The 113,149-nt window shown below is 70.4% G+C and carries 99 protein-coding genes and 4 pseudogenes; 55 read left to right on the top strand and 48 right to left on the bottom strand.

From position 1 onward, the window contains the following. Positions 1–216 precede the first annotated feature (216 nt). The 3 genes from AB0D27_RS02085 (at position 217) to AB0D27_RS02075 (ending at position 1,008) form a co-directional block, all read left to right on the top strand. Positions 217–474, top strand: a complete 258-nt coding sequence (locus AB0D27_RS02085) for a hypothetical protein (protein WP_362501043.1) — start codon at positions 217–219, stop codon at positions 472–474. After that, positions 471–632 (top strand): hypothetical protein, encoded by a 162-nt coding sequence (locus AB0D27_RS02080; protein ID WP_362501041.1) that lies wholly within the window; start codon positions 471–473, stop codon positions 630–632. Before AB0D27_RS02085 ends, AB0D27_RS02080 begins: the two co-directional genes overlap by 4 nt. Positions 633–828: 196 nt before the next feature. Continuing rightward, positions 829–1,008, top strand: coding sequence for a hypothetical protein (locus tag AB0D27_RS02075; RefSeq protein ID WP_362501039.1), 180 nt, complete (start codon positions 829–831; stop codon positions 1,006–1,008). A gap of 253 nt (positions 1,009–1,261) precedes the next feature. On the opposite strand, the gene AB0D27_RS02070 is transcribed toward AB0D27_RS02075, so the two are convergent. From AB0D27_RS02070 to AB0D27_RS02060, 3 genes are all read right to left on the bottom strand, one after another. After that, positions 1,262–1,516 carry a hypothetical protein gene (locus tag AB0D27_RS02070; protein ID WP_362501037.1) on the bottom strand — a complete coding sequence of 85 codons (255 nt, stop codon included), beginning with the start codon at positions 1,514–1,516 and terminating at the stop codon, positions 1,262–1,264. 706 nt (positions 1,517–2,222) lie between these two features. Then, a complete protein-coding gene (locus AB0D27_RS02065; protein WP_362501035.1) occupies positions 2,223–2,636 on the bottom strand; it encodes a VOC family protein in 414 nt (137 codons plus the stop codon). Positions 2,637–2,898: 262 nt separating this feature from the next. Next, on the bottom strand, positions 2,899–3,582 hold the full coding sequence (locus tag AB0D27_RS02060) for a DUF899 family protein (RefSeq protein WP_362501033.1): 684 nt from the start codon (positions 3,580–3,582) through the stop codon (positions 2,899–2,901). Positions 3,583–3,963: 381 nt separating this feature from the next. On the opposite strand from AB0D27_RS02060, the pseudogene AB0D27_RS02055 reads away from it, so the two are divergent. After that, positions 3,964–4,520: pseudogene (locus AB0D27_RS02055) on the top strand (DUF2182 domain-containing protein); the annotation flags it as partial. 113 nt (positions 4,521–4,633) lie between these two features. Here AB0D27_RS02055 and AB0D27_RS02050 read toward each other — a convergent pair. Next, positions 4,634–7,936, bottom strand: a complete 3,303-nt coding sequence (locus tag AB0D27_RS02050; protein WP_362501031.1) for a DEAD/DEAH box helicase — start codon at positions 7,934–7,936, stop codon at positions 4,634–4,636. A gap of 148 nt (positions 7,937–8,084) precedes the next feature. Between AB0D27_RS02050 and AB0D27_RS02045 the strand changes: the two genes are divergently transcribed. The 3 genes from AB0D27_RS02045 to AB0D27_RS02035 all read left to right on the top strand — a co-directional run bounded on the left by AB0D27_RS02045 (position 8,085) and on the right by AB0D27_RS02035 (position 12,159). Continuing rightward, positions 8,085–9,620 (top strand): aldehyde dehydrogenase family protein, encoded by a 1,536-nt coding sequence (locus AB0D27_RS02045; protein ID WP_362501029.1) that lies wholly within the window; start codon positions 8,085–8,087, stop codon positions 9,618–9,620. A gap of 177 nt (positions 9,621–9,797) precedes the next feature. After that, a complete protein-coding gene (locus tag AB0D27_RS02040; protein WP_362501027.1) occupies positions 9,798–10,217 on the top strand; it encodes a DoxX family membrane protein in 420 nt (139 codons plus the stop codon). A 178-nt stretch (positions 10,218–10,395) separates the two neighbouring features. Then, the gene (locus AB0D27_RS02035) at positions 10,396–12,159 is read left to right on the top strand and encodes a beta-ketoacyl-[acyl-carrier-protein] synthase family protein (protein WP_362501025.1); all 1,764 of its coding nucleotides are present in this window, start codon (positions 10,396–10,398) and stop codon (positions 12,157–12,159) included. A 166-nt stretch (positions 12,160–12,325) separates the two neighbouring features. On the opposite strand, the gene AB0D27_RS02030 is transcribed toward AB0D27_RS02035, so the two are convergent. After that, a complete protein-coding gene (locus AB0D27_RS02030; protein WP_362501023.1) occupies positions 12,326–13,420 on the bottom strand; it encodes a Ku protein in 1,095 nt (364 codons plus the stop codon). 49 nt (positions 13,421–13,469) lie between these two features. On the opposite strand from AB0D27_RS02030, the gene ligD reads away from it, so the two are divergent. Beyond that, complete coding sequence (ligD, locus tag AB0D27_RS02025; protein WP_362501021.1) at positions 13,470–14,351, top strand: non-homologous end-joining DNA ligase; 882 nt, start codon at positions 13,470–13,472, stop codon at positions 14,349–14,351. A 127-nt stretch (positions 14,352–14,478) separates the two neighbouring features. Here the strand turns inward: ligD and AB0D27_RS02020 are convergent, their stop codons facing one another. Beyond that, positions 14,479–15,279 carry a nuclease-related domain-containing protein gene (locus AB0D27_RS02020; RefSeq protein ID WP_362501019.1) on the bottom strand — a complete coding sequence of 267 codons (801 nt, stop codon included), beginning with the start codon at positions 15,277–15,279 and terminating at the stop codon, positions 14,479–14,481. A gap of 100 nt (positions 15,280–15,379) precedes the next feature. Between AB0D27_RS02020 and AB0D27_RS02015 the strand changes: the two genes are divergently transcribed. The 7 genes from AB0D27_RS02015 to AB0D27_RS01985 all read left to right on the top strand — a co-directional run bounded on the left by AB0D27_RS02015 (position 15,380) and on the right by AB0D27_RS01985 (position 22,402). Continuing rightward, positions 15,380–15,889 carry a dual specificity protein phosphatase family protein gene (locus AB0D27_RS02015; protein ID WP_362501405.1) on the top strand — a complete coding sequence of 170 codons (510 nt, stop codon included), beginning with the start codon at positions 15,380–15,382 and terminating at the stop codon, positions 15,887–15,889. A gap of 210 nt (positions 15,890–16,099) precedes the next feature. Beyond that, entirely contained in the window at positions 16,100–16,831 is a 732-nt protein-coding gene (locus AB0D27_RS02010; RefSeq protein WP_362501017.1) for a hypothetical protein, read from the top strand. Beyond that, entirely contained in the window at positions 16,828–18,108 is a 1,281-nt protein-coding gene (locus AB0D27_RS02005; protein WP_362501015.1) for a HAMP domain-containing sensor histidine kinase, read from the top strand. Before AB0D27_RS02010 ends, AB0D27_RS02005 begins: the two co-directional genes overlap by 4 nt. Before the next feature lie 124 nt (positions 18,109–18,232). Next, the gene (locus tag AB0D27_RS02000) at positions 18,233–18,979 is read left to right on the top strand and encodes an SH3 domain-containing protein (protein WP_362501013.1); all 747 of its coding nucleotides are present in this window, start codon (positions 18,233–18,235) and stop codon (positions 18,977–18,979) included. Positions 18,980–19,065: 86 nt separating this feature from the next. Continuing rightward, positions 19,066–20,442, top strand: a complete 1,377-nt coding sequence (locus AB0D27_RS01995) for an FtsW/RodA/SpoVE family cell cycle protein (protein ID WP_362501011.1) — start codon at positions 19,066–19,068, stop codon at positions 20,440–20,442. Continuing rightward, complete coding sequence (locus AB0D27_RS01990) at positions 20,439–21,896, top strand: penicillin-binding transpeptidase domain-containing protein (protein ID WP_362501009.1); 1,458 nt, start codon at positions 20,439–20,441, stop codon at positions 21,894–21,896. Before AB0D27_RS01995 ends, AB0D27_RS01990 begins: the two co-directional genes overlap by 4 nt. Before the next feature lie 44 nt (positions 21,897–21,940). Then, entirely contained in the window at positions 21,941–22,402 is a 462-nt protein-coding gene (locus tag AB0D27_RS01985; RefSeq protein WP_362501007.1) for a DUF3291 domain-containing protein, read from the top strand. Positions 22,403–22,435: 33 nt separating this feature from the next. Here the strand turns inward: AB0D27_RS01985 and AB0D27_RS01980 are convergent, their stop codons facing one another. Beyond that, positions 22,436–23,539, bottom strand: a complete 1,104-nt coding sequence (locus AB0D27_RS01980; protein ID WP_362501005.1) for a ferritin-like domain-containing protein — start codon at positions 23,537–23,539, stop codon at positions 22,436–22,438. A gap of 138 nt (positions 23,540–23,677) precedes the next feature. On the opposite strand from AB0D27_RS01980, the gene AB0D27_RS01975 reads away from it, so the two are divergent. The 4 genes from AB0D27_RS01975 to AB0D27_RS01960 all read left to right on the top strand — a co-directional run bounded on the left by AB0D27_RS01975 (position 23,678) and on the right by AB0D27_RS01960 (position 27,065). After that, positions 23,678–24,607 (top strand): diiron oxygenase, encoded by a 930-nt coding sequence (locus AB0D27_RS01975; protein ID WP_362501003.1) that lies wholly within the window; start codon positions 23,678–23,680, stop codon positions 24,605–24,607. 125 nt (positions 24,608–24,732) lie between these two features. Next, on the top strand, positions 24,733–25,458 hold the full coding sequence (locus AB0D27_RS01970; protein WP_362501002.1) for a TetR/AcrR family transcriptional regulator: 726 nt from the start codon (positions 24,733–24,735) through the stop codon (positions 25,456–25,458). 10 nt (positions 25,459–25,468) lie between these two features. Beyond that, positions 25,469–25,804 (top strand): hypothetical protein, encoded by a 336-nt coding sequence (locus tag AB0D27_RS01965; protein ID WP_362501000.1) that lies wholly within the window; start codon positions 25,469–25,471, stop codon positions 25,802–25,804. Between the two features lie 106 nt (positions 25,805–25,910). Then, complete coding sequence (locus tag AB0D27_RS01960; protein ID WP_362500998.1) at positions 25,911–27,065, top strand: C40 family peptidase; 1,155 nt, start codon at positions 25,911–25,913, stop codon at positions 27,063–27,065. Between the two features lie 64 nt (positions 27,066–27,129). Here the strand turns inward: AB0D27_RS01960 and AB0D27_RS01955 are convergent, their stop codons facing one another. The 5 genes from AB0D27_RS01955 to AB0D27_RS01935 are packed head-to-tail and all read right to left on the bottom strand — an operon-like array spanning position 27,130 to position 33,109. Beyond that, positions 27,130–28,383 (bottom strand): styrene monooxygenase/indole monooxygenase family protein, encoded by a 1,254-nt coding sequence (locus tag AB0D27_RS01955; protein ID WP_362500996.1) that lies wholly within the window; start codon positions 28,381–28,383, stop codon positions 27,130–27,132. Between the two features lie 14 nt (positions 28,384–28,397). Beyond that, positions 28,398–29,024 carry an ATP/GTP-binding protein gene (locus tag AB0D27_RS01950; protein ID WP_362500994.1) on the bottom strand — a complete coding sequence of 209 codons (627 nt, stop codon included), beginning with the start codon at positions 29,022–29,024 and terminating at the stop codon, positions 28,398–28,400. After that, positions 29,005–29,415, bottom strand: coding sequence for a DUF742 domain-containing protein (locus AB0D27_RS01945; RefSeq protein ID WP_362500992.1), 411 nt, complete (start codon positions 29,413–29,415; stop codon positions 29,005–29,007). The genes AB0D27_RS01950 and AB0D27_RS01945 overlap by 20 nt, the downstream gene beginning before the upstream one ends. Then, the gene (locus AB0D27_RS01940) at positions 29,412–29,915 is read right to left on the bottom strand and encodes a roadblock/LC7 domain-containing protein (protein WP_362500990.1); all 504 of its coding nucleotides are present in this window, start codon (positions 29,913–29,915) and stop codon (positions 29,412–29,414) included. Before AB0D27_RS01940 ends, AB0D27_RS01945 begins: the two co-directional genes overlap by 4 nt. Further along, the gene (locus AB0D27_RS01935; RefSeq protein WP_362500988.1) at positions 29,912–33,109 is read right to left on the bottom strand and encodes a nitrate- and nitrite sensing domain-containing protein; all 3,198 of its coding nucleotides are present in this window, start codon (positions 33,107–33,109) and stop codon (positions 29,912–29,914) included. Before AB0D27_RS01935 ends, AB0D27_RS01940 begins: the two co-directional genes overlap by 4 nt. A gap of 368 nt (positions 33,110–33,477) precedes the next feature. On the opposite strand from AB0D27_RS01935, the gene AB0D27_RS01930 reads away from it, so the two are divergent. Then, positions 33,478–34,266: a protein phosphatase 2C domain-containing protein gene (locus AB0D27_RS01930; RefSeq protein ID WP_362500987.1), complete on the top strand. Its 789-nt coding sequence runs from the start codon at positions 33,478–33,480 to the stop codon at positions 34,264–34,266. Between the two features lie 35 nt (positions 34,267–34,301). Here the strand turns inward: AB0D27_RS01930 and AB0D27_RS01925 are convergent, their stop codons facing one another. Further along, on the bottom strand, positions 34,302–34,793 hold the full coding sequence (locus tag AB0D27_RS01925; RefSeq protein WP_362500986.1) for a MarR family transcriptional regulator: 492 nt from the start codon (positions 34,791–34,793) through the stop codon (positions 34,302–34,304). A gap of 280 nt (positions 34,794–35,073) precedes the next feature. Here AB0D27_RS01925 and AB0D27_RS01920 point away from each other — a divergent pair, with 280 nt between their 5' ends. Then, positions 35,074–35,898, top strand: a complete 825-nt coding sequence (locus tag AB0D27_RS01920; protein WP_362500985.1) for a lysozyme — start codon at positions 35,074–35,076, stop codon at positions 35,896–35,898. A 62-nt stretch (positions 35,899–35,960) separates the two neighbouring features. Here the strand turns inward: AB0D27_RS01920 and lon are convergent, their stop codons facing one another. The 3 genes from lon to AB0D27_RS01905 form a co-directional block, all read right to left on the bottom strand. Beyond that, positions 35,961–38,375: an endopeptidase La gene (gene lon, locus AB0D27_RS01915; protein WP_362500984.1), complete on the bottom strand. Its 2,415-nt coding sequence runs from the start codon at positions 38,373–38,375 to the stop codon at positions 35,961–35,963. Positions 38,376–38,950: 575 nt separating this feature from the next. After that, positions 38,951–39,856: a rhomboid-like protein gene (locus tag AB0D27_RS01910; RefSeq protein WP_362500983.1), complete on the bottom strand. Its 906-nt coding sequence runs from the start codon at positions 39,854–39,856 to the stop codon at positions 38,951–38,953. Between the two features lie 103 nt (positions 39,857–39,959). Next, positions 39,960–40,619: a TetR/AcrR family transcriptional regulator gene (locus tag AB0D27_RS01905; protein ID WP_362500982.1), complete on the bottom strand. Its 660-nt coding sequence runs from the start codon at positions 40,617–40,619 to the stop codon at positions 39,960–39,962. A gap of 204 nt (positions 40,620–40,823) precedes the next feature. On the opposite strand from AB0D27_RS01905, the gene AB0D27_RS01900 reads away from it, so the two are divergent. From AB0D27_RS01900 to AB0D27_RS01870, 7 genes are all read left to right on the top strand, one after another. Continuing rightward, on the top strand, positions 40,824–41,453 hold the full coding sequence (locus AB0D27_RS01900) for an MFS transporter (RefSeq protein WP_362500981.1): 630 nt from the start codon (positions 40,824–40,826) through the stop codon (positions 41,451–41,453). Beyond that, positions 41,453–42,112, top strand: a complete 660-nt coding sequence (locus AB0D27_RS01895; protein ID WP_362501403.1) for an MFS transporter — start codon at positions 41,453–41,455, stop codon at positions 42,110–42,112. The genes AB0D27_RS01900 and AB0D27_RS01895 overlap by 1 nt, the downstream gene beginning before the upstream one ends. Before the next feature lie 24 nt (positions 42,113–42,136). After that, positions 42,137–43,876, top strand: a complete 1,740-nt coding sequence (locus AB0D27_RS01890) for a glycoside hydrolase family 3 N-terminal domain-containing protein (protein WP_362500980.1) — start codon at positions 42,137–42,139, stop codon at positions 43,874–43,876. 48 nt (positions 43,877–43,924) lie between these two features. Then, the gene (locus AB0D27_RS01885) at positions 43,925–44,602 is read left to right on the top strand and encodes a spermidine synthase (RefSeq protein ID WP_362500979.1); all 678 of its coding nucleotides are present in this window, start codon (positions 43,925–43,927) and stop codon (positions 44,600–44,602) included. A 113-nt stretch (positions 44,603–44,715) separates the two neighbouring features. After that, a complete protein-coding gene (locus AB0D27_RS01880; RefSeq protein ID WP_266496121.1) occupies positions 44,716–45,453 on the top strand; it encodes a response regulator transcription factor in 738 nt (245 codons plus the stop codon). Positions 45,454–45,491: 38 nt separating this feature from the next. Further along, positions 45,492–46,649, top strand: coding sequence for a HAMP domain-containing sensor histidine kinase (locus AB0D27_RS01875; RefSeq protein WP_362500978.1), 1,158 nt, complete (start codon positions 45,492–45,494; stop codon positions 46,647–46,649). Between the two features lie 281 nt (positions 46,650–46,930). Continuing rightward, positions 46,931–50,752 carry a multifunctional oxoglutarate decarboxylase/oxoglutarate dehydrogenase thiamine pyrophosphate-binding subunit/dihydrolipoyllysine-residue succinyltransferase subunit gene (locus tag AB0D27_RS01870; protein WP_362500977.1) on the top strand — a complete coding sequence of 1,274 codons (3,822 nt, stop codon included), beginning with the start codon at positions 46,931–46,933 and terminating at the stop codon, positions 50,750–50,752. Positions 50,753–50,847: 95 nt separating this feature from the next. Here the strand turns inward: AB0D27_RS01870 and fxsT are convergent, their stop codons facing one another. The 8 genes from fxsT to AB0D27_RS01830 all read right to left on the bottom strand — a co-directional run bounded on the left by fxsT (position 50,848) and on the right by AB0D27_RS01830 (position 65,306). Next, complete coding sequence (gene fxsT, locus AB0D27_RS01865; protein WP_362500976.1) at positions 50,848–53,859, bottom strand: FxSxx-COOH system tetratricopeptide repeat protein; 3,012 nt, start codon at positions 53,857–53,859, stop codon at positions 50,848–50,850. Positions 53,860–54,106: 247 nt separating this feature from the next. Beyond that, complete coding sequence (locus tag AB0D27_RS01860) at positions 54,107–55,870, bottom strand: HEXXH motif-containing putative peptide modification protein (protein WP_362501401.1); 1,764 nt, start codon at positions 55,868–55,870, stop codon at positions 54,107–54,109. Beyond that, complete coding sequence (locus AB0D27_RS01855; RefSeq protein ID WP_362501399.1) at positions 55,870–57,042, bottom strand: FxsB family cyclophane-forming radical SAM/SPASM peptide maturase; 1,173 nt, start codon at positions 57,040–57,042, stop codon at positions 55,870–55,872. The genes AB0D27_RS01860 and AB0D27_RS01855 overlap by 1 nt, the downstream gene beginning before the upstream one ends. Before the next feature lie 494 nt (positions 57,043–57,536). Continuing rightward, entirely contained in the window at positions 57,537–57,722 is a 186-nt protein-coding gene (gene fxsA, locus AB0D27_RS01850; RefSeq protein WP_362500975.1) for an FxSxx-COOH cyclophane-containing RiPP peptide, read from the bottom strand. Between the two features lie 51 nt (positions 57,723–57,773). After that, on the bottom strand, positions 57,774–61,142 hold the full coding sequence (locus tag AB0D27_RS01845; protein WP_362500974.1) for an SAV_2336 N-terminal domain-related protein: 3,369 nt from the start codon (positions 61,140–61,142) through the stop codon (positions 57,774–57,776). A gap of 7 nt (positions 61,143–61,149) precedes the next feature. Further along, positions 61,150–62,178 carry a MoxR family ATPase gene (locus AB0D27_RS01840; RefSeq protein ID WP_362500973.1) on the bottom strand — a complete coding sequence of 343 codons (1,029 nt, stop codon included), beginning with the start codon at positions 62,176–62,178 and terminating at the stop codon, positions 61,150–61,152. A gap of 327 nt (positions 62,179–62,505) precedes the next feature. Continuing rightward, positions 62,506–64,803, bottom strand: coding sequence for a trypsin-like peptidase domain-containing protein (locus AB0D27_RS01835; RefSeq protein ID WP_362500972.1), 2,298 nt, complete (start codon positions 64,801–64,803; stop codon positions 62,506–62,508). Beyond that, positions 64,800–65,306, bottom strand: a complete 507-nt coding sequence (locus AB0D27_RS01830; RefSeq protein ID WP_362500971.1) for a CU044_2847 family protein — start codon at positions 65,304–65,306, stop codon at positions 64,800–64,802. The genes AB0D27_RS01835 and AB0D27_RS01830 overlap by 4 nt, the downstream gene beginning before the upstream one ends. A gap of 152 nt (positions 65,307–65,458) precedes the next feature. Between AB0D27_RS01830 and AB0D27_RS01825 the strand changes: the two genes are divergently transcribed. Continuing rightward, a complete protein-coding gene (locus tag AB0D27_RS01825; RefSeq protein WP_362500970.1) occupies positions 65,459–65,641 on the top strand; it encodes a DUF6104 family protein in 183 nt (60 codons plus the stop codon). A 246-nt stretch (positions 65,642–65,887) separates the two neighbouring features. Here AB0D27_RS01825 and AB0D27_RS01820 read toward each other — a convergent pair whose 3' ends face one another. Continuing rightward, complete coding sequence (locus AB0D27_RS01820; protein ID WP_362500969.1) at positions 65,888–66,718, bottom strand: hypothetical protein; 831 nt, start codon at positions 66,716–66,718, stop codon at positions 65,888–65,890. 164 nt (positions 66,719–66,882) lie between these two features. On the opposite strand from AB0D27_RS01820, the gene AB0D27_RS01815 reads away from it, so the two are divergent. Both AB0D27_RS01815 and AB0D27_RS01810 read left to right on the top strand, forming a co-directional pair. After that, complete coding sequence (locus AB0D27_RS01815) at positions 66,883–67,851, top strand: DUF4097 family beta strand repeat-containing protein (protein ID WP_362500968.1); 969 nt, start codon at positions 66,883–66,885, stop codon at positions 67,849–67,851. A 1-nt stretch (position 67,852) separates the two neighbouring features. Next, positions 67,853–68,917, top strand: coding sequence for a helix-turn-helix transcriptional regulator (locus AB0D27_RS01810; protein ID WP_362500967.1), 1,065 nt, complete (start codon positions 67,853–67,855; stop codon positions 68,915–68,917). 352 nt (positions 68,918–69,269) lie between these two features. On the opposite strand, the gene AB0D27_RS01805 is transcribed toward AB0D27_RS01810, so the two are convergent. The 4 genes from AB0D27_RS01805 to AB0D27_RS01790 form a co-directional block, all read right to left on the bottom strand. Then, complete coding sequence (locus AB0D27_RS01805) at positions 69,270–69,842, bottom strand: Clp protease N-terminal domain-containing protein (RefSeq protein WP_362500966.1); 573 nt, start codon at positions 69,840–69,842, stop codon at positions 69,270–69,272. Further along, on the bottom strand, positions 69,842–70,051 hold the full coding sequence (locus AB0D27_RS01800; RefSeq protein WP_081219377.1) for an HTH domain-containing protein: 210 nt from the start codon (positions 70,049–70,051) through the stop codon (positions 69,842–69,844). The genes AB0D27_RS01805 and AB0D27_RS01800 overlap by 1 nt, the downstream gene beginning before the upstream one ends. A gap of 119 nt (positions 70,052–70,170) precedes the next feature. Next, the gene (locus AB0D27_RS01795) at positions 70,171–71,136 is read right to left on the bottom strand and encodes a zinc-binding dehydrogenase (protein WP_362500965.1); all 966 of its coding nucleotides are present in this window, start codon (positions 71,134–71,136) and stop codon (positions 70,171–70,173) included. Positions 71,137–71,405: 269 nt separating this feature from the next. Further along, positions 71,406–72,629, bottom strand: coding sequence for an NADP-dependent malic enzyme (locus AB0D27_RS01790; RefSeq protein ID WP_362500964.1), 1,224 nt, complete (start codon positions 72,627–72,629; stop codon positions 71,406–71,408). A gap of 540 nt (positions 72,630–73,169) precedes the next feature. Here AB0D27_RS01790 and AB0D27_RS01785 point away from each other — a divergent pair. From AB0D27_RS01785 to AB0D27_RS01775, 3 genes are read left to right on the top strand one after another with little or no spacing between them, the layout of a single operon-like run. After that, on the top strand, positions 73,170–74,129 hold the full coding sequence (locus AB0D27_RS01785) for an ABC transporter substrate-binding protein (protein WP_362500963.1): 960 nt from the start codon (positions 73,170–73,172) through the stop codon (positions 74,127–74,129). 28 nt (positions 74,130–74,157) lie between these two features. Then, positions 74,158–75,123, top strand: a complete 966-nt coding sequence (locus AB0D27_RS01780) for an amino acid ABC transporter permease (RefSeq protein WP_362500962.1) — start codon at positions 74,158–74,160, stop codon at positions 75,121–75,123. Continuing rightward, positions 75,123–75,884: an amino acid ABC transporter ATP-binding protein gene (locus AB0D27_RS01775; RefSeq protein ID WP_362500961.1), complete on the top strand. Its 762-nt coding sequence runs from the start codon at positions 75,123–75,125 to the stop codon at positions 75,882–75,884. The genes AB0D27_RS01780 and AB0D27_RS01775 overlap by 1 nt, the downstream gene beginning before the upstream one ends. 301 nt (positions 75,885–76,185) lie before the next feature. On the opposite strand, the gene AB0D27_RS01770 is transcribed toward AB0D27_RS01775, so the two are convergent. Next, entirely contained in the window at positions 76,186–76,944 is a 759-nt protein-coding gene (locus AB0D27_RS01770; protein WP_362500960.1) for a class I SAM-dependent methyltransferase, read from the bottom strand. Between the two features lie 100 nt (positions 76,945–77,044). On the opposite strand from AB0D27_RS01770, the gene AB0D27_RS01765 reads away from it, so the two are divergent. Then, a complete protein-coding gene (locus AB0D27_RS01765) occupies positions 77,045–77,674 on the top strand; it encodes a CGNR zinc finger domain-containing protein (protein WP_362500959.1) in 630 nt (209 codons plus the stop codon). Here AB0D27_RS01765 and sodX read toward each other — a convergent pair. After that, complete coding sequence (gene sodX / locus AB0D27_RS01760) at positions 77,578–78,012, bottom strand: nickel-type superoxide dismutase maturation protease (protein ID WP_362501397.1); 435 nt, start codon at positions 78,010–78,012, stop codon at positions 77,578–77,580. The genes AB0D27_RS01765 and sodX overlap by 97 nt on opposite strands. Positions 78,013–78,157: 145 nt before the next feature. Here sodX and sodN point away from each other — a divergent pair, with 145 nt between their 5' ends. Next, a complete protein-coding gene (gene sodN, locus AB0D27_RS01755) occupies positions 78,158–78,553 on the top strand; it encodes a superoxide dismutase, Ni (protein WP_004983535.1) in 396 nt (131 codons plus the stop codon). Between the two features lie 263 nt (positions 78,554–78,816). Here sodN and AB0D27_RS01750 read toward each other — a convergent pair whose 3' ends face one another. Both AB0D27_RS01750 and AB0D27_RS01745 read right to left on the bottom strand, forming a co-directional pair. Beyond that, positions 78,817–79,806 (bottom strand): hypothetical protein, encoded by a 990-nt coding sequence (locus AB0D27_RS01750; protein ID WP_362500958.1) that lies wholly within the window; start codon positions 79,804–79,806, stop codon positions 78,817–78,819. Between the two features lie 59 nt (positions 79,807–79,865). Then, positions 79,866–80,279: a hypothetical protein gene (locus AB0D27_RS01745; RefSeq protein ID WP_362500957.1), complete on the bottom strand. Its 414-nt coding sequence runs from the start codon at positions 80,277–80,279 to the stop codon at positions 79,866–79,868. A gap of 699 nt (positions 80,280–80,978) precedes the next feature. On the opposite strand from AB0D27_RS01745, the gene AB0D27_RS01740 reads away from it, so the two are divergent. The 4 genes from AB0D27_RS01740 to AB0D27_RS01725 all read left to right on the top strand — a co-directional run bounded on the left by AB0D27_RS01740 (position 80,979) and on the right by AB0D27_RS01725 (position 83,506). Further along, positions 80,979–81,404: a helix-turn-helix transcriptional regulator gene (locus AB0D27_RS01740; protein ID WP_362500956.1), complete on the top strand. Its 426-nt coding sequence runs from the start codon at positions 80,979–80,981 to the stop codon at positions 81,402–81,404. An 83-nt stretch (positions 81,405–81,487) separates the two neighbouring features. Further along, entirely contained in the window at positions 81,488–81,904 is a 417-nt protein-coding gene (locus AB0D27_RS01735) for a VOC family protein (protein WP_362500955.1), read from the top strand. A gap of 10 nt (positions 81,905–81,914) precedes the next feature. After that, the gene (locus AB0D27_RS01730; RefSeq protein ID WP_362500954.1) at positions 81,915–82,751 is read left to right on the top strand and encodes a hypothetical protein; all 837 of its coding nucleotides are present in this window, start codon (positions 81,915–81,917) and stop codon (positions 82,749–82,751) included. Further along, positions 82,748–83,506, top strand: coding sequence for a VOC family protein (locus AB0D27_RS01725; protein ID WP_362500953.1), 759 nt, complete (start codon positions 82,748–82,750; stop codon positions 83,504–83,506). Before AB0D27_RS01730 ends, AB0D27_RS01725 begins: the two co-directional genes overlap by 4 nt. Positions 83,507–83,510: 4 nt before the next feature. Here the strand turns inward: AB0D27_RS01725 and AB0D27_RS01720 are convergent, their stop codons facing one another. From AB0D27_RS01720 to AB0D27_RS01695, 6 genes and pseudogenes are all read right to left on the bottom strand, one after another. Then, positions 83,511–83,852 carry a DUF952 domain-containing protein gene (locus AB0D27_RS01720; protein WP_362500952.1) on the bottom strand — a complete coding sequence of 114 codons (342 nt, stop codon included), beginning with the start codon at positions 83,850–83,852 and terminating at the stop codon, positions 83,511–83,513. A 10-nt stretch (positions 83,853–83,862) separates the two neighbouring features. Next, positions 83,863–84,140, bottom strand: a pseudogene (locus AB0D27_RS01715) (RNA polymerase sigma factor); the annotation flags it as partial. A 75-nt stretch (positions 84,141–84,215) separates the two neighbouring features. Beyond that, on the bottom strand, positions 84,216–84,431 hold the full coding sequence (locus AB0D27_RS01710; protein WP_362500951.1) for a hypothetical protein: 216 nt from the start codon (positions 84,429–84,431) through the stop codon (positions 84,216–84,218). Positions 84,432–84,485: 54 nt separating this feature from the next. After that, complete coding sequence (locus AB0D27_RS01705; RefSeq protein WP_362500950.1) at positions 84,486–85,088, bottom strand: GNAT family N-acetyltransferase; 603 nt, start codon at positions 85,086–85,088, stop codon at positions 84,486–84,488. Positions 85,089–85,480: 392 nt separating this feature from the next. Then, positions 85,481–86,527 (bottom strand): family 2 encapsulin nanocompartment cargo protein polyprenyl transferase, encoded by a 1,047-nt coding sequence (locus AB0D27_RS01700; protein WP_362500949.1) that lies wholly within the window; start codon positions 86,525–86,527, stop codon positions 85,481–85,483. A gap of 136 nt (positions 86,528–86,663) precedes the next feature. Then, on the bottom strand, positions 86,664–88,070 hold the full coding sequence (locus tag AB0D27_RS01695) for a family 2B encapsulin nanocompartment shell protein (protein ID WP_362500948.1): 1,407 nt from the start codon (positions 88,068–88,070) through the stop codon (positions 86,664–86,666). 202 nt (positions 88,071–88,272) lie between these two features. Here AB0D27_RS01695 and AB0D27_RS01690 point away from each other — a divergent pair, with 202 nt between their 5' ends. The 3 genes from AB0D27_RS01690 (at position 88,273) to AB0D27_RS01680 (ending at position 90,450) form a co-directional block, all read left to right on the top strand. Next, positions 88,273–88,506 carry a hypothetical protein gene (locus tag AB0D27_RS01690; protein ID WP_362500947.1) on the top strand — a complete coding sequence of 78 codons (234 nt, stop codon included), beginning with the start codon at positions 88,273–88,275 and terminating at the stop codon, positions 88,504–88,506. Between the two features lie 161 nt (positions 88,507–88,667). Continuing rightward, positions 88,668–89,258, top strand: a complete 591-nt coding sequence (locus AB0D27_RS01685) for an N-acetylmuramoyl-L-alanine amidase (RefSeq protein WP_362500946.1) — start codon at positions 88,668–88,670, stop codon at positions 89,256–89,258. Between the two features lie 346 nt (positions 89,259–89,604). Beyond that, on the top strand, positions 89,605–90,450 hold the full coding sequence (locus tag AB0D27_RS01680) for a pyridoxal-phosphate dependent enzyme (RefSeq protein ID WP_362501395.1): 846 nt from the start codon (positions 89,605–89,607) through the stop codon (positions 90,448–90,450). Positions 90,451–90,490: 40 nt separating this feature from the next. Here the strand turns inward: AB0D27_RS01680 and AB0D27_RS01675 are convergent, their stop codons facing one another. Beyond that, positions 90,491–92,086, bottom strand: a complete 1,596-nt coding sequence (locus AB0D27_RS01675) for a Na+/H+ antiporter (RefSeq protein WP_362500945.1) — start codon at positions 92,084–92,086, stop codon at positions 90,491–90,493. A 60-nt stretch (positions 92,087–92,146) separates the two neighbouring features. On the opposite strand from AB0D27_RS01675, the gene AB0D27_RS01670 reads away from it, so the two are divergent. The 3 genes from AB0D27_RS01670 to AB0D27_RS01660 all read left to right on the top strand — a co-directional run bounded on the left by AB0D27_RS01670 (position 92,147) and on the right by AB0D27_RS01660 (position 94,238). After that, entirely contained in the window at positions 92,147–92,407 is a 261-nt protein-coding gene (locus tag AB0D27_RS01670) for a UBP-type zinc finger domain-containing protein (protein ID WP_362500944.1), read from the top strand. A 308-nt stretch (positions 92,408–92,715) separates the two neighbouring features. After that, positions 92,716–93,129: an anti-sigma regulatory factor gene (locus tag AB0D27_RS01665; protein WP_351429616.1), complete on the top strand. Its 414-nt coding sequence runs from the start codon at positions 92,716–92,718 to the stop codon at positions 93,127–93,129. Then, positions 93,126–94,238 carry an RNA polymerase sigma factor SigF gene (locus tag AB0D27_RS01660; protein WP_362500943.1) on the top strand — a complete coding sequence of 371 codons (1,113 nt, stop codon included), beginning with the start codon at positions 93,126–93,128 and terminating at the stop codon, positions 94,236–94,238. The genes AB0D27_RS01665 and AB0D27_RS01660 overlap by 4 nt, the downstream gene beginning before the upstream one ends. Positions 94,239–94,661: 423 nt before the next feature. Here the strand turns inward: AB0D27_RS01660 and AB0D27_RS01655 are convergent, their stop codons facing one another. Then, entirely contained in the window at positions 94,662–95,111 is a 450-nt protein-coding gene (locus AB0D27_RS01655; RefSeq protein ID WP_362500942.1) for a hypothetical protein, read from the bottom strand. 939 nt (positions 95,112–96,050) lie between these two features. Between AB0D27_RS01655 and AB0D27_RS01650 the strand changes: the two genes are divergently transcribed. Both AB0D27_RS01650 and AB0D27_RS01645 read left to right on the top strand, forming a co-directional pair. After that, a complete protein-coding gene (locus tag AB0D27_RS01650; protein WP_362500941.1) occupies positions 96,051–97,019 on the top strand; it encodes a diacylglycerol kinase family protein in 969 nt (322 codons plus the stop codon). Positions 97,020–97,337: 318 nt separating this feature from the next. After that, the gene (locus AB0D27_RS01645; protein ID WP_016639615.1) at positions 97,338–97,595 is read left to right on the top strand and encodes a WhiB family transcriptional regulator; all 258 of its coding nucleotides are present in this window, start codon (positions 97,338–97,340) and stop codon (positions 97,593–97,595) included. A gap of 190 nt (positions 97,596–97,785) precedes the next feature. Here the strand turns inward: AB0D27_RS01645 and AB0D27_RS01640 are convergent, their stop codons facing one another. From AB0D27_RS01640 to AB0D27_RS01630, 3 genes and pseudogenes are all read right to left on the bottom strand, one after another. Then, positions 97,786–99,252 (bottom strand): PAS domain-containing sensor histidine kinase, encoded by a 1,467-nt coding sequence (locus AB0D27_RS01640; protein WP_362501393.1) that lies wholly within the window; start codon positions 99,250–99,252, stop codon positions 97,786–97,788. A 387-nt stretch (positions 99,253–99,639) separates the two neighbouring features. Then, positions 99,640–100,311 (bottom strand): TetR/AcrR family transcriptional regulator, encoded by a 672-nt coding sequence (locus AB0D27_RS01635; protein WP_362500940.1) that lies wholly within the window; start codon positions 100,309–100,311, stop codon positions 99,640–99,642. 150 nt (positions 100,312–100,461) lie between these two features. After that, a pseudogene (locus tag AB0D27_RS01630) lies at positions 100,462–101,004 on the bottom strand (SIS domain-containing protein); the annotation flags it as partial. A 275-nt stretch (positions 101,005–101,279) separates the two neighbouring features. Here AB0D27_RS01630 and nagB point away from each other — a divergent pair. Further along, entirely contained in the window at positions 101,280–102,065 is a 786-nt protein-coding gene (gene nagB, locus AB0D27_RS01625; protein WP_362500939.1) for a glucosamine-6-phosphate deaminase, read from the top strand. A gap of 292 nt (positions 102,066–102,357) precedes the next feature. Here the strand turns inward: nagB and AB0D27_RS01620 are convergent, their stop codons facing one another. The 4 genes from AB0D27_RS01620 to AB0D27_RS01605 all read right to left on the bottom strand — a co-directional run bounded on the left by AB0D27_RS01620 (position 102,358) and on the right by AB0D27_RS01605 (position 107,189). After that, positions 102,358–103,881, bottom strand: coding sequence for a glycoside hydrolase family 3 protein (locus AB0D27_RS01620; protein ID WP_362500938.1), 1,524 nt, complete (start codon positions 103,879–103,881; stop codon positions 102,358–102,360). 9 nt (positions 103,882–103,890) lie between these two features. Then, positions 103,891–104,742: a carbohydrate ABC transporter permease gene (locus AB0D27_RS01615; protein ID WP_362500937.1), complete on the bottom strand. Its 852-nt coding sequence runs from the start codon at positions 104,740–104,742 to the stop codon at positions 103,891–103,893. Continuing rightward, positions 104,739–105,725 (bottom strand): sugar ABC transporter permease, encoded by a 987-nt coding sequence (locus AB0D27_RS01610; protein WP_362500936.1) that lies wholly within the window; start codon positions 105,723–105,725, stop codon positions 104,739–104,741. The genes AB0D27_RS01615 and AB0D27_RS01610 overlap by 4 nt, the downstream gene beginning before the upstream one ends. A 177-nt stretch (positions 105,726–105,902) precedes the next feature. After that, a complete protein-coding gene (locus tag AB0D27_RS01605) occupies positions 105,903–107,189 on the bottom strand; it encodes an extracellular solute-binding protein (RefSeq protein ID WP_362500935.1) in 1,287 nt (428 codons plus the stop codon). Between the two features lie 405 nt (positions 107,190–107,594). Here AB0D27_RS01605 and AB0D27_RS01600 point away from each other — a divergent pair, with 405 nt between their 5' ends. The 6 genes and pseudogenes from AB0D27_RS01600 to AB0D27_RS01575 form a co-directional block, all read left to right on the top strand. Beyond that, entirely contained in the window at positions 107,595–108,359 is a 765-nt protein-coding gene (locus AB0D27_RS01600) for a GntR family transcriptional regulator (protein ID WP_362500934.1), read from the top strand. Positions 108,360–108,458: 99 nt separating this feature from the next. Next, positions 108,459–110,597, top strand: a complete 2,139-nt coding sequence (locus AB0D27_RS01595; RefSeq protein ID WP_362500933.1) for a carbon starvation CstA family protein — start codon at positions 108,459–108,461, stop codon at positions 110,595–110,597. Then, positions 110,569–110,769, top strand: a complete 201-nt coding sequence (locus AB0D27_RS01590; RefSeq protein ID WP_362500932.1) for a YbdD/YjiX family protein — start codon at positions 110,569–110,571, stop codon at positions 110,767–110,769. Before AB0D27_RS01595 ends, AB0D27_RS01590 begins: the two co-directional genes overlap by 29 nt. 168 nt (positions 110,770–110,937) lie before the next feature. Continuing rightward, positions 110,938–111,192: a DUF3311 domain-containing protein gene (locus AB0D27_RS01585; RefSeq protein WP_362500931.1), complete on the top strand. Its 255-nt coding sequence runs from the start codon at positions 110,938–110,940 to the stop codon at positions 111,190–111,192. Continuing rightward, the gene (gene mctP / locus AB0D27_RS01580) at positions 111,189–112,799 is read left to right on the top strand and encodes a monocarboxylate uptake permease MctP (protein ID WP_362500930.1); all 1,611 of its coding nucleotides are present in this window, start codon (positions 111,189–111,191) and stop codon (positions 112,797–112,799) included. Before AB0D27_RS01585 ends, mctP begins: the two co-directional genes overlap by 4 nt. A 256-nt stretch (positions 112,800–113,055) precedes the next feature. Beyond that, positions 113,056–113,149: pseudogene (locus AB0D27_RS01575) on the top strand (dihydrodipicolinate synthase family protein); the annotation flags it as partial.

Raw genomic sequence — 113,149 nt, 5'->3', positions numbered from 1 at the left:
GAGCACCGCCCAACTCACTCCCACGCGGGTCACGCGCTACCAGCGCACCGACACCGCGTGCCTGGCCGAGGTCACCTGCCGGTGGTACGGCTCCTTCCACACCCTCACCGTGCGCGTGATCCTGCTCCGGGACGACACCACCGACACCGGCTACGACCTCGCCCTGATCACCACCGACCTGACCAGCAGCGCCGCCGATCTGTCACCCGATACGCGATGCGCTGGTCGATCCAGGTCACCTTCACCGAGGCCCGCGGCCCGCTCGGAGCCGGCCAGGCCCACAACCGCACCCGCGCCGCGGTCGAGCGCACCGTGCCCTTCGGCCTGTACGGCTACACGATCACCGTGGCCTGGTACGCGCTGCACGGCCACCACCCGGCGATGATGCCGGCGAGCGCCGCGAGCGCGCACCCTGGTACACCACCAAGACCGACGCGTCGCTGTCCGACATGGTCGCCAAGCTCCGCCGAGTGATCATCGCCGCCCGCTTTATGCCCACCCGCCCAGGTCAACCCACCGAGCAGGAAATCCGCACCGTCCAACAGGCATGGTCCGCCGCCAGCACCAATGCCAACCTGGCGGTCGCGGCCGTACGGATGTGCATGGTTCTCCAGGGACGCCAGGATCGGTGAGCCGGATCTCCGCTCGTGAGTCCGGGTCTGCAGAAGACCATCCACATGGGGGATTGGTTGTAAGTACACCTCACGTTGTTGTAGGCGTGTCCCACGAGTGCCCGAAGGAGCGAGCATCGACGGGGAACAGCGGGGAGTTGCAGAGCGAACGCCGCGGAACCGCAGCCCAGTGGGCAAACAGGGGGGGGGATGACCCATGACCGTCATTGTGCTGCTTGGCGTCCTGCTGGTCGTCGTCGCGGGATGCGTCTGTGTGGTGTGGGCGGCGAGGGGCGGCCCTCAATGGGTCCGCGTCGTGGCGACCGCGACGATCGCGGTGGGCGAACTGGTGCGCCGCTCCGACAAGCGCGACCGCCGGAGGGAGGGCCAGGAGTGAGCGTCGTGTCACGCCGCAGTCCAGGTCTTTGAGAGAAGCCGAGTGGGGTAGTTCGCCGGGGATATGCGGTGACGTGGCGCATGTCCGTTGTCGTTAGGTGGACTTGCCGGAAGCGAGGGCAGGTAGCTGCCTGTGGCGGGACGTCCGAGGGGCCTGTCCCCGAGTGGTGGACAGGCCCCAGGCAGTTTCCGGCCTGACCTGACCGCTGCCACCTCGACGGGGGCGGCGGGCAGGAATTGCCGCCGGTTATCCGTCAGTTACAAAGGAGAACGATGACCCCCTCGCAGCCGCCGTCCTCATCGCCGCCATGGCCGCCGTGGCCGTAGGCCGGAATCGACCGGGAAGCCGTGGTCTTTGTGGCGACGTGCGTGGTGGGCGTCGCGGACGCGGCGGACGCGGCGGTCGCCATCCCTGCCGCACAAGCAATGCCCAGTACGGCACTCGCCACGAATATTCGCGGAATTCGGGAAATGATCTTCTTGGGGGGATTCCCCTGTGCTGTGTTCATGCAATCACCATGCACACCCTTGTGGCCAATTTCCCCCCGAGCGCAGCCGATTGGGTGAGCCACGCGGAATGGGGCCCAGGTGGACGCCGTCGCATGTACCTGTCGAACTCAAGCCCCACCCAGGATCTTTGAGAAGTGATCGGGTGTTCTGTTGTGTCAGGTGAGGCCGAGAGCGGTCATGGCCGGTGGTAGCCGCGGGCGGTGAGGCGGAGGGCGGCGGCAATCTTGGTGTGGCCGTCCTGGCGGTGAACGCTGATGGCTAGGCGCGAGATGTGACATAGATCCGGTCGACGATGCCCCCTCTAGCCATACGCACGGGTCAGGGCCAATACGTCGGTGTTCCAGGCATGCCCTCCGGTGCCGTGTGCGCAGGCGTCGTGTGCAGGCGCCGTATGCGCAGGCGCCGTATGCGCAGGTTCGAATCCTGTCGGAGGCACAGGCGTCGGAACAGCGTGGTCGTCCCGCTGACCTGCTGAAGGTTCTGACTTCAAGAGCCGGACCCAGTCTCACTGGTCCGGCTCTTTGTCGTTGTTACGCACTGACCGGGAGGTCGTGACGCTGACGCCTGGCCGTCGCGATGTACTGCGGGTCCGATTGCCCTCACAACGCTTCGCGGCGCGCGGGAAAGAGCGCCGTCGCTGTTTGCTTGTGGCCAAGCGCCGACCACTCCACGGATGGGAGAAGTTGTGGGATCGACTGGCGTGCCTCAGCCCCGTGGCTCGCTGATGTTGACCATCCAGGGGATACCGAACTGGTCCGTGCACATGCCGAACATGTCGCCCCACATCTGTTTTTCCAGGGGCACGGCCACGGAGCCGCCGACGGACAGCTTCTCCCAGTAGCGGCGCAGTTCGGCGTCGTCGTCCCCGCTGAGGCTCACCGCGAAGTTGTTGCCCGGGGTGTATTCCATCTCCGGCGGGGTGTCGGCGCCCATCAGGGTGAAACCGTTGGGGGTCTCCAGAATGCCGTGCATGATCCTTTCGGCCTCCGCCGCGCCGGCCCGGCCGAACTCGCCGTAGGTGTTGAGCGCGAGCGTGCCGCCGAAGACATCCCTGTAGAACTCCATCGCCTGCCGGGCGTCGCCGCCGAAGCTGAGATACGGGTTGAGACGTGAGGCCATGAAACCTCCTCAATCGGAGCAAACAGCCGGATGTCCGCAGACTAGCGGGGGCCACCGACAACGGCACCCGATGAACGCCGTCAACGACCGGGAAAGCAAGGCCCATCCGACGCCGCACTCGACCCGGTCGTCGCTCGACCAGCGGTCCAGGCAGTCGGCATGGTGATCGCGACGCCGACATCAGCGTCGACTGTCCTGCCGGTCGGCGCAAAGGTGGGCGGTCCGTGGCGTGCGCGGTCAGTTGCGTAAGCGGCGTGGGCGGTCAGTAGTTCAGGTTCGCGTACCAGTCGCCGCGGCCCCGCGGGGTCAGGTCGAGGAGGTGCCAGACGGGGGCCAGGAGGTCGATGCCGCGTTGGTCGATGTCCTCGGACATGCGTGGGTGGGCGGAGTAGCGATGGCGGACCCTGCCGTCGGCGTCGCGGGTGAAGACGGAGACCGTGGAGTCCTGCTCACCGTCCTTGTCCTCGCTGCCGAGGTCGTACTTGAAGGTGCTGCCCCCGCAGCTCAGGAGGCGTAGCCGGTGCCAGCCCCGGTTGCGGGCGTGCTGCCGCAGGGTTGGCGGGTCGGCGGCCGCGGCGATGACGAAGTCGGCGCTCTGAGCGATGTGGTGGGCGATGCCGTTGAAGCCGTCGATCCACAGGGTGCACATCGGGCAGGGGTCGGTCTGCAGTTTGCCGTACATGAAGTGATAGACGATCAGTGGGCGGTCCGGGGTGGTGAACAGCCCGCTCAGGGTGACCTCGCGGACCGGTGAGTCGCCCGCGTCGAGGTCTGCGGGGCCCTCGACGAAGACGTAGTCGTCGACGGGCGGTCCCTGCGGGAGCGCCCGCCGCTGGGCCGCGACCCTCTCGCGGTGGCGCATGAGCTCGATCTCGGCCTCGCGCAGCTCTTCACGGGCGGCGAGGTAGTCCGCCGATTCCCCGGCCAGTCTGGTGTGCCGCAACATCGCGTCCTCCTGGAGTGGCCATCCCCCAGTACCTTGAGTCTATGGCGGCTCCCCCCAGTCCCCTGAGTCTATGGCGGCTCCAAGCCTCGGACCACCGGGTGGTCGTTGCCGTTTCGGGCCGGCCGCTACTGATCCGGCTCGGGCGGCTGACCGTAAGCACGCACACTTGAGCACGGTAGACACCGTAGAGAAGATCGCTGTAGTGGGCGGCCACGCCGTCCGTCGCGGCCGCCGGCGTACCGGGTGGGTCCGGTCACCGCCAAGCGGGCCGACCGCCGCCTGCCGATCCCCCGCTTTGGAGCCCTGCGATCGTGTGATCTGCTGGGGATGTCTGAGGAGTGTGCTCGCCGCTCTTCGCGGCGTACCGCAGCCCCGGTGGTCCAGGCGATCAATCGCGGCACGGCCGGCCGCGTCCGCGCGCTGCGCGTCACGGAATTCGCCGGCGGTTACCTGCTGGCCTGGGCCTGGTTCGGACTGCTCTTGTACGGGGCCCTGGCGGCGACCGGCCGCATGGTCGACAGCCACCCCGACGCGGGCCGCTGGATCGGTGCGGCCGCGTTCCTGCTCGCGGGACTGCAGCAGTTCGGGCCGCTGAAACGGGTCTGCCTGCGGCACTGCCGCAAACCCGATGTTCCAGCTACTGCGATACGCGCGCTTCCGGCCGTGGGCGAAGGACCTGCGGGTGGGCGCGCCTCACGGGCTCAACTGCGTCGGCTGCTGCTGGGGCCTGATGATCGGCCTCATCCCGCTCGGCGTGATGAACGTGGCGGCGATGGCTGGACTGGCCGTCGTGATCTTCCTGGAGAAGCTGTGTCGCGGGCCCCTGGCTCAGCTGGGCGGTCGGCGTCGCCTTTCTCGTGCTGGCCGTGCTCGCCCCGTTCCAGGACTGGCTGCTGCCCGGCCTGGAGATGTCCGGCCCGTCGATGGACCGGATGTGACCGGATGCTGGCTCTGGCGCTCTGAGCGAGAGTTGATCGACCGAGGACAGGGTGGTCACGCGCCAAACGGCCCGTCGGCAGCTCAAGTATCCGGCACTCGCACTCGACAGATGTCAGGAGCGGATCCCCCCGTATGCCGCGAGCCATCCCGTCGCGAGGCGGTCGCCTCGGGTGAAGACGGAGGCTCCGGTGCGGCCTGCGGAGAGGTCGGTGGGGGCGGGTGGCGGTAGGAGCAGGGTCGCTTCTTGGCCGTCGCTGGGGTGGAGGGTCGTGGTCGCGCCGTTCCACAGCCGGATCGCCGAGCCCGGCGGGGTGGTCGCGCGGACCATGCCGTCGTCCAGGGTGAGTGTGGCTCCGGTGGCGCGTTCGGCCAGCAGGGCGCGGTAACGGTCACGGGGCAGAGCGCAGTCCGCCGGTGGGGTCGTGCCCGGCCAGTCGGGGGCGTCGATGCCGCGGTCGCGGGCCGCGCGCCACATGCGCGGGACGAGGTGGGGAGCGAGCGGGGCGGTGGCCATCCGCTCGCACATCCACAGCAGTCGTCCCGCTCCTCGGCCGGGCCCCAACGTGCGCCAGCGGATGCGCAGGGCGAGGTCGGCGGCGACCACGGCCGCCCAGGGGTGGGCCGTCCCGATGGGCCCTTGGGCGCCGAGCCAGGCCAGATAGCGCTGGGCTTCCTCCAGGATGCCGGTCATGGAGTCGACGGGGATGCCGAGGACGTATCCGGGGCGGCCCCGGAAGAGGCGCGGGCTGTTCGCGACCAGCAGCAGGACGGCGCGGGCCAGGTCGCCGGGCACGGGTTTCCGCTCGTCCTCCTGGGGGTCGTCCGGTGCGTCCAGGTCGGCGGGCTCCGTGTGGTCGTACTCCATCTCCCGCAGCACGCGGCGCAGAGCTGTCCGCGCCCGGTCCGTGAAAGGAGCCTGTTCCAGCACCGGAAGGCGCGTGCTGAGGAGAGCCGCGAGCAACTGCTCCGCGGCGACGGCGTTCTCGGGGACGGGTGCGTCACGCACCGCCCTGGCCAGGTCGTCCGCGAGCGCGGCATCGACCATGAATCGGCTGGTCAGCAAACCCAACGGGCTGGGCTCCAGACGCCCGTCGGCGGCGGTGGCGCGCAGGCACCCCGCCGTGGCGAGGAACCGAACCCCCTCATGGAGGGGCTCGACGCTGTCGTGGCCCTGATATGCGGCGAACGTTCCCTCCCACCACCGCTCCGCCTCACCGACGGTGGCGAGCCGTTCCTGGACCACCTCCGCGAGCAGATGATCGGACAGGTGTTCGTCGAGACGGGATCGTACGGTGTAACCGGCGGCCAGCCTGGCCTGCCAGTGCGCGCGCTCCGACGGGTCGGTGAGCAGGAACGCCCAGCCCTCGCGCTCTCCGGCGCCGATGCGGCCGGCGCGTCCGAACATCTGCTGAACCATGGACACCTCGATCCGGTCCAGGCCGACCGTGGTGTCGCTGACGATCACCGCACGGGCCGGCAGGTTGACGCCGGCGGCCACGGTGGAGGTGGCGACCAGGACATCCGCCTCGCGGGCACGGAAGGTCTGCTCGGCCTCCCGCTTGTACGGCCAGTCCCGATAGTGCAGCCGTACGCCGGCCTTGGTGCACAGCCTCTCGACGAGTTCGGCGTCGTCCGCGTCGGCGCCGGCTGTCGGCACGCCGCGGTCGGCGGCCAGTGCGAGCGCGGTCGCCCGTACCCGGCGTTTGCTGCCGCAGAAGACCAGGACGCTCCCGCCGTCCGCGGTGACCTCGCGGGCGATGCGGACGGCGGCCTCGGTGCGTACGGCGGCGCGCGCCGCCCAGTCCGCCTCGTCAGCCGCGGGCAGAACGGGCAGTTGCCAGCTCAGCCGGGTAGGGCGCCACGCGGTGCAGATCAGGCGGGCGCCCAGCCACTCGGCGACCTCGTCCGCGTTGGCGACCGTCGCGGAGAGCCCGACGATCCGCGTTGCGGAACTGTCCTCCCGTACCCGGGTGAGAAGTGCTTCCAGTACCGCTCCACGGACCGGGTCGCCGAGCAGGTGGATTTCGTCGACGACCAGGCAACCGACCTCCGCGAGTGCGTCGCGCAGCGAACCGGCGCGGCAGATCGCCTCGAACTTCTCCGTGGTGGCCACCCATACGTCGGCCGCCCGGATCAGCTCGGTGTCCACGGCGACCTCGCCGGTGAGCCGCACCACGCTCAGGCCCTGGCGCCGCCACAATTCCAGTTCGCGCTCGAGTTCGTCGGTGAGCGAGCGCTGCGGCACCAGCCAGGCGGCCTTGCGGCCCTGGGCGTGCGCGTCCAGTGCCGCGACCATCCCGATCGGGGTCTTGCCCGCACCGGTGGGTGCCACAACCACCAGGTGACCGTCGCTCTCCCGTACGACCGGAACGGCGGCGGCCTGCGCCGGGTTGAAGGCCGGGTGCGGCAGCAGCGCGGCCCACGCGGCGGGCACCAGTTCCGCCACCGGCACGTATATGTCACCGCCGCTGTCACCCTCGCCTTCACCGGCACCGGCACCGGCACCGGCACGGTCACCGTCCGCGTCACCGTCACCGTCACCGTCACCGTCCGCGTCGCCGTCCGCGTCGCTGTCACCGTCAGCGTCGCCGTCACCTGCCGCGTCGCCGTCGCTGTCCGGCAGCTCCTCCAGCGCGTCCCACTGCGCGGCGAAGGCATCCCGGGCCGCCACCGCCCATGCACCCGCGGCCGGGGCGGCGCCATCCGGGCCGACCGCGACCAGATCGGTGCGCCGGCCCAAGTCGTTTACGGTGCCGACCTGTTCGCGCTCCTCCCAGTAGCGGCTGACGCGGCAGGGGACACCTCGCTCCGCCAGCCACTCCAGCAGTGCCCCGTACACCTGCCCCTCGGGCACGATCACCCGTACGTCGTCGGCCGCTGCGAGCGCCGAGTCGGCCGGGCGCCAGGCCAGGTCGGTCACCTTGCACCACAACAGGGCACGCTGCTCCGCCTGTCCGGGCACGGGCAGATCCTCCGGCCATGCCGGACGGCGCACCTCACGAGCCATCGGACGCGGTTGTCGCGGTACACGGATTTCCGGGGCGGTCCGGCGGGGCGGCACGGGCGGAGGATCCGAGGGGCGTACGGCCTGACGGGGCGTCGGCGTGCCGGCCGCGAGTTGGTCGTACGTCTTCACCCCGAGGTCCGCGAGGGTGAACGCGGTGGGACAGGCGGGGCAGACGAGGGCGGTGTACCGGCAGATCCGGCCCTGGGACTCGTACGGCTTGCGCAGCGCGTGCAGTTGGCCCTCGCAGGCGGGGCAGCGGCGGGCCACCGGATCCTCGTAACTCCACCCCGGCTCGCAGAACCGCGCCGGGAACGGGCCGACCAGCGCGACGCTCCAGCGCTGCCGGGCCACGTCGGACACGGACGCCTCCGCGCCGGCTTCCCCGGGGTCCTCACTCCCCTGTGTCATTCCGTCCACGCTGCGCATACCGTGACTGTGGCACCTCTTGATCACCGGGCGCAGGCGGTTCGTGCGGTTCCGCTCGATCTCGCGACGCTCAGTGCTTGGGCGAAATGGGCAGGACTCGGTTCTCGACTCGATCGATGAGGAATCGGCCATGGGCGCAGCAGTCAGCGGTACTGATGAACTCCGGGCCAGGGCGGAAGCCGCTCTGGTGCGTTGTGGCGTTGAGGTCGGCGCGGTCAAGGGGGATGGCTTGGCCGCGCGTACGCCGATTACCGGGGCGGAGTTGTTCGGGCTGCGGGGTGGGACGTCGGCGGAGGTCGACCGGGCCGTCGAAGTCGCGCACGAGGCGTTTCGGGTGTGGCGGCTGACGCCGGCGCCGGTGCGCGGGGCGCTGGTGAAGCGGTTGGGGGAGTTGGTCGGCGAGCACAAGGCGGATCTCGCCGATCTGGTGACCGTCGAGGCCGGGAAGGTCCGGTCGGAGGCGCTCGGCGAGGTGCAGGAGATGATCGACGTCTGCGACTTCGCGGTGGGTCTGTCCCGGCAGTTGTACGGCCGGACCATGCCCTCCGAACGGGCCGGCCACCGGCTGATGGAGACGTGGCATCCGCTGGGCGTGGTCGGTGTGATCTCCGCCTTCAACTTCCCTGTGGCCGTGTGGGCCTGGAACGCCGCGGTGGCCCTGGTCTGCGGTGACACCGTGGTCTGGAAACCGTCCGAGCTCACTCCGCTGACCGCGCTGGCCTGCACCGCCCTGCTCGACCGCGCCATCGGCGAGACCGGCGCTCCGGCCGGCCTCAGCCGGCTGGTGCTGGGTACGGCGGAGATCGGTACGCGGCTCGTCGACTCACCGCTGGTGCCGCTGATCAGCGCGACCGGCTCGACGCGGATGGGCCGCGAGGTGGGTCCTCGGGTGGCCGCCCGGTTCGGGCGCAGCATCCTGGAGCTCGGCGGGAACAACGCGGCCGTGGTGACTCCTTCGGCCGACCTCGATCTCACCGTGAACGCCGTGGTGTTCGCCGCCGCGGGCACGGCGGGCCAGCGGTGCACCACGCTCCGCCGGCTGATCGTGCACGACGATGTGGCCGACGCCGTGGTCGAACGGCTCGGCGTCGCCTACGGGCGGCTGCCGGTCGGGGACCCGCTGAGGGAGTCGACGCTGGTCGGGCCGCTCGTGAACGAGGCGGCCCACAGCAGGATGCGCGCGGCCCTCGGCCGGGCGGCCGAGGAAGGCGGCGCCCTGTGTGCCGGCGGTGAAAGGCAACTCGCCGACGCGGCCCCGGACGGATACTACGTCCGGCCCGCCCTCGTACGGATGCCCGCGCAGACCGCCGTCGTGCGGGAGGAAACCTTCGCGCCGATCCTGTACGTCCTCACCTACCGCGACCTCGACGAGGCGATCCGGCTGCACAACGACGTACCGCAGGGCTTGTCGTCCGGGATCTTCACCGCCGACCAGGGCGAGGCGGAACGGTTCCTGGCCGCCGACGGCGCGGACTGCGGCATCGTGAACGTCAATATCGGCACGTCGGGTGCGGAGATCGGCGGGGCGTTCGGCGGGGAGAAGGAGACCGGCGGGGGCCGCGAGTCCGGCTCCGACGCCTGGCGGGCGTACATGCGCCGGGCGACCAACACGGTGAACTACTCGGGGCGGGTGGCGCTGGCGCAGGGGGTGGACTTCTCCCAGTAGGAGTCTCGTGGAAGTTTTCGTGGAAGTTCTCGCGGAAGTTGCCGTAGAAGTTGTCGTGGAAGTCCCTGGGGACGACCTCTCTGCCGGACGGCCGCCGCCTGCCGTCGGGAAAGCTCGCGAGTTACCCTTAAACGAGGTGTCTAGTTTTCTCTTAAACGACATCTCGCGGAGGTCGTCATGGACATCCTGGTACTCATCGGCCGCATCCTCTTCGCGGCGATCTTCCTCTCCTCGGCCGTCGGCCACCTCACGCAGACCAAGATGATGGCGGGTTACGCCTCGTCCAAAGGCGTACCCGCCGCCGGGCCCGCGACATTCGGCAGCGGACTTCTGCTGCTGGCCGGCGGGCTGAGCGTATTGCTCGGTATCTGGGCCGATCTCGGCGCGCTGCTTCTGGTGATCTTCCTGGTTCCGACCGCGGTGCTGATGCACGGGTTCTGGAAGGAGAAGGACCCCCAGACCCGGCAGCTCGAAATGATCAATTTCCAGAAGGACATCGCACTCGCCGGAGCGGCACTCGCGCTGTTCGCACTGATCGCGCACACCGGCACCGACCTGGGGCTGACGGTCACCGGCCCGCTCTTCGACATCGATTGAGACCGTCGGGGAGAACCGTTCGAAGTTTGCTTGTCCAGCACCGGAATTGGGCCACGCTTTCCGTGACGTTGCGCACATAAGTGGTGGGAAGTTGGCCAACTGGCGATTTTTCGTCGACAGTTGAGCCTGGCAATTCGCCTTTCCCCCACTCCCCATGGCACCGAAGGCTCCCGTCTCCATGCGCAATTCGTCCGACGTCCCCGTACAGCCCCACGCCGTCACCGTCGCCGAAGTGATTCCTGGTGATCTTCTCGCCCTGTCGGAACAGGACGCGGCGGAAGACAAGTGGTACGTGGTGATGCACACACTTCCCGAGTCCCCGCACACCATTCAGCTGACCTTGCGACCGCCTCTGGGCGGAATGGATCACGACCAGGTATTCGAGCGCGGCCATCAAGTGACCGTGGCCTGCAGGCGGATGGACGTCACCGGAATTCCCGAGATCGCGCCGGCCGATCTGTCCGGGGTGGAATTCCGCGACGGCGATCGCGTCACCTCGCTGCGCGCCGTCGATCCCCAGGCCGTCGAGGAGTCGTACACCCGTAGGTGGGGCCGCTGGCACCGGGACCTGGAAAGCCGGTCCGAGGAGCCCGTCTCGGACGCCGGGCTGCGCGAGCGGATCGCGCACGCCGTCGAGCGGGAGCATGTCGTACGTCACGTCCCGCGGCCGCGTCGTACGGCCGTCGGCGGCACCGCGCCGCGGCGGGTCGTCGTCACCGGGCTCGGAGCCGTCACGCCGCTCGGGGTGGGCGTCGAGGAGCTGTGGCAGGGGCTCGTGGAGGGTCGCTGCGGAATACGGGAGCTTGAGGGCGAGGAGTTCGCCGAGCTGCCCGTACGGGTCGCGGGGAGCGTGCCCGTGGACCCGGCCGGGCTGCTGCCGAGGCCGCAGGCGCGGCGGATGAACCGGTCCGCCCAGTTCGCGGTGCTCGCCGCGCGCGAGGCATGGCAGGACGCCGGGTTCGACGGGGCCGGTACGGCGGAGAGCGGGCTCGACCCCGAGCGGGTCGGCGTCAGCGTCGGCGCCATTCTCGGGGACGCCTCGGTGCTCGTCGGCGGTGACCGGAAGCTGCGGGACAAGGGGCCGCGTGCCGTGTCGCCGCTGACCACGCCGATGACCGTGCCTTCGCAGGCCGCCTCCCAGGTGTCGCTGGCCCTGCGGATCACCGGCGAGGCCCGCACCGTGACGAGCGCCTGCGCCTCCGGCACCGAGGCCATCGGGCAGGCCATCGACCGCATCCGGTACGGGCGTGTCGACGTGGCGCTGGCCGGTGGCGCGGAGGCCGTGGTGACCCCGGCGATCATGGCCTCGTTCGCCGCGATGCGCGCGCTGTCCACCCATGAACTCGGGTCCACCAGCCCGTCCCGGCCCTTCGCCAGCGACCGCGACGGGTTCGTGAACGGCGAGGGTGCCGGTTTTCTGCTGCTGGAGGCCGAGGAGCACGCCCGGGCGCGCGGCGCGCGCATCTACTGCGAGGCCGCCGGGTGGGGGCTGTCCGCCGACGCCCACCACATGGCGGCGCCCGACCCGTCCGGCAGCGGTGTCGCGCTCGCGCTGCGGCGGGCCGTGCAGGACGCGGGCGCCCATGTCGTGGACGTCGTGCACGTCAACGCGCACGCCACCGCCACCACCGACGGCGACCTCGCCGAGGCGAGCGCGTTGCGCGCGGTGCTGGGCGGGAACGTCCCGGTGACCGCGCTCAAGGGTCACCTCGGCCATCTGCAGGGCGCCGCGGGCGGCGTGGAGGCCGTCGCGACGGTGCTCACGCTCCACCACGGCCTCATCCCGCCGACGATCGGCTGCGACGACCAGGACGACGCCATCGACCTGGACGTCGTCACCAAGAGCCCCCGCCCCCTACCCGCCCTCGGCGACCTCGCCCTCAGCAACTCCTTCGGCTTCGGCGGCCACAACGCGGTACTGGCACTACGCCGCACGGGGTGACGCGGGCGGGCGGGGGCTGCGGTGGGGGGCTGAAAGGGGCGCAGGCACAGGCACATGCACATGCACAGGCACATGCACATGCACCGGCACCGGCAGCCGCAGGATGACCCAGGCGCGCTGCACAACCGGGCCGACGCAGGCCCCCCGCCCCAAGCCGCCCCCCAACTCAAGCCGACGCCCGCTTGCGCGGTGTCGTCTTCTTTGGGGGTGTCTTCTTGGCGGCGGTCTTCTTGGCCGCCGCCTGCTTGGTCGTGGACTGCTTGGTCGCCGTCTGCTTGGTGGTCGTCTTGGCGGTCGACTTCTTGGACGTCGACTTCTTCGACGTGGTCTTCTTGGCGGCCGCCGTCTTCTTCGCGGCGGACGTCGACTTCTTTCCGCCGACCTCCTTGGGGGCCGTACGGGCCGACTTGCGGGCGCCGGACGTACGCCGGCCCGGAAGCGGTGTGACCTCGGCGGCCTCGCCGGTCTCCTCGCCCCGCGACTCCTTGGCCGCGCGCACGCTCTTCTCCAGCGCGGCCATCAGGTCGAGTACCTTGCCGCCGCCCTTCTCGCGGGCGGGCGGGCCGGGCGCTTCCTCGCCGGAGGCCTTGGCGGCGATGAGTTCCTCGACGGCCTCGCGGTAGTCGTCGTGCAGGTCTTCGAGGTCGACCTCGCCGAGGGTGTCCATCAGGGCGTCCGCGAGGTCCAGTTCCTGCTCCCGGACGGTGACGCTGCTGTCCGGGGCGACCTCGTCCGCCGCGCGGATCTCGTCCGGCCACAGCAGCCCGTGCATGGCGATGACGTCGTCGACCACGCGCAGCATGCCCAGCCGCTCGCGCCCGCGCAGCGCGAACTTCGCGATGGCGACCTTGTTGCTGCGCTTGAGGGCCTCGCGCAGGAGGGTGTAGGGCTTGGCGGCGGGGACCCCGTTCGCGGAAAGGTAGTACGCCGTGTCCATCTGGAGCGGGTCGATCCGCTCGGCCGGTACGAAGGCCACGATCTCGATGGTCTTGGCGGTCGGGATCGGCAGCGAGGCCAGATCCTCGTCCGTGATCGGGATCATCGTGCCGTCCGCGTCCTCGTACGCCTTCCCGATCTCCTGGTTCGAGACCTCGCGCTCCTCCAGCTCGCAGACCTTGCGGTAGCGGATGCGGCCGCCGTCGTCGAGGTGGATCTGGCGGAAGGAGACCGAGTGGCTCTCCGTGGCGTTCACGAGCTTGATGGGGATGCTGACCAGGCCGAAGGAGATGGCGCCGTTCCATATGGATCGCACGTGCAGCACCTTTCCGATCAATATCCGATATCACCCAGTTTCATGGGATTCTCATCGTATGACGCCGATCACCGAGGTGGAGGGGCGAAGGCTCGCGCTGAGCAATCTGGAGAAGGTGCTGTATCCGGCGACCGGCTTCACCAAGGGCGAGCTGCTGCACTACTACGCGACGACCGCCGACGTCCTCCTGCCCCATCTGCGCGACCGGCCCCTGTCCTTCCTGCGCTATCCGGACGGACCGGACGGTCAGCTGTTCTTCGCCAAGAACGTGCCGCCGGGTACGCCCGACTGGGTCGTCACCGCCGAGGTGCCGAGGGCCGAGGGGCCGGCGCGGATGGTGCTGGTGCAGGACCTGGCGAGTCTCGTCTGGGCGGCGAACCTCGTCACCGAGTTCCATACGCCCCAGTGGGTGATCGAAGCGCCGGGCGAAGCGGACCGGCTGGTGTTCGACCTCGACCCGGGGGCGCCGGCGACCGTCGTCGAGTGCTGCGAGGTCGCGCTCTGGCTGCGCGAGCGGCTGGCGGCGGACGGTATCGCGGCGTACGCGAAGACGTCCGGGTCGAAGGGGCTGCATCTGCTGGCGGCGGTGCGGCCGGCTTCCTCCGAGCGGGTGACGGAGTACGCCAAGGGGCTGGCCGTGGAGGCGGAGAAGGCGATGCCGGGGCTGGTCGTGCACCGGATGACGCGAAGTCTGCGGCCGGGGAAGGTCTTCGTCGACTGGAGTCAGAATGCGGCGCGGAAGACGACGGCGGCGCCGTACACGGTGCGGGCGCGGGCGGAGCCCACCGTGTCGGCGCCGGTGACGTGGGAGGAGGTCGCGGGCTGCCGGTCCGCCGGGCAACTGGTCTTCCTCGCCCCGGACATGGCCCCGCGATTGCGGGAGTACGGCGATCTGCTCGAACCCCTGCTCGATGCCGGGGGCGCCGGAGCTCTGCCGTGAGGCACCAGGGGGTTTCGCCCCCCCTCCACCCTCCCCTCCCCTCCCCTTCCCTTCCCTTCACGGGCCCTGGGGGCTCCCCCACGCCCCCGCAATCGCGCTGCGCGCTCGTCCTCAAACGCCGGACGGGCTAAAACACCCACATATGACGGTCTCGGGCCATCGCGTGCAGGGCCTCCACGTCCGCGGGTTTCAGGACGCCGCCCAGGCGGACCAGGGAGTCCAGGTCGGTGTCCTGGAGGATGCGGACCTCGCGTGGCGGTGCGAGCACGTTCAGGTCGGCGGGGCCCGCCACGGCCAGGACCGGGTGGACCTCGGCCGTGAGGGCGTACGAGGCGCGGTCGGCGTCGGCGCGGACCCGGCGCAGCAGCGGACGCTGCTCGTGGCGGCCGACCGTGACCATCGGGTCGGCGACGAGGACGCGCTGCTTGCGGGCGTACAGGGTGCGTACGCAGAAGAGGCCGCCGGGGCCGATGACCAGGTGGTGGATGCGGTCGCCGCCGGGGAGCGGGAGGGAGTGGAGGGTGTGCCAGCCGGCGCCCTCCAGCTGGTCCAGGGCCTCGCCGACCGCCTGCTCGGCGGCGAGCGCGCGGCGCCGCGGGTCGGGCCGCAGGCGGTGCGCCGGGCCCGGATCGCGGTCGAGGGCGATCAGCAGGGCCTCGCCGGGCCGGTTCGGCGCGAGGTCGTCGTCCGGGTGGAGGGTCAGCCGGGCCAGCTCCGCCGGGGTGGGCACCGGCGGCGGTCCCACCGTCACCGGGCCGGTCAGGAAGGGGCCCAGCGCGTCGAGCACCTCCTCGCGCCGGTCCTCGCTGAGCAGATTGACCCGGGCCGCCTCACGGTCGTACCAGGCGACGTTCCTCCCGTCCGTCAGACAGACGTACAGCCGTTCCTGACCGTGCCGCCAGGTCGGTATGACGCGCAGTCCGTTCATGCACCATCACCCCATGACCATGGGAACAGGCGGGGTGCTCCAGGGGCAAGAACCCGGTTACCTTTGGGAGGAGTTGGGGGGAGTGAAGTGGGAGGCGCCATTGCGGACCCGCGGGAAGCAACCCGATGTGCCGGCTCCGGACCGGCCGTGGAGCGAGATCGTGCCCGGCCTGTGGATGGGCGGACACGAGTTCGCGGTCGGCTCCGGGCAGCATGAATTCGCCGTAGTAGGCAATGAGTTCGACCTGGTCCTGACGCTGCTCAGGCTGCCGGGGCACGGGCCGGACCCGAGCGTCGAGCACCATGTGTGGCCGATCCCGGACGGACCCCTGGACGGTACGCAGCTGGCGGGCGTGATGCGTCTCGCGCGGGCCGCGGACGACGCGCTGGAGGAGGGGCGCCGGGTGCTGGTCCGCTGCTATCACGGCTACAACCGTTCGGGGCTGGTCGTCGCGCACGCGCTCGTCCTCGCGGGGCACACCACCGACGAGGCGATCCGGCTGATCCGGTCCCGGCGCTCACCGTGGGCGCTGCACAACGAACTCTTCGTGGACTACCTGCGGGCCGGACTGGCCACCGCCCGCCTCCTGGAGGAGCTCGCGGAGCCGTGAGCCGCGCCGCCCGCCCAGACCCGTCCAGCCGGTGAACAAAAAGGACTTCCCTACGAATAAGGTGTGCGTGGCGACCGATCACCCGGAGCCGCACGCGATCACTCGCAGCGGGCAGCTCGTGGACGGTCCCCGCGCCGACGACATCTTTCTCGACGCCGACCTCGTGCAGTAGCGCCTGCGGGGAGAGGGCGGCCCGGACGCAGGAGTGCAGTGATCCACAGCCGCCCCGCGCGCGCAGCCCTCGGCGCCGCCGTCACCGCCGCGCTGATGACGGCGCTGGCGGGCTGCGGCGACTCCGGCGATCTGCGCGGCGCGGATACGACGCCCACCGCCGTCGGCCCGGCCAAGCTCTGGCCCCAGGTGCCGCCGGCCTCGACCCCCGCCCTCGACTACGGCGAGGCGGACACCGAGACGGTCAAGGGCGTCACGGCGCCCGGCGACGACATCCACCGGGTGGATCCCCTCGCCGTGGTGCGCGCCGAGGTGGCCGCGCATCCGGCCGAGTACAGCGGGCCGCACGCGATGTACGCGCAGACCGTCGACCACCTGGCGGACTGCGGCAAGAAGGGGACGCTCGGCGAGAAGTGCCCGATCCTCCAGGCGTACTACCGCGATCTCACCGGTGACGGGAAGGACGACATGGTGCTCGGCATCCGCTTTCCCAAGCACCAGCTGGCGGTCCGCGTATACACGTTCACGCAGCACAGGCTGGTGCAGGTCATGGGTACCTCCGACAGCGTGGTCAGCGTGGAGCTCGCGGGCCGTCAGGTGATCATCCGCTCCCCCTCGACGCTGCCGGGCTACGAGTTCCGTACGGTCTGGAGCTGGGACCCGCACCAGCAGGCAATGCTGGCCACACGCGACGAGATCCTCCGCGTCCGACCGCCCACGCCGAGGCCCACCGCGTCCCCCACGCTCTCCCCGTCCGCGAGCGCCTCATGAGACAGACGCTCCAGCACCTCCCCCACTGGACCGCCACCCTCACCTGGAAGGCGGCCGCCTTCATCACGGTGATGTGCTGCGGCCTCGCCGCCCTCCTCGGCGTCCTCGTGCACGTGTCGGTGACCGACCAGACCGTCGGCGAGGCGCGTGCCCGCGCGCTCGACCGGCTCACGGACGTGACGACGGCGTACGAGGCGGGAGACCGGCTGCCGCCGGACACCGGCGTCGACCTCCCGGGGCTGCCCGCCCCGCTGCGTGAACTGGCGGCCAACGGGCAGCGCGGCACGATGGTCGGCGACCAGGACACGCAACCCACGATGTGGGCGGCGGGGCCCGCGGACGGCGAACGCGCGCTCGCCGTCCGGTACGACTACGCGCAGGGCGCCCACACCATCGACGCCCTGGACCGGGCGATCGTGTGGTCCTCGGCGCTGGCGATCGGCGCGACGCTGCTGGTGGGCGTGTTCGCGGTGACGCGGGTGACGCGGCGGCTGCACGCGACGGCCCAGGTGGCGCGGCGGATCAGCGCGGGCGACCTGGACGCGCGCGTCGACGATCCCCGGACGCAGAACCCGACACGGCCGCAGGACGAGGTGGCCGCGGTCGCCGGGGCGCTCGACACCATGGCGTCGTCGCTGCAGAGCAAGCTGCTGAGCGAGCAGCGGTTCACCGCCGACGTGGCGCACGAGCTGCGCACCCCGCTGACCGGGCTGCACTCGGCGGCAGAGCTGTTGCCGCCGGGGCGCCCGACCGAGCTGGTCCGCGACCGGGTGGCCACGTTGCGCACGCTCACCGAGGACCTGTTGGAGATCTCCCGGCTGGACGCCCGGAGCGAGCGGCTTGAGCTGGACTCGGAGGCGCTGGCGCCGCTGGCCGAGCGGGTGGTGCGGGCGTCGGGGACGGACACCGAGGTCCGGGTCGTACGGGACGCGCGGGTGGAGACCGACCGGCGCCGGCTGGAGCGGGTGCTCGGCAATCTGGTGGCGAACGCGCACAAGCACGGCGCGGGGCCGGTGGTGCTGACGGTCGACGGGCCGGTGGTCACCGTGCGGGACCACGGTGACGGCTATCCGAAGTACCTCGTGGAGCACGGGCCGCAGCGCTTCCGCACGGAGGGCGGTTCGAAGGGGCACGGGCTCGGGCTGACCATCGCGCTCGGCCAGTCAGAGGTACTGGGCGCGCGGCTCTCGTTCGGCAACGCGCCCGAGGGCGGCGCGGTGGCGACTCTGACACTCCCCCATCCCGACCGTGCCGAAGGACCGTCCGGAGCAATGTGAAGGGCCGTCCGGAGGGCCCTGAGCGCCTTCGCCTCCCCGATGGCTCAGTGCGACCTGCGCACGCCTGACTCGGCTCCTAATGTGGCGATAAGTCAGGTTCGCCCCCTTCTTGGAGGAGCCCCCCATGTCCCTGCGATCCACCTGCGTGCGTCTCGGTATAGCTCTCACCGCCGGCAGCCTCGTTGCCTTCGCCGGCACCACGCCCGCCCTGGCCGGCGGTGACCCGAATGCCGGGGGCGGCTCCAACGTCCCGCCGGTCGGGGTGGGGATCGGCGGCGTCAACAACGGACTCGGCTTCAACAACGGTTTCACCAACGGGCCCGGCTTCAACAACGGCTTCAACAACGGCTTCAATAACGGGCCCGGCTTCAACAACGGATTCAACAACGGGCCCGGCGGCTTCAACAACGGATTCAACAACGGGCCCGGCTTCAACAATGGGCCCGGCTTCAACAACGGACGCGGCTTCAACAACGGCTTCAACAACGGACGCGACTTCGACGACGAATTCGGCGACGGACGCGACTTCGACAACAGATTCGACGACGGACGCGACTTCGACAATGACTTCGGCGATGGGCACGACTTCGACGACGAATTCGGCGACGGCGACGGTGGCGACCACGACGATGCCCGTACGACCAGGGGCAGAGTCACCCGCAACGGCGGGCTGGCCCTGCGCAGCCGCCCGGATCGCGAGAGTCGGCTGATCCGTGTCGCACGACGTGGCGAGACCGTGCGCATCCTCTGCAAGGCCTCGGGCGAGTCGGTCCACGGCAACCGCATCTGGTACCTGCTCAGGGACGGCACTTCGGCCTGGGGCCCCGCGCGTTTCATCGAGACCTTCGGCGAGTCACCCCGCTGGTGCTGACGCCGACTCCACGGAAGGTGCACTGGAACAGCCCGTTTATCAGCACATAACGGGACATCAGCTCCCCCGCTTGCTACGTTCCGGACATGATGCAGCCCGGAATGCCCGGAACGACGCTGGCAGCGGCGCCGCCCCCTCCCGCTGTACGCCTGCCCAGGCGCCGTGGCATCGAGTTCAGCCTCCTCGTCGTCGCCGTCCTGCTCTGCGTGTGCGGCTACTGCGCGGTCGGTCTCGCGAAGAACGGCACCGTCCCGCCCGGCGCCGCCGGTTACGGCGCCGGGCTCGGTGTGCTCGCGCTCCTCGCCCATCTCGCGGTGCGGCTGCGAGCGCCGTACGCCGATCCGCTGCTGCTCCCCATCGCCGTACTCCTCAACGGCCTCGGCCTGGTGCTGATCTACCGGCTCGACCTGGAGACCCCGGACGACCAGGCGGCTCCCACCCAACTGATCTGGTCGACGCTCGGTGTCGCGTTCTTCATCTCGGCCGTGCTCTTCCTGCGCGACCACCGCGTCCTGCAGCGCTACACCTACGTCTCCGTGGTCACCGCCCTGCTCCTGCTGATCATGCCGATCCTCTTCCCGGCCGTGAACGGTGCCCGCATCTGGATCCGGATCGCCGGATTCTCCATCCAGCCGGGCGAGTTCGCGAAGGTGCTCCTCGCGGTCTTCTTCGCCGGTTATCTGGCCGCCAACCGCAACGCGCTCGCGTACACCGGCCGACAGATCTGGAAGTTCAGGCGGCTCCAGCTGCCCACCGGCCGGGTGCTCGGCCCCATCGTCACGATCTGGCTGCTCAGCGTGCTGGTACTGGTCCTCGAGCGGGACCTCGGAACCTCGCTGCTCTTCTTCGGCCTGTTCGTGATCCTGCTGTACGTCGCCACCGGCCGCACCGGCTGGATCGCGGTCGGGCTGCTGCTGGCCTGCGTGGGCGCGGTGGCCGTCGGCTGGCTCGAACCGCACGTGAACAGCCGCGTGCAGGACTGGCTGCACCCCTTCGCGTCGATCGAGGCGGGCCGGGGACCCAACCAACTCGCCCAGTCCCTCTTCGCGTTCGCCACCGGCGGGATGCTCGGCACCGGCCTCGGGCTCGGCCACTCCATCCTCATCGGCTTCGCCGCCAAGTCGGACTTCATCCTGGCGACGGCGGGCGAGGAGCTCGGCCTGCTCGGCCTGTCCGCGGTCTTCCTCCTGTACGCCCTTCTCGTGGAACGCGGCTACCGGGCGGGCCTCGCCCTGCGCGACCCCTTCGGGCGGCTGCTGGCGATCGGTCTCGCGTCGATCGTGGCGCTCCAGGTGTTCGTGATCGCGGGCGGGGTGACCGGTCTCATCCCGCTGACAGGGATGGCGATGCCCTTCCTCGCACAGGGCGGCTCCTCGGTCGTCACCAACTGGATCATCGTGGCGCTGCTGATCCGGATCAGCGATTCGGCCCGCAGCCAGTACGACGGGACGGCGGCGCCATGACCAAGTACATCCGCCGGGCCGCCGTGCTCTGCGCACTGCTGCTCGTCGCGCTGCTCGTGAACGCCGCCCGCGTCCAGGTCTTCCAGGCCGGGTCGTACGACAACAATCCCGCCAACCGCCGTCAGACGATCGCGCGTTACGGGCAGCCGCGCGGCGACATCGTCGTCGACGGCCATACGGTCACCGGCTCCAACGACACCGGCGAGCAGCTGCGCTACGAACGGACTTACACGGACGGGCCGTTGTACGCGCCGGTCACCGGCTTCGCCTCGCAGCTGTACGGGACGACGTTCCTGGAGAACGCCGAGGACGGCATCCTCTCCGGCGCCGACCCGAACCTCGCCCCGCTCCCCCTGTGGAACGACATCACCCGCGCCCCGAACCCCGGCGGCAAGGTCGTCACCACGCTGAACGCGGCGGCCCAGCGGGCGGCGTACGACGGACTCGGCTGGCGCCGGGGCGCGGTGGCCGCGATCGAGCCGGTCACGGGGAGGATCCTGGCGCTGGTCTCCACGCCGTCGTACGACCCGGCGGAGCTGTCCGGCACCGGTGCGGCGGTGACCCGGTCGTGGGGTCGGCTGAACGCCGAGGAGAGCAAGCCGATGCTCAACCGGGCGATCCGGCAGACCTATCCGCCGGGGTCGACGTTCAAGGTGGTGACGGCCGCGGCGGCGCTGGACGCGGGCGTGGTGCGGGATGTGGACGCGCCGACCACCTCTCCCGACCCCTTCCGGCTCCCCGGTACGAGGACCTCGCTCACGAACGAGACCGAGGGCTGCAAGGACGCCTCGCTGCGGTACGCCTTCGAGTGGTCCTGCAACACGGTGTTCGCCAAGCTGGGCGTGGACGTGGGCCTTTCCGACATGACGCGCACGGCGGAGAACTTCGGCTTCAACGACCGGAAGGTGAGGATCCCGTTCTCGGTCGCACCGAGCAATTTCGATCTGCAGCTCGACAAGGCGCAGCTGGCCCTCTCCTCCATCGGGCAGTTCAACACCCGGGCGACCCCCCTCCAGATGGCGATGATCTCGGCGGCCGTGGCGAGCGGCGGTTCCGTCAAGTCGCCCTACCTGGTGGAGAGGACGACCACGAGGCACGGCGGCACGGTGTCCACGACCGGGCCGCGGACCCTGCGCCAGGCGATGAGCCCGGCGACCGCGGCGCGCATGCGCCGGCTGATGACCGACGCGGTGAAGGAGGGCACCGGGACCGAGGCCGCCATTCCCGGCGCCACCGTCGGTGGCAAGACGGGCACCGCCCAGCATGGTGTCGGCAACTCCGCCATGCCCTACGCCTGGTTCATCTCCTGGGCCCAGGCCGGCGACGCGATGGAGCCGGCGGTGGCGGTCGCGGTCGTCGTCGAGGACGCGGCGGCCGTGCGCGGGGAGATCAGCGGGGGCGGGGACGCCGCGCCGATCGCGAAGGCGGTGATGAAGGCGGTGCTCGCTTCGTGAGACGGGGATGGCGCAGGGTGACAGCACCGACCTAACGTTCGGTCATGACTTCGTCCACTGCTGCGTACGAGCTCGCTCAGGTCAACATCGCACGGCTCAAAGCTCCTTTGGACTCACCTCAGTTGAAGGACTTCGTCGAGGCCCTCGATCCTGTGAACGCCGTCGCGGACGCGGCGGACGGTTTCGTCTGGCGGCTGCAGAGCGACTCCGGCAACGCCACGGACGTACCCGTTTTCGGGGACGACTGGCTGATCGTCAACATGACCACGTGGCGGGACATGAAGGCCCTGACGGCGTTCATGTACGAGGGGCAGCACCGGGAGTTGCTGGCGCGGCGGCGCGAGTGGTTCGAGCGGTTGGAGGAGGCGGTGACGGCGTTGTGGTGGGTTCCGGCCGGACATCAGCCCCCTGTGGCGGAGGCCGAGGCGCGGCTGCTGCACCTGCGGGAGCACGGGCCCACTCAGTACGCGTTCACGCTGCGGTCGGCTTTCCCGCCGGGTGTGTAGGGCCTGTCAGCTGGTGGGGCAGGGACAGCCGGGTCAGGAGGTGCCCTTCTCGATCATCTCCTCCACCTCCGCCACCCGTTGCTTCTCCTCCGCCGCGAACCGTTCCGCGTCCAGCTTTTCCGCGATCTCCTCGTCCTGGGCCATGAGCAGATCCAGGTTGGAATTGCCCATGTCGAAGACGCCCATGTCGACATAGGCCTGTTGCAGGCGTTTGCCCCACAGGCCGATGTCCTTGACGCAGGGGACGATGCGGCTGAAGAGCAGCTGGCGGAAGAGGTGCAGGAATTCGGACTGCTCGCTGTATGTCTCGGCCTCGGCCTTCGGGATGCCGAAGTTCTCGAGGACTTCCACTCCGCGAAGCCGGTCCCGCATCAAATAGCAGCCCTCGATCACGAATTCCTCGCGTTCGCGCAGTTCGGCGTCCGAGAGTTGTTTGTAGTAATCGCGGAGCGCCATGCGGCCGAAGGCGACGTGGCGGGCCTCGTCCTGCATCACGTACGCGAGGATCTGTTTCGGCAGGGGCTTGTCCGTGGTGTCGCGGATCATGCCGAAGGCGGCCAGCGCCAGGCCCTCGATCAGGACCTGCATGCCGAGGTAGGGCATGTCCCAGCGGGAGTCGCGGAGGGTGTCGCCGAGGAGAGACCGCAGGTCGTCGTTGATCGGGTAGAGCATGCCGATCTTCTCGTGCAGGAACCGGGCGTAGACCTCAGCGTGTCGGGCCTCGTCCATGGTCTGGGTGGCCGAATACAACTTCGCGTCCAGGTCCGGGACCGACTCGACGATGCGCGCCGCGCAGACCATCGCGCCCTGTTCGCCGTGCAGGAACTGGCTGAACTGCCAGGAGGCGTAGTGCTTGCGCAGTTCACCCTTGTCCCGGTCGGTCATCTTCGCCCAGTACGGCGTTCCGTACAGGGTCATGGCCTCGTCCGGGGTGCCGAGCGCATCGCAGGGGTCCACTTCGAGGGCCCAGTCGATCCGTTTCTGGCCGTCCCACTGCTTGTCCTTGCCCTTCTGGTAGAGGGCGAGGAGGCGATCGCGGCCGTCGTCGTACTCCCAGCTGAAGCGTGCCGCCCCGGAGGCCGGTACCTGCCAGACGGGATCTCCCGAATCCTTGGCGTACAGCTCATGCGTCGGCATACCTCGCAGGCTCACACGGGGTAGACGCGTCGTCAACAAGTCGGACGCAAGGGATTGACGAGCTTGCTGACAAGCAGTCTCATAAGACGTGACCGCCGGTAACCCATGGAGATCCCGTACGACGAGGTGGGAACAGCGATGACGACCGTGCCGGAAGCCGATGTGCTGAGGGATGCGCTCGGCCTGCTCAAGGACCGGGAGCAGGTGGCCGAGCGGCTGCTCGACTCTTCCGCCAAGCACTCCTTCGACCCGGACAAGGAGCTGGACTGGGACGCGCCCTTCGAGGAGGGCAAGTGGTTCTGGCCGCCGGAGCTGGTGTCGCTGTACGACACCCCGATGTGGAAGCGGATGAGCGAGGAGCAACGGATCGCACTGTCGCAGCACGAGGCCGCGGCGCTGGCGTCGCTGGGGATCTGGTTCGAGATCATCCTGATGCAGCTGCTGGTGCGGCACATCTACGACAAGGCGGCGACGAGCGCGCATGTGCGGTACGCGCTGACCGAGATCGAGGACGAGTGCCGGCACTCGAAGATGTTCGCCCGGCTGATCTCCCGGGGCGGGACGCCGTACTACCCGGTGAGCCGGGCACATCTGAATCTCGGCCGGCTCTTCAAGACCATCTCGACCACGCCCGGCTCCTTCACGGCCACGCTGCTCGGGGAGGAGATCCTCGACTGGATGCAGCGGCTGACCTTCCCGGACGAGCGGGTGCAGACCCTCGTCCGGGGAGTCACGCGCATCCATGTGGTGGAGGAGGCGCGGCATGTGCGGTACGCGCGGGAGGAGCTGCGGCGGCAGATGGTCACGGCGCCGCGGTGGTCGCAGGAGTTCACCCGGGTCACCTCGGGCGAGTTCGCGCGCGTCTTCTCCGTCGCCTTCATCAATCCCGAGGTCTACACGAACGTCGGGCTCGACAAGCGGGAGGCGTTGGCGCAGGTCAAGGCGAGTGGGCACCGACGTGAGGTGATGCAGACCGGCGCGAAGCGGCTCACGGACTTCCTGGACGAGATCGGAGTGCTGCGGGGGGCCGGGCGGCGGCTGTGGAAGTCGTCGGGGTTGCTGGCGTAACCGCCGGGGGGCTTCGGCAGGACTAAGCCCCTGCGGCGTCTGAGGAGGCAGGGTCTGGGCCGAAGCCCCAGGACGGGACGGGACGGACAGGGGCGGAGGGGGCGAAACCCGTTACGCTGCCGAACATGACCTCCGAGGCTCCGACCCGCGCATACCGTCGGCTCAGCGTCGAGGAGCGGCGCAGTCAGCTGCTCGAGGCGGCCCTGTCGCTCTTCGCCCAGCGGGTGCCCGAGGAGGTCTCGCTGGACGATGTGGCGGAGGCGGCCGGGGTGTCGCGGCCCCTGGTGTACCGGTACTTCCCGGGCGGCAAGCAGCAGCTGTACGAGGCCGCGCTCAGGTCGGCCGCGGAGGAGCTGGAGCACTGCTTCGCGGAGCCTCCGGAAGGACCGCTCAGCGAGCGGCTGTCCCGGGCTCTGGACCGGTATCTCGCCTTCGTGGACCAGCACGACGCCGGATTCAGCGCGCTGCTGCAGGGCGGGAGCGTCATCGAGACCTCGCGGACCACGGCGATAGTGGACGGGGTGCGGCGGGCCGCCGCCGAGCACATCCTTGATCACCTGGCGGTCGAGGACCCCGGGCCACGGCTGCGGATGACCGTACGGATGTGGATCACCGCCGTGGAGGCCGCCTCGCTGATCTGGCTCGACGAGCACAAGGAACCGCCGTTGGACGAGCTGCGGGACTGGCTCGTGGAGCAGTTCGTGGCGGCCCTGGTGGCGAGTGCGGGGCGGGATCCGCAGGCCGCGGGGGTGGTGCGGGCGGCGCTCGCGCTGGAGGGGCCGGAGGGCATCGTGGGAACGCTCGTACGCCGTGTGCTGCCCGTTGTCGGGGATGCGGCCCACCTGCTGTGACACTGGTCCGGTGAAGAGCGAAGACACCCCCTTTGTCGGCGGCCCCCTGGACGGGCGCGTCCTGCCCGTGCTGCTCGGGCTCACCGGGCACCCGCCGAAGACGTACCGGGTTCCGGTGCCGGCCCCTGACGGCGGCCCTCCCACGGTCCTCGTCTACCGGCGCGTTCAGGCGAGCCGGAGCAAGCGGCTGGGGCTGCATCAGGGGTGGAAGTACGAGTATGCCGCCGAAGGTGAAAAGGGGGCGGGGAAGCCGGGGGGCGGCCCGAAGTGGCCTTGGTCGAAGAGCGAGGCGCCGAAGAGCGGGACCGAGGGCGACGCCACGCCGGATCCCCACGCCGACGAGTGACCTTCTTGGGCCGAAGCGGCCAGCCGGCGCGCGCTCGGGTCGCGGCCGCCCGATCCTTCCGGTGCGAGGTGGACGTACCACCCCCGCAAGCACCGGAGGTGATGAGGTGTCAGGAAGGCTTCTGCGTCTGGTCTGTACGGCTGCGGTGGCGGCCGGCGCGTTGTTCGCGCCGTCGAGCGCGGCGGCCGTCCCGGACCCTGGGCCGGGAGCGGGCAAGCCCGGACAGCGGTCCGTCTCCGAACTGCTGACGGACCTTCAGCGGCTGTACCGGGACGCCGAGCGGGCCACCGAGGCGTACGACGCGACCGCCGAGAAGCTGAGGAAGCAGCGCGCCGAGGTCGCCCGGCTCGACTCCGCCCTCGCGAGGGCCCGCCTCTCGCTGCACGACAGCCGCGGCGCCGCGGGACGGCTCGCCCGGCAGCAGTACCAGAACAGCGGCGAGATCTCGTCGTATGTGCGGCTGCTGCTCGCCCGCGATCCGCAGCACGCCCTCGACCAAGGGCATGTGATCGGGCAGTTGTCGCTGGAGCGGGCCAAGACCGTGCGGCGGGTGGTGGGCAGCGAGCAGAGGACCGACGCGCTCGCGCGTGCCGCCCGCAAGGCGCTCGACGGCCAACTCACCCTCGCCCAGCGGCAGAAGAAGGAACGGGATGACGTGCGCAGGCAGCTCGGTCAGGTGGAGGAGCTGCTTGCCGCACTGACCGTCGACCAGCTGGCCGAGCTGGACCGGTTCGAGAAGTCGGGGGTGGCCACGGCCCAGAAGAAGTTCATGGCCTCGGGGGCGCTCAGCAGCGAACGGCGGCCCTCGGTGGAGGGCGAGCGGGCGCTGCGGTACGCCGTGGGGCAGATCGGCAAGCCGTATCAGTGGGGCGCGGAGGGGCCGACGTCGTACGACTGCTCGGGCCTCACCTCGCAGGCGTGGCAGCGGGCCGGACAGCCCATCCCCCGAACCAGTCAGGAGCAGTGGGCCCGGCTCCCCCGGATTCCACTGAGCAGGCTGCGCCCCGGGGACCTGGTGATCTACTTCCCCGAGGCCACGCATGTAGCCCTGTATCTGGGCGATGGGATGGTGGTGCAGGCGCCGCGCCCGGGGACAGAGATCAAGGTCTCGCCCATTGCCGCCAATCCCGTGCGGGGGGCCGTGCGTCCCGATCCGGGCGGGGAGCCCCTGCGGCACTACACGCCGCCGAAGCTCCCCCCAGGGGCAACCGATGGATCTGACGAGGGCTACAGAGCCCCCGTCAGGGGCGCGGGGCTGTGACCTCACGGGGCTGAGCCGCGTGGGCGCGACCAGCCACGAACGGCCCGCACCCGGAGCAGCAGGCTCAGGCCCCGGCCACCGAAGCCAAGTAAGCCCCCGTCTTCTCCGGTTCATAGAAGAAGTTCTCGAAGTCGGCCGGGTCGTTGAAGCCGTTGGCGAATCGATCCGCCACCGGCGGGAGCTGACCCGCGGCGCCGATGAGGTTCAGCACATGCTCCGGCGGAACGCCCAGCATGGCGTTCGTCCACTTGGTCACGTGCTGGGCCGTGTCCCAGTACCGGTCGAACGTGGCCCGCATCCACTCCTCGTCGAAGGGCTTGTCACCCTGCTCGAGGATCGAGGCGAGGTACGCTGCCGCGCACTTGGAGGCGGAGTTGGAGCCCTGCCCGGTAATCGGGTCGTTCGCCACCACCACGTCCGCGACACCGAGGACCAGTCCCCCGCCGGGCAGGCGACCGATCGGATTGCGGACAGTGGGCGCGTAGCGCCCCGACAAGGTGCCGCCCGCGTCGGTCAGTTCGACCTTGCTTGTCCGCGCGTACTCCCACGGCGTGAACCGCTCCATGAGTTCCAGGGTCAGGGAAAGGTGTTCGGCTGGGTCCTTGACGCCGGTGAAGACGTCGAGCGGGCCGCCGGGTATGCCTTCCCAGAAGAGGATGTCGGCGCGGCCGGAGGTGGTCAGGGTCGGCATGATGAACAGCTCGCCGACACCCGGGACCAGGTTGCAGCGGACCGCGTCGTAGTCCGGGTGCTCCGGGCGCGGGCCGAGGCCATGGACGTAGGAGACCGCGAGGGCACGCTGCGGCTCGCTGTACGGGGAACGGGAGGCGTCGCGGCCGAACATCGACACCAGCTCGCCCTTGCCCGCCGAGACCAGCACCAGGTCGTACGTACGGGCGAAGTAGTCGAGGTCGGAGACCGCGGCGCCGTGGATGACCAGCTGGCCGCCGCGCTGCGCGAACGTCTCCATCCAGCCGGCCATCTTCACGCGCTGGTCGACGGACTGCGCGTACCCGTCGAGCTTGCCCACCCAGTCGATCGCGCGCTGCGAGGGGCCCGGGTCGAACGAGCCCGGGACGGCCACCGAGACGCCGAGTCCTTCGATCTTCGGGGCCTGGGACTCCCAGAAGTTCAGCTGGAGATCGCGCTCGTGCTGGAGTGCCGTGTCGAACATGCACTGCGTCGACATGACACGGCCACTGCGGATCTCGTCCGCCGTCCGGTTCGACATCAGGGTGACCTCGTACCCGTGCGACTGGAGGCCGAGGGCGAGCTGGAGTCCGGACTGGCCGGCTCCGACGACGAGTATCTTCCGCATGCGGGTGCTGTCTCCTACTCGGGGCTGACTTCGAGCGCGTGGCCGACCAGGGCCAGAAGGGTCTCCACGACCGAGATCCGGCGGCGCGCGTCCATGATCATGACAGGTATGTGCGGGGGCACCGTGAGGGCCTCGCGCACGTCCTCGGGCTCGAACTGCTCGCTGCCGTCGAAGTGGTTGACGGCCACGATGTACGGCAGTCCGCAGCTCTCGAAGTAGTCGAGGGCCGGGAAGCAGTCCGACAGCCGGCGGGTGTCGGCGAGGACCACCGCGCCGATCGCGCCGCGCGTCAGGTCGTCCCACATGAACCAGAACCGCTGCTGGCCCGGCGTACCGAAGAGGTAGAGCACCAGGTCGTCGTCGAGCGTGATGCGGCCGAAGTCCATGGCCACGGTGGTGGTCAGCTTCTCCGGCGTACCGGTGAGGTCGTCGGTGTCCTCGCTGGCCTGCGTCATCAGCGCCTCCGTCTGGAGGGGCGTGATCTCCGAGACGGCGGTGACGAGGGTGGTCTTGCCGACACCGAAGCCGCCCGCGACGACGATCTTGGTGGCGATCGGGGCGCGGGTTCGGTCCGTCTGCCAGGCCTGCAGGTTCTCGTCCGCGTCCGGCGCGGCGATGACGTCAGAGACGACGGAGTCCACTCAGCACCCTTTCCAGCAGAGCGCGGTCCGGCTGTCCCGTGCCGTGACCGGTTCCATACACACGGATCTTTCCCTGGTCCGCCAGGTCGCTCAGGAGCACCCGGACCACGCCGAGCGGCATCCTGAGCAGAGCGGCGATCTCGGCCACCGTGCGCATCCGGCGGCAGAGTTCGACGATGGCCCGCATCTCGGGCATCACCCGGCCCGCGAGCGAGCCGTTGCTCAGCTCCTTGCGCTCCTCCGGGGCCTCCAGCGCGGCCACGAACGTCTCCACGAGGAGGACGTGTCCGAAGCGGGTACGGCCGCCGGTGAGCGAGTAGGGGCGTACCCGGGCGGGTTTGCGGTCGCCGCCGCGGACGGGGAGCTTGTGGGCGTTGCTCGACGCGGTCATCGGGCACTCCCCATCGACTCGGACTCAAGGGATTTTCGAAGCTCGCTGCGGAGTTCGGGGGTCAGCACGTGGCCGGCGCGGCCGACGAAGAGCGCCATGTGGTACGCCACCACGCTCATGTCGCAGTCCGGGGAGCCGTGCGCGCCGAGCAGCGAGCCGTCGCTGATCGACATCACGAAGAGGCTGCCCTCGTCCATCGCGACCATCGTCTGCTTGACGTTGCCGCCGTCCATCAGCTTGGCGGCGCCGATGGTGAGGCTGCCGATGCCGGAGACGATGGTGGCGAGGTCGGCGGCGGAGCCCTTGGGACCGGTGGGCCGGGCCGTGTCCGCCGTCCTCGCCTCCGCGTTCCTGCCGGGGTCGGAGGAGAGCAGCAGCAGACCGTCGGAGGAGACGACCGCGACCGACAGGAGGCCCGGCACCTCCTCGACGAGATTCGTCAGCAGCCAGTGCAGATTGCGGGCTTCGCTGCTCAGGCCGAAGGTACTGGGCGCGGTCAACTGCTTGCCTCCTCGACTGTGCCCCCCGGTGCTTCTACGTCCTGTGCGTTGAGCGGGTGCGCGTTGGGCGCGTGTCCTGCGGGAGCGTTCATCTCCGCCGTCTTCTCGGCGATCTCCGCCTCCACGTCGCGGCGGCCCTCCATCGCGCCCCGGTGGAAACCGCCGAGCCTGCGGCGCAGGGCCTCGGCGTCCACGCCGCCCGTGCGCGGCCGGGGGACCGGCGCGGGCGCGGAGATCTTCGGCGTCCGCTTGGGCAGGCCCTTGTCGGTGACCCGGGGGCGGTCCTCGTCCGGCACCCGTTCATGGGTGTCGGGGCCGATGGCATAGGGGTCTGTGGTGGGCCGGGCGAGCTCGAAGGCTTCCTGGGCGGGCTCGGTGGCGGCCGGTGCGGGGGTGGCCGCTTCCGCCGGGGGCTCCGGGATCAGGAGCTCCATCGTGGTCTCGGGCGTCGGCACGGGGTGCCGCGGCTCCGCACCGGCGGGCACCGCTGCGGACGCGGGCTCGGGAGCGGGCCCGGGCGGGGGCGCGGCAGAGGGCGCTCCGGCGCCCAGCGGGGGCACGGTGTCCGGCGCGGAGTCGGCATCGCGGGCGGGAGCCGACGCGCGCGGGGCATCCGGCGCGGACTCGGCATCGCGGGCGGGAGCCGACGCGCGCAGGGCATCCGGCGCGGACTCGGCATCGCGGGCGAGAGCCGACGCACGCACGGCATCCGGCGCGGGCTCGGCATCACGCACGGCACCGGCATCGGCAGCGCGGGCGGAGACCGACGCGGACACGACGCCCGGCGCGGCCTCGCGCACGGCATCCGGCACGGGCTCGCGCACGGCATCCGGCGCGGGCACGACCCCCGGCGCGGGCTCGGCGTCGCGGGCGGGAGCCGACGATTCGGCGTTGTGGGCGGGAGCCGACGATTCGGCGTCGGCGTCGCGTACGGCCGCCTCCGCCGCCGCGATCAGCGGGTCCTCGTCGGCGGCCGGGGTCGGCGGCGTGAGGGCCGAGCGGCCGGGCAGGACGTTGGAGTTGGCCTCGGCGTCCGCGCCCGGCAGCGTCACCGCGGGGGCGCCGCCGGCAACCCGGGCCGTCGTCGGGACGGTGACGGCGGGCGCCGCGGCCAGCATGCCCTTCGGGAGGACGACCACCGCGGCGACACCGCCCTGCTTCTGCTCGCGCAGCCGCACGCGCACGCCGTGCCGGTGGGCGAGCCGGGACACCACGTACAGGCCGAGCCCGAGATCCTCGCCGCTCTCCTGGTCGTACGTGTCCTCCGCCTCGAAGTCGGCAAGGCGGGCGTTGAGCCGGCTCATTCGCGCGTCGGTCATGCCGATGCCCTCGTCCTGCACGGAGAGCATCACCTCGCCGTTCTCCAGCAGCCACCCGGAGACCTCCACGGAGAGGTCGGGCGGCGAGAACGACGTGGCGTTCTCAAGGAGTTCGGCCAGCAGATGGCTGATGTCATCGGCGGCGAACCCGGCGAGATGCGCGTGCGGCGGCAGCGCGGCGATGCGCACCCGCTCGTACCGCTCGATCTCGCTGACCGCGGCCCGTACGACGTCGACGAGCGGGACAGGACCCGCGTGGTGCTGGACGTGCTCGGCGCCCGCGAGGACGAGCAGGTTCTCGCTGTGCCGCCGCATGACGGTGGCGAAGTGGTCGAGCTTGAAGAGGGTGGCGAGGCGGTCCGGGTCCTGCTCGCGCTCCTCCAGACCCTCGATGACGCCGAGTTGGCGTTCGACGAGCCCGAGGGTGCGCAGCGCGAGGTTCACGAAGGTGCCGTGGATGCTGTCGCGCAGCCGCTCCAAGTGGGCGGCTGCCTCGGCGAGTTCGGTCCGCAGCTTGTCGCGCTCGTCGGCCATCAGCCGGCGCTGCCCGATGAGGTGCTTGCGGTCACCCTCCAGGGTGGCGAGCCGCTCGTGCAGCGTCGCGGCGTGCCCGTGCATCGCGTTGACGGAGCGGACGACCTGGGCGAACTCGTCGTTGCGGCCGGTGAACCTGACCGGCTCCTCGCTGCCCGGGTCGGCGGCGATCCGTGCCGAGCCGAGGCGCAGCACGGCCAGTGGGCGGGTGAGGCTGCGGGCCATGCCCATCGAGACGCCGACCGCGACGAGCAGCAGCGTGCCGATGAGGGCGATCCGGATCTCCAGCGCGGTGACATCGTCGTCACGGAGCGCTTCGAGATCCTTGGTGCGGTGGTCGTTGAGGGAGGCCTCGGCGCCGCGCATCAGCTCGATGCGCGCCGACAGGGCGGCGTCGAGCTTCTTGGCGCTGGTGTCGAGTTCCGCGCCGACGAGCGTCGGCTGGTCGGTCAGGCGCGCGAGGTAGGTGTCGGCGGCGCTGACGTCGGGTCCGGTGACCGTGGAGTCGTACGAGGCCGCGGCCTGCTTGGGCGCCGTCTCGCGGAAGTCGGCGAGGGCCGCGTCCGAGCGCAGGCGGCCCTGCTGGGCGGCGGAGCTCAGCGCGTCCCGCTGCTTGGTGTCGGCGGCCGACGAGGTGCTGGTGGTCGTCGGCAGGCCGGTGGCTGGGTCGATGACCGTCTGCGTGGAGCGCGGGATGCTGAGCGCGGCGAGCAGCAGGCCGCGGGCGGCGGCGGACTGCTGGACGGCGGAGTCCAGCTCGGCGAGGGCGTGCGCGCCGGAGCCCGCGCGGGGCGGCAGCCGGTCCGCCAGGTCCTCGGCGAGGGCGTGCAGTTCGGCGATGGCGGCGGAGTACGCCTGGTGCGCTTGGAGAGCACTGCTCTTTCCGGTGAGCGCCGCTCTCCGGAGCGAGGGGATGCCGTCGAGGTCCTTCAGCAGCGCGGCCGGGGCGTCCTCGTCCGCCCGCAACTCCTCGACCTCCCGGTCGACTCGGGTGCTGCGCTGCTCGGAGGGCGCCTTGTCCTTGGGGCGCCCCGCGGCGACGTACGAGGTGACCTCGTCGCGCTCGTCGGCCAGCGAGTGCGCGAGGGTCAGCGCCTGCTGGGTGCGCTGCGCGAGCGTCACCAGGTTCTGGGAGTCGTTCAGTTGCTCCGAGGCGGTCAGCACCGTGGGGGCTCCGGCCCCTGCGATGGCCGCCGCGACGACCGCCACGGCGACGATCAGCCGGGTGCGTACACGGGCGGGCCGCCCCCGGCCCGCGGAGTCGGCGGCGTCGCCGGTGACACCCCCCGTGGAGCTGGAGGCCGTCTGCTTGCCTGTGCGCCTCGGCCGCGTCTTCTGCACCGGTGCTCGCATTCCTGACTCGTGTACCCATGGGCCCGGGTGACGCCCCGTCAATTGCGGCGTCCGCCCGGTACGGCTCCCGACCCTCCCAGTGCCGGTAGGCAGTGGTCCCGCATCATCTGACCCGCCACCCGAAGGAGTGAACCCCGGACGGGAGTTGGCGGGCAAGTTCCTGTGGCGTGTGCGACGGCCTTGCCCGGCGGGCCGGTTGGACGTCGGCGACGCGCTTTGGCAGTATTCGCCGCCACGCCTTGCCGGAGTCGATCATTCCATGCCAAACCCGGCGCCTGAGCTGACGGTCCGCACCTGTTCGGCGACGGTTGCCAGCCTTTCGTGGACCATGTGAAGGGCTCGTGCAGACTGGCCGGATGCGCACTGAACTCGTCTCGCAGCCCGGCGACCCGGACCGCCCCAATGAGGACTTCGCATCGATCGCGCTTCCCGCCTCAGGACAAGGGGGTTCGCTGGTCGTCCTCGACGGGGTGACACCCCCGCGGGGCGACGACGGCTGTCTGCATTCCGTTGCCTGGTTCTCCTCCCGGCTCGGCGGAGCCCTGACTGAACTGTCTGTTTCACTCAGAGATGCACCCCTGGCGGAGGTCCTGTCGCGGGCCATTCGCCGCGTGACCGAGGCCCACGCCGACACCTGTGACCTTTCTCACCCACGCACACCCCAGGCAACCGTGGTCCTCGCGAGGTGGTCCGCGGTCGAGGTCGAGTATCTGGTCCTGTCGGACTCGGCCCTGCTGGTGGAGTCCCCCACGGGCGAGGTCACTGCGCTGCTGGACGACCGCCTCGCCCGCCTCCCCCGCGCCTCGCTCACCACGGACGCGCTCGCCGACGCGACCGTCCGCAACAGGGAAGGCGGCTTCTTCACGGCCGCCGCCGACCCCGCCGTAGCCGCCCGCGCCGTGACCGGGACCGTGCCGCGCGCCTCCGTACGCGCCCTGACCGCCCTCACGGACGGCGCCACCCGCTGGGTGGAGAAGTTCGGCGAGGGCGACTGGCCCGGCCTCTTCACCGTCGTCCGCAAGGAGGGCGCGGGGGCTCTCATCGATCGCGTACGGGCGCTGGAGAGCGCGGACGCCGAGGAGCGGGCGTATCTGCGGCGGAGCAAGACGCATGACGACGCGACGGTGGTGTTCGTGGAGATGTGAGGTTACTTCGCCCCACCCAGCTCCAAGGGGTGAAATTACCTCTCCATACCGACGTTCAACTGGTGCAGCAGTCGGGCCAGTTCCGCGACCTCGCGGGGGTCCCAGCCCGTCAGTTGCCGGACGTACCGCGCACGGCGGGCCTCGCGCACCTTGCGGAAGCGCCTGCGCCCCTCGTCCGTGAGGTGGACGAGCCAGGCGCGGCCGTCGGCGGGGTCGGGTTCGCGGGCGACCAGGCCGAGGTCTTCGAGGGCGCGAAGCTGGCGGGACATCGTGGCCTTGCCGACGCCGATGTAGGCGGCGAGTTCCGTGGCGCGCTGGCGGCCGCACTCGTCCAGGCGTACGAGGAGTCCGTACGCGGAGGACTCCAGGTCGGGATGGACCTCGCGGGCCATCTCCCCGGAGGAGGCGCGGGCGCGCCGCAAGAAAACGGTCAACTCGCGTTCCAGCGCCGGGAACTCCTGGTCCACACCATTTCCCGACGCCTCGGATTCGACACGCGGTCCGCCGCGGTTTCCGTTCTCCTGCACGTCAGCACCCCTGACCCGGTTTCCCGATCCTGAAAGTTTCCGCCAAAAATCGCCATTGCCGCAGCTCCGCCAGTATTTCGCAGGCGTAGACCAACGGCAGCCTCCGGGCCCTCTTCCCACGCCGTCTTCTACGTGCGTAGCTTCTTTACCAGGCAATCACTGGCATGCCCACGCCATCGACAGGTCGATGACGACCTGACCCCCCACGGGCAGGCGCGTGCTGCCCGTGTTCCCCCCACCGAGCACCACCGTGCACCACCGATCTCTTCGGAGGCACGACATGCCCGTGCACAGACACAGACTCGCGACGGCCCACCGCCCCCGCCTGCTCGCGGTGGGAGCCCTGCTCGCCGCCTTCTCCCTCCTGTCCACCCTCCCCTCGTCCGCCGCCGACACCCCCGCCCGTGGCTCCGCCCGCATGGGCATGGGCGTCGTGGCGCACGACGGCCAGGGCGGTACGCCCAGCAGCGGTGACGCCACCCAGACGGAGGGGGTGGACGTCAGCGGCTACCAGGGCAACGTCGCCTGGTCGACCCTGTGGAGCAGCGGGGTCAGATGGGCCTACACGAAGGCGAGCGAGGGGACGTACTACACGAACCCGTACTTCGCCCAGCAGTACAACGGCTCGTACAACGTCGGCATGATCCGCGGCGCGTACCACTTCGCGACCCCCGACACGACGACCGGCGCCACCCAGGCCAACTACTTCGTCGACCACGGCGGCGGCTGGTCCAAGGACGGCAGGACGCTCCCCGGCGCGCTCGACATCGAGTGGAACCCGTACGGGGCGGCCTGTTACGGCAAGACGCAGAGCGCGATGGTCAGCTGGATCAGCAGCTTCCTCACCCAGTACAAGGCGCGCACCGGCCGTGACGCCGTGATCTACACGGCCACCAGCTGGTGGACCCAGTGCACGGGAGACTCCAGCGCCTTCGCCGCCACCAACCCGCTGTGGATCGCCCGTTACGCCTCCGACCCGGGGACGCTGCCAGCGGGCTGGGGCTACTACACGATGTGGCAGTACACGTCGTCCGGACCGACGGTCGGTGACCACGACAAGTTCAACGGCGCGCTCGACCGGGTGGTCGCGCTCGCCAACGGCTGACGTACGGCGAAGGCCCGGGCCTCCCTCACGGGACCCGGGCCTTCCCTATCCGGTGGCGTCCGTCACGCCGCCACCGGAACCCGAGGCGCGGCGCCGTTCGTCGCCGGCGACAGCGCCAGCTCCAGGACCTGGCGGACGTCCGTGACGGCGTGGACGTCGAGCTTGTCCAGGACCTCGGCCGGGACATCGTCCAGGTCGGCCTCGTTGCGCTTGGGGATGACGACCGTGGTGACGCCCGCCCGGTGCGCGGCGAGCAGCTTCTGCTTCACCCCGCCGATGGGCAGGACGCGCCCGGTCAGCGAGACCTCACCCGTCATCGCCACGTCCGTACGGACCAGCCGCCCGGACAGCAGCGACGCCAGCGCCGTCGTCATGGTGACGCCCGCGCTCGGGCCGTCCTTGGGGACCGCGCCCGCCGGGAAGTGGATGTGCACGCCCCGGTCCTTCAGGTCGCCGACGGGGAGTTCGAGCTCCGCGCCGTGCGAGCGCAGGAAGCTCAGCGCGATCTGCGCCGACTCCTTCATCACGTCACCCAGCTGACCGGTGAGGGTCAGACCGGCCGCGCCCGTCTCCGGGTCGGCCAGCGACGCCTCCACGAAGAGGACGTCACCGCCCGCGCCGGTGACGGCCAGACCGGTGGCGACACCCGGGACCGCCGTGCGGCGCTCGGCCGGGTCCTGGGCGGACTCGGGCACATGGTGCGGGCGCCCGATGAGACCGCGCAGATCCGCGTCGGTCACCGTGAACGGCAGCTCACGGTCGCCCAGTTCGTGCTGGGCCGCGACCTTGCGGAGCAGTCGCGCGACGGCCCGCTCCAGGTTGCGTACGCCCGCTTCCCGGGTGTACTCCCCCGCGAGCTTGCGCAGCGCGCTCTCGTCGAGGGTGACCTCGTCCTTCTCCAGACCGGCCCGCTCCAGCTGGCGCGGCAGCAGGTGGTCCCGGGCGATGACGACCTTCTCGTCCTCGGTGTAGCCGTCCAGGCGAACCAGCTCCATACGGTCGAGCAGTGCCTCGGGGATGGCTTCGAGGACGTTGGCCGTGGCGAGGAACACGACGTCGCTGAGGTCGAGTTCGACCTCCAGGTAGTGGTCGCGGAAGGTGTGGTTCTGGGCGGGGTCGAGGACTTCGAGCAGGGCCGCCGCCGGGTCGCCGCGGAAGTCGGAGCCGACCTTGTCGATCTCGTCGAGCAGGACCACCGGGTTCATCGACCCGGCCTCCTTGATGGCGCGGACGACACGGCCGGGCAGCGCGCCGACGTACGTACGCCGGTGGCCGCGGATCTCGGCTTCGTCCCGTACGCCACCGAGGGCGACGCGGACGAACTTGCGGCCCATGGCGTGCGCGACGGACTCGCCGAGCGAGGTCTTGCCGACGCCGGGAGGCCCGACGAGCGCGAGCACCGCGCCGCCGCGCCGCCCGCCGACCACGCCGAGCCCACGCTCGGAGCGCCGCTTGCGCACCGCGAGGTACTCGGTGATCCGCTCCTTCACGTCCTCGAGGCCCGCGTGCTCGGCGTCGAGGATCGCCTTGGCACCCTGGATGTCGTACTCGTCCTCAGTCCGCTCGTTCCACGGCAGTTCGAGCACGGTGTCGAGCCAGGTCCGGATCCAGGAGCCCTCGGGCGACTGGTCGCTGGAGCGCTCGAGCTTCTCGACCTCCTTGAGCGCGGCCTCGCGGACCTTCTCCGGGAGGTCGGCGGCCTCGACGCGGGCGCGGTAGTCGTCGGACTCGTCCTCGCCCTCCTCGCCCTTGAGGTCGCGCAGCTCCTTGCGGACGGCCTCGAGCTGGCGCCGCAGCAGGAACTCGCGCTGCTGCTTGTCGACGCCTTCCTGTACGTCCTTGGCGATGGACTCGGCGACATCCTGCTCGGCGAGGTGCTCGCGGAGCTGCTCGGTGGCGAGCTTCAGGCGGGCGATGGGGTCGGCGGTCTCCAGGAGCTCCACCTTCTGCTCGATGGAGAGGAAGGGCGAATAACCGGAATTGTCGGCAAGGGCGGAAACGTCATCAATCTGCTGTACGCGGTCCACGACCTGCCAGGCGCCGCGCTTGCGGAGCCAGCTGGTGGCGAGGGCCTTGTACTCCTTGACCAGGTCGGCGACCCGGCCGGGCAGCGGGTCGGGCACGATCTCGTCGACCCGGGTGCCCTCGACCCAGAGGGCGGCACCGGGACCGGTGGTCCCCGCGCCGACCTGCACGCGCCCACGTCCGCGGATCAGCGCGCCCGGGTCGCCGTCGGCCAGGCGGCCGACCTGCTCGACGGTGCCGAGCACACCTGTGCCCGCGTACGTCCCGTCGATGCGTGGCACCAGCAGGACCTGCGGCTTGCCCGGCGTCGAACGCGCGGCGGCCTGGGCGGCCTCCACGGCGGCGCGTACATCGGTGTCGTTGAGGTCCAGCGGAACCACCATCCCGGGCAGCACGACCTCGTCATCGAGTGGCAGCACGGGCAAGGTGAGCGGTGTGGACGTGGCAGCCATGATCTCCCCTTCGGCAGTCAAGTTGAGCTATGCCGACTCAATGCTTGTGAGCTTCCGATTGTTCCCCAGGGCCGTTCGCTGTGAGCGATCACCCGTGTGGGGCGGGCGGGGGCACCACTATCGCCCCTACGTAAGAGCCGAGGTCCAGGCCCCGCTGACGAGCGCGAAGTTCACCGGGGACGCCTGAACCTGATGATCACCCGGGGCAGTGGGCGAGGACCGGCGGGTGCGACCGAGCGGCGTGGGGTGATCGTCGGGGCCGGGGCCGGGGTGACGGCCGACGTGGGCGCGGCCGCGGCACGGCGGGGGCGGCGGGGCCATGGCCGCTGTACGGGCGGCGCAGGGGAGCGGCGGGGCCGAGGGGAAGGCGCCAGTGGGACCCACCTCGGCGCCGGTCGTCAGCCGGGCTCCCGCCACCACCGCGAGCGACTCCCCGGGCGGCAAACCCACCACCACCACGAGCGACCCCGGGCGGCAAGCGCTCCGCCACCCCGAGCCCGCCGCGGCAAGCGCTCCGCCGGCCCCCATATCCTCCTCGTCGTCACCGACGAGGACGCCCGTGCCCGTCGGCGTAACTACCGCGAAGGAGCGCCGGCTCGGCATTCCGGAGCTGGCGTGCCGACTCGCTGTGAACCGGTGTGGCTGACGCAGCAGGGGGTGCGCGCGTCGCTGCTGCCCGGCGCCGCCGCTCGGCGCCCGCGCCGCACCCACGGCCATGTCGAGATCCCGATCGCCAGGGCCATCAGGTGACCCCAGTTCGTCATCGGGTCCTCGAAGGCGATCAGGTCCTCGACGAGCATCGCGCCGAAGCCGAGCAGCACCGGCCAGCGCAGCCACGGCGAAAGCAGTCCGGCGAGCGCGCCGACGCTCGCGGCGACACCGAAGCTGATGCCGTAGTCGAGGCGGTGCAGGGAGCTGTCGGGCAGATGGCCCGCCCACACCGAGAGCCCGACCGGCACTTCGGTGGCCAGCGTGGCCAGCACATGTCCGAGCAGGAAGACCCCGGCCGTCCGCGGCCCGCCCGTCCGCCGCTCGAGGCCGGTCAGGACGAGCAGGAACCCGATCGCGTACGGCGAGGTGATGCCGCCCACGATCCACAGCGCGCTCGCGATCAGTACGAGCGCCGGGGACCGCACCAGGTGCGCGACGTCCGTGCTGGACGCCTGGTGCAGCGCGTGCACGAGCGAGGGGTCCGCGTGGTCGGTGAAGACCGACGTCACGGCGAGGACGACCGCGTAGGCGAAGGTGAAGGGCGTACCGGTGGGGGTGGGGAACAGCCGCCAGGGGCGGAGGGTGCGGAGCCGGGCGAGGGGGCGGGAGGCATCCGGGGATGTCGGGCCCGGCGTCGGGACCACAGTGGCCCGGCGGACCGGCACCGCGAGGGAACCGCCACGCTGCCTGGGCACCCCGTCCAGCAAGGGCGCACCCGTCACCGGGTCCGTGAGCGCGGCGTCAGCCCGCTCGGTCGCGCTCCGCTCCACGGTGAGGCGCTCCTTCCGTTACATCCCACCCTTGGTGTCCCAGGCGTCGCTGTCTATGACCGACGCCACGCGAGAGCCGATTCACAGCAACCGCAGAGGGTCGTCAGGCGTCCGGGGCGAGGCCGTTTCCCTCGACCGTGATCGACCGCAGCAGCCGGTCGGCGTACCCGCGCAGGCGGCCCACCATGTCGAAGCCCTTGGGGTCGAGGACCCACTGGACCTGGAGTCCGTCCATGACGGCGGCGGTCTCCTGGCACACCGCGACGATGTCGGTGTCGGGCTTCAGTTCGCCGCTCTCGACGGCGTGCCGCAGCGGGTCGGACATGTGCGCGACGAGATCCACGTACCGCTGGGTGAAGTAGGCGTGTGCCGGGTGCCCCGGGTCGCCGGCCTCGGCGGCGAGGACGTTGAACATCCGGGTCCGGCCGAGCCGCGTGCTGTTGTACTCGGCGAGCTGGACCAGGGCCGCATAGCACTCGGCGGCCGAGACGAACGCGTGGGAGAAGAACAGCTCCGTGTCGTTCTCCTCGCAGCGTGCCAGGACCTGCACGAGAAGGTCCTCCTTGCTGCGGAAGTGGTGCAGCAGGCCGCCCTGGGTGATGCCGACGTCCTTGGCGATGCGGGCCAGTGAGGACGCATGGAACCCCCACTGCGCGAAGTGCTCGACGGCGGCGTCCAGGATCCGCGAGCGGCGCTCGTCACCCACGGCGTACGTCCCCCGGCCTGGGCCTTTGCGAGGCTTCCGGCTCTCGTTGTGCACCATGACCGTCACCTTAGCCCGCTCGGGGAACCCTCCTCGTGGCCGCCTGGAACCGGCGGTTACACGAGTCATCAGCCCTCTTTTTCAAGCCATGCGCGGCGTGATTCTGACCACGTGATCAAAACCTACTACCCACTCGGTTTTGGTGTTTCCCTAAGGGCGCCCGGTGCGGCAAGGAAGCCGCCCTCGTCCCCATGGAGAGCCGCCATGGCCGTCACGCCAGACGCCTCGCTCGGCGCCCGCTCGCCCGAGCTCCCCGCGCAGGACGCCCCCTCGTCCGAAGCTCCCGCAAGGCTCATCGCCACCCTCGGATTCGCTCAGTTCGGCGCCTATCTCGCCGTCCTCACGCCGGTGATGGTCACCCTCGCCCTACGGGTCAGCCAGATCGTCCCGGAGGACGACCGAAGCGCCGCGCTCGGTCAGGTACTGTCCGTCGGCGCCCTGCTCGCGATGGTCGCCAACCCCGTCTTCGGCGCCCTGTCCGACCGCACGACCAGCCGCTTCGGCCGCCGCCGGCCCTGGCTGCTGGGCGGCATGGTGGCCGGCCTCGGCGGTCTGCTGGTCGTCGCGCTCGGCTCCGACGTACTGACCCTGATGCTCGGCTGGGCGCTCGCGCAGCTCGGCATCAACGCCGCCCTGGCCGCGCTGACCTCCTGCATCCCGGACCTGATCCCCCCGCGGCAGATGGCCCGCGTCTCGGGCGTCGTCGGCATGACGACACCGCTCGCGATCATCACCGGCTCCGGGCTGGCACAGGCGTTCAGCGGCTCGATGGCCTCGCCTTCCTCGTCCCGGGCGCCATCGGCGTCGTCTCCGTCGGCTGCCTCGCCGCCGTGATGAAGGACCGCCCGGCCCGGCCGGGAGCCTTCGCGCCCTACAGCTTCAAGGAGTTCCTGCGCAGCTTCTGGGTCAGCCCGCGCACGCACCCCGACTTCGCCTGGAACTTCGCGGGCCGCTTCCTGGTCTTCACCGGCGCCTCCTGTGTGACCAGTTACCAGGTGTACTTCCTGATGGACCGCCTCGGTTACAGCGACGACGACGTCTCCGGCAAGGTCTTCGCCGGCACCCTCGCCATGGTCGCCGCGATCGTGCTCGGCTCACTGCTCGGCGGCCAGCTCTCCGACCGGTCGGGCCGCCGCAAGCCGTACGTCCTCGGGTCCTCCCTCGTGATGGCCGTCAGTCTCGGGATGATCGCCTCGGCGCAGTCCTTCGGGACATACGTCGCCGCCCTGGTCGTCTTCGGCTTCGGCGAGGGCCTCTATCTCTCCGTCGACATGGCGTTGGCCGCCGCGGTCCTGCCGAACCCCGAGGAGTCCGCCAAGGACATGGGCGTCCTGAACATCGGCAACGCCCTCCCCCAGTCCCTCGTCCCCATGATCGCCCCCGCGTTCCTCGCGATCGGCGGCGGCGGCAACTACGGCGCGCTGTTCCTCTTCGGCGCGGTCTGCGCCGTACTGGGCGCCTTCGCCGTCCAGTTCATCCGCTCCGTCAAGTAACCCCACGTACGAAGGAAGCCCGGGATGACCATCCCCCCGTACCGCGACCCGCACCGCCCCGTCGACGAGCGCGTCGAGGACCTCCTGGCCCGCATGACCCTGGAGGAGAAGGCGGGCCAGCTCTTCCACTCCATGCTCGGCATGAGTGCCGACGGAACCTTCGCCACCGAGGGCCCCTTCGTGCACGCCTCCACCCCCGAGCTGGTCGAGGACAGGGGTCTGACCCACTTCAACCTCATCGGGCAGTACGGCGTCCGTGAGACCGCCCAGTGGGTCAACCGGATCCAGGAGCTGGCGGCGGGCACCCGTCTCGGCATTCCGGTCACCCTCTCCACCGACCCGCGCCACGCGTTCACCGACAACCCGGGCGCGTCCTTCAACTCCGGTGCCTTCTCGGCCTGGCCCGAGCCGCTGGGCCTGGCCGCGATCGGCGACCCGGAGCTGGTCGAGAAGTTCGGCGACACGGTGCGTCGCGAGTATCTGGCGGTGGGCTTCCGGGTGGCCCTGCACCCGCAGATCGACCTGGCCACCGAGCCGCGCTGGTCGCGCCAGTCCGGCACGTTCGGCTCGTCCGCGGAACTGACGAGCGCACTGGTACGGGCGTATGTCCGCGGTCTTCAGGGCGCGCGGCTCGGTCCGGAGTCCGTGGCGGCCATGGTCAAGCACTTCCCCGGCGGCGGACCGCAGAAGGACGGCGAGGACCCGCACTTCGCGCACGGCAAGGAGCAGGTCTACCCCGGCGGGATGCGCGACTACCACCTGGCGCCGTTCAAGGCGGCCATCGAGGCCGGCTGCTCGCAGATGATGCCGTACTACGGACAGCCGGTCGGCACGGACTGGGAGGAGGTCGGCTTCGGCTTCAACCGCGATGTCCTCACCGGTCTGCTGCGCGGGCGCCTCGGCTTCGACGGCGTCATCTGCACCGACTGGGGCCTGCTCACCGACGCGCCCATCTTCGGTGAGCTGTTCCCCGCCCGCGCCTGGGGCGCCGAGCACCTCTCCGTCGCCGAACGCGCGGCGAAGGCGCTGGACGCGGGCGCCGACCAGTTCGGCGGCGAGCAGTGCCCCGAGGTGATCGTCGAGCTGGTTCGCTCCGGGCGCGTGAGCGCGGCACGTATCGATGAATCCGTACGTCGACTCCTGCGCGAGAAGTTCGTGCTCGGCCTCTTCGAGAACCCCCATGTCGATCCCGACCGGGCCGAGGAGACCGTCGGGGCGGGCGAGTTCACCGCGCTCGGCGAGGCCGCCCAGCGCCGCTCCCTCACCGTTTTGACCAACCACGCGCTGCTGCCCGTCGAGGGCCGCCCGAACCTGTACGTCCGGGGCGTCAGCGAACGGACGGCGTCGGCGTACGGCAATGTCGTCGCCGATCCCGTCGCCGCGGACCTGGCCGTGCTGCGCCTGCGCACCCCGCACGAGAAGCGTCCCGGGCTCTTCGAGTCCTTCTTCCACTCCGGCTCACTCGCCTTCCCCGAGGACGAGCTGAAGGAGATCCTGCGGCTCCTGGACACCACGCCCACGCTCGTGTGCGTCAACCTGGAGCGGCCCGCCGTCCTCCCGGAGATCGCCGCGAAGGCCGCCGCGCTCGTCGCCGACTACGGCGCGAGCGACGCGGCACTCCTCGACGTCACCTTCGGGCGGGCACGGGCCGAGGGCCGTCTGCCGTTCGAACTGCCGCGCTCCATGGCGGCGGTGGAGGCGTCCCGGCCCGACGTGCCCAATGACACCGAGGACCCGGTGTTCGCCTGCGGGCACGGGCTCTGAACCGGTAATTCAGGTGCCCATCCCGGCGAAACTGCCAGGATGGGCGCCATGACTGCCTCGTACGAGACCCCCGTGGTCATCGATCGCCGTGAGGGCCCGTACGGCGAAGTCGTGCTGCGGCGACACGGCGCGCTGCTGCAGATCATCGCCAACGGGTGCTTTCTGATGGACACCTCCGACGGCCGCTCGGAGCGGCTGCTGGTGGACGCCGCGTACGACGCACTGGACGGGCGCCCGGAGCCGAGTGTCCTGATCGGCGGGCTCGGCGTCGGGTTCTCGCTCGCACACGCGGCCGCCGACGCACGGTGGGGGCGCATCACGGTCGTCGAGCGCGAGCCGGCCATCATCGACTGGCACCGTGAGGGACCGCTCGCCGGGCTGTCCGCGCGGGCCCTCGCCGACCCGCGTACGGACATCGTCGAGGCCGATCTGCTCGCGTTCGTCAATGAGATTTCCGCCACGTACGACGCTTTGTGTCTCGACATCGACAACGGGCCCGGCTGGACGGTCACCGAGGGCAACGAGGGCCTGTACTCGAAGGCCGGACTGGCAGGCTGCGCAAGGGCGTTGAGGCCCGGCGGAGTGCTCGCCGTGTGGTCCGCGCAGCCCTCTCCGGAATTTGAAGGAACCCTACGGAATGCCGGGTTCCAACGGGTGCGTACCGAAGAGATCCCGGTTGCCCGGGGCGTTCCGGACGTCGTACACCTCGCGGTAAGGCCTGGATAGCCGAGGCACGGTGACTGCCCGTACTCTGCTTCCCTGACGCGGATCATTCAAGCGTCAAGCGCAGTCATGGGATCACCCCACGGATTCCGGAAAGCACACTTCAGGGGCGGGCGATGGAGCAGACACACACCTCCCACAACGGCACGGCGGCGACCCCGGGCGCTCAGCGCCGGGTGTTGGTGGTCGAGGACGACCCGACGATCGTCGACGCCATCGCGGCCCGCCTGCGTGCCGAGGGATTCCTGGTGCAAACCGCGGGCGACGGTCCGGCCGCCGTCGACACCGCCGAGGCCTGGCAGCCCGATCTGCTGATCCTCGACATCATGCTGCCCGGCTTCGACGGCCTGGAGGTCTGCCGCCGGGTGCAGGCCGCGCGCCCGGTGCCGGTGCTGATGCTCACCGCGCGCGACGACGAGACCGACATGCTGGTCGGGCTGGGCGTCGGCGCCGACGACTACATGACCAAGCCGTTCTCGATGCGCGAGCTGGCCGCCCGCGTGCACGTCCTGCTGCGCCGGGTGGAGCGGGCCGCGCTGGCCGCCTCGACGCCGCGCAGCGGGATCCTGCGGCTCGGTGAGCTGGAGATCGACCACGCGCAGCGCCGGGTGCGGGTGCGCTCGGAGGACGTGCATCTGACGCCCACCGAGTTCGACCTGCTGGTGTGCCTGGCGAACACCCCCCGCGCCGTCCTCTCGCGCGAGCAGCTGCTCGCTGAGGTCTGGGACTGGGCGGACGCCTCCGGCACCCGTACCGTCGACAGCCACATCAAGGCGTTGCGCCGGAAGATCGGCGCCGAGCGGATCCGCACGGTGCACGGTGTGGGCTATGCGCTGGAGACCCCGACTCCCTGAGCGGGCGTCTGTCGGGACCTTCGTGAGGGGCTGATGGCATGAGCGGGCTCGGAGAGCGCGGGTTCGGCGAGGGTCGCTTCGGGAGCCGCGTCGGCGGGGGTCGCTTCGGGGAGCGCAGGAGCGCGAATCCCTGGGGTGGCGTGCGGCCGTTCTCGATCAAGACGAAGCTCGGCACGCTGGTCGTCGTCTCGGTGTTCATCACCACCGGTCTGCTGATGATCGCGGTGCGCACGGAGACCGAGCTGCGCTTCATCACCGTCTTCTCGATGATCGCCACCCTGCTGATCACGCAGTTCGTGGCGCATTCGCTGACCGCCCCGCTGGACGAGATGAACGCGGTGGCCCGGTCCATCTCGCACGGCGACTACACCCGTCGGGTGAGCGACAGCCGCCGTGACGAGCTGGGCGACCTGGCCGAGACGATCAACCTCATGGCCGACGAGCTGGAGGCACAGGACCGCCAGCGCAAGGAACTCGTGGCGAATGTCTCGCACGAGCTGCGCACCCCCATCGCGGGCCTGCGCGCGGTCCTGGAGAACGTCGTGGACGGTGTCTCCGCCGCCGACCCCGAGACGATGCGTACGGCGCTGAAGCAGACGGAGCGCCTCGGCCGGCTCGTGGAGACGCTCCTTGATCTCTCCAGGCTGGACAACGGCGTCGTACCGCTGCGCAGGAGGCGTTTCGAGGTCTGGCCGTACCTGTCGGGTGTGCTCAAGGAGGCCAACATGGTCGCCTCCGCGCGCGCGGGCATCGCCTCGGGCTCCGGCAGCCACACCCGCACCGACGTCCATCTGCACCTCGACGTGTCCCCGCCCGAGCTGACCGCGCACGCGGACCCGGAGCGGATCCACCAGGTCGTGGCCAATCTCATCGACAACGCGGTCAAGCACAGCCCGCCGCACGGCCGGGTGACGGTCAAGGCCCGACGCGGCGAGTGCCCGGAGTCGCTGACCCTGGAGGTCCTGGACGAGGGGCCCGGCATTCCGAAGTCGGAGTGGCACCGCGTCTTCGAGCGGTTCAACCGGGGCGGGGTGCCCTCGCCGCACGGCCCGGGCAGCGACGGCGGTACGGGTCTGGGCCTCGCCATCGCGCGCTGGGCGGTCGATCTGCACGGCGGCCGGATCGGTGTGGCCGAATCCCAGCGGGGCTGCCGGATCCAGGTCACCCTTCCGGGACTTCCCTCTCTGCCAAGTTGACGTAAAGTTCGAACCGGAGCCACAAGATCCATCCGTGTCGCCACTGGCGGACACGTGTGATCAGGCAGGGGGCCGCGTGAGTCGTACCGCGACCCGGGATCGACGCACCCATTCCGGGCCGGAACCCCGCTTGTTTCCCGCCATTTCCACAGGCGAAACACGGTTTCCGATGTGACTTGCGCGACGTTGGACGGGCCCGGCCTGACCTTCTCCGCCAGGGAGGCGTAGCCTTTATTCCCGCTGTCCATCACCTTGTGAAGCGGAAGAGGGCGGTTGCCGCCGTGTCGCCACAGTCCCCCAGTAACTCGAGCATCTCGACCGACACCGACCAAGCCGGGAAGAACCCCACGGCTGCGTTCGGTGCCAATGAGTGGCTCGTCGACGAGATCTATCAGCAGTACCTCCAGGACCCGAATTCGGTAGACCGCGCCTGGTGGGACTTCTTCGCCGATTACAAGCCCGGGGCGCCCGCCGCCGCGGCTCCGGCGGGTACTGCGGCCGCGGGGGCCGCAGGGACCACCCCGTCTACAACGCCTCCGGCCGCGCCTGCCGCTCCGGTCGCCCCTGCGGCGCCGCCCGCGGCTCCGGCTCAGACCGCCCCGGCTCAGGCCGCTCCGGCCGCTCCGAAGCCCGCTGCCGCCGCTCCGGCTCCGGCCGCCCCGGCGCCGGCGCCCGCGAAGCCCGCCGCGGCCAAGCCGGCCGCCGCGAAGGCCGCCCCCGCGGCCGAGGCCCCCGGGGGCCCGGAGTACGTCCCGCTGCGCGGTCCCGCCGCCGCGGTCGCGAAGAACATGAACGCCTCGATCGAGGTGCCCACGGCCACGTCCGTGCGCGCGGTCCCGGTGAAGCTGCTCTTCGACAACCGCATCGTCATCAACAACCATCTCAAGCGCGCCCGGGGCGGGAAGATCTCCTTCACCCACCTCATCGGCTACGCGATGGTGCAGGCCATCAAGGCCATGCCGTCGATGAACTGGCACTACGCGGAGAAGGACGGGAAGCCCACCCTCGTCAAGCCGCCGCACATCAACTTCGGCCTCGCCATCGACCTGGTGAAGCCCAACGGGGACCGCCAACTGGTCGTCGCGGGCATCAAGAAGGCCGAGACGCTGAACTTCTTCGAGTTCTGGCAGGCCTACGAGGACATCGTCCGCCGCGCCCGTGACGGCAAGCTGACGATGGACGACTTCACCGGCGTCACGGTGTCCCTGACCAACCCCGGCGGCCTCGGCACCGTCCACTCCGTGCCGCGTCTGATGCCCGGCCAGTCGGTCATCATGGGCGTCGGCTCGATGGACTACCCGGCGGAGTTCCAGGGCACCTCCCAGGACACCCTGAACAAGCTCGGCATCTCGAAGGTCATGACGCTCACGTCGACCTACGACCACCGGGTGATCCAGGGCGCCGCGTCCGGCGAGTTCCTGCGCGTCGTCGCGAACCTGCTGCTCGGTGAGAACGGCTTCTTCGACGAGATCTTCGAGTCGCTGCGGATTCCCTACGAGCCGGTCCGCTGGCTCAAGGACATCGACGCCAGCCACGACGACGACGTCACCAAGGCCGCCCGCGTCTTCGAGCTGATCCACTCCTACCGGGTCCGCGGCCACGTCATGGCCGACACCGACCCGCTGGAGTACCGCCAGCGCAAGCACCCCGACCTGGACATCACCGAGCACGGGCTCACCCTGTGGGACCTGGAGCGCGAGTTCGCGGTCGGCGGCTTCTCCGGCAAGTCGATGATGAAGCTGCGCGACATCCTGGGCGTGCTGCGCGACTCGTACTGCCGCACCACCGGCATCGAGTTCATGCACATCCAGGACCCCAAGCAGCGCAAGTGGATCCAGGACCGCGTCGAGCGCCCGCACTCCAAGCCGGAGCGCGAGGAGCAGCTGCGCATCCTGCGCCGGCTGAACGCGGCGGAGGCCTTCGAGACCTTCCTGCAGACGAAGTACGTCGGCCAGAAGCGCTTCTCGCTCGAGGGCGGCGAGTCGGTCATCCCGCTGCTCGACGCCGTCATCGACAGCGCCGCCGAGTCGCGTCTGGACGAGGTCGTCATCGGCATGGCCCACCGCGGCCGGCTGAACGTGCTCGCGAACATCGTCGGCAAGTCGTACGCGCAGATCTTCCGCGAGTTCGAGGGCAACCTCGACCCGAAGTCGATGCACGGCTCCGGCGACGTGAAGTACCACCTGGGCGCGCAGGGCACCTTCACCGGCCTGGACGGCGAGCAGATCAAGGTCTCGCTGGCGGCCAACCCGTCCCACCTGGAGACGGTCGACCCGATCATCGAGGGCATCGTCCGCGCCAAGCAGGACATCATCAACAAGGGCGGCACGGACTTCACGGTCCTGCCGGTCGCCCTGCACGGTGACGCGGCCTTCGCGGGCCAGGGTGTGGTCGCCGAGACGCTCAACATGTCGCAGCTGCGCGGCTACCGCACGGGCGGCACGGTCCACATCGTCATCAACAACCAGGTCGGCTTCACCGCCGCCCCGGAGTCCTCGCGCTCCTCGATGTACGCCACCGACGTGGCCCGCATGATCGAGGCGCCGATCTTCCATGTGAACGGCGACGACCCCGAGGCCGTCGTCCGCGTGGCTCGCCTGGCCTTCGAGTTCCGCCAGGCGTTCAACAAGGACGTCGTCATCGACCTGATCTGCTACCGCCGCCGCGGACACAACGAGTCCGACAACCCGGCGTTCACGCAGCCGCTGATGTACGACCTGATCGACAAGAAGCGCTCGGTGCGCAAGCTGTACACCGAGTCCCTGATCGGCCGCGGCGACATCACCCTCGAAGAGGCCGAGCAGGCGCTGCAGGACTTCCAGGGCCAGCTGGAGAAGGTCTTCACCGAGGTCCGCGAGGCCGTCTCGGCTCCGGCCGAGGCTGTTGTCCCGGACACCCAGGCCGAGTTCCCGGTCGCCGTGCCCACCGCGGTCTCCCAGGAGGTCGTGAAGCGGATCGCCGAGTCCCAGGTCAACATCCCCGACCACGTCACCGTGCACCCGCGGCTGCTGCCGCAGCTGCAGCGCCGGGCGGCGATGATCGAGGACGACACGATCGACTGGGGCATGGGCGAGACCCTGGCCGTCGGTTCGCTGCTCCTCGAGGGCACGCCGGTGCGCCTGTCGGGCCAGGACTCGCGCCGCGGCACCTTCGGCCAGCGCCACGCGGTGCTGATCGACCGGGTCACGGGCGAGGACTTCACCCCGCTCCAGTACCTCTCGGACGACCAGGCCCGCCTGAACGTCTACGACTCGCTGCTGTCCGAGTACGCGGTCATGGGCTTCGAGTACGGCTACTCGCTGGCCCGGCCCGACGCTCTCGTGCTCTGGGAGGCGCAGTTCGGCGACTTCGTCAACGGCGCGCAGACGATCGTCGACGAGTACATCTCGGCGGCGGAGCAGAAGTGGGGCCAGACGAGCGGCGTCACCCTCCTCCTCCCGCACGGCTACGAGGGCCAGGGCCCGGACCACTCCTCGGCCCGCATCGAGCGCTTCCTCCAGCTGTGCGCACAGAACAACATGACGGTCGCTCAGCCGACGCTCCCGTCGAACTACTTCCACCTCCTGCGGTGGCAGGTGCACAACCCGCACCACAAGCCGCTGGTGGTCTTCACCCCGAAGTCGATGCTGCGCCTCAAGGCCGCCGCGTCGAAGACGGAGGAGTTCACCACGGGCGCGTTCCGTCCGGTCATCGGTGACGAGTCGGCCGACCCGGCCGCCGTCCGCAGGGTCGTCTTCTGCGCCGGCAAGCTGTACTACGACCTCGAGGCCGAGCGGAAGAAGCGCGGCAGCACGGACACGGCCATCATCCGCATCGAGCGCCTGTACCCGCTGCCGGGTGCCGAGCTCCAGGCGGAGATCGCCAAGTACCCGAACGCCGAGAAGTACCTGTGGGCCCAGGAGGAGCCGGCGAACCAGGGCGCGTGGCCCTTCATCGCCCTCAACCTGATCGACCACCTCGACCTGGCGGTCGGCGCCGACGTCCCGCACGGCGAGCGCCTGCGCCGTATCTCGCGTCCGCATTCCTCCTCCCCCGCCGTGGGTTCCGCGAAGCGGCACCAGGCGGAGCAGGAGCAGCTGGTGCGTGAGGTGTTCGAGGCGTAGGTCTCGGCACACGGTCGCCTACGACGGCGGAGGCCCGGTTCCCCTGCGGGGGAACCGGGCCTCCGGCTTGCGGCACCGAGGACCGGCAGCGCCCTCTACGTCTCCTGCGGCTCGAAGTCCCAGTAGGGCCGGTTGCGGGAGCGCGCCGAGATGGTGTGGACGTGCCGGGGGCCGAGCGTGGCGTCCAGGTCGGCGAGGGCCTCCTGCTCGGTCTTCTCGGCCTGTTGACGGTCCCTCAGCGCGCGCAGGTCGGCGGCGAGGGCGATACGGGCGGACAGTGTCAGCGGGTGGGTGCGGCCAAGTGCCTCGGCCGCCCGGGTGACCGCTTCCTGGCTGAGCGCGGTGGCGCCCTCGGGGTCGCCGACGAGGTTGCGCAGGGCGGCGGCGTTGAGGGCGCAGCCCAGCGTCCAGGGGTGGTTCTCGCCCACCGCCGCGGTCATGTCGGCCAGCGACTGTTCGATGAGGACATGGGCGTGGTCTCGCTCACCGACGCTGCGCAGCACCAGGGCGTGGTTGCCGCGGACCCCGGCGATATAGGGGTGTCCCTCGGCGAGCATCACCTCATAGCGGGCGACGACGGACTCGCCGAGTTCCCGGGCCTGGTCGATGTCACCGTGCTCCCGCGCGAAGCAGCTCATGGTGGCCGCGAACCTCAGCGTCTGCGGGTCCGTCTCACCCAGCACACGCTCACAGCGTTCCAGCACACGGCTGAGCAGTGTGCCGGCCGCGCCGCGGTCGCCGCTGCGGTAGTGGCACAGGGCGAGATTCTGTTCGGCCTCCAGGGTCTGCGGCGCGTCGGTCCCCATGACGAGGCGGTACTCGCGCACATTCTTCGTCTGGATCGACTCGGCCTCGGTGTAGCGGCCCAGCAGGCGCAGATTGACGGCGTAGTGGAGTTCGGAGGAAAGCGCCCATGGGTGCCGTGCCCGCAGCAGCAGCCGGCGTGCCTCCATCGTCCGCCGGTCGATGTCCAGTGCCTCCTCGTACCGCCCCAGCAGCCGCAGCGACACCCCCAGGTTGTTCTGCGCGCTGAGGGTGCGGGAGTCCTGTTCGCCCAGGAGGTCGCGGTACGTCACGAGGAGCCGCTGGGACAGCTCCAGCGCCTCGTCGTAGCGCGCGAGCCCGCGCAGGTCCGCGGCGAGGCCGCCGACCGCGCGCAGATGGTCCAGGTCCTGCTCGCCGCGCTGTTCGCGCAGATGGTCGACGGCGGCGCGCTCGATGGCCTCCGTGCGCTCGTAGTCGCCGACCGCGCGGAGCAGGTTGGCGTAGTGGTGGGTCAGCTCCCAGATCCTGGGATGGTTCTCGCCGAGCAGCGAGCGCCAGGCCTTCAGGGCGCGTGCGCCGAGCTTGATGCCGGCGCGGTACTCGCCCGAGAGGTACATGTACCGAAGGCAGTTGAAGACCAGCGTCTGCACCGCCGGGTCCTTGCTCTTCAGCACGTCGGCGAACTTCAGGTGCGGGACGATTTCCGCGTATCCGGGCCACAGGCGGGTGTCCGTGGGCCGCCGAGGATCCGCCGCGGCCAGCGCTCGCCGCACCACGTCGATGAACTCGCGGCGGTCCTCGTCCGGCATGTCCTTGTGGACGATCTGGTGGACCATGCGGTGGAGGTAGAGGGACTCACCGGAGGACGCGGTCTCGTCGGTGGCCGTCTCGTGGGACTCCAGACGGACGACGGAGTACTGGCGGAGCTGGTTGATCGCCTTGTTCCACAGCAGCGGGTCGTTGAGGAGGCCGGCGATCTGCTCGGGCAGTTCGTCGTGCGGCATCTCCTTCAGGAGGCGTACGGGGATGAAGCCCGGTGCGAAGAAGGTGCACAGGCGGAGCAGGTCGACGGACTCCGGGACGGTGTCGCGGAGCTTGTTCAGGAGTATCGACCAGGCGGTCTGGAAGGCGACCGGGAAGTCCGCGGAAATCTTGACGACGTCCTGGTCGATGCCGCCGTCCAGCAGGGCGATGTACTCCCGCACCGAGAGGTCGGAGTCGTTGAGCCAGCCGGCCGTCTGGTCGAGCAGGAGGGGCAGGTCCTCCAGCACGTCCGCGAGTTGGTCGGCCTCGGGCTCGGACAGGCGGGGCGCCCGGCGGCGGATGAAGGCCACCGACTCGTCGCGCTGGTAGACCGGCACTTCCAGCAGCTTGCTGTTGTGCTCGGTCCACTCGGGATTGCGCGAGGTGATCAGGACGTGGCCGGCCCCTGTCGGTACGAGGTCCCAGATCTGGTCGGGCTCGTCCGCGCCGTCCAGGATCAGCAGCCAGCGCGAGTACGGGTCGCCGCGGCGCAGCGAGTCCCGTACGGCGCGCAGCCGCTCGCCGTACTCGGCGCCGGTGGACAGGCCCAACTGCGGTGCCAGTTCGGCCAGTCGGCGCCGATAGGTGACGCGTTTCTCGGCGTTGACCCACCACACCACGTCGTACTCGGAACCGAAGCGGTACACGTACTCGGCGGCGAGCTGGGTCTTGCCCACGCCCGACATGCCGTGCAGGGTGACCACGCCCGCGCCGGGTTCGGCGCCCTGGAGGAGGTGGTAGGCGTCGTTCAGGAGCGGCTCGCGGCCGGTGAAGCGGGTGTTGCGGCGCGGTACACCGCCCCACACCTCGGGCATGGCCGCCGGGAAGCGAGGGCCCTGGCGGGCGCCTTCGGCGGAGTCCGGGAGGGGTTCGGCGGGCAGGTCGAGGCGGTCAAGGACGCGGCGCTCGGCCTCGTCGGCGCCCATGTTGTTCAGCTCGACCGCGGCGAGTGCGACGGTGGCGGCCGGCAGCGGACTGGTGGTGACGGAGACGGCCGCGAAGCGGGTCGGGTCCGGGGCGACGACCTCGCGCAGCGCGGTGTTCCACTCGTCGTGGGTGCGCGGGCCCAGCTGGAAATACCACTCACTGACGATGATCAGGATCCGGCCCTGGGCGAGCTTCAGGTCGCGCAGCAGGTCCACGAGCGGCACTTCGGCCGGGGAATCCCAGCGCTGGTACACGACGCGATGGCCACGGCGCTCCAGACGGTCCCCGATCCAGGCTGCCCAGGCCCGGTTGAAACCGGCGAAGCTGATCGTGACGGTCTGCTTCGCGGCCCCCCTCTCGGCTGGCCCGACCGGCGTACGAGCTCCAGACATGCAGCGGCCTCCCCGCGCGTGATTTTAGAACCGGTGCGAGGTCCGGCGATAGGCACTGACGGATACCAGTCGCTTGCTCCACACTTCCTTCTCAAGCGACGATCTTGGCGCACTGACCGGCCCACGTCTCGGAACCCGCGGCTTTCGGCGAGGATGGCTCAATCGAGTAGGGGGGCGCGGCATGTTCGGCGAGCGCGCGACGGGCCCCGCGCGCCGCGTGGTGCGTGGTGCGGGCGCCGCGCACGGCTCATTCGCGCGGCGCGTGGCGCTGCGTCCACAGGGCGCGCGCCGCCCGTACGTACGCCTGCGCGCGCGCCGTCTGCCCGCGCGGCGCGGGATGGTCGGCCAGCCGTTCGTACACCCCGACCATCTGGTCGACGAACCGGCGTCCCTGGGAGGTGAGATCGCCGGAGCCCACGAGCGCCGGCAGGACGGCCCCGACCTGCTGCCGGTAACGCGCGTGCTGGGACCAGGCGGCGTCCCGCCGGGCCGGGCTGGTGGTGGCGAGCGCGCTGCGCTGGAAGAAGTCGGCCAGCGCGAGGTGGGAGTAGGCGCCCTGCAACAGACCGTCGTAGGGACGGGGGTCTGGGCGCCAGGGCGCGAAGTAGCGGGCCTCCGGGCCGCCGTGATGAAGCGTCAATACGTCGCTGAGGGCGGCGAGTTTCGCGTGCTGGAGTTCGTGCACGAGGGTGGCCGCGAATGCGGTGGCGGTCGCGGGTGCGCTGCTGAGCACGGCGCCGAAGGCCTCGCGCCGGGTGCCGCTGCAACTGCCGCCCGGCCGGCCGCCGTGCGTCGTGCCGGGCGGCGCGGACAGCGGAACCAGGCAGCGCAGCAGGGCCACGGCCTCCGCGAGCCGCTGCGCACCGCCGACTTCGAGCACGGTCGCGGTGCCCGACCAGGCGTGCAGCCAGTGTTTGCGTTCGGCGTCGTCGAGGGCGACCGGGCCGCTCAGCGCGTGGTGGCGGGGCTCGCCGCGCACGGTGCGGTACGGGTCGAGGTCGTCCAGCGGCAGGGGTGCGGAGCCGGGCAACAGACCGGGCAGCGCGTGCGCGGGCGTCCAGGCGGGGGAGCCGGACCACGCCCCGATGCCGGTCTGCGGGTGTACGACGATGTCCGCCTCGCCCGGCCGGCGCAGGGTCAGCCGGTTGCGGCGGTGCACGACGTCCACCGGCGTGTCCCCAGGAACGGCCGTCCGCAGCGCCCCGAGCGAGGGCAGCGTCAGCACTCCGTCGCGCGCGGTCAGCCGGACCGCGAAGGACACCCCGGCCCGCACGGCGGCCGCGGCGGCGAGCGCCCCGAAGTAAGCGAGGTCACGGCCCAGTTCGTGTGCGTCCCGCTCGGTGGGGGACCCGCCTCCCGCGCGGAGTCCGCGCAGACAGTTGCGGGCCCAGGGGCCGACGAAGGGGTGCAGGAGGCGTGCTCGTACGGGAGAGAGCGGGGCGCCTGCGGGGTCGGCGTCATCCGGGGAGGCCGCTGAGGCGCCGCCCAGGGACGCGGGAAGCGAGCCGCCATCCCAGGATGCCGGCCAGGCGCCGTCGGCCAAGAACCCGGTGGGAGCGCCGCCCCTCGGGAAGGCCATCGAAGCGGCGCCCCCCGGCGAGGTCGGCGGGGTGTCGTCACGCCGGAAGGCCATCGGGCCGCCGTCGCTGCGCGAGGCCATCGGGATGCCGTCACTCCGGGAGGCCATCGGGATGCCGTCACTCCGGAAGGCCATCGACCCGGCCTCGCCCGCGGGCGAGGCCGCCCCGGCTTCCGCGTACCCCCACGTCTTGGGCGCGGCTCGCGGTGTCACCCGGTCCGCCTCCTCCAGCAGCGCCCAGTCCTCCCGCAGCCGTGCCCGGGCAGCGGGTGGGCAGACGCCGGCGTCGGCTGCCTCCGTGGCATCGAGCACCGCGCGCAGCAGCAGCAGGCGCCGCGTGTGCTGGTCGCGTACGAGGAGCCCCAGGGTCCCTGGGCCGCCTTCGGTGCGGCCGAGTTCGGTCAGGACCCGCTCCGGGACCACCGGCAGCATCACGGGGTGCCTCCTTCGAGCGAGGCGGGGACGGGAGCGGCTGCCTCGGCGAGCCTGTCCGCCACATGACGGATGAGGAGCTGAAGGTCGGCGCAGTAGACGGAGGGGTTGGCGAAACCGTTTCCGGCGCGGTAGCGGTGGGCGTAGTGACCGCCTCCGCAGACGGTGAGCAGCGGGCAGGTCCGGCAGCGCGCGGCCAGCGAGGCGGCGCCCGCCTGCCGGGCCGCGACACCGGGATGGCGCAGGGCCTCGTCGAAGGTGTTCCGGAAGACGTCGAGGCCGGTCGCCGCCGCCCCCTCGTAACAGGACTTCAGGGAGTCGACCTGCTCGATCGACCCGTCGGTCTCCACGACCACGGCGTCGAAGGGCGCGAGACCCAGCGACTCGGTGGCGGCAGGCAGCCCGAACAGCAACGCGATGCACTCCTCGAACAGGCGCACCCGTGTCTCCCGCCGCCCGGCCTCCCACCAGCGGTCGAAGACGGCACACAGCCATTTTCCGTACCGGGCACCGGTGTCGTCCCAGTGCGGCGGCGGCGCCGACCAGTTGCCGTGCGGCAGCAGCAGGTCGAGGGCCGGTGGCCGCAGCGCGAGCAGGGACTCGTACAGCTCGACCGGGCCGGTGGTCGGGTCCACGACCGTGAGGATGCCGGCGTACGCCTCGGGGAAGCGGTCGGCGATCAGACGGGCGCCCCGGGAGGCGGCCGGCCAGGACGGGCGTCCGGCGCGGTCGGTGCGCAGCGCGTTGTGCACGGGCAGGCCGCCGTCCATGCTGATGCCGACGCGGATGCCGTGCCGGGCCAGCACGGCGAGCCGCCGCTCGGTGAGCAGGGTGGCGTTGGTCTGGACGGTGGCGTGGACCGTGCAGCCGGCCGGGACCCGGTCGCGTACGAGATCGGTGAAGCGCGCGAGGGTGTCCGCGCCCGCGAGCAGGGGCTCGCCGCCGTGCAGGACGAGGGAGAGCGCGGCCATGCCGTGGGCGCGCGCGTGTTCGCCGATTCGCAGCGCGGTCCGGGCCAGCACGTCGGGCGCGGCGGCAGCGGGGCGGGTGCGCCAGCCGGCGTCGGGGCCCTCGTAGAGGTAGCAGTAGCGGCAGGCGAGGTTACAGCGGCCGTGCACCTTGACGATGAACTGCCGGAAGGGGTAAGGCGGTTCGGAAGCCCGGACGGCGATCGCGGAGGCGGGGAGGGTGGATGTCCCGGGGGTCGCCAGGGCGGGAACGGCGGAAGCCCCGAGGGCAGCCGAGGCAGGACCGGCGTCAGCCCCGAGGACCGCCGAGGCGGGAACGACGGAAGCCCCGGGGACCGCCAAGGCAGGAACGACGGAAGTCCCGAGGACCGCCGAAGCAGGAACGACGGAAGTCCCGAGGACCGCCGAAGCAGGAACGACGGAAGTCCCGAGGACCGCCGAGGCGGGAACGGCGGAAGTCCCGGAAGTCCCGGAAGTCCCGGAGGTCACCTCTTCAGACACTCCGGCACCCCCATGCTGTACGGCCCGCGATCCACGGTACGGTCCGCGCCACGACCCCTGCCCGTACGGGGCGGCATTCCCTGGCGGGGGTCTGACGCAAACGCTTCACGATCGAACTTGTCCGGTTCAGCCGCAGAGCAGACCGAAATCGACGCGCTTCCGGCGGAGATTGACCACTTCTCCCTCAATCCCATGACTCAGAAGGCGTTGTTGAACCCCCAGAGCATCTCCGTCGGCTGCTCGGCCCGCTCCCTCAGCTCCGCCAACACCTCGGCGAGCACGGGGTGTTGAATCGTCCTGAGGTCCGCGAGATCCAGCTCCAGCAGATCCGGCAGCCGCTCCTCGGCGGCATCGCCGCCCAGTGCGTCGTCGCGTACACCCATGTCGTCCCCCTCTACCCTCACTCCGCCCCGGCGGCCGCCGGCGGGCGTTCCTCACTCCAGCTCGGCCAGCCGCTGCGCCGTCTGCCGGGCCGTCGGCTCGCCCGTGCTCACGGCGCCGTCCGGCAGCCTGGACCACTCGGCCCGGGCGGCCCGATAGGCCTCGCGTGCGGCACGCGGGCGCGCCGCCGCCTCGTAGGACATACCCCGCCAGTGATGCGCCCGCGCACCCAGCTCCACGGCCTCCTGGCGCCGTCGGTCCGTCTCCGCCGCCTCCTCGGCCTCGCGCGCCGACTCCGCCGCGGCCCGGAAGGCGTCGATCGCCTCGTCCAGCCGCGCCGGCCGGCCGAGGCTCTGGTAGGCCTCGAACTGGGCTTGCCCAAGCTCCAGCCAGCAGCGCGCCGCCGTCAGAGGCGCACCGGCCTCCAGCGCCGCGAGCCCGAAGAGGTGCTCGGCCTCCCGCAGGTCCACCCGGTCGCCGCGGGCGCGGTAGCGCAGCATCAGGGCGCGGCCGAGCAGCAGCAGGCGGTACGCCAGCTCCCCGCTGCCCGCCGGGGTCTCGGTACGGCAGTCCCGCAGCACCCGGATGGCCCGGGACAGCGACTCGCGGGTGCCGGGGCCGTTGTCCAGCACCGCCCGGCGCAGCAGCACTTCGCCCCATTCGGCGAGGACGTCCGCGTGCGCGGGCGCGTCCCGAGGGACTCCCCGTGAGGCCTGCTCGAACCGGTCGGCGGCGTCCTGGAGTTCACGCGGGTCGCCCGACTCGGCGTACCGCGCCGCCTTGACGCGCCCGGCGCGCACCAGCAGGGCGGAGCGCAGTCCCTGTTCACGGGTCTGGCCCAGCGCCTCGTCGACGTGTGCCTGGGCGTCGTCCAGCGCGCTGCCGGACTTCAGGAGGGCGTCGATGAGGTCGAGGAGGATACGGACACGCGACGGCTCCCCCGGAAGCGGGGCCTCGGGCCCGAGGTCCAGGGCGGCGCGCAGGGAGTGCGCGCCCTGTTCCGCGTACAGCCGGGCCTGTTCCTGGTCGGCCGTGGCGCCGGACAGGCGCAGCAGCACGCGGCCGTGCGCCAGCGGGAGTTCGGGCGGCCGCCGGCTCCGGTCGGGCCAGGCGTCGGCGAACGCCTCCAGCATGCCGACCGCGGCCTGGAGCAGCGCGCTGTCACCGCCCAGACGCCACTGGGCCTCCAACGCCCGCACCCGCTCGAGGGTGAGCCGCAGGGCTTCTGCGGCGTCCAGGCAGGGCGCGGCGCACGCCACCGCGTACTCCCGGTCGGCGCGGCGCAGCAGGTCGAGGGCGCCGCGCCGGTCGCCGCGGCGCCTGCGGTCGGTGGCGGCGGCGTACAACACGCGTGCGAGGACGGCCCGTTCGCGCAGGGCGCGGGGGTGCGCGACGGCCCGTTCGGCCGCCGCCTCCGCCTCGCGCAGCAGCTCCGCGCCGCCCTGCACCTCCCACAGCCGCAGCACACAGTTGGCGTACTCGGCCCACAGCTCCGGGTCGGCGGCGGTGGGCGGTTCGTGTTCGGTGGCGCCGCGCAGCAGCTGTACGGCGTCGATGAGGTCCTGCACCATGCCGTCCGTGTCGAACCGTCCGGCCAGGGAGCGGGCCCGGATCACCGCCGCGTGGGTGGGCCGCTCGTCGGGCAGCTCGTCGCGGCCCCGGCCGCCGTAGAGCGCGAACTGCTCCGGCAGCGGCATGAACCGCTCCAGGACGCGCGCGGCGACCTCGGCGAAGGGCTGCGGGACCAGCGTGGCGCCGCCGTTGTCGCCGTTCTCCCCCGGGTATCCGGTGCCCGGCGCGTACGGCCGTCCGGAGCCGCCCTCGCCGAGCTGCGCGAGCGCCAGAGCCGGGAAGTTGGGGCCGCCCTTGCCGAAGCGGTACTCGATGTACTCGGAGCAGTGCTTGAGCACCAGCATGGCCTCGTCGCGGCCCAGCGGCGACAGGAGAGCCTCCTGCACGCCGGGCGCGAACTCGTACCACTGGCCGCCGTCAGCCCCGTAGTCCTCCGCCTTGGCGCGCGACACCAGGCCGCTGAGCAGGACCTCGGCGAGTTCGGATGGGCCGGAGTCGGGCAGCATGGTGCGCTGCACGAGTTGCATCACCGGGAGGCTGAGGGGTGCGGCCGCGAGATAGCCGGCCAGGCGCCCGGCGGCCTTGGAGGCGTTGGAGCGGAAGCGGCTGACCAGTTCGAGCGCGGACGGCCGGCGCGTGGGGCGGGCGGCCTGGGCGGGCCGATGGTCGTGGCGCACCCAGCCGACCGCACCGGCCACCGGTCCCGCGCCGGCCCCGGACAGCAGCCGCGCCCAGGCGCCGAGCGCGGTGGGCTCGGGGGGCAGTACGGGAACGGCAAGCGCGCCGGCGCGGGCTTCCGGAGAACTGCCCGCCGGCAGCCGGACCTTGAGCGTGGCCGCGCCCGCGAGTGCTTCGCCGCGCGTCAACTCCCCATAGCAGACGGGCAGTCGGGTGCGGTTCCACATGCGCTGCGGCAGCGGCTGGAGTACGGCGGCGGGCCCCTGCCGGGACAGGTGGTGCAGCAGCCGGTGGGCGTGGCCGCTGTGCCACAGGGGACCCGCGCAGTCGCTGACCAGGAGGGTGATCCGGCGGCCCGTGGGGTCGCTCAGCCGGTCGGCGGAGTGCAGCGGGGCCGCGCCGGGCTGGGGACTGCGGCTGACGGCGGGTTCGCCGTCCGGGCCCTGGTGCAGATGGCTGACCTCGATGTCCCAGAAGGCGCCCAACTGGCCGAAGACCTGCTCCAGTTCGGTGAACATCCGGTCCCACACCCGCATCGACGAGGAGGCGTCCATCACCAGCTGGAGCGCCGCGTCGGCCCGCGTCACCCCGCGGAACACCGGCAGTACCAGTCCGCCGGCCCGCGCGCTCAGCTCCGCGGTCGCCGTCTCGTCGAGGACCGTGCGCAGGGGCGGCGCGGCGGTGCGGTAGCCCTGCAACGGTCGTAAGGCGCGCTGGAGTTCGAGCGGCGCGGGGAACGCCGGCGCGGCGGGCACCCCGAGCGGCAGCACCGTCGCCCGCCCCTGCCCGTGCCCCAGCGGAGCGCCGTCCCGGGGCACGGGGTACAGCGCGACGCGCCGCTCCCCTCCCCCGCCCCCCGGCGGCACCTCGGGCCGCTCAGCGGGCGGGACCGGGGCGCTGCCGGGCGGGTCCGGGCGCTCCGGGACCGGGTCGCGCCCGGGGCCCGGCAGGGCGCCGGACACCGGAACACTCGGCTCGTCAGCGTCCGCGGGGCGTGCCCAGCGAGCCAGCCACAGCGTGTCGCACAGCTGTCCGGCGTCGGGGTCGAGCCCGCCCTGCCGCATCCGGGCGATGAGTTCGGCGATCGGGTCACCGCCGGAAGGTCCCACGGACCCCGGAGGTCCAGTGCCTTCGGCCGGATCGGGCCCATGGCGCGCCGCTGCGTCAGGCATCAGCGCGTCACCTCGGGCGGTCGAGTCGCTGGATGAGCAGGTCCGCGAGTCGGTCGCGACTGGGCGGGGCGGCGGCGTCGGTGAGGTAGATGGCGTTCAACAGCTGGTCGGCGGCGACGAGTTCGCTTCGCGAGCGCTCCAGGAAGTGAGTGATCAGATCGTCCCCGGCCCGCGCGGCCTCGTCGCCGAGGTGGGCGCGTACGAAGGTGGCGAGCCGCTTGTGATCCGGGCGGCCCAGTTCGAGGTGGATGCATCGGCGCATCAGCGGAGCGGGAAAGTCACGCTCGCCATTGCTGGTGAGCACCACGAAGGGGAAGGACCGGCAGCGCACCCGGCCGTCGCGCACCCGCGCCTTGGTGCCGTCGGCGGTGAGCACCTCGGCCTCGCCGCCGGGCAGCCGGTCGGCGACGCGCTCCAGCTCCGGGATGGCGAACTCGCCCTCCTCCAGCACGTTCAGAAGATCGTTGGGCAGGTCGATATCGCTCTTGTCCAGTTCGTCGATGAGCAGCACGCGCGGGGTATCGGACGGCAGCAGCGCGGTGCCGAGGGGTCCGAGCCGGATGTAGCTGCCGATGCCCTCGACGGAGCCGGGAGACCCCGGAGTCGCGGGATCGGCGCCCTGGGGAGCGGCGATCTGCACATCCTGGAGCCGGGCGATCGCGTCGTAGTGGTAGAGCCCGTCCTGCAGGGTGGAGCGGCTGACGATCGGCCAGCGCAGCACATTGCCGAGGCCCAGTTCGTACGCCACCGAGTGCGCGAGCGTGCTCTTGCCCGCGCCCGGGCTGCCGGTGACCAGCAGGGGGCGGCGCAGATAGAGGGCCGCGTTGATCATCTCGAGTTCCTCGGCGCCCGGCCGGTGCAGTTCGGCCAGATGCCGGTGCGCGCCCAGCCTGCGGTCCTCGGAGCCGTCGCCGTTGCTCCCGGCCGCGTCCCGGCTCGCGAAGTCACGCCAGGGGGGCGGGGCCGGAAGGCGGTCTATGCCGTCGTGGGGTTCTCCGGCGCCTCGGTAGATGAGCCACTCGCTGGATTCGGTCATTGCCCAGTCCTCGTCGTCACTCGTCCACCACGCAGGCCGTCGGACGTGCTTCACCGTATCGACCCGCGGGGGGCCTCGTAAGGGCCCGGTTCGGGCTGTCGACGGGGACCTGGCACGGGGCCCGGGCGGGGACCCCGTAAGGGCTCCTGATGAGGGCCTGGCGCGCGCTCCCGGCGGGGCCCCGGTGCGGCCTCGCGCGGGGTTGTCCGGTCATGGCTCTCACGGCGGTCATGGCCCTCGCGGCGGTCACGGCGGTCACGGCGGTCACGGCCCTCGCGGCGGTCACGGCGGTCACGGCGGTCATGGCCCTCGCGGCGGTCATCGCGGTCATGGCGCCTCCAACAGGTCCCCGGTCCCCGGCAGGGGCCGACGCGGATCGTCATAAAAGAGGGCAATTCCATCGGCCCAGTAGGTCTCCAGTTGGCCCGCGCGCAGCCCGGCCCGCAGGGCGTGCACCAGCTCGGGAAGCCGGTCCGCGCTGCCCGCGCTCGCCACGGTGTCGCCCGCCCGCCGGTGGAACTCGCCGCACACCGCGTCGGCTTGACCCCGCCAGCGCCGCCACAGCGCTACGCCGTAGCCGCCGTGCACGATCCGCGCCAGCGCCACCGGGTCGTCCTCGAAGCGGCGGTCGCCGTAGCGGCAGAGCACCGGGACCGTCCTGTGCGGCAGCCCGCGCAGCGACTCCATGGGCGGCACGGGTATCCGCAACCCTTCGTCACAATCCAGGACTTCGGCCTCGGGTGCGTGGTCGTGGATCCACTGCCAGCGGGCCACGCGTTCCAGATACTCCTCCTCGGCCGAGAGCTGCTCCGTCTCGAACGGCTGGAACTCATCGCCGTAGGACAGCTGTTCGCGATCCGCGCAGCGTACGAAGACGGGGCGCTGCACGCCGAGCGGGGGCTCGTCCGCGGCCAACTGCCAGGCGTCCACGGGCAGTCCGAGCAGCGGGTGGAGGAGCGCCACCTGGAGTGCGGCGGGCCGTCCCGGTTCGTCGCAGCGGCGGAAGGCCTCCGTGAGGGGAGCGGCGAGGGGTCCTGGCAGCTCGGCCAGGGGTGTGCGCTCGGCCTCGTGAAGGCGTTCGACCTCGCCATCGGGTCGCACCACACAGATCCGCCAATCACAGCGGTCCGGCTCCCAGCCCCGCTGCACGAGTTCGATCAACGCGGACGGGCCGCGTACGGGGCCGCCGGTGGGCGCCTTCGGCCGCACCGGCGTCGCTGTGTTCACTGTGTTCGCCGGGTTCGCCGTGTTCGCCGCCAAGTCCGGGAGCTGTGCCGCGAATTGTCCGGTTCCGGACGACGTGGCCGGTGCGGTCGACGGGGCGGCGGGTACTCCCCGCGCACCCGGGGACGCGGCCGGTGTGGGGCCGGGGCCGCCATCGCGTCGGTCGTCGTCCGGCGGTGGTACACCAGGCTCCTGCCGTCGCCGGAGCAGATCGGTCCACCGCTGCGCGAGGCTGCCCCGGTCCGGGAAGTTGAGGCCCCGTGCCGCCTTCCACACCCACTCCCACAGGGCCTGCTCCGCCTCCCGCGTGCCGGGCGTGCCGAAGGGGCGCTCGGCGGACAGGACGCACATCAGGTAGTCGAGGACGAGTTCCAGCGCGCCGCCCTGACGTGAACTCTCGTACAGCGCCCCAAGACCATCGCGCCAGCCGCGCGGCGCGGGGTGCGGAATCGCGGCCTGGCTGCCCAGCAGGGGCTCCAGGATGCCGAGCAGGGCGCGCGTGCTCACCGGAGGCGGCAGGTCCGCGAGCCTGCCGAGCAACTCAGTCCGCCCCTCGGCGCTGAGGGCGCGGCCCGGCCGCGCGCCGAGCTGGTTCTGCACGTCGGCCCAGGTGCTGCGGTCCGTGTCGGGGTGGCGCTGCCGGTCCCGGTGGTAGCGGTCGTGGGCATGGAAGACGGCCTGGTAACCGTCGTCGTGCTCGGCCCGCATCCCACCCGCCGGCACCGGCAGGGACCGTAGCTGTTCCACCCCCGTGCAGGTCCCGCCGAGGCCCCGGTCCGCCTGCGACTTCAGGACGCCGACGACCTCTCCGCGTACGGGGTCCACGACCGGGCCGCCCGAGACGCCGGGCGGCAGCACGTCACCGCCGAGCCGGATCTGCTCGTCCGCGGACCAGCCGCCGAGGGTGCCCTGAACCTTGCACGTCCCGATCAGCCGGCGCAGCTCGCCGCCGACCACGGACCAGCCGGAATAGACGACGACCGCCTCTTCGTAGTACGCCGCCGGGCGCTCGGTGACATAGGCGCAGTCGTGGTCCACGGGCTCGCGCAGCCGCACGAGCGCGAGGTCGGGAGCCGGCCAGTTGCCCCGTACGGGGAATTCGGTCCGCTCCGGAAGAGCCGTCTCCACCTCGGCCGCGACAGCGGACGTACCGCGGCCCGGCCCCGTCTCATAGACCACGGTCACCTCGCCCCCCTCCCCGCTCCGTGCCACGTGCGCGCAGGTCAGAACCCAGTTCGGAGCGATGAAGAAGCCACTCCCGAGGAACGTGCCGGGCCCGTCCAGGGCATACCCGGAGCGCGCGCGATGGATGCGCACGGTGGCGGCCATGACGAGATCACGCAGCGCACGGTGAGTGTTCCCGGGACCGCCCGGTGCGCCCGGGGCGTGCCCGTCCGTCATGTTCCGCCCCCGACGGAGGCGTCATCGGACCCGCCGTGCGCCGGAGCGCCGGGGGACGCGCCCGCGTGCGGGCCGGCCGCCGGGTCCGGCTGCGCGTTTCCCTGGGCTGGGCGACCGCTCGGTGAACCGCTGTTCCCCTCGGGGTGGTCGAGGTCCGGCGGGCCCCCGTTCCAGGTGAGCGTTACCGTGATGCCGGCCTTGGCCTCGCCGTCCGCGAGGAGGCCGACCACCTTGCCGGCCTTCGCGGTCAGTTCGATCCCGAACTCGACGCTGACCTCGTCGGGCCGTACGGCGCGCAGGGGGGCGGCCAGCGAGCGCGCGACGCTGGTGATCACCGACTGCAGGCTCTCCACCTGCGCCTCGACCCGGTCGCCGAACCGGGTGTCGGTGAACGACAGCTCGCCGGACGGCTCCTCCAGCTCCTCGGCCCCCGAGATCCTGGCCCACACCGGTGTCCCGTCCGGCATCTCGATTCGTGCGATCCGGGTCACTGCGTCACCCATGGCATCCCCCGTTCCCCCACGCCCCCGTGGTACCGCCGACCTCGCAGGCTAGCCGCAGGGGGACGCCCACGACAGAGGACCTCCGTGCGCCGTGCGCCCCACCTATCCTTTTCCCAGCGTTCCACTTCACTTTCACCGACGGAGCACCATCCATGTACTTCACCGACCGTGGCATCGAGGAACTTGAGAAACGGCGCGGCGAGGAAGAGATCACCTTCGAGTGGCTCGCCGAGCAACTGCGTACGTTCGTCGACCTCAACCCGGACTTCGAGGTGCCGGTGGAGCGGCTGGCGACGTGGCTGGCACGACTGGACGACGAGGACGAGGAGGAGTAGCGCAGGTTCGGGTCTTGGCGGAGTGGCGCACGCTTCGGGTCCCGGAGGAGTGGCGCACGCTTCGGGTCTCGGAGGAGTAGCGCACGTCCCGGGCTCTCGAAGGAGTACCGCACCCTTCGGATCTCGGGGAGTAGCGCACGCCTCGGGTCTCGGAGGAGTAGCGCACGCCTCGGATCTCGGAGGAGTACCGCACCCTTCGAATCTTCGAGGAGAAGCGGCACGCCTCGGGTCTTCGTGCGGCGGCCCTCAGTCGAAGGCGCGCAGGTGCTCGTAGGCCAGGCCGAGGGCGCCGTGGATCGTCAGGAGTGCGCCGGCGACGATCCAGCCGCCGCTGCGGCGCCGTACGCCCCAGGCGGTGAGCGGGAGGCCGGCGGCCAGCTCGGCCGCGGCCAGGACACGGGCCCTCGGACCGCGCAGCCAGGACCCCAGGCCGCCGCTCTCCACGACGTCGAGTTCGGCGCGCACGGCGGCACGCCAGCCGGTCCACTCGATCTGCTCGGCACCGGGCTGGACCCGGGCCACCTCCCGAAGCCGCCCAGCGGGTTCACCCGGGCTGAGCCCGGCCGGAACCATCACTCCCGCGCGCGTGAGGACGGCGAGCAGCCCCCGCACGCGCGCGCGTGCGTCCACCGCTCCGGGGTCGGGCCTCGTCAGCCGCTCCAGGGACTGCATGTCGTGCACCGGGTCGAGGCCGAGCCGGGCGGCGAAGGTGCGCATCGCCTCGTCCTCGCCGACCGGTGTGCCGTTCGCCAGCCATTCATAGCCAACGGTGCGGCGGAAACCGGAGGCGAGGGTGAAGCCACTGCGATCGGCGTCCCACCACAGGGCGAGTACGGACCAGGGGGCGCTCACCGCGAGGGCTGTGGCCCAGCCGGCGACCACGCGGTCGACGGGCTCCGCGCCGTGCTGCCAGGGCTTGCCCTCGGGAACCAGCACGCTCCACTCGGGCCCGGCAGCGGTGAGCAGCATCCGCTCGCGCAGCAGCTGGGCGGCGGGACCGACGGACTCGGGATGCGCCCGGCACAGGAGCAGGGCGCCGGGCGCCGTGACCGAGGGCTCGCCGGACGCAGTCGACATGGTCACACTTTAGGGCGATTTGCTCGATTTGCTCCGCACATGGTCCCCAGAACGGGTGTCTTGACTTTCCGTATCCGCGATATATCGTGAATACGGAAGACGCGATATGGCGCGTCGAGTGCGGGCTCGGCTGCGGGTCCGTTCCGGTCGAGGAGGTCTGCACCATGTCCGAGTGGTCCGTCGCAGAGCCGAAGAAGCTCTCCTTCGACGACCCCGTGACGGCGCTGCACGTACGCGTCGTCAACGGAACAGTGAACGTCGTGGGCACCGACGAGAGTTCCGCCCGCCTGGAGGTGTCCGAGCTGGAGGGCCCGCCGATCCAGGTGACCCAGAAGGACGGCACGCTCACGGTGGCGTACGAGGACCTTCCCTGGAAGGGCTTCCTCAAGTGGCTCGACCGCAAGGGCTGGCGCCGCGCCGTGGTGGTGTCGCTGGCCGTCCCCACCGGCACGCGGGTCGAGGTGGGCGTGGTCGGCGCCGCCGCCGTGGTCTCCGGGGTGGACGGCCGGGTGGAGGTCAAGGGTGTCACCGGCGACACGACACTCGTGCGCGTCGCGGGCCCCGTCCGCGTGGACACGGTGTCGGGGAACCTGGAGGCCCAGGCCGTCACCGGCGACCTCCGGTTCCACTCCGTCTCCGGCGACCTCACCGTGGTGGAGGGCTCAGGCTCCTCCGTGCGGGCCGACTCGGTGAGCGGCTCGATGATCGTGGACCTGGACGCCACGGGCATCCCCACCGACGTCCAGCTGACGAACGTATCGGGGGAGATCGCCATCCGTCTCCCGCATCCGGCGGACGCCGAGGTCGAGGCGAACACCGCGAGCGGCAGCGTCTCCAGCGCCTTCGAGGACCTCCGGGTCAGCGGCCAGTGGGGCGCCAAGAAGATCACCGGCCGACTGGGCGCGGGCAACGGCAAGCTGAAGGCGATGACCGCCTCCGGCTCCATCGCCCTGCTGCGCAGGCCGCCGACGGAGGACGAGCCGTACGACGACGCATCGCGCCCCCAGAAGACCGGCCCGACCGACGCGGCTCCGCCCACCGAACCGACTGCCGGACCGACCGACGGACCGACCGACGGAGCCCCGGCCGACGGCCCGACCGCCAACGGCCCGACCGCCAAGAAGGTGCTCTGACATGCCTCCCGTCTTCGCCCACGGCCGCCTGCGCCTCTACCTCCTCAAACTGCTGGACGAGGCGCCGCGCCACGGTTACGAGGTGATCCGGCTCCTGGAGGAGCGCTTCCAGGGCCTGTACGCACCCTCGGCGGGCACCGTCTACCCCCGGCTGGCGAAGCTGGAGGCCGAGGGACTCGTCACGCACACCACCGAGGGCGGCCGCAAGGTGTACGCGATCACGGACGCGGGCCGCGCCGAACTCGCCGACCGCAGCGGCGAGCTGGCCGATCTGGAGCTGGAGATCCGCGAGTCGATGGCGGAGCTCGCGGCCGAGATCCGCGCCGATGTACGGGGCGCGGCCGGCGATCTGCGCCGCGAGATGCGAGAGGCGGCCACGGAGGCCCGGCGGGGCTCCAAGGGCGCCGCCGGGGCGAAGGAACACGACGCCGCGTCGGGCGAGTTCGGGGACTTCGGCGACTATCGCGACAGGGAGTCGTGGCGGGCGGCGAAGGAGGAGATGCGGCGCGTCAGGCAGGAGTGGAAGGAACAGGCCCGCCGCGCGAAGGACGAGAGCCGCCGCGCCCGCGATGAGGCCCAGCGTGCCCGTCGCCAGGCCAAGGAGGCCCAGGAAAGGGCCCGCGCCCAGGCCCAGGAGGAGATGCAGCGCATGGCCAAGCGGGTCCAGGACCAGGTCCAGGACCACTTCGCGCGGGGCGACTGGCCCACGGGCGTACGCGAGGGGCTGACCGAACTGGCCAAGGAGTTCGGTGACTTCGGCAAGGACTTCGGCAAGGACTTCGGTTTCGGCCGTACGCCGTCCGGAGCGTCCACGGAGCCGGAGTACACGGCCACCCCCGAGGACTTCCCCGCCGCCTATGAACCCTCCTGGGCCCACGAGGACTCCACCGGCGACCCCGCCCGCGACCTCGACCGCCTCCTGGACCGCTTCCGCGACGACATCCGCGACGCGGCCCGCGACCACGGCGTGACGGAGGCCCAACTACGGGAGGCCCGCCGCCACTTGTCGACGGCGGCGGCACACATCGGAGCGGCCCTGCGAGGTTCCAGCCCGTCCGGCGTGTGAGGTCGAGCCCTTCGGGCGAACGGGGGGTCTGGGGGGCGGAGCCTCCAGACACGGGAAGGGCAGGGGCGGAGGGGGCGAAACCCACCACCGCACCCCCACCCGTCCGCACCCGTGACCCACGCACCCCCACCGGTCCGCACCCGAGGCCCACGCACCCCCACCCGTCCACACCCGCAGCCCACGCACCCCCACCCGTCCACACCCGCAGCCCACGCACCCCCACCCGTCCGCACCCGCGGCCCACGCACCCCGCCGGTCCGCACCCGCTCGCCCACACACCCCCACCCGTCCGCACCCGCAGCCCACGCACCCCCATCCACCCACACCCGCACTCCCGCCCCTCCCCCTCACCTCACCCCGCCTTGGCCGCGCCACCCCCATCTCCGTACAGCACCCGCGTCACCGCCTCATACGTCACCCCGTGATCGGCGAGCACCTCCGCGAGCGCTCCGGGCCGCACGGTGAGCGCCATGAGCAGATGCTCGTCACCGATGAACCGGTCCCGGCGAGCGAGAGCGATCCGCAGGGACTGCGTCAGCACATCCTTGGCCCCTTGCGCGAAGGGCCGCCGCCGGGCCCGCCGAGTGCCCCCATCCCTCTTTCCCGACTCCAACGCCCCTTCCCCATGCGCCTCCTCGACCCGCGAGACGATCTCCGACAAGTCGATACCCAGCCCGGAGAGGGCGTCCGCGTCGGCGCGCGAAAGCCCACCGCGGCGGCGGGCCTGAGCGAGGTCGCGCTCCACCGAGTCCCGCCGACCGGCGAGACCGAGCGAAGTAAGGGCGAAGGAGCCCCGGCTGCCCTCCCGGTCGAGGAGGGCCAGCAACATGTGCTCCTCCTCCACGGTCTCGGCTCCCGCCCGCTCGGAGTGCAGCACCGCCCCCTCGACGACGGCACGCGCATCCTTCGTGAACCGCTCGAACATCACTGCCTCCCGTACTTCTTGTGCACGGCCTGCCTGGTCACTCCGAGTTCCGCGGCGATCTCCTGCCACGACCAGCCCTGATTGCGCGCACTGCGCACCTGCACCGCTTCCAACTGCTCCAGCAGCCTCCGCAGCGCGGAGACGGCCCGCAGTCCGACGCGCGGATCGCGATCACCCGCGCGCTCGGCGAGATCCGTTGCTTCGGTCATGATGTCAACCTACATTGACACGCGATGGGTGTCAACCATGGTTGACATAAGGGAACGGCCGGCCCGGAAATCCGGACCGGCCGTAAGGCAGATGAAGCCGCGAGAGGCGGCAGAACCCGTCAGGTGGTGGTGAGCACGATCTTGCCGAACTGATCGCCGGCCTCCAGCCGTTCGAACCCCTCGCGGGCCCGGTCGAGCGGAAGCACCTCGTCGATGACGGGCCGCACACCGGTGGCGGCGCAGAAGGACAGCAGATCCTCCAGCTCGTCCTTGGTGCCCATCGTGGAGCCGACGACCTTGAGTTCGAGGAAGAAGATTCGGGTCAGCTCGGCGTGGGACGGCCGGTCGCCGCTGGTGGCACCCGAGATGACCAGCGTGCCGCCGGGCCGCAGGGACTTGACCGAGTGCGACCAGGTCGCGGCCCCGACCGTCTCGATGACGGCGTCCACGCGCTGCGGCAGCCGCGCCCCGGACTCGAGCGCCTCGACGGCGCCCAGCTCGAGAGCACGCTTGCGCTTGGCCTCGTCGCGGCTGGTGGCGAACACCCGCAACCCCGCGGCCTTCCCCAGCACGATCGCGGCGGTGGCGACGCCCCCACCCGCGCCCTGCACGAGGACGGAGTCACCGGGCCGGACCCCGGCGTTGGTGAAGAGCATGCGGTACGCCGTCAGCCAGGCCGTCGGCAGACAGGCGGCCTCCTCGAACGACAGCTCCTTGGGCTTCGGGAGGATGTTCCACGTCGGGACGGAGACCTGCTCGGCGAAGGTGCCCTGGTAGCGCTCCGTGAGGATGGACCGGGGCTCCTTGGGGCCAACTCCGTGGCCTGTCTGGCCGATGACGGAGTGCAGTACGACCTCGTTGCCGTCCTCGTCGATTCCGGCGGCGTCGCAGCCGAGGATCATCGGCAGCTTGTCCTCGGCCAGGCCGACTCCGCGCAGGGACCACAGGTCGTGATGGTTGAGCGAGGCGGCCCGTACGTTCACGGTCGTCCAGCCCGGCCTCTCCTCGGGGGCCGGACGCTCCCCCAACTCCAGGCCATTCAGCGGCTGGTCACGGTCGATTCGGGCAGCATAAGCAGCGAACATGACCTTGACCATAGGCTCCGCCCCGGCCCGGGGGAACCACGTCCCCGTGTGACACGCGTCCCTGAGTCCCAGCCCGTCCGGCGTTTGAGGACGAGCGCGTCAGCGCGACACGGGGGCCTGGGGGCAGAGCCCCCAGATACGGGACGGGCAGGGGCGGAGGGGGCGAAAACCACCCACCTGGCCCCCCACCTGGCCCCCCACCCGGCCCACCCGCCAGCAAAAAAATTGGCCCCGCCGACAACCCGGCGGGGCCAAGAACGCGCGCCGCGTCAGCGGCGAGCAACCCCCTCGGCCCGAGCAGCCGCAGCCACCGCCGCGGTCACCGCAGGAGCCACCCGCTCGTCGAACGGCGAGGGAATCACATAGTCCGCGGCAAGATCGTCCCCGACGACCCCGGCCAACGCGTCGGCGGCCGCGATCTTCATGCCCTCCGTGATCCGAGAGGCCCGCACCTGCAGCGCCCCCGCGAAGATCCCCGGGAACGCCAGCACGTTGTTGATCTGGTTCGGGAAGTCCGACCGCCCGGTAGCGACCACGGCCGCGTACTTGTGGGCGACATCGGGGTGCACCTCAGGATTCGGGTTGGCCATCGCGAAGACGAAAGCGCCCTCGGCCATCGACGCCACCGCCGGCTCCGGCACCGTACCGCCGGAGACACCGATGAAGACGTCGGCACCCGCGAGCGCCGATTCCAGCGACCCGGAGATCCCCGCCTTGTTGGTGATCTCCGCCAGCTCACGCTTGACGTCCGTCAGGTCGTCCCGGTCCCTGGACACGATGCCCTTGCGGTCCGCGACGGCGACATCCCCGAGCCCGGCCTCGAGCAGGAACTTGGCGATGGCGACCCCGGCCGCACCGGCACCGGAGATCACCGCGCGCAGGTCGCCCAGCGACCGCCCGGTCAGCTTCGCGGCGTTCCTGAGGGCCGCGAGCGTCACCACCGCGGTCCCGTGCTGGTCGTCGTGGAAGACGGGAATGTCCAGCCGCTCCTGGAGCTTCCGCTCGATCTCGAAGCACCGGGGTGCCGAGATGTCCTCCAGATTGACGCCGCCGAAGGACGGCGCGAGCCGGGCCACCGTCTCGACGATCTCGTCGACGCCGGTGCAGTCGAGCGCGATCGGCACGGCATCGACCCCGCCGAACTGCTTGAACAGAATCGCCTTGCCCTCCATGACCGGGAGGGAGGCCTCGGGACCGATGTCCCCGAGTCCCAGCACAGCCGTACCGTCGGTCACCACCGCGACGACGGACGACTTCCACGTGTAGTCATGGACGAGCTCCGGCTGCTCGGCGATCGCGCTGCACACCTTCGCGACGCCGGGCGTGTACGCCAGGGACAGGTCGTCCTTGTCACGGACGGGCACGGTGGCCTGCACGGCCATCTTGCCGCCGCGGTGCAGCGCGAATGCCGGGTCGAAGGAATCGAGGGGCTCCGCCCCGCCTTCCTGATCCGTAGTGCTGTCGCTGCGAGGATTGACGATCTCCGCTGCCACTTTGTTTTACCCCTTAAGTCTTCATTGATTGAGGGTGACCACTCCTGGTTGAGGGGTGGGCGGGCACCGCACAAGCCCTGCCGCCGTGGTTGCGTACGGGCGTCTGCGCGACGGGCGCGCCGCACACGCGCCCTGAGCCCCGGATGAGGGGTGTAAAGAACCTTCTTACCCGACAGACGGTGCCGAGGACGAGTCCATAACGCGAAGGTCACACACCGGTGACATGACTTACTGCGCAAACCATTGACAAGTCCGGATTCGGAGGGATCTCACCGTGAGCGCGAAGTAGCGGCCGCCCGGATCGTGAGATGCACCGAAGATCTTCCGGCCGGAAGGAGGGATTCCCGCACAAGGTGCGGCCTAGGTGTACCGGCCGGTAGCGGATCGGGGGTCGCCCGTTATCCGATTTTGACATAGCTGGCCCCCTGAATGGCGCAGTCCGAATGGCAAGATGCCGTCATCACACGAGGTCGCGACACCCGATGGTGTGTGTTCTCGTCGACCCATCGGCAACTCCCTCATCCGCCGGAGGAACCCAACATGACCGCAAGCACCACCCGTCGTACGACCGCCACGCGCTCCCGGACAGCAGCGGTCGGCGCGATCGCGGTCGCAGGTGCCCTGGTACTCGCCGGCTGCGGCGACCAGACCAACGGCGGCGGTGGCTCCAGCGAGACCGCCAAGGCCAACAACGCTCCCCTCTTCTCCAAGCTGCCGAAGAAGATCCAGGACGCGGGCGTCATCAAGGTAGGCACGAACGCCGAGTACGCCCCCATGGAGTCGACCGAGGGCGGCAAGATCGTCGGCGTCGACCCGGACCTGGCCGACGCGCTGAGCAAGCAGCTCGGCGTGAAGTTCCAGTTCACCTCCGGCTCCTTCGACGGCCTGATCACCGCCGTCAACTCCGGCCGCTACGACATCGCCATGTCGTCCATCACGGACAACAAGCAGCGTCAGCAGGGCCTGAACGACAAGGGCCAGAAGCTCGGCGAGGGCGTCGACTTCGTGGACTACTTCGTCGCCGGTACGGCCATCTACGTGAAGAAGGGCAACCCGGAGGGCATCAAGGGCATCGAGGACCTGTGCGGCAAGACGGCCGCCGTCCAGCGGGGCACCACGTACGAGAAGGCCCTCCAGGACCAGTCCAAGAAGTGCAAGGACGCGGGCAAAAAAACCATCAACATCGAGTCCTTCGACAACGACACCGAGGCCCAGACCCGGGTGAAGTCCGGCGGCGCGGTGGCCGGTATCAACGACTACCCGGTGGCGGTCGACCTGGCCCGCAAGGCCGACGGCGGCAACACCTTCGAGGTGATCAACAAGCAGTACGACGCCGGCCCGTTCGGCATCGTCCTGAACAAGAAGAACACCCAGCTGCGTGACGCGCTGAAGGAGGCCGTCGACGCGATCATCAAGGACGGCTCGTACAAGAAGGTCCTGGACAAGTGGGGCGCGCAGTCCGGCGCGATCGACAAGTCCGCCATCAACGGCGGCAAGTGAGCCGGACGCACCACTGAAGGGCAGTCACGTGACTGACAATCTCGACAAGTCCCCCGTGGACACCCCACCCCCGGGGCACTCGGTCTCCAAGACCTCGGCTTCGGGGTTCGACCCTGAGGCCATCAAGGCGATCCCCGTCCGGCACTACGGCCGGTGGATCAGCGCCGTCATCGTCGTCGCGCTCCTCGCCGCGCTCGCCTACGCCTTCTCGCAGGGCAACATCCAGTGGCACACGGTCGGCGACCAGCTCTTCGTCTCCAGTGTCGTCAAGGGCGCGGGCCGTACGCTGATGATCAGCGTGCTGTCCATGATCATGGGCGTGGTGCTGGGCGTCCTGCTCGCCGTGATGCGGCTCTCGAAGAACCCGGTGACCAGCACCGTCGCCTGGCTGTACATCTGGTTCTTCCGCGGCACCCCGGTCTACGTCCAGCTGCTGCTCTGGTTCAACCTGGCGCTGATCTTCCCCATCCTCAACCTCGGTCCGATCTACAAGAACGAGATGACGGACGTCATGACCCCGTTCATGTCCGCCCTCCTCGGGCTGGGCCTGAACGAGGCCGCGTACATGGCGGAGATCTGCCGGGCCGGTCTGCTGGCCGTCGACGAGGGCCAGACGGAGGCCGCGCACGCACTGGGCATGAGCCACGCCAAGACGCTGCGCCGGATCGTGATCCCGCAGGCGATGCGCGTGATCGTGCCGCCGACGGGCAACGAGTTCATCAACATGCTGAAGACCTCGTCGCTGGTGTACGCGGTCACGTACAACGAGCTGCTGCGCTCGACGTCGGCGATCGGCTCCACCTCGTACGCGGTGATGGAGATGCTCTTCGTGGCCTCCATCTGGTATCTGGCGATGACCAGCGTGTTCAGCGTCTTCCAGTACTACCTGGAGCGGTACTACGCACGCGGTTCGAGCCGCAGCCTGCCGCCGACCGTGTTCCAGAAGATCAGGGCGAACCTGCTCGCCAAGGGCAGCCCGAGGGGAGCTGTGTGATGACCGCCATGGTGAAGGCCGAGGGCGTCCACAAGTCCTTCGGCCCGGTCGAAGTCCTCAAGGGCATCGACCTGGAAGTGAACTCCGGCGAGGTCTTCTGCCTCATCGGCCCGTCCGGCTCCGGAAAGTCGACCTTCCTCAGGTGCATCAACCACCTGGAGAAGATCAATGCCGGCCGCCTGTCCGTCGATGGTGACCTGGTCGGCTATCGCCAGAAGGGCGACAAGCTGTACGAGCTCAAGGACAGCGAGGTGGCACGGAAGCGCCGGGACATCGGCATGGTCTTCCAGCGCTTCAACCTGTTCCCGCACATGACGGCGCTCGAGAACGTCATGGAGGCGCCGATCCAGGTCAAGGGCACGAGCAAGGCCCAGGCCCGGGAACGCGCGGGCCAGCTGCTGGAGCGCGTGGGCCTCGCCGACAAGGCGAAGAACTACCCCTCGCAGCTGTCCGGCGGCCAGCAGCAGCGCGTGGCCATCGCCCGCGCGCTGGCGATGGATCCGAAGCTGATGCTCTTCGACGAGCCGACCTCGGCGCTCGACCCGGAGCTGGTCGGTGACGTCCTCGACGTCATGCGCGACCTCGCCGAGTCCGGCATGACGATGATCGTCGTCACCCACGAGATGGGCTTCGCCCGCGAGGTGGGCGACTCGCTGGTCTTCATGGACGGCGGTGTGGTGGTCGAGTCCGGCCACCCGCGTGACGTCCTGACGGATCCGCAGCACGAGCGCACGAAGTCGTTCCTCTCCAAGGTGCTCTGAGAGTTTCACGACGGCCGGATGCCGCCCGCCCGGAAAGGGGCGGGCGGCATCCGTCGTTCCGGATCACCTCAGGCCTGCCGATCGATGCCGTGGTACGTCGGCTGGACGGCCTTCTCTCCGGGTCCGCCAGGCGGACAGCCGGCCACTGCCGGGCACCTACTCGTTGGTGTGGTCCCGCATCGGGGGCGACATGTTGCCGATGTTCGGCGTCTCACCCTTCCTGCGCGGCGGGGAGTCCCGCAGGACGCGGAAGAGGCGGTACGGATTTCCGTACCGCCCCCGAAGTCACGTACAGACGCGCTTACTTGACCGCAAGCATCAGCGTGTCCGAGGGCGAACGCCACACCGCCCGCGCCTCACCGAAGCCCCTCTCGCGCAGGACGCGCGCGTGCCAGGCGGCGGACGGCATGTCGCCGTCGGCGTGCTCGCCGTAGATCTCGAAGCGGCGGGCGGTGGGCGCGGCGAGGACCGGGTCCTGGGCGGCGAGCTCCCACCATTCGGCCCAGTCGAGGACACCGTCCTTCTTGGCCTGATCCATACGGGTGTGCCGCTGGGCGCGCTCGGCCGCGTTGATCCTGGGCGTCGACTCGTCGATCATGTGGTCCGCGTTCATGAAGACACCGCCGTCGCGGACGAGTTCCGCGACCTGACCGTAGAGGGTCGCGAGAGGTTCGCTGTGCAGCCAGTGCAGGGCCGTGGCGGTCAGGACGGCGTCGTACGAGTCGTACGGCAGCAGCGCGGGCCAGTGCGGGTCCTTCAGGTCGGCCGTGACGAAGGAGACCCGCTCGTCGCCCTCGAAGGTGCCCTCGGCGATGGCGAGCAGCGCGGGGTCGAGGTCGACGCCGGTGCTGGTGGCCTTCGGGAAGCGGGTGAGCAGCCGGTCCGTGATGGTGCCGGTGCCGCAGGCCAGGTCGAGAACGCGCGGCTCGGGTCCGACCAGCGCCTCGACCATGTCGAGCATGACCTCGAAGCGGTCCTCGCGGTCCGGCATGTACCACTCCTGCTGCCGATCCCAGCTCTTCTGCCAGGCGCGCCAGTCGGTTGCGGTGCTGATGGCCATGGAAGCCCCTTCTTCGCTCGACCAAGTAATACCCTGGAAGCACGATCATCTGTTACCTGACCGCAGCCATGACGATAGAGCGCCTCCGTAAGGACTACAAGTGGAACTGGCCTATTACTCGGATTACGCCGTCCGTCTCGTCAACAGCGAGGAGCCGGCCCGGGCCAAGGACTCGCTGACCTCGGTCGAGGCCGTCCGCGACCTCTTCGGGAGCAACTCCTCGGCGGCCCGCCGCGCCGCGGACGCGGACGTCACCCGCTTGCGCTCCGTCCGGGCCCGGCTGCGCGCGGTCTTCGAGGCGGCGGACGGCGGCGACGAGACGCTCGCGGTGGACCTGCTGAACTCACTCCTGCTGGAGTTCCCGGTCAGCCCGCAGATCTTCGGTCACGACTACCGGGACGACGACGGCCGCCCCCTGTGGCACATGCATCTGGCGGACCACCCGTCGAACGCGACGGCGGGCTACGCGGCGATCGCCGCGATGGGCCTGGCGTTCCACCTGACGGAGTACGGGGTGGACCGCCTGGGCCTGTGCGAGGCGGCCCCCTGCCGCAACGCCTACCTGGACACCTCGACGAACCGCTCCCGCCGCTACTGCTCGGACCGCTGCGCGACCCGCGCCAACGTGGCGGCCTACCGCGCCCGCAAACGCCTGGAGGCGGACCGGTCGGAGAGTACGGGCCTGGCGGCGCCCAGCGCCCAGCACACCACTGCGAACAGCGACCGCTGATCGCCCTTCCGGGGCCGGTAGCGGAACCGCACCTTCCCGAGGACCAGCTCCTCGGGAACGGTTCCGTAGTCGGTGCTGTCCCCACCGGCGTACGCGTTGTCACCGAGCACCCACCAGCCCCCCTCCCGCCGCTCCGCGACCCGCTTGACGACCAACAGGTCCTGCTGGAAGGGATGCCGCAGCACGACGACGTCACCGGGGCCGACCCGCGCCCCCCACTGCACGACGAGCCGATCCCCGTGCTGGAACGTGGGCACCATGGACGGCCCCGTCACCTCTGCCGCCCCAAACGGCAAGAGGGCCCTCCCACGCTCGGTCTCCTGCGACAGCTCCGGCATCACCGGCACCTCCCCGGTCCTATCCTCCACCAGTCCCAGTTTCACCCTGGACTTTTGTCCTAAGCCCATGGGGGCACTCGCGAAAACCCGTCTCCTACGGAGTAATGTCCCACCTGAGAAGACGATCACGAGGAAGGACAGCTCAATGCTCTCCCGCCTGTTTGCCCCCAAGGTCAAGGTCAGCGCGCACTGTGACCTGCCCTGCGGCGTGTACGACCCGGCCCAGGCCCGCATCGAGGCGGAGTCGGTGAAGGCCGTCCAGGAAAAGATGGCCGGCAACGACGACCCGCACTTCCAGGCCCGCGCCACCGTCATCAAGGAGCAGCGCGCCGAGCTCGCGAAGCACCACGTCTCGGTGCTCTGGAGCGACTACTTCAAGCCCCCGCACTTCGAGAAGTACCCGGAGCTGCACCAGCTGGTCAACGACACCCTGAAGGCCCTCTCGGCCGCCAAGGCGTCCACCGACCCGGCGACGGGCCAGAAGGCGCTGGACTACATCGCCCAGATCGACAAGATTTTCTGGGAGACGAAGAAGGCCTGACCCGGCCTTCGTTCGCCCCGACCGGCGAGCGGTGCACCCTCGCGGGTCAGCGAACGTCTGGAAGGGGCTCGACCGGTTCTCCGGCCGGGCCCCTTCCGTGTTTCCGGCGCCGACGGCTTTCTCGTCGAAGTGACGTGCTGGAAACGGCGTCGGCGAAAGGGAACCACCTCGCCGTCGCCGCTGTGGTGGACGCCCAGAAGCGTGAGCTGGCGCCGGTCCGCACACAGTCCGCAAGACACCCGCTCAAGACCGTCGCGGGGAGTTCAGCACGTAGAGCGACCGAGTACGCCAAGCGCCGTGTACGGCACGAACTCCAGGCGTACCGAGTCGGTGCGCGGGATGATCAGGGCCACGCCCGTCTGCGGCGTCCAGGTCTGCGGCAGCAGCACGTACTGGTTGGCGGACTGGATGACGAGGACGAGCCCTTCGTAACGGTAGGGGTACGCCGATTTGGCCCCGTGGCAGTGCAGTTCACGCACGCCGGCGGCCTCTATACCGAGGCTGCGTTCACTGCGCACCACGGCGGTGGTGGACGTAGGGAATGTCGACACCAGATGCTGAGCACGGCCCCGGCCTACGGCCGCGGCGTAGTCGCTCGCGGCCCAGATCAGGCTCAGACCGACGAGCACGAAGACGACGGCCCACTCAGCCAAGGCAGCCCACTCCTGACGAACTGGCTCAGGTGGCCGGGGCGTTGAGGGAACAGGCGGTTCCTCAGGCTGATCAGGTGGAGTGGGCGGATCAGATGTGTCGTCAGAGGTACCCCTGGGGTGGGAGACATCATCCTCCGGCGGCAGGGAACGGCGCAGTTGCAGGGTGTACGCGAGCAGGACGACGCCGATGGCGAGGCACAGGGGCGCCGCCGCCAGGTGGCCGCGCAGAAAGAAGCGGTCGTCGAGGACACTCCAGAATCCCGCCAGCGCGAGCAGGAATCCAACGCCGCCCAGTGCGGGTACCAGGGTGCGGAGCATGTGGGGGCGGGCACCCGCGGCGAGGCGGGCGCGCAGCAAGTCGTGCCCCCAGAAGGCGGCGAGCCCGGCGGCGGCCGTCACGACCATGGGCACGAACAGGGAGTCCACGCTGATGACCAGGTAGTCGGTGGTGCCGAGGCCCAGCATCGTGGCGTCGACACCGAAGTAGGCATAGAACCAATAGGCCTGGTTGAGGCCGAAGTAGTAGAGCAAGCCGGTGACGAAGCTGGTCGGCGCGACAACCGCACCGAATAGCGCACCGAACCGCCGTATGCCGGGCAACGGTTCGGCTCTTCGCGGCTCCGACGCACCGTCCGCCGCTCCCTCGTCCCCCGCGCCGGTCACGACGGCGTTGCCGGCGAGGAGACGCCCTGGTCGGTCCCTCCACCCGAGCCGGAGCCGGCGTCCTGACCGGCGTCCTGGCCGCCCGCGTCCTGACCGGCGTCCTGACCGGCGTCGACCCCGCCCTGGGTGGTCGCTCCGCCGGAGTCGTCGGTGGGCGCAGGGCAGGGCGCCTTCACGTTGATGTAGATGGTGTCGTGCCGGTAGTACGGGTTCCGGCTGGCCACTGCTTCGATGTATCCACAGTCCTGTCCGAAGTCGTACGACACAGGCCTCCGTACGAGCGTGACGCAGAGCGTGCCGCCGCACTGGGGCTTGAAATAGTCCTCCAGTTCACTCCAGTTGGTGGGGCCGTCCTCGTCGTCACCCAGGTACCGACCGGCGAATTCCAGGTGGATGTCGGGCACTGTCATGGGCGAGCCCTTCGCGGCCGGACCGCTCCCGCCTTTGCCACCTCCCGAGCCCGCCCCGCCGACCGCACTCCCTCCACCGCCCGTTGTCGCCCCGCCGGTCGTCCCTCCACCGCCCGTGGTCGCCCCGCCGGTCGTCCCTCCACCGCCGGAGGAGAGTCCTACTCCGCCTGAGCCCAAACCCGAACTGTCCCCTCCACTGTCGCCCCCGCTGTTGCAGGCCAGAAGTGGGCTGCACAGGAGAAGCACAACGCTCCAACGCGACACTCGCCACCACATCGCCATTTCTCCCCCGTGGCCTCGAAAAAGTGGCCGTATCGGGAGAATGGCACTAGATCTGGTCGTCGTCGATCCCCCGTAGGGCGACGCCCTCGAAGGGCTCCGGAACCGTCCCCGCCTGCGGCCCGGGCCGCGGGACCTCGAGGTCCGGCGGACGGCGGTCGTGCTGTTCACCGCGAACCTCTTGCTCAACGGAGGTTCTCGTTAAGGGAGTCGCCAGCAGCGGGCCCGCCTCGTCGACCGGCGTGACCACACGCGTGTAGTGGCAGGCCGCGCGGCCGAGGTCCGGCGACCTCCCGGTCGCGAGTGGACACCCGCGAGAGGAAGGTCAGCCCGGTCATCCGAGTAGGTCAGCGAGCGCCGTTCCACGGTGTTCGGGGGCGGTGAGCATCCGCTGTCAGTGGCCCGTGCCATCCTGGTGCAGTGACTGTGGAGGACCTGATCCGGCTGCGCCGGGCCCGCGACCGGATGGACCGTGAGTACGCGGAGCCGCTGGAGATGACCGCGCTCGCGCGCACCGCGCTGATGTCGCCGGGGCACTTCCAGCGGAGCTTCCGGGCGGCGTACGGCGAGACGCCGTACACCTACCTCATGACGCGCAGGATCGAGCGCGCCAAGGCCCTGCTGCGGCGCGGCGACATGACGGTCACGGAGGTGTGCTTCGCGGTGGGCTGCACCTCGCTCGGCTCCTTCAGCTCCCGCTTCACGGAACTGGTCGGCGAAACCCCCAGCGCGTACCGCGCCCGCCCGCACGAGCACGGCGCCCCCATCCCGTCCTGTGTGACCCGCCGGCTGACCCGCCCGGCCCGTCACCCGAACCCAGAGGCGGAACCGGGCTCCCGCCTCTAGTGCCCGCGGGCCCCAGCGTGGGGGAGGGCGTGCCAGACCCCAGGTCTGCGGCATGACCGCCGGACAGGCCCTAGCGTGAGGACATGGACCTGAAACTCTCGCAGTGCTTCATCGCCGTGGACGACCACGACAAGGCGCTCGCGTTCTACCGGAACGTGCTGGGGCTGGAGGTGCGCAACGACGTCGGCTTCGAGGGGATGCGCTGGGTGACCGTCGGCTCACCGCTCCAGCCGGACGTGGAGATCGTCCTGGAGCCTCCTGGCGCGAATCCGGACGCCTCTCCCGCGGACAAGCAGGTCATGGCCGAGCTGCTGGCCAAGGGCATCCTGCGCGGCGTGATCTTCTCGACGGCGGACTGCGACGCCCTTTTCGAACGCGCCCGCGCCTCCGGTGCCGAAGTCCTCCAGGAACCCATGGACCAGCCCTGGGGCCTGCGCGACTGCGCCTTCCGCGACCCGGCGGGCAACCTCCTCCGCTTCACCGAACGCACCGATTCCTGAGGAGAGCCCCATGCCGTCCGCGCGGCCCCGCGTCCTTTACGTCAGCGACCTGACCTATCCGGCCAAGGGGCGCCGGTACGGCGACGAGGACGACTTCCTCACCTCACGGCTGCGTGACGAGTTCGACGTCGCCGTGTGCCATCCGCTCGACGCGGCGAGCCTGATGGACGGCTTCGACGTGGTGGTCGTACGCAACAGCGGGCCTGTGCTCAACTACCAGGCGCAGTACGACGCGTTCCGCGAGCGGGCGATCACCCGCGGTGTGCGGGTGTACAACGAACTGTCGGGCAAGGGGGACATGTCGGGGAAGGGCTATCTGCTGGAGCTGACCGCCGCCGGGTATCCGGTCATCCCCACGGTGGACCGCGCGCAGGACCTGGGGCGGCTCCCGGAAGCCGACGCGTACGTGGTCAAGCCGAAACTCGGCGCGGACTCGATCGGCCTGGAGTTCGTGTCGCGCGAACGGCTCTCCGAGATGGCGTACGGCGATGTCCTCGTCCAGCCGCGCATCGACTTCCGCTACGAGGTGTCCTTCTACTTCGTCGACCGGACCCTCCAGTACGCCCTGTACGCGCCGCAACCGGACCGTCGATGGGCCCTTGAGCCGTACGAACCGACCGACGCGGACCGGGAGTTCGCGCAGCGCTTCGTCGACTGGAACGACATCGCGTACGGCATCCAGCGCGTCGACGCCTGCCGGGCCCCCGGCGGTGAACTGCTCCTCGTCGAGCTGGAAGACCTCAACCCGTACCTCTCCCTGGACGTCCTGTCCCCCGACGCGCGAGACGCCTTCGTCGCGAGCATGAAATCCTCGTTGCGCAAGCTGATCGACCGGGAGCGCCCATGACTACTGAACCGATCCGGTGGACCTACGTCTTCGTCGACCGGCCCATGAAGGCATTCGGCCCGTCCTGTGACTTCTGGACCGCCGTCACCGGAACGAAACTGTCCGAACCGCGGGGCGACCAGGGCGAGTTCGTGACCCTGCTGCCCGACGGCGCCGACGCCTGTGTGAAGGCGCAGGGTGTCGGGGCGGGCGACGGCGGCGCACATCTCGACCTCGCCGTCGAGGACGTACGGGGGCTGGTGGACTCGGCGCTGCGGCTGGGTGCCGAGGTCGTCGCCGACCACGAGGAGTGGGCCGTACTGCGTTCCCCGGGCGGGCAGTCGTTCTGCGCGGTGCCGTGGCACGGGGAGTCGGTCCGCCCGCCGGTGGCCGAAGCACCGGACGGCGGCGCGAGCAGCCGTCTCGACCAGGTGTGCATCGACCTGGCGCCGTCCGCGTACGACACCGAGATCGCCTTCTGGAGCACACTCACCGGATGGGACTCCCGCCCCGGCGCGCTCCCGGAATTTCACCTGGTCAGGCCGCCCGCCGCGCTGCCGGTCCGTATCCTTCTGCAACGCCTCGACAGCGACCGGCCCACCTCCGCCCACCTCGACATCGCCTGCTCGGACATCGAGGCGATCCGCACCCACCACGAACAGCTGGGCGCCACGCTCGTCACCCACGGCACCCGCTGGTCCGTCATGCGGGACCCGGCGGGCGGCACCTACTGCCTGACGGCCCGCGACCCCGAGACGGGCAGCCTTCCCGGTTAGACCCTCAGCCCTCACTCCCGGAGTCCCACGCTTCCACGTCCACGACGGCGTCCACCGGAATCGGCCCGTAGACGTGCGGGAACTCCTCACCCCCGGGCTTCATCGCCTCGTACCGCACCGGCGCACCGAGCCGTGCGGCGTCGATGACGAGGACCACGAGTTCGTCGGGGCCGGCGTAGGCGCCGTACAGGAAGGCGGCCACTCCCGGGAGTTGGTGGCGCAGGGAGCAGTGGATGAAGCCCTCCTCCTGGAGGGTGCGGCCGCGGGTGGACAGCTCGTAGGCGCCGGACACGCGGGCCGCGTCCCACAGGGAGCGCTCGGTGATGTGCAGCAGGGGTTCGGGCATGCGGAACACGCTACGGCCTCAGGCGCGCGGCCCGCGCCTGCAGACAGCGCTGGCCGGGGAGGCAGAGGGTGTCGGCGGCCGCCGACTCGTACCTGACCCGCGCCGCCACCGGGTCACCCGCGCGTTCGAGGAGGTGCCCGCGGACCGCCTGAAGACGGTGTCCGGTGGACCCGTCCGCCAGGGCGTCGAATTCGGCGAGCTCCGCCGACGGCCCTGGACCATCGCGACCGCCACCGCGCGGTTGAGGCGTTCGACGGGACCGGGGGCCTGGCGGACCAGGACATCGTGCTTCGACCTCGGTGCTCATAGCGCTCAGACGTCCCCGGCACCGTCCAGGAGGGGCCGGATCACCACCCAACTCCGTCAGTTCCTTTCCGTGGCTGGTTTCTTTTCCGTGGCTGGTTCCTCCGGACGCTCGCGGGGCCCGCCGTCCGCCTCGTCGGCGTACGCCTCGCACTTCGGGTTCCGGCAGGGTCCTGGCCCCCACACGGGCACCCACGCGCCCAGGGTCTTGTGTCGCCGCACGACCGTGGCGACCGGCTGCCCACAGACGGGACATACATGCTCATCGGTGCCCATGTCTTCAGGGTAGGGCGGCAGCGGATTCGGCGCTTCCCGTCGTCCGTCCTCGGGCTAGGCCTCCCGGCGGGGCCGCGGCTCGCGCCACATGGGCCACATCTGCGGGCCGTCCGGCAGGTCGAGGGGGTGGCCGAGGGGGTCGTAGCCGAGACGCTCGTACAGTTTGCGGCTGCGGGCGCTGCTCGCCTCCAGATACGCGGGCAGGCCCTCGCGGTCGCAGCGGTCGTGGACCGACTGGAGGAGCGCGGTACCGAGCCCCTCGCCCTGGCGCTCGGGCGCCACCGCGATCATCCACAGATACTCGTGGGCGCGGCCCGAGGGATGGATGTCCGCCGTCAGCCGGCCGATCAGCTCGACGCGTTCGTTCCCCGGATCGACGGCCTCACGCAGCTGCACGGGACCGTCCTCGTCGGCGTGCTCGCCCGCGGGAACGGACAGCCACAGGGCGCACGCCGCGCCGTCCTCTGCCAGGTCGACACGCCCGTCGGCGAGCACCACATCGACAAAGGCGGCCATCAGCTTGTGATGCGTCGCCCGCCGGTGCGCCGCGTCCGGAAAGACCCAGCCACTCACCGGATCATCCTGAAACGCCCGATCCAGCAGCCGCACGACCTGCTCCCTCTCCCCCACGCCCGCCGCCCGGATGACCACACCCATGTCCCACCCCTTCGCCGCCCCATCAACTGACGTTGATCGTACGGTTTTCCACCCGTCCGGCGTCCGGGATCTTTCAGCCGGTCCGGGTTTGAGAACGAGCCGTCGCAGCCACGCCGGGGGCAGATTTCAGCCCGTCCGGGTTTGAGAACGAGCCGTCGCAGCCACGCCGGGGGCAGATTTCAGCCCGTCCGGGTTTGAGGACGAGCGCGAAGCGCGATACGGGGGTCTGGGGGCGGAGCCCCCGGGTACGGCGCCCCGCCGAAACGAAGGGGCGAGCCCCGCGCACCGTGGGGATGCGCGGGACCCGCCCGACCGGAGCCCGGCGCCGCACGGGGGTCAGGTCCCGTACGGCCCCACCGACCCCGGGGCCTACCACCGCGAAACAGCCACGCTCACTCGCTGCGCCGCGTAACGAACTCCGCCAGCGCCAGCAGCCCGCCCGCCGCCTCGGGATCGGGAACCGCCCGGGACAGCTCGTGCATCGCCCGGGCCATCCGGTCGGCCGCCTGGACCTGCGCCCAGTCCCGGCCGCCCGCCCGCTCGACGGCCAGCACCGTGCGCTCCAACTCCCCTTCCTCGTACTGAGCGCCGTACAGCGCGGCGAGTTCCTTCGCCGCCGGAGTGCCGGAGGCGAGCGCGGCAACGACGGGCAGGGACTTCTTGCGGGCGATGAGGTCCGCGCCGGCCGGTTTGCCGGTGCGGCTCGGGTCCCCCCAGATACCGATCACGTCGTCGATCAGCTGGAAGGCGAGCCCGGCCTCCCGGCCGAAGGCGTCAAGGGCCTCGACGTCGTCATCCCCGGCCCCCGCGTACAGCGCCCCGAGCGCGCAGGCGCAGCCGAGCAGAGCGCCCGTCTTGGCCTCGGCCATGGCCAGGCACTCGTCGAGGGTGACCTCGTCGGGGCCCAGCTTCTCCATGGCCGTGTCCGTGTGCTGTCCCGCGCACAGTTCGACCACGCAGGACGCGAGCCTCGCCGCCGCCGCGGAGGACGCGGGGTGCGGGTCCTCGGCGAGGAGCCGCTGGGCCAGCGCCTGCAGGGCGTCCCCGGCGAGGATCGCGTCGGCGTCGCCGAACACGGTCCAGGCGGTGGGGCGGTGTCTGCGGGTGGTGTCCCGGTCCATGACGTCGTCGTGCAGCAGCGTGAAGTTGTGGATCAGCTCGACGGCGGCGGCCGCCCGTACGGCGGTCGCGTGCTGTCCGCCGAGCGCCCTGACCGCGGTCAGCACGAGCGCGGGCCGGATCGCCTTGCCCGCGCTGCCCGCCGCCGGGGTGCCGTCGGCGTGCTCCCAGCCGAAGTGGTAGAGCGCGATCCGGCGCATCGAGCCGGGCAGCGAGTCGATGGCACCGCGCAGCTCGGGGTCGACGAACGCCCGGGCGCGCTCCAGGATGCCCGCCGCTTCCTGCCCGTCGAGCGGGCTCGGCGGACCCTGCAGTTCCATGGGCCTCCCGATGGGGCTCCGCCTATCCCGGATGTCGGTAGGGCTCTGCTTGGTCTCCGTCGTCATGAACGCGTGTACCCCCTGGGTGTACCCGCCCCGAGGGGCGGGAACACGACGGCCACCGGCTCCGGGGAGGTCACCGCCAGCGGCCGATCTCGACGTTCTCCAGGATGCCGAGCGCGTCGGGCACGAGCACGGCGGCCGAGTAGTACGCCGTCACCAGGTAGGAGATGATCGCCTGCTCGTTGATGCCCATGAAGCGCACCGACAGGCTCGGCTCGATCTCGTCCGGGATGCCCGCCTGCTGGAGCCCGATCACACCCTGCTCGGCCTCGCCGGTACGCATGGCGATGATCGAGGTCGTACGGGTGTCGCTGACCGGGATCTTGTTGCACGGGAACAGCGGGACCCCGCGCCAGGTCGGGATGCGGTTGCCCGCGATCTCCACGCTCTCGGGGACGAGTCCGCGTTTGTTGCACTCGCGGCCGAACGCGGAGATCGCGCGCGGGTGGGCGAGGAACAGCTTGGTGCCGCGCCTGCGGCTGAGCAGTTCGTCGAGGTCGTCGGGGCTGGGCACACCGTCGTGCGGCTGCAGCCGCTGGTCATACTCGCAGTTGTTGAGCAGGCCGAACTCCCGGTTGTTGATGAGCTCGTGCTCCTGGCGCTCCTTCAACGCCTCGACGGTGAGCCTCAGTTGCTGCTCGGTCTGGTTCATCGGCTGGTTGTAGAGGTCGGCCACGCGCGTGTGCAGGCGCAGCACGGTCTGCGCGATGCTCAGTTCGTACTCGCGCGGCGCCGCCTCGTAGTCCACGAAGGTGCCGGGGATGTCCGGCTCTCCGGTGTGGCCGGCGGAGAGGTCGATCTCCTTTTCGCCGTACTTGTTGGTGCGCTGCTCCGGAATCGCGCGCAGCTCCTGGAGGTGGTCGCTCAGGGACTCGGACCGCTCCGCGACCTGCTCGAGGTCCTGGCGGGGCAGCGTGAGCACGGTGACCGCGGTGACCGCGCGGGCCGTGTACTCCCAGATGGCGTCCGGGTCGATGAGCGCCTGCTCCCCGAAGTACGCGCCGTCGGCGAGGACGCCGAGCACCGCGTCGTCCCCGTAGGGACCCGTACCCATCTTCTCTACCTTGCCGTGGGCGAGCAGGAACACCTCGTCTGCCGGGCTGCCGAACGAGGCGAGCACCTCGCCGGGTGCGAACTCCCGTTGCTGGCAGCGCTGGGCGAGCTCGCCGAGTACCTCCTGATCCTCGTACGAGCGCAGTACGGACAGTTCGCCGAGCTCCGCGGGGATGACCTGAACGCGGTCACCGGTCTTCACGAACGTCACGCGGCCGTCGCCCACGGAGTAGCTGAGCCGCCGGTTCACGCGGTACGTGCCACCCTGCACATTCACCCACGGAAGCATGCGCAGCAGCCAGCGGGAGCTGATCTCCTGCATCTGGGGTGCGGACTTGGTGGTGGTGGCCAGGTTCCGCGCGGCGGATGTGCCGAGACTCTGCTGCGGCCTGCCCTGCTGCGCGCGGACCTCTTCGCCTACCGACATGAAAATTGCCCTCCCGGTCGTGCACTGGATCTGCGGGGACCAGCCTTCCATCACGGAGTGTGCCGGTGCTATTACACGAATGAGCGGGAATGGATCAGGGGGGAGTGGGCAGAGGGCCCCACTTTGTCGAGCGGTCGTGGCGGGGAACTCCAAGATCCGGCCAACCGTTGGAGCATGCGACGGACAACGACGGGAGACGGCAGTGGCAGGCTTCCTGGACCGTGCCAGAGAACAGGCGCAGCGCGGCCTCACGCAGGGCAAGCAGAAGCTCGACGAGGTGCAGGCGCAGCGCGCCGGCGGCGACCTCCTGAAGAGACTGGGCGCCGCGTATTACGCGGAGCGGCGCGGCAGCGGCTCCCCCGAGGCGACACAGCAGGCCCTGCAGGCCTTGGAGAGCCACATAGCCACACACGGGGACGCGTTCCTGCACTCCTGACCGACGAGTCCCTCCAGTCCGGATCGACCGGTTCCTCCGTTCCTGTCCGGATCGGCTCGCACGCTGTACGAACGAGTGGGCCCGGCCGCCCTGTTACGGGTAAAAGCTGCGGTACGAGACGGCCGCGACAGGCGGCCGACGTGCGGCACGAAGGAGGCGGCATGGCCCCACCCATGTCCGCGGGCAGTTTCCTGGACCGGCTCAGAGAGGAAGGCGTCACCGTCGTCGAGGTCGGCGACTGGGAGCATCACAACCGCAATCACAAGGGCCCCTGGGGTCCGGTGCACGGCGTGATGATCCACCACACGGTCACCTCGGGCAGCGAGCGCACCATCGAGATCTGCCGCGAGGGCTACGAGTATCTGCCCGGACCGCTGTGCCACGGCGTCATCACCAAGGACGGCGTCCTCCATCTCGTCGGCTACGGCCGCGCCAACCACGCGGGTCTGGGCGACGACGACGTGCTGCGCGCGGTGATCGCGGAGAAGGCGCTCCCACACGACAACCAGGCCAACACCGACGGCAACCGCCACTTCTACGGCTTCGAGTGCGAGAACCTCGGCGACGGAAAGGACCCGTGGCCCGAGGCTCAGATGGCGACCATCGAAAAGGTCTCCGCCGCGATCTGCCGGCACCACGGCTGGACGGAGCGCTCGGTGATCGGCCACCTGGAATGGCAGCCGGGAAAGATGGATCCCCGCGGATTCACGATGAACTCCCTGCGGGAGCGCATCCGCGAGCGGCTGAAGTGACCGGCGGGCAGCCGTAGGCGGCCGTCGCGGGGAGGCAGCCGAAGGCGTCCGACGCGGACAGACAGCCGAAGGCACCCGACGCGGGCAGACAGCCGAAGGCACCCGACGCGGGCAGACAGCCGAAGGCGGCAATCGCAAGCGGGCACCCGTCGGCGCACCGCCTGGGGACACATGTCGGCGCACCGCCTGCGGACACATGTCCGACAATGGCGGGGTGACCAGCCCTGACGTCCCCGAAGCGCTCGACGTCCCCGAAGCGCTCGATGTCTCCGAAGCGCTCGATGTCTCCGAAGCGCTCGGCCCGACCGGCCTGCGGCCGCGACTCCCGTCGCCGCTGCGGGAGGCCATGGACGAGCGCTTCGCGCGCCAGGGCGTCCGGCTGCTGCTCAAGCGCGACGATCTGATCCACCCGGAGCTGGTCGGCAACAAGTGGCGCAAGCTGGTCCCGAACCTTCAGGCGGCGACGGGCCGGACGATCGTCACCTTCGGCGGGGCCTACTCGAACCATCTGCGGGCGACGGCCGCCGCGGGCCGCCTCCTCGGCCTGTCCACCCTCGGCGTGATCCGCGGCCAGGAGCTGGCCGACCGGCCCCTCAACCCCTCACTCGCCCGGTGCGCGGCCGACGGTATGCGACTGCACTTCGTCGACAGATCGACCTACCGCCGCAAGACGGATCCGGAGACGCTGGCCGGGATCCTGCGCGCGGCGGGCGCCGAGGACGCGTACGTCGTGCCCGAGGGCGGCAGCAACTCCCGTGCCGTACACGGCTGCCAGGAGCTCGGCGTGGAGCTGCGCGGTCACGGCGGTGTCGACGTAGCCGCCCTCGCCTGCGGCACCGGCGGCACCCTCGCGGGCCTGGCCGCCGGGCTCGCTCCCGGCCAGCGCGCCCTGGGCTTCCCGGTCCTCAAGGGCGGCTTCCTGGCGGCCGACATAGAGGCCCTGCAGGAGGCCGCCTTCGGTGGCCGCCGCGGCACCTGGTCCCTCGACGACCGCTTCCACTTCGGCGGCTATGCCCGCACCACCCCCGAACTCGACGCCTTCGCCGACGACTTCGAACACCGCCACGGGCTGCCCGTCGAACGTCTCTATGTCGCCAAGATGCTGTACGGACTTGTCGCCCTGGTCCAGGAGGGCGCGTTCGCGCGCGGGACGACCGTGGCGGCCGTCATCACCGGAGCACCGCTCTCCTGAAGCAGTGAAGCGGTGAAGCAATGAAGTAGTGAAGCAATGCTCACGCCGCTTCCCGATAGGCCGCCGCCTCCTCGAGGTCCAGTCGGCGCAGCAGGGTCCGCAGCATCTCGTCGTCGATGTAGCGGTAGTCCCGGAGCTTCACGAAGACCTCGCGCTCGGCGCCGATCATCTCGCGCGACAGCCGCCGGTAGGTGTCGTCGGCGGTCTCGCCGGTGACCGGGTTGACCGCGCCGAGGCGCTCCCAGACGGCGTTCCGGCGCCGTTCCAGGACACTGCGCAGACGGTCGGCGAGGGGCGGGGGCAGGGCGTTGCGCTCGTCGCTGAGGAGTTCCTCGAGGCGTTCTTCGGCGGCCCGGGAGGCCTGCGCCTGCGCGTTGGCCTCGGCGAGCGTCTCGGCTTGCGCGTCACGGCCCGGCAGTTTGAGGAGGCGGATCAGCGGGGGCAGCGTCAGCCCCTGCACGACCAGGGTCCCGATGACCGTGGTGAAGGTCAGGAAGAGGATCAGAGTGCGATCGGGAAAGGCCCTGCCGCCGTGCACGGTGAGCGGGATGGAGAAGGCGATGGCGAGCGAGACCACGCCGCGCATCCCGGCCCAGCCGACGATGAACGGCCCCTTCCAGGTGGGATTCTCCTCGCGCTCCCGGATCCGCGCCGACAGCAGACGCGGCAGAAACGTCGCCGGATACACCCACACGAACCGGGTCGCGACCACAACGACGAAGAGGGCCACCGCGTACCAGACGGCGCGCCCGCCCCCGTACTGCCCAAGTCCCCTGAGGACGACCGGCAGTTGCAGTCCGATCAGTGCGAACACCGCCGACTCCAGCACAAAGGCGACCATCTTCCACACCGCCTCCTCCTGGAGCCGGGTCGCGAAGTCCACCTCCCAGGAGCGGTGCCCGAGGTAGAGCGCGACGACGACCACCGCGAGCACTCCGGAGGCGTGCGCCCACTCGGCGAGCCCGTACGCGACGAACGGGATCAGCAAGGAGAGGGTGTTCTGGAGCAGCGCCTCGTTCATGTGCGTGCGCACCCAGTGGATCGGGATCATCAGGACGAGCCCGACGAGGACGCCGCCGACGGCCGCCAGCAGGAACTCGCGGATGCCGCCCGCCCAGGTCGCGCCCTCACCGACCGCGGCGGCGAGCGCCACCTTGTAGGCGGTGATCGCGGTCGCGTCGTTCACCAGCGACTCGCCCTGCAGGATCGTGGTGATCCGCGAGGGCAGCCCCACCCGGCGCGCCACCGCCGTCGCGGCAACCGCGTCCGGGGGCGCCACCACCGCTCCCAGGACCAGCGCCGCGGGCAGCGGCAGGCTCGGCACGATCAGATACGCGGCCCAGCCGACCACCAGGGTCGCGAAAAGGACGTACCCGACCGACAACAGCGCGACGGGCCGCAGTTGCGCCCGCAGATCGAGGTACGAGCTGTCGGTGGCCGCTGTGTAGAGCAGCGGGGGCAGCAGCAGCGGGAGCACGACTTCTGGGTTGAGCTCGTAGGGGGGCACCCCGGGGACGTACGAGATCAGCAGGCCGGCCGTGACGAGCAGGAGCGGTGCGGGGACCGGGGTGCGGCGGGCGGCTCCGGCGACCGCCGCGCTGCCCGCGACCAGCAACAGAAGTGGCAAAACGTGCATCGTCTTCGCCCGCCCTCGTTCTCGCGCGGCTTCCCGCACACCCGACGTAACCTGGCAATCATGAAACAGTGCACGCATGCCGACGCGCTGCCGCACCCCGAGCCCGATCCGCTGAGCGAGACCTGCCTGGAGTGTCTGGCGGCCGGCACACACCCGGTGCAGCTTCGCCTGTGTCTGGAATGCGGGCACCTCGGTTGTTGCGATTCGTCGCCGCTGCGGCACGCCACGGCGCACCACAAGGACACCGGGCATCCGATCATGCGCACGTTCGAGATCGGGGAGAGCTGGCGTTGGTGCTTCGTCGACCACGTCCTCGTATGACGCGTCGACGGCATACTGGTAGGGCTCGCGGATCGCGTACGCGTGTGGCCCGCGATCCGGACGGTTCGACCGTCTGACGCCTGGGTACGTCAACCCGGCGCGCGCTCTTCCTATTTGGGGCCGCAGACCCCTAGCCACTGTGCGTACTCATAGGCTTACTATGAGTGACAGCAAGGGACGGGGCCCCCAGGACAGGAAACTTGGGAGCGCGGTAGCGTCACCGCTGAACCACGTAGCGCGTTACCCCGGGGGGCGACCCTCGGCCCCCGAAAGAGCTCGAATGAGCTTGTACCACCATGGAGGTGAGGGTGTCCCAGATCGCAGGCGAGCCCGCGACGAAGGACTTCGTGGAAGTCCGGCTGCCGGCCGCGGGTGCCTATCTGTCGGTGCTGCGCACGGCCACGGCCGGGCTCGCGGCCCGTTTGGACTTCACCCTCGACGAGATCGAGGACCTGCGCATCGCAGTGGACGAGGCCTGCGCGATCCTGCTGCAGCAGGCCGTCCCCGGTTCGGTGCTCAGCTGTGTCTTCCGGCTCATCGAGGACTCACTGGAGGTCACGGTCTCAGCCCCGACCACGGACGGTCACGCTCCGTCACGGGACACCTTCGCCTGGACCGTCCTCTCGGCCCTCGCCGGCAAGGTCGACTCCACCGTCGCCGAGGACAAGACCGTTTCGATCAGCCTCTACAAACAGCGCGGCGCGGGACCCGGGCCGGCGTGAGGAACGGGGACGGGCCGGTGCGGGACGAAGAGCGCGGCACACGAGAGCTTCCCGTCGAGCGTGTCGAGGGCCTCGGCGGGCCTCGGCGCGTGACGGACGGCGTCGACGGCATCCCCGAGCAGGCCCGGCCGCACCCGGAGGACGGCGCCTCCTCGGCGGCCGCCGAAGCGCAGCTTGGGGTCTCCCCTGCTCCTGGAGGTCCCCCCGGTTCGAGTACGGCCGAGAACCTGGGGGAAGAGCCGCGAGCTCGGGGAATGGTGACGGGCGGGACTATGAGCGAGCACGAGCGAGACGCGGAGCAGAGCGTGCAGGGCGCGCAGCACGGGCCGAGCGCCCAGCAGATCCGGCACGACCCCCACGACCGCAGCGGGGCACGGGCGATGTTCATCGAGCTGCGCAAGCTGAAGGAGGGCAGCGCCGAGTACGCGGAGCTGCGCAACCAGCTGGTCCGCATGCACCTCCCGCTCGTCGAGCATCTCGCGCGCCGCTTCCGCAATCGCGGTGAGCCACTGGACGACCTGACCCAGGTCGCCACCATCGGTCTGATCAAGTCGGTCGACCGCTTCGACCCGGAGCGCGGCGTCGAGTTCTCGACGTACGCGACTCCGACGGTCGTCGGTGAGATCAAGCGGCACTTCCGCGACAAGGGCTGGGCGGTACGAGTCCCGCGCCGCCTGCAGGAGCTGCGGCTGGCACTGACCACCGCGACCGCGGAGCTCTCGCAGCTGCACGGCCGCTCCCCGACGGTGCACGAGCTGGCCGAGAAGCTGGCCATCTCGGAGGAAGAGGTCCTGGAGGGCCTGGAGTCCGCCAACGCGTACTCCACGTTGTCCCTGGACGTCCCCGACACGGATGACGAGTCGCCGGCCGTCGCGGACACCCTGGGCGCCGAGGACGAGGCGCTGGAGGGCGTCGAGTACCGGGAATCCCTCAAGCCGCTTCTGGAGGACCTCCCGCCCCGCGAGAAGCGGATCCTGCTTCTGCGCTTCTTCGGCAACATGACGCAGTCGCAGATCGCCCAGGAGGTCGGCATCTCCCAGATGCACGTCTCCCGCCTACTGGCTCGCACCTTGGCCCAGCTCCGCGAGAAGCTGCTGGTGGAGGAGTAGGGCCACCTCGCGGGGTGGGCAGTGGCCAGCCGCACGGCCGGCGTCTGTCCCGCTCTGCGGGAAGGTGCTGGTGGAGGAGTGGCCTCGGCCTTGCGGGGCCGGTGCCAGCCGCACGGTCGGCACCGTGCCACGGATGTCGGCCCGCTCTGCCGGAGCTCCAAGTGGCACCGCCTCGCGGCGGGGTGCCGAGTTGTCGGCGCCGTGTAAACGCCGCGAACGCGGACGCCGTACGCGTCGGCGCCGTGTAAACGCCGTCCCGCGGACGCCGTGCGCCTCCCGCGGGAAGCTGCTGGAGGAGTGAGGACCGCCTCGCGACGCGATGTGTCGACCGCACGAGGGCTAGGTCGGCGCCCCCGCCCAACTCGGTGCGCCGACACCCCGGCGCTTCGCGGCTCACGAGGTCCCCCCGAGCCGCCCCGGCGGTTACTTCGGCTCTTCCGCTCCGCCCGGTCCGCGGATGCCCAGCGCACGCGTTGTCGCCGGGTTCACCAGCAGCACCAGCGCCGCGATCGCGATCACCGCCAGGGCGATACCGCCGGGGATCGCGATGCTGTCCGCCTGGAGCAGGTTGTAGGCCACGGGCAGCGCCATGATCTGGGTGATGACGGCCGGTCCCCGGCTCCAGCCGCGACGCAGCAGCAGGCCGCGCGCGGCCAGCAGGGGCAGCAGGGCGAGCACGATCAGCGTGATACCGCCGGTCACGGCCTGCTGGCGGTTGTCGGGGTCGCCTGTGAGGCCCAGGACGAGCACGTAGACGCCCCCCGCGACGAGGGCGAGCCCCTCCAGCGCGGCCAGCGCCGCCGCGGCGGTCAGCCGCCCGGAGCGGGGTTCTGCGATGGGGACGACGGGGGTGGGATTCTGCTCAGGACTCACCACAGAAGAGTAGCCCTCGCCCAGCCACAGCCGAGGGTCCTGGTGCCCCGCCGACCGCCGGGGCATCGACCACGCACGGCCACCTGGCGACCGCCGGGGCACCGGGGCGCCGGGGCACCGACCACGCACGGCCACCCGCCCACCGCCGGGACGCCGACCACACAAAGCTGGCCCGCCCACCGCCGGGCCGCCGACCACACAAAGCTGGCGCGCCGACCGCCGGGCCGCCGGGCCGGGCCGCCCGCCGACCGACGGGGCCCAGCTCCACGCAAGGTCCACCACAAACCGACGCGACCGACAACCACACAACCCCACCTGCCGGCCCACGCAACCCCACCTGCCGACCCACGCCGCCGACGGCCCCGCCAAGCGGCCCGCCAATCCAACCCGGCCCATAGCCACCGAAGCCCGCCGACCGACAGACACCTTCCAGGCCCAGCCACGCCACCCGCCAACCAACGCGAGCCCCCAGCCACGCGAGGGCCCACCACAGACCGACGCGACCGACGACTACGGAAGCCCGCTCGCCAGCCCGGCCCGGCCCGGGTCGCGGGCGGGCCCAGGGACCGTCCGCGACCCACAATGCGGCCAACGCTCTCGGCGGCGGCCGCCCGCCCTCGCGGCTGACCGGCCCCGCAAGCCGACCGCCAAGCAACGCGGCCGCCGGCCAGGCGAGGACCGACCCCACCGACGGAGTCACCAGTCCCGCAGGAGCCGCACGCCAGCCCACGCCGTCGATGGCGCCCCCGCGGGCCCGTCCGCCGACCGCCACGGTCGATGTGGCCCACGAAGGGACCGCCCGCCGACCGGTGCGGGCCAGGTGTCAGGGCGAGGTCCGGCCCGCCGGACACCCCACGTGCGCAGGCTCACGCCCCGATCTCTTACCTGATCCCTACCTCGGTCTGGGACGAGTACCACCCAGTAGGTACGCTGCATCGCATGCGTGCACTTCTCGTGGTCAACCCGGCAGCAACCACCACAAGTGCGCGCACGCGTGACGTCTTGATCCACGCGCTCGCGAGCGAGATGAAGCTCGAGGCGGTCACGACCGAGTACCGCGGGCACGCCCGGGACCTCGGTCGGCAGGCCGCGGAGAGCAAGGACATCGACCTGGTCGTGGCCCTCGGCGGTGACGGCACCGTCAACGAGGTTGTGAACGGCCTGCTCCATCACGGCCCCGACCCGGAGCGCCTGCCCCGCCTCGCCGTGGTCCCCGGCGGCTCAACCAACGTCTTCGCCCGCGCTCTCGGCCTGCCCAACGACGCCGTGGAGGCCACCGGCGCTCTGCTGGACGCCCTTCGCGAGCAACGGGAACGCACGATCGGTCTGGGCCTCGCCGCGGGAACCCCGGGCACGGAGGACGAAGCCGTACCGTCCCGCTGGTTCACCTTCTGCGCCGGCCTCGGCTTCGACGCGGGCGTCGTCGGCCGGGTCGAACAGCAGCGCGAGCGCGGCAGACGCTCCTCTCATGCGCTGTATCTCCGCCAAGTGGTACGTCAGTTTTTGGACGAACCTCACCGCCGACACGGAACGATCACCCTGGAGCGCCCCGGCACGGACCCGGTCACCGATCTGGTCCTGTCCATAATCTGCAACACCTCGCCGTGGACGTTTCTCGGCAATCGTCCGGTGTACGCCTCACCTAAGGCCTCGTTCGATACCGGACTCGACGTACTCGCCCTCAACCGCATGTCGACGGCCTCCGTCGCCCGGTATGCCACCCAGTTGCTCACTTCGTCCCCCGAGCGCGGACCCCATGGCAGGCACGCCATCTCCCTGCATGACCTGACGGACTTCACCTTGCATTCGAAGGTGCCGCTGCCCCTTCAGATGGACGGTGACCACCTCGGGCTGCGCACAAGCGTGACGTTCACAGGCGTACGCCGTGCACTGCGTGTGATTGTGTGAGCGGAAGGGCCCAAAGTCCTTTCACTCGAACGTTTAGACCATGGTCCACCCCATAGAAGTACGGCTGTGACCTAGTCGACACCGAGGAATCAAAAAAAACTTTCCAGAAGGGGTTGTATCCGCCGCTGAGGTTTGCGAGTCTCTACGTGGCGCTCGGGACGGCCCGCAACATCGGCCACCACAGAGAGCCAGAACCCCTCCTCACATCAAGGACCACGCCAGTCCGTCTGGTAGTCGGCCCTTCACTTGTTGAGGGATTCGTGAAAGCGTTCACATTCACAAGCAACGTGCATGTAATACCAAGGAGAGGTAGCAGCCATGGACTGGCGTCACAACGCCGTTTGCCGCGAGGAAGACCCCGAGCTCTTCTTCCCCATCGGCAACACCGGTCCTGCGCTGCTGCAGATCGAGGAAGCCAAGGCCGTCTGCCGCCGCTGCCCCGTCATGGAGCAGTGCCTGCAGTGGGCGCTCGAGTCCGGCCAGGACTCCGGCGTCTGGGGTGGCCTCAGCGAGGACGAGCGCCGCGCGATGAAGCGTCGCGCCGCCCGCAACCGGGCCCGTCAGGCCTCCGCCTGACGCCCCACCCCGCACGAGCCTGAGCTTGGCGGCGCGTACAGCGAGTACGCATCTCCCGCCCCCGAGCCGCAGCGCGCAGTACCCCCGATGCGCTTTTGAGCAACGAGCTTTCAGCCCCGGATCACTTGTGGTCCGGGGCTCATTGCTGTTCGCGTTCGCGTGGATTGCTCGCGCGGGTCGGCCGAGCAGGTTACTTCGTCGCCCGCACCGGGATGTCGAGGATCACCTGCGTACCCCGCTCCGGGGCCGCCACCATGTCGAAGGTGCCACCCAACTCGCCCTCCACCAGCGTCCGTACGATCTGCAGACCGAGGTTGCCCGAGCGGTGCGGGTCGAAGCCCTCGGGCAGACCGACGCCGTCGTCCTGGACGGTGACCAGGAGGCGGGCGTCCTTGGTGGTGCCGCCGCGCACCGCCGAGACCTCGACGGTGCCCCGGTCGCCCTCACGGAAACCGTGCTCCAGCGCGTTCTGCAGGATCTCGGTGAGGACCATGGAGAGCGGGGTCGCGACCTCGGCGTCCAGGATCCCGAAGCGGCCGGTGCGCCGGCCGGTGACCTTGCCCGGTGAGATCTCCGCGACCATGGCGAGCACCCGGTCGGCGATCTCGTCGAACTCCACGCGCTCGTCCAGGTTCTGGGAGAGCGTCTCGTGCACGATCGCGATAGAACCGACCCGGCGTACGGCTTCCTCCAGGGCTTCGCGGCCCTTGTCCGAGTCAATGCGCCGGGCCTGGAGCCGCAGAAGTGCCGCCACCGTCTGGAGATTGTTCTTCACCCGGTGATGGATCTCCCGGATGGTCGCGTCCTTGGTGATCAACTCACGCTCACGGCGCCGCAGTTCGGTGACGTCACGCAGCAGTACGAGCGAACCGACGCGCGTGCCCTTGGGCTTGAGCGGGATCGCGCGCAGCTGGATCACCCCGTCGCCGCTCTCGATCTCGAACTCGCGGGGCGCCCAGCCGCTGGCCACCTTGGCCAGCGCCTCGTCCACCGGGCCGCGGGACGGCGCGAGTTCGGCCGTGGTCACCCCGAGGTTGTGACCCACCAGGTCGGCGGCCAGACCGAGGCGGTGGTACGCCGACAGCGCGTTCGGAGAGGCGTACTGGACGATGCCGTCCGCGTCCAGCCGGATCAGCCCGTCGCCCACGCGTGGCGAGGCGTCCATGTCGACCTGCTGGTCGGGGAACGGGAAGCTGCCCGCCGCGATCATCTGCGCGAGGTCGGAGGCGCTCTGGAGGTACGTCAGTTCGAGGCGGCTCGGGGTGCGCACGGTGAGAAGGTTGGTGTTGCGCGCGATGACGCCGAGGACGCGCCCCTCACGTCGTACGGGGATGGACTCGACCCGTACCGGAACCTCCTCGCGCCACTCGGGGTCGCCCTCGCGCACGATCCGGCCCTCGTCGAGAGCGGCATCCAGCATGGGGCGGCGGCCGCGCGGGACGAGGTGGCCGACCATGTCGTCCTGGTACGAGGTGGGGCCGGTGTTGGGCCGCATCTGGGCGACGGAGACATAGCGGGTGCCGTCGCGGGTGGGGACCCACAGGACGAGGTCGGCGAAGGAGAGGTCGGAGAGCAACTGCCACTCCGAGACCAGCAAATGCAGCCACTCGAGGTCGGAGTCACCGAGGGCGGTGTGCTGGCGTACGAGGTCGTTCATGGAGGGCACGTGTGCGAGCGTACCCGGGGTATACGACAACCCCCGAAATCAGGCACCCGCGCGGGCCCGGAAACACCCGCGGGCCGCGGCGCCTGGGAGGGACCCTCAACCCTCCCGGCACCGCAGCCCGGAGCAACAACGGCCGTGGGGTGTGCGGTCCCGGTCGGCCGAAGAGAGGAGCCGGAGCAGTCAGGGCAGAGAGCGCCGGTTCCTCGGTCCGCCTTCCTGTGCGGGGAAGACGGAGGCTTGTTCACTTACTCAAGCATTGTGGACTAGACCATAGTCCTGCGTCCATGCGTCCGCTGTCCATGCGTCTGCGGGATGTTTGTTGTTGTCCGCTTATCCAACATCCAACAGCACCCATCACGCAGACTAACCCGCTTCGGTTCATGAACGGGCGGGATTGGCGCAGGAGCTTGGCCAGATGGCCATGGCGAGGGCGGCGAGGGCTTCCAGTTCCTCCCGACAGGCCCCGTCACGGGCCTGCTGGGACATACCCTGGATGATCGCTCCGGTGTGCCGGGCCAGGGCCGCGGCGTCGGTGCCGGCGGGCAGCTCACCTGCCGCGATCCCTGCTCTTATACGACTCTCGAAGGCGGCGATGTCGGCGTTGCGCCGCTCGCGCAGGGACTCCTCGACCTCCGGCGATCCGCAGTTGGTGGCCGCGTGGATGACCAGGCAGCCGCGCGGGTGCTCCTGAGCGGTGTACTCGACCGCGGCCTCGCGCAGCAACCGCTCGACCGCGGCGCGAGCGGTGGGTTCCTCGGCCAGCGCGCGCTCACCGAAGGAGCCGTACTTCGTGCCGTACGCGCGGACGACCTCGTCGAACAGCGACCGCTTGTCGCCGAACGCCGCGTACAGGCTCGGGGCGCCGATGCCCATGACGCGGGTGAGGTCGGAGACGGAGGTCGCCTCGTAACCGTGTTCCCAGAACGCGAGGATCGCCTTCTCCAGCGCGGTCTCGCGGTCGAAGGAACGGGGGCGGCCGCGCTGTTTGCTCACGGTCCTGGCGTCCTTGCGCACGGCGGTTCCCGGCTCGGCCTGCTGCCTGTTCACCATGACAGGGATTTTATAGCGGGTACTAGAGAAATGTCGGTGGGCTGTTGTAGGGTTTTTTCTGTAGCGATCACTAGTGAAATCTGGAGGTGGGCCGACATGGGCGTGTTCGCGGGCAGGCCGGCAAGCGTCACGGGAGTGGCGAGGCATCGCTCAGTGGGTTTCCGTCACCTTCGCCAGGGCACGCGGCGCGTCCGGGTCCTGGCCGCGGGCGATGGTGACCTCGTAGGCCAGCAGTTGGAGCGGGATGATCTCCAGGATCGGCTGGACCTCCTCGGCGACGCCCTCGGTGGGCAGGACGAAACCGGCCGAGGCCCCTTCGACCTGGGCCCGGGGACCGATGACGACGAGGTCGGCGCCGCGTCCGCGCAGCCGGTCGAGCACGGGCTGGAGCGCCTCGCCGCCCTTGCCGTCGGTGACGACCGCGATGATCGGGGAGATGTTGTCGACCATGGCGAGCGGACCGTACAGGAGGTCGGCGCCGGAGTAGGAGAGGGCGGGGACGTAGCTGGTCTCCATCAGCTTCAGGGCGGCTTCCTTGGCGGTGGGATAGCCGTAGCCGCGTGAGGTGATCACCATGCGCTCGGCGAAGCGGTAGCGGGAGGCGAGTGACCTGACCTCGCCCTGGCGGGCGAGGAGTCCGGCGGCCAGGTCGGGCAGCGCCCTCGCGGGGGCGCCGTCGCCGCCACGCAGACCCGCTCGGTGTGCGGGGGGCTCAGTGCGCGCGGGGCTCGGGGTGCGGTTTCCATTGCACTCCCCCGGGCGGGAGCTCGCGCGTCCGGCTGGCGCATCGGCGGGCGGCCGCTTCCGGTGGCACCTTCGTACTTCGTACGCGCCTTCGTGGGCGCCATCGTGGGCTTACGGGGCGACGTGAAGGAGGCGCCTCTGCTAGATTGGTCTATACCACATGTGTCCCCTTTCGGATTCCACTTGAGTCCCCTGAGTCCCCTCTCCAGATCGGCAGGCCCAGCGTGGAAGTTGTCATCGTCCCGGACGCCAAGGCAGGCGGCGAGCTGATCGCCGAGGCCATGGCGGAGCTGCTCCGGCGCAAGCCCGACGCCCTGCTCGGCGTGGCCACCGGCTCGACTCCGCTGCCCATCTACGAGGCGCTGGCGGCCAAGGTGAGCGCCGGTGCCGTGGACGCCTCGGGCGCGCGGATCGCCCAGCTCGACGAGTACGTGGGGCTGCCGGCCGAGCATCCCGAGTCGTACCGCTCCGTGCTGCGGCGGGAAGTGCTCGAGCCGCTGGGCCTCGGCATCGACGCGTTCATCGGGCCGGACGGCACCGCCGAGGACGTACAGGCCGCGTGCGAGGCGTACGACAAGGCGCTGGCCTCGGCCGGCGGGGTCGATCTCCAGCTGCTCGGCATCGGGACGGACGGCCACATCGGGTTCAACGAGCCGTGCTCCTCGCTGGCCTCGCGGACCCGGATCAAGACGCTGACCGAGCAGACCCGGGTCGACAACGCGCGGTTCTTCGAGGGCGACATCGAGCAGGTGCCGCATCACGTCATCACCCAGGGCATCGGCACCATCCTGGAGGCGCGGCACCTGGTGCTGCTGGCGACGGGCGAGGGCAAGGCGGACGCGGTGGCCGCGACGGTCGAGGGGCCGGTGGCCGCGGTGTGCCCCGCGTCCGCCTTGCAGCTCCATCCGCACGCGACCGTCGTCGTGGACGACGCGGCTGCGTCCAAGCTGAAGCTCGCGGACTACTTCCGGCACACGTTTGCGAACAAGCCGGACTGGCAGGGAATTTAGAGCCTGGCTCCCACCGCCGTCGTCACACCGGAGGGCGCGGTGGTCTGCGTGAGCGCCGGCATCGGCCACTCGGACACCGGCGAGATGGTCGGATTCCTCACCTGGATGTGCGCTACCGCCTGACCCCCCTCGGTCGGCGCGGCGGGAAGAGGTGGGTGCCGTGCCCTGCGCGGGCCCGGCACCGAGGTGCTCACATGCCACATCGCTCCCCCGCCGCGGGGAGAGGTGGGTGCCGTGCCCTGCGCGGGCCCGGCACCGAGGTGCTCACGTGCCGCACCGCTCCCCGCCGCGACTACTGCCCGGCGATGACCTCCGCTGCCGCCCGGCCGCACACCCGCGCCGCGCCATGGGTGGCGATGTGCAGGGCGCCCCTCGGCGGTGACTGCGGTACACCCATCTCGACCACGATGGTGTCGGGGCGGGAGGAGAGAAGGGTGTCGAGGGCGGCGGCCATCCAGGGATGACGATGTTCGTCGCGGACCACGGCGACGATACGGCGTGGGCCCGCGGCGGTGAGGGCCGCTGCGCCCGCGTTCTCGCCGGTGAAGCCGGCGGTCTCCGTGCCAGGGAGGAGCTGGGCCAGTTCCGCTGCGACGCCCCAAGGGGTTTCGTCACCTACCGCGATGTTCGCGACCGGGGTGAGGGCGGCTACGTACGGCGCGTCCGTGAGCGGGCTGTACGTCTCGGCGTGCGTCACCGTGAGCGCCCGGCGGGCGGCGACCAGCCCGACGTCGGCACGCCCCATCAGGCCAACTCCCTCGTCGGAGACGGAAGTTCTTCCCGAGCCGCCGGTCTTCGAAGCGGCGGAGGCCGTCCAGTGGGCGAGGCCCCGTACGCGTGCCGCCGCGTCCGCGAGGCGTTCCTCGGGGAGTTCGCCGGTGCGGACGGCCGAGACGAGTGCGTCGCGCAGACGGCGTACCGTCTCGTCGTCCGCCAGTCCGCCGCCCACGCAGATCGCGTCGGCGCCGGCCGCGATGGCGAGAACACTGCCCCGCTCGATGCCGTACGTCGCGGCGATGGCCTGCATCTCCATGCCGTCGGTGACGATGAGGCCGTCGTAGCCGAGTTCCTCGCGGAGCAGGCCGGTGAGGATGCGGCGGGAGAGGGTGGCCGGGCGCTCGGGGTCCAGGGCCGGGACGAGGATGTGCGCGCTCATCACGGCGCGGGTGCCCGCGGCGATCGCGGCCCGGAAGGGGGCGAGTTCGCGGGACTCCAGGACCGAGGACTCCACGTCGATACGCGGCAGCGCGTGGTGCGAGTCGACCGCCGTGTCGCCGTGCCCCGGGAAGTGCTTGGTGCAGGCGGCGACGCCCGCCGCCTGGAGTCCGGTCACGTACGCGGCGGTGTGCCGGGCCACCAGATCGGTGTCGGCGCCGAAGGAACGTACGCCGATCACGGGATTGTCCGGATTCGAGTTCACGTCCGCCGACGGCGCCCAGTTGAGGTTGACCCCGCACGCGGCCAGGCGGCGGCCGAGTTCGAAGGCCACGTCCCGGGTCAGCGAGGTGTCGTCCACCGCCCCGAGCGCGTGGTTGCCGGGGAAGGACGACCCCGTACGCACCTCAAGGCGCGTGACATCACCGCCCTCCTCGTCGATCGCGACCAGTACGTCGTCGCGTTCCCCGCGCAACTGGGCGGTCAGGGCGGCCAGTTGGCCGGGCGAGGCGATGTTGCGGCCGAACAGTCCGACGGAGGCAAGGCCTTCGCCGAGGCGGCGGAGCAGCCAGTCGGGGGCCGTGATTCCTCTGAAGCCGGGCTGGAGGACGGTGAGCGCATCGCGGGTCAGGGTGTCTGTTCCGCTGGCGAGTGTCGTCATCGGGTGGCGTTATCCCTTCACGGCGCCCGCGGTCAGCCCCGCGGCCATCTTGCGCTGGACGATGAGGAAGAGGACGACGATCGGCACGGCCATCATCGTGGAACCGGCCATCATCGGTGCGTACTCGGTGCCGTGCTTGGTGGTGAAGTTGCCGAGCCAGACGGTGGCGGTCTGGTTCTTCTGGCTCATCAGCATCAGGGCGTAGAGGTATTCGTTCCAGGCCTGGATGAAGGCGTATACGGACGTGGCGACCATGCCCGGGGCCAGCAGCGGGAAGACCACTCGGATGAAGGCGCCCGTGCGGCTGCAGCCGTCGACCATCGCCGCCTCCTCCAGCTCCTTCGGGATGTTGACGATGAACCCGCGCAGCGTCCACACCGTGAAGGGGAGGATGAAGGTCAGGTACGTGATGATCAGGCCGGAGAGCTTGTCGTACTGATCGAGGTCGTTCAACAGCAGGAAGATCGGGATGATCATGGCGACCAGCGGGACCATCTGGACCGCGAGGATGCCCACGATCACGACTTTCCGGCCGCGGAAGGCGAACCGGGAGATGGCCAGCGCGGCCAGCATCCCCACCAAGACGCCGATCACGACCACCGACAGGGACACGATCAGGCTGCGGCCCACCGGGCCCCAGAAGTCCGCGATGTCGAGGGCCCGGCGGAAGTTGTCGAGCGTGAGTGCCGTGGGCAGCAGGCTCGGGTCGGGGTCGATGGCGTCCTTGGCCGGCTTGAACGCCGTGTCGAACATCCAGTAGACCGGGAAGCCCGCGGTGACGAAGACGAGCAGGCCGAGCAGGTTCCAGCCCAGCTTGGACTTGCGGGGCCGGGAGACGGCGGAAGCCGTGGTCGTGGTCACTCGACCTCTCCGATCTTGAGCATCTGACGCATGTAGACGGCGACCACGCCGAGCAGCAGGAGCACGGTGAGCAGGGCGATCGCCGAGCCTTGCGCATAGTCGTTGACCACGAAGGCGCGGTCGTAGGAGTAGGTGGTGAGCAGCTGGAACTCGGCCTCCGGGTGGCCACCGCGCATCACGAAGACCTGCGGGAAGACGCCCATGTCCCAGATGACGGAGAGCGTCGTGAGCATTACGATGATCGGCTTCAGGATCGGCAGCGTGACGTAACGGAAGACGCCCCACGCGCCCGCGCCGTCAAGCCGTGCCGCCTCTTCCAGTTCCGCCGGCACCTGCGTCAGTCCCGCGCTGAGCGTGATGACGACGAACGGCACCGCGCCCCACACCACGAGCAGCATGATCACGGCCAGGCCCTGAGGTCCGCTCGCGAACCAGTTGTGGCCGATCATGTCGACGCCCGGCAACTTGCTGAGCAGCGCGTTGAAGACGCCGTAGTCGGAGTCGAAGAGCCACTTGAAGACGGTGGTCGCCACGATGATGGGCATGCCCCAGCTGGCCACGAGCACGATGTTGATGAGCGTCTTCACCCAGCCGGAGACCCGCTGGAGGAGCAGCGCGATCAGCATGCCGATGACCATCGTGAAGATGACGGAACCGGCGGCGAAGACGATCGTCCGTACGACGACGGCCCAGAACTCGCTGTCGCCCAGCACCTTGCCGAAGTTGTCGAAGCCGACCGACTCGGCCGGCTGGAAGCCCCAGAGCTGGGACTGCCCGAACTTCTGGAAGGAGAGGGTGACCAGCCGGACCAGTGGATAGCCGAGGACGAGCGCGAGGATCAGCAGGCAGGGGGCGAGCAGGGCCCAGGGGACGGCTGCCCCGCCGAAGGTCCGCTTTGTGCGTGGCTGCTCCCGCGCGGCAGGTGGTGGTGTCGGCTGCCGCGCAGGCGGCACTTTGGCGGTGGTCGTATCAGCGGCACTCATCCGCGCGCTCCTCAGCGGTCCCTCAGGTCGTACGGGTCGTACGGGAAGCGGGCCTCCGTCGCCCGACCAGGTCGCACGGGAAGCAGGGCACCCGTCGCCCGAGCAGGTCGTAGGGGTCGTACGGGAAGCAGGGCCCCGCGTCTCCGTGAAGGAGGACCGACGGGGCCCTGCCGGGGGTCACTTGGTGTTGATGACCTTGTCGATCGCGGCGTCCGCGTCCTTCGCGGCGGCCTCGACCGACTTCTTGCCGGTGCCGATGTTCTGCAGCATGGTCTGCAGGACCTGGGCCTTCTCGACCTGTCCCCAGCCCGGGGCCATCGGGACGAACCAGTTGCTCTCGGCCGCGGTGGCCGGAACCTCGGTCTTCGGGTCGCTCTTGAGGGTCGCGAGGTCGATCTTGTTGTTGGGCAGGTTGCCCTTGGCGATCAGACCCTTCTGGCCCTTGGCACCCGTGAACGCGTTGATCCACTCACTGGCGACGGCCTGCGCCTTGGACTTCACCGGCACGGCGAGGTCGGAGCCGCCGAGGAAGACGGGGAGGTTCTTGCCGGAGGGGCCGGGCACCACGAAGTTCTCGAGGTTGCCCTTGAGCTTGCCGGTCTTGTCGTTCTTCGGGTCCTCGGAGGTCGCGCCCTCCCAGGCAGCACCGAAGATCATGCCGGACTTGCCCTGGCCGTAGACGATGTAACGGTCGGACTCGTCCTTGGTCTTGTCGCCGTGCATGTACTTGTCGACGACGTTCTTGAACTCCTTGAGCCCCTTGACGGACTCCGGGGAGGAGAGGTTGGCCTTCCACTGGCCGCCCTCCTCCTTGGCGATGGAGCCGCCGGCGTCGTACACGAAGGACATGGCCGCGTACCAGTCGCGGGTGGGCTGGTACCAGGCGCTGAACTTGTTCCCCTCCTTCTTCTGGATCTTGTCCAGGGCGGAGGTGAGCTCCTCGTACGTCTTCGGCGTGGACTTGACACCGACCGAAGCGGCCACGTCCTTGCGCCAGTTGCCGACGCGGCCACCGGCGTAGTACGGCACGCCGTAGGTCTTGCCGTCGTAGGTGACCGAGTCCTTGAGGCCGTCCAGCCAGCCGCTCGAGTTGTCGAACTTCGACGTGTCGAGGGGAGCGAAGGCGCCCTTGACCATGTAGCCGAGCATCTCGGTGTTGCCCATCTCGACGACGTCGGGGGCCTTGTCGGTGGCGAGCACGGCGTCGAGCTTGGTGTTCTTGTCCGGCCAGCCGTAGTACTCGTGGTTGATCTTGATGCCCGGGTGCTTCGCCTTCACGGCCGTGTCGGCGGCCTTGACCAGCTCGGGCCAGTTGTTCTGCGCGTCCACGGTGAGCCAGACGGTCAGCTCCTTGGCGTCCGCGCCCTTGCCCGACCCCCCGGACTTGTTGTCACTGTCCCCGCACGCCGCGATGGAGACCATCATGCCCGCGATACCGATCGCGGCTATCAGCTTGCGCTTCACGCCACCCTCCTCAGGGATGCCACAAACCCCCCTGCCCACCGCGTGACATACGCCGAGTACTGCCCGTGGGGCCGGGACTGGACCAATGGTGTAGACCAGTAGGGGGGAGCTTGGCCTAGACCTAGAGGGGTGTCAAGGGTGTGTAAGCCCGTCCAGTCGTCCGTTATGGGACCTACATATGCAAGGACCTTTAAGTAGGTAAACGGCATAAACGACAGGGCTGTTCGCGGCCCCCGTCCGACCCGACTTCCGCGCGGTGGACTAGACCAACACGGACGCCGACGGTATATAGAGGGGATCACGCAGCGTGCGAGGGGACACTCGTACAAGAAGCCGTGCCACGATGTGAGCCGTGGCCGATGGGGATGTCGGTCGTTTCGGCATCCGGAGCCGGGAAGGCAGAGCATGAGCACCGACGTCGGCAGTGCGGAGAACGAGGGTGGGGCCCCCATCCGTACCGCGCGCGTGCCCAAGTACTACCGCCTGAAGAAGCACCTGCTCGACATGACGGAGACGCAGTCGCCCGGCACTCCGGTACCGCCCGAGCGCACCCTCGCCGCCGAGTTCGACACCTCGCGCACCACCGTGCGACAGGCCCTTCAGGAACTGGTCGTCGAGGGCCGGCTCGAACGCATCCAGGGCAAGGGCACCTTCGTGGCCAAGCCCAAGGTCTCCCAGGCACTCCAACTCACCTCGTACACCGAGGACATGCGCGCCCAGGGACTCGAACCCACCTCGCAGCTCCTGGACATCGGCTACATCACCGCCGACGAGACTCTCGCCGGGCTGCTCGACATCTCGGCCGGCGGCCGGGTGCTGCGCATCGAGCGGCTGCGGCTGGCGAGCGGCGAGCCGATGGCGATCGAGACGACCCACCTGTCCGCGAAGCGCTTCCCCGCCCTGCGCAGGTCGCTCGTCAAGTACACCTCCCTCTACACCGCGCTCGCCGAGGTGTACGACGTCCATCTCGCCGAGGCCGAGGAGACCATCGAGACCTCCCTCGCGACCCCGCGCGAGGCCGGGCTGCTCGGCACCGACGTCGGCCTGCCCATGCTGATGCTCTCCCGCCACTCGCTCGACAAGCAGGGCGAGCCGGTGGAGTGGGTGCGGTCGGTGTACCGGGGCGACCGGTACAAGTTCGTGGCACGGCTGAAGCGTCCGGCGGAGTGACGCGGCTCAAGCGCCCGCAGGAATGAGCCACTTGGGGTAGTGCGGCTCGCATAGTTGCTCTACGGTCCTCCCGTCACCGCATGGACGGGAGGACGAACGGTGCGTACCGCCAAGCCTCGAACCATCGTCATCTGGACCCTCGTCGCGCTGATCGGCGCCGCGGGCTGGTCCGTGCTCGCGCTCGCGCGGGGCGAGAACGTGTCGGCCGCCTGGATGGTCGCCGCCGCGCTCGGCTCGTACGCGATCGCCTATCGCTTCTACGCGAAGTTCATCGCGTACAAGGTGCTCAAGGTCGACAAGACCCGGGCCACCCCCGCGGAACGGCTCAACAACGGCATCGACTTCCATCCGACCGACCGGCGCGTACTGCTCGGTCACCACTTCGCGGCGATCGCGGGCGCGGGCCCGCTGGTCGGCCCGGTGCTGGCCGCGCAGATGGGCTACCTGCCCGGCACCATCTGGATCATCGCCGGCGTGATCTTCGCGGGCGCCGTCCAGGACATGCTGGTCCTGTTCTTCTCCACCCGCCGGGACGGACGCTCGCTCGGGCAGATGGCCCGCGAGGAGATCGGCCCGTTCGGCGGGGCCGCCGCGCTGCTCGCCGCCTTCGCCATCATGGTCATCCTGCTCGGCGTACTCGCGCTGGTGATCGTGAACGCGCTCGCCGCCTCGCCCTGGGGCACCTTCTCCATCGGGATGACCATCCCCATCGCCCTGCTGATGGGCTTCTACCTGCGGGTCCTGCGACCGGGACGGGTCACGGAGGTCTCGCTGATCGGCGTCGCCCTGCTGCTGCTCGCGCTCGTCGCGGGCCGCTGGGTCGCCGAGTCGTCCTGGGCCGACACCTTCACCCTCGCCCCCTCCACCCTGGTCGTCTGGCTGGTGGCGTACGGCTTCATCGCGTCGATCCTGCCGGTCTGGATGCTGCTGGCACCGCGCGACTACCTCTCCACCTTCCTGAAGATCGGCACGATCGCGCTGCTGGCGGTCGGGGTCGTGGTCACGCTGCCGACGCTGAGGATGGACGCGGTCACGGACTTCGCCAGGCATGGCGACGGGCCCGTCTTCGCGGGCTCGCTCTTCCCGTTCGTCTTCATCACGATCGCCTGCGGCGCCCTGTCCGGCTTTCACTCGCTGATCTCGTCCGGCACGACTCCCAAGATGATCCAGAAGGAGACGCAGATCCGGATGATCGGATACGGCTCCATGCTGATGGAGTCGTCGGTCGCGATCATGGCGCTCGTGGCGGCGTGCGTCATCGACCCGGGCCTGTACTTCGCGATGAACGCGCCGGCGGGGGTCGTCGGGACCACCGTCGAATCCGCCTCCCATGCGGTCGCGCACTTCGGGTACACCATCTCCCCGGCGGACCTCGCGAAGGCCGCGCACCAGGTCGAGGAGCAGACCCTGCTCTCCCGCACCGGCGGCGCGCCCACCCTGGCCATCGGCGTCTCGGAGATCTTCTCCAAGGTCACCGGCGGGAGTCTGCGCGCCTTCTGGTATCACTTCGCGATCATGTTCGAGGCGCTGTTCATCCTGACCGCGCTCGACGCGGGCACCCGGGTGGGCCGGTTCATGCTTCAGGACATGCTGGGCAACGTCTACCGGCCCTTCAAGAACGTGAGCTGGAAACCGGGCCTGGTCGTCACCAGCGCGATCGTGACGGGCCTGTGGGGCTACTTCCTCTGGGTCGGGGTCCATGAACCTCTCGGCGGCATCAACCAGCTGTTCCCGATCTTCGGCATCTCCAACCAGTTGCTCGCCGCGGTGGCCCTCGCCGTCTGCACGACCCTGCTGGTGAAGTCCGGCCGCCTCAAGTGGGCCTGGGTCACCGGCATTCCGCTGGTCTGGGACGCCACGGTCACCCTCACGGCCAGCTACCAGAAGGTGTTCTCCGGCGATCCGCGCGTCGGCTTCTTCAAGCAACGGTCCGTCTACCAGGACGGCATCGACGCCGGGAAGGTCCTGCCGCCCGCCAAGAGCATGGACGACATGCACACCGTGGTCACCAACTCCACGGTGGACGGCGTCCTTTCGGCCGTCCTCGCCGTGCTCGTCGTCGTGGTGATCGCGGACGCGGCCCGGGTGTGCGTCCGGCACGTCCGCCGCCCCGCGATGTCCACGCTGAGGGAGGCGCCGTACGTGGAGTCGCAGATCGTCGCCCCGGCCGGGCTGATACCGACCCGCAAGGAGAAGGCGGAGGAGCGCGATGCGATCGGCGCTGCGCAGGGCGATTAGCGCAGTGCGGTGGTACGTGCGGGAGTTGACCGATGAGTCCGCATACGACCGCTATGTCGCGCACGTCCGCAAGGACCATCCGGAAGCGCCCGTGCCCTCGCGTCGCACGTTCGAACGGGCGCGCAGTGACCGTCAGGAGCAGGACCCCCGGCAGGGCTTCCGTTGCTGTTGAGGACGGCTGGTCGCTGCTGAGGAGGGATATACGGATATGCGGAGGTCATAGCGGACCGATATGCGGACGGGGGGTTCCGCTTGCGCGACGCCGTCGCCTAGATTGCCTGCGCGTTACACAGGTGATCAGTGATCACGCGGGTGATCAGCGAGGGGACGGAGCCGCCGTATGTCAGATGTGCCTGAAGTGAAGCCACCGGTGGTCACACCGGTCCGCGTCGTGATCGCCCTCTGCCTGCTCGCCCCGTTCGTGGCGATGTTGTGGGTCGGCTCCTACGCGAAGGCCGACCCGGCGTTCATAGGCATCCCGTTCTTCTACTGGTACCAGATGCTGTGGGTGATCATCTCGACCGCCCTCACCATGACCGCGTACAAGCTGTGGCAGCGTGACCAGCGCGCCCGCACGGGAGGTGCGTCGAAGTGAAGGACGGCGTGAACGGCGTCGCACTCGGCGTCTTCATCTTCTTCTTCCTGGCCGTCACGGTCATGGGATTCCTGGCCGCGCGCTGGCGCCGGGCGGACGACGAGCACAGCCTCGACGAATGGGGCCTGGGCGGGCGGTCGTTCGGCACCTGGATCACCTGGTTCCTGCTCGGCGGCGACCTGTACACGGCGTACACCTTCGTCGCCGTACCCGCCGCCATCTACGCGGCGGGCGCGGCCGGCTTCTTCGCCGTGCCCTACACGATCCTGGTCTATCCGCTGATCTTCACCTTCCTGCCCCGCCTGTGGTCGGTGTCCCACAAGCACGGATACGTGACGACGTCGGACTTCGTGCGCGGACGCTTCGGCTCCAAGAGCCTGTCCCTCGCCGTGGCCGTCACCGGCATCCTGGCCACCATGCCGTACATCGCGCTCCAACTGGTCGGCATCCAGGCCGTGCTGGACGTCATGGGCGTGGGCGGCGGTGAGAACACCAACTGGTTCGTCAAGGACCTGCCGCTGCTCATCGCGTTCGGTGTGCTGGCCGCGTACACCTACTCGTCGGGTCTGCGCGCCCCGGCCCTGATCGCGTTCGTGAAGGACACGCTGATCTACATCGTGATCGCGGTGGCCATCATCTACATCCCGATCAAGCTGGGCGGGTTCGACGAGATCTTCAAGGCGGCGAGCGCCAAGTACACGGCGGCCGGCGCGGGCGGGATCGTACCCGCCGAAGCGGGCCAGTGGACGTACGCCACCCTCGCGCTCGGCTCGGCGCTGGCGCTGTTCATGTATCCGCACTCGATCACGGCGACGCTGTCCAGCCGCAGCCGTGAGGTGATCCGCCGCAACACCACGATCCTCCCGCTGTACTCGCTGATGCTGGGCCTGCTGGCCCTGCTCGGGTTCATGGCGATCGCGGCCGGGGTGAAGGTGCAAAACGGCCAGCTGGCGATTCCGCAGCTCTTCGAGACGATGTTCCCGGACTGGTTCGCGGGCGTGGCCTTCGCCGCCATCGGCATCGGGGCACTCGTCCCGGCGGCCATCATGTCCATCGCGGCCGCGAATCTCTTCACCCGCAACATCTACAAGGACTTCATCAATCCGGACGCGACCCCGCAGCAGCAGACCAAGATCTCCAAGCTGGTCTCGCTCCTGGTGAAGGTGGGCGCGCTGGTCTTCGTCCTGACGATGGACAAGACCGTCGCGATCAACTTCCAGCTGCTCGGCGGCATCTGGATCCTGCAGACCTTCCCGGCGCTGGTCGGCGGTCTGTTCACCCGCTGGTTCCACCGCTGGGCGCTGCTCGCGGGCTGGGCCGTCGGCATGCTCTACGGCACGCTCGCCGCGTACGGGGTCGCCTCGCCGACCCAGAAGCACTTCGGCGGCAGCGCGAAGGAGATCCCCGGGATCGGGGAGATCGGCTACATCGGCCTGACGGCGTTCACCCTGAACGTGGTCGTGACCGTCGTCCTCACCTTCGCCTTCCGCGCCTTCAAGGCCCCCGACGGCATCGACGAGACCTCCCCCGAGGACTACACGGCCGACGCCGGCGACCCGGGCGTCGAGGTGGAACTCCCGCCGGCCACGGCAGGCGCGTCCCACTGAGACCGGGCCACGTTCAGGTCGGCGGGAACGAGGCCCTGGCCCAGTACGGCCCCGGGGTGTGCGGCAAGCTGTACGGGAACGAGTCCAGAAGGGCGGCGGCGCAGTGTCACTGCATCACGAAGTAGACGACGTGCCCCGGTGCGTGCCGACCCGGCGGATGTGGCTGGCCGAGCTGGCGGTGTTCGCCGTCTCGGCGGCGGCTGCCTTCCTGGTCATCCTGGCGCTGCTGCCCATCCGCCGTCCGGCCACGCTCGACGCCGAACTCGCCGATGCCTGCCCGAACGTCATCGGGGTGAAGTACGCCGTTGCGGACGCCGCCCGCTTCGCCGCCTTCGCGCGGGACGCCGGGC

This window comes from Streptomyces sp. NPDC048415 (genome assembly GCF_040651675.1).
In the GTDB taxonomy this organism is placed as follows: Bacteria; Actinomycetota; Actinomycetes; order Streptomycetales; family Streptomycetaceae; genus Streptomyces.
Note: the sequence above shows the minus strand (reverse complement) of the source record. Positions and strands in the feature narration are given on the sequence as shown.

What these genes read in the sequence shown, in the direction of transcription:
- AB0D27_RS02085 (WP_362501043.1), top strand. Translation starts at nt 217, where the DNA reads ATGCGCTGGTCGATCCAGGTCACCTTCACCGAGGCCCGCGGCCCGCTC.
- AB0D27_RS02075 (WP_362501039.1), top strand. Translation starts at nt 829, where the DNA reads ATGACCGTCATTGTGCTGCTTGGCGTCCTGCTGGTCGTCGTCGCGGGA.
- AB0D27_RS02070 (WP_362501037.1), bottom strand. Translation starts at nt 1,516, where the DNA reads ATGAACACAGCACAGGGGAATCCCCCCAAGAAGATCATTTCCCGAATT.
- AB0D27_RS02065 (WP_362501035.1), bottom strand. Translation starts at nt 2,636, where the DNA reads ATGGCCTCACGTCTCAACCCGTATCTCAGCTTCGGCGGCGACGCCCGG.
- AB0D27_RS02060 (WP_362501033.1), bottom strand. Translation starts at nt 3,582, where the DNA reads ATGTTGCGGCACACCAGACTGGCCGGGGAATCGGCGGACTACCTCGCC.
- AB0D27_RS02050 (WP_362501031.1), bottom strand. Translation starts at nt 7,936, where the DNA reads ATGACACAGGGGAGTGAGGACCCCGGGGAAGCCGGCGCGGAGGCGTCC.
- AB0D27_RS02045 (WP_362501029.1), top strand. Translation starts at nt 8,085, where the DNA reads ATGGGCGCAGCAGTCAGCGGTACTGATGAACTCCGGGCCAGGGCGGAA.
- AB0D27_RS02040 (WP_362501027.1), top strand. Translation starts at nt 9,798, where the DNA reads ATGGACATCCTGGTACTCATCGGCCGCATCCTCTTCGCGGCGATCTTC.
- AB0D27_RS02035 (WP_362501025.1), top strand. Translation starts at nt 10,396, where the DNA reads ATGCGCAATTCGTCCGACGTCCCCGTACAGCCCCACGCCGTCACCGTC.
- ligD (WP_362501021.1), top strand. Translation starts at nt 13,470, where the DNA reads ATGACGCCGATCACCGAGGTGGAGGGGCGAAGGCTCGCGCTGAGCAAT.
- AB0D27_RS02020 (WP_362501019.1), bottom strand. Translation starts at nt 15,279, where the DNA reads ATGAACGGACTGCGCGTCATACCGACCTGGCGGCACGGTCAGGAACGG.
- AB0D27_RS02005 (WP_362501015.1), top strand. Translation starts at nt 16,828, where the DNA reads ATGAGACAGACGCTCCAGCACCTCCCCCACTGGACCGCCACCCTCACC.
- AB0D27_RS02000 (WP_362501013.1), top strand. Translation starts at nt 18,233, where the DNA reads ATGTCCCTGCGATCCACCTGCGTGCGTCTCGGTATAGCTCTCACCGCC.
- AB0D27_RS01995 (WP_362501011.1), top strand. Translation starts at nt 19,066, where the DNA reads ATGATGCAGCCCGGAATGCCCGGAACGACGCTGGCAGCGGCGCCGCCC.
- AB0D27_RS01990 (WP_362501009.1), top strand. Translation starts at nt 20,439, where the DNA reads ATGACCAAGTACATCCGCCGGGCCGCCGTGCTCTGCGCACTGCTGCTC.
- AB0D27_RS01985 (WP_362501007.1), top strand. Translation starts at nt 21,941, where the DNA reads ATGACTTCGTCCACTGCTGCGTACGAGCTCGCTCAGGTCAACATCGCA.
- AB0D27_RS01980 (WP_362501005.1), bottom strand. Translation starts at nt 23,539, where the DNA reads ATGCCGACGCATGAGCTGTACGCCAAGGATTCGGGAGATCCCGTCTGG.
- AB0D27_RS01975 (WP_362501003.1), top strand. Translation starts at nt 23,678, where the DNA reads ATGACGACCGTGCCGGAAGCCGATGTGCTGAGGGATGCGCTCGGCCTG.
- AB0D27_RS01970 (WP_362501002.1), top strand. Translation starts at nt 24,733, where the DNA reads ATGACCTCCGAGGCTCCGACCCGCGCATACCGTCGGCTCAGCGTCGAG.
- AB0D27_RS01955 (WP_362500996.1), bottom strand. Translation starts at nt 28,383, where the DNA reads ATGCGGAAGATACTCGTCGTCGGAGCCGGCCAGTCCGGACTCCAGCTC.
- AB0D27_RS01945 (WP_362500992.1), bottom strand. Translation starts at nt 29,415, where the DNA reads ATGACCGCGTCGAGCAACGCCCACAAGCTCCCCGTCCGCGGCGGCGAC.
- AB0D27_RS01930 (WP_362500987.1), top strand. Translation starts at nt 33,478, where the DNA reads ATGCGCACTGAACTCGTCTCGCAGCCCGGCGACCCGGACCGCCCCAAT.
- AB0D27_RS01920 (WP_362500985.1), top strand. Translation starts at nt 35,074, where the DNA reads ATGCCCGTGCACAGACACAGACTCGCGACGGCCCACCGCCCCCGCCTG.
- lon (WP_362500984.1), bottom strand. Translation starts at nt 38,375, where the DNA reads ATGGCTGCCACGTCCACACCGCTCACCTTGCCCGTGCTGCCACTCGAT.
- AB0D27_RS01905 (WP_362500982.1), bottom strand. Translation starts at nt 40,619, where the DNA reads ATGGTGCACAACGAGAGCCGGAAGCCTCGCAAAGGCCCAGGCCGGGGG.
- AB0D27_RS01900 (WP_362500981.1), top strand. Translation starts at nt 40,824, where the DNA reads ATGGCCGTCACGCCAGACGCCTCGCTCGGCGCCCGCTCGCCCGAGCTC.
- AB0D27_RS01895 (WP_362501403.1), top strand. Translation starts at nt 41,453, where the DNA reads ATGAAGGACCGCCCGGCCCGGCCGGGAGCCTTCGCGCCCTACAGCTTC.
- AB0D27_RS01890 (WP_362500980.1), top strand. Translation starts at nt 42,137, where the DNA reads ATGACCATCCCCCCGTACCGCGACCCGCACCGCCCCGTCGACGAGCGC.
- AB0D27_RS01885 (WP_362500979.1), top strand. Translation starts at nt 43,925, where the DNA reads ATGACTGCCTCGTACGAGACCCCCGTGGTCATCGATCGCCGTGAGGGC.
- AB0D27_RS01880 (WP_266496121.1), top strand. Translation starts at nt 44,716, where the DNA reads ATGGAGCAGACACACACCTCCCACAACGGCACGGCGGCGACCCCGGGC.
- AB0D27_RS01875 (WP_362500978.1), top strand. Translation starts at nt 45,492, where the DNA reads ATGAGCGGGCTCGGAGAGCGCGGGTTCGGCGAGGGTCGCTTCGGGAGC.
- fxsT (WP_362500976.1), bottom strand. Translation starts at nt 53,859, where the DNA reads ATGTCTGGAGCTCGTACGCCGGTCGGGCCAGCCGAGAGGGGGGCCGCG.
- AB0D27_RS01860 (WP_362501401.1), bottom strand. Translation starts at nt 55,870, where the DNA reads ATGCTGCCGGTGGTCCCGGAGCGGGTCCTGACCGAACTCGGCCGCACC.
- fxsA (WP_362500975.1), bottom strand. Translation starts at nt 57,722, where the DNA reads ATGGGTGTACGCGACGACGCACTGGGCGGCGATGCCGCCGAGGAGCGG.
- AB0D27_RS01845 (WP_362500974.1), bottom strand. Translation starts at nt 61,142, where the DNA reads ATGCCTGACGCAGCGGCGCGCCATGGGCCCGATCCGGCCGAAGGCACT.
- AB0D27_RS01840 (WP_362500973.1), bottom strand. Translation starts at nt 62,178, where the DNA reads ATGACCGAATCCAGCGAGTGGCTCATCTACCGAGGCGCCGGAGAACCC.
- AB0D27_RS01835 (WP_362500972.1), bottom strand. Translation starts at nt 64,803, where the DNA reads ATGACGGACGGGCACGCCCCGGGCGCACCGGGCGGTCCCGGGAACACT.
- AB0D27_RS01830 (WP_362500971.1), bottom strand. Translation starts at nt 65,306, where the DNA reads ATGGGTGACGCAGTGACCCGGATCGCACGAATCGAGATGCCGGACGGG.
- AB0D27_RS01825 (WP_362500970.1), top strand. Translation starts at nt 65,459, where the DNA reads ATGTACTTCACCGACCGTGGCATCGAGGAACTTGAGAAACGGCGCGGC.
- AB0D27_RS01820 (WP_362500969.1), bottom strand. Translation starts at nt 66,718, where the DNA reads ATGTCGACTGCGTCCGGCGAGCCCTCGGTCACGGCGCCCGGCGCCCTG.
- AB0D27_RS01815 (WP_362500968.1), top strand. Translation starts at nt 66,883, where the DNA reads ATGTCCGAGTGGTCCGTCGCAGAGCCGAAGAAGCTCTCCTTCGACGAC.
- AB0D27_RS01810 (WP_362500967.1), top strand. Translation starts at nt 67,853, where the DNA reads ATGCCTCCCGTCTTCGCCCACGGCCGCCTGCGCCTCTACCTCCTCAAA.
- AB0D27_RS01805 (WP_362500966.1), bottom strand. Translation starts at nt 69,842, where the DNA reads ATGTTCGAGCGGTTCACGAAGGATGCGCGTGCCGTCGTCGAGGGGGCG.
- AB0D27_RS01800 (WP_081219377.1), bottom strand. Translation starts at nt 70,051, where the DNA reads ATGACCGAAGCAACGGATCTCGCCGAGCGCGCGGGTGATCGCGATCCG.
- AB0D27_RS01795 (WP_362500965.1), bottom strand. Translation starts at nt 71,136, where the DNA reads ATGTTCGCTGCTTATGCTGCCCGAATCGACCGTGACCAGCCGCTGAAT.
- AB0D27_RS01785 (WP_362500963.1), top strand. Translation starts at nt 73,170, where the DNA reads ATGACCGCAAGCACCACCCGTCGTACGACCGCCACGCGCTCCCGGACA.
- AB0D27_RS01775 (WP_362500961.1), top strand. Translation starts at nt 75,123, where the DNA reads ATGACCGCCATGGTGAAGGCCGAGGGCGTCCACAAGTCCTTCGGCCCG.
- AB0D27_RS01770 (WP_362500960.1), bottom strand. Translation starts at nt 76,944, where the DNA reads ATGGCCATCAGCACCGCAACCGACTGGCGCGCCTGGCAGAAGAGCTGG.
- sodX (WP_362501397.1), bottom strand. Translation starts at nt 78,012, where the DNA reads ATGCCGGAGCTGTCGCAGGAGACCGAGCGTGGGAGGGCCCTCTTGCCG.
- sodN (WP_004983535.1), top strand. Translation starts at nt 78,158, where the DNA reads ATGCTCTCCCGCCTGTTTGCCCCCAAGGTCAAGGTCAGCGCGCACTGT.
- AB0D27_RS01745 (WP_362500957.1), bottom strand. Translation starts at nt 80,279, where the DNA reads ATGACAGTGCCCGACATCCACCTGGAATTCGCCGGTCGGTACCTGGGT.
- AB0D27_RS01735 (WP_362500955.1), top strand. Translation starts at nt 81,488, where the DNA reads ATGGACCTGAAACTCTCGCAGTGCTTCATCGCCGTGGACGACCACGAC.
- AB0D27_RS01730 (WP_362500954.1), top strand. Translation starts at nt 81,915, where the DNA reads ATGCCGTCCGCGCGGCCCCGCGTCCTTTACGTCAGCGACCTGACCTAT.
- AB0D27_RS01725 (WP_362500953.1), top strand. Translation starts at nt 82,748, where the DNA reads ATGACTACTGAACCGATCCGGTGGACCTACGTCTTCGTCGACCGGCCC.
- AB0D27_RS01720 (WP_362500952.1), bottom strand. Translation starts at nt 83,852, where the DNA reads ATGCCCGAACCCCTGCTGCACATCACCGAGCGCTCCCTGTGGGACGCG.
- AB0D27_RS01710 (WP_362500951.1), bottom strand. Translation starts at nt 84,431, where the DNA reads ATGGGCACCGATGAGCATGTATGTCCCGTCTGTGGGCAGCCGGTCGCC.
- AB0D27_RS01705 (WP_362500950.1), bottom strand. Translation starts at nt 85,088, where the DNA reads ATGGGTGTGGTCATCCGGGCGGCGGGCGTGGGGGAGAGGGAGCAGGTC.
- AB0D27_RS01700 (WP_362500949.1), bottom strand. Translation starts at nt 86,527, where the DNA reads ATGGAACTGCAGGGTCCGCCGAGCCCGCTCGACGGGCAGGAAGCGGCG.
- AB0D27_RS01695 (WP_362500948.1), bottom strand. Translation starts at nt 88,070, where the DNA reads ATGTCGGTAGGCGAAGAGGTCCGCGCGCAGCAGGGCAGGCCGCAGCAG.
- AB0D27_RS01685 (WP_362500946.1), top strand. Translation starts at nt 88,668, where the DNA reads ATGGCCCCACCCATGTCCGCGGGCAGTTTCCTGGACCGGCTCAGAGAG.
- AB0D27_RS01680 (WP_362501395.1), top strand. Translation starts at nt 89,605, where the DNA reads ATGGACGAGCGCTTCGCGCGCCAGGGCGTCCGGCTGCTGCTCAAGCGC.
- AB0D27_RS01675 (WP_362500945.1), bottom strand. Translation starts at nt 92,086, where the DNA reads ATGCACGTTTTGCCACTTCTGTTGCTGGTCGCGGGCAGCGCGGCGGTC.
- AB0D27_RS01670 (WP_362500944.1), top strand. Translation starts at nt 92,147, where the DNA reads ATGAAACAGTGCACGCATGCCGACGCGCTGCCGCACCCCGAGCCCGAT.
- AB0D27_RS01650 (WP_362500941.1), top strand. Translation starts at nt 96,051, where the DNA reads ATGCGTGCACTTCTCGTGGTCAACCCGGCAGCAACCACCACAAGTGCG.
- AB0D27_RS01645 (WP_016639615.1), top strand. Translation starts at nt 97,338, where the DNA reads ATGGACTGGCGTCACAACGCCGTTTGCCGCGAGGAAGACCCCGAGCTC.
- AB0D27_RS01640 (WP_362501393.1), bottom strand. Translation starts at nt 99,252, where the DNA reads ATGAACGACCTCGTACGCCAGCACACCGCCCTCGGTGACTCCGACCTC.
- AB0D27_RS01635 (WP_362500940.1), bottom strand. Translation starts at nt 100,311, where the DNA reads ATGGTGAACAGGCAGCAGGCCGAGCCGGGAACCGCCGTGCGCAAGGAC.
- AB0D27_RS01620 (WP_362500938.1), bottom strand. Translation starts at nt 103,881, where the DNA reads ATGACGACACTCGCCAGCGGAACAGACACCCTGACCCGCGATGCGCTC.
- AB0D27_RS01610 (WP_362500936.1), bottom strand. Translation starts at nt 105,725, where the DNA reads ATGAGTGCCGCTGATACGACCACCGCCAAAGTGCCGCCTGCGCGGCAG.
- AB0D27_RS01600 (WP_362500934.1), top strand. Translation starts at nt 107,595, where the DNA reads ATGAGCACCGACGTCGGCAGTGCGGAGAACGAGGGTGGGGCCCCCATC.
- AB0D27_RS01590 (WP_362500932.1), top strand. Translation starts at nt 110,569, where the DNA reads ATGCGATCGGCGCTGCGCAGGGCGATTAGCGCAGTGCGGTGGTACGTG.
- AB0D27_RS01585 (WP_362500931.1), top strand. Translation starts at nt 110,938, where the DNA reads ATGTCAGATGTGCCTGAAGTGAAGCCACCGGTGGTCACACCGGTCCGC.